The organism is Streptomyces sp. NPDC096176 (assembly GCF_044763255.1).
Taxonomy (GTDB): Bacteria; Actinomycetota; Actinomycetes; order Streptomycetales; family Streptomycetaceae; genus Streptomyces.
This window is the reverse complement of sequence record NZ_JBIWFV010000002.1, coordinates 287,528-399,844: the sequence shown is the minus strand read 5'-3', so window position 1 is coordinate 399,844 and position 112,317 is coordinate 287,528. Positions and strand designations below refer to the sequence as shown.

Genomic DNA, 112,317 nt, shown 5'->3' with positions numbered 1-112,317 from the left:
CGGTGACGCTGCGCCCGCACGACGCCGCCTTCCGCCTGGATCTCGACGAGCTGCGTGACGCGATCACCGACCGCACCCGTGTGCTGCTCGTCAACACCCCGCACAACCCCACCGGCACGGTCCTCACCCGCGAGGAGCTCGCGACGATCGCCGCGCTCGCCGTGGAGCGCGATGTCCTCGTCATCACGGACGAGGTCTACGAGCACCTCGTCTTCGAGGGCGAGCACGTGCCACTGGCGTCGTTCCCCGGAATGCGCGAGCGCACGGTCACCATCTCCAGCGCCGGCAAGACGTTCTCGTTCACCGGGTGGAAGGTCGGCTGGGTCACCGCCTCGCCGGAGCTGGTGGCGGCGGTCCGCTCGGCGAAGCAGTTCCTGACGTATGTCTCCGCCGGCCCGTTCCAGTACGCGGTCGCCGAGGCGCTCCGCCTCCCCGACTCGTACTACGACGGGCTCCGAGAGGACCTGCGTGCGAAGCGCGATCTGCTGAGCGAGGGGCTCGCCGCGGCCGGTTTCGGCGTGCACCGTCCGGCGGGCACATACTTCGTCACGACCGACATCCGGCCGCTGGGCGAGTCCGACGGGTTCGCGTTCTGCCGTGCGCTGCCGGAGCGCTGCGGGGTCGTCGCCATCCCGAACGCGGTCTTCTACGACCACCGCGCGCAGGGCGCCCCGTTCGTGCGCTTCGCGTTCTGCAAGCGCGTCGACGTCCTCGAGGAGGCGGCCGCGCGCCTGAAGTCACTGGCCCCCTGAGAGCGGGCACCCCGCAAAACGCGGAGGCCCGGCGGGGCCGCGGTCGTGAGGACCGCGGCCCCGCCGGACCTTGTCGTGTGGGGACGCCTCAGGCGTCGTCGGCGGGCTTCTCGTCCTCCTGGACGGCCAGGCCGAGCTGCTCCGCGAGCCACTTGTCGAACTCGATCGACGCGCGCACCCAGCTGACCGTCGACGACACGAAGTGCTCGAGGCTCACGCCCGTGCCGATCAGCATCTGCGCCTCGCCGATGAGACGGATCGTCGGCAGGTCGGCGCCCTCCTCCTCGTGGAGGTGGGTGTAGACCTTCGGCCAGAGGGTCCTGCGGTTCCAGTCGTCGATCGCGTCGAGGATCTTGGCCTTCTCCGTGACGGCGTGCGGCCGGTCGTAGAAGGTCCGCACCGAGAAGACCTGCTGCTCGCCCTCGCCGCGGAACATGAAGTACGTGCGGAAGTCCTCCCACGGCGCCGCGAGGTCACCCTCGTCGTCGACGACGAACTTCAGCTCCATCTGCTCGAGAAGCTGCTTGACGAGATCCTGATCGGGAACGACGGGGCCCGCCGGTCCTGCGGCCTGGGGCTGGGGCTGGCCCCCGAAATTCGGAATCGAGGACGGATCGATGGTCACCGTGTATTTCCCTTCGTACGGATGCGGCCATCCTCTCCCATCCCCGGCGGGGGGTGGCAAGCCCCGCCGCCCGCGATCCGCTGCCGGCTGACAAAGATCCGGCCGCCGGAGCACCACGGCACCGGCGGCCGGGATGTCACACGAGCGCCGTCACCGCGCCGCGCCGACGACGAGGCCGTCCTCGAAACGGTCCACCCGTACGATGTCGCCGTCCTTGACCTCGCCCGCGAGGATGTCCTTGGCGAGGCGGTCGCCGATCGCCGTCTGGATCAGCCGGCGCAGCGGGCGGGCGCCGTACGCAGGGTCGTTGCCCTCCTCGGCGAGCCAGGCCAGGGCCTCCGGCGTGACGTCAAGGGTCAGCCGACGGTCCACCAGCCGCTTGGCGAGCCGGCCGATCTGCAGCTCGGCGATGCGTGCCAGTTCGGCCTCGGACAGGGCGGAGAAGACCACCAGGTCGTCGAGCCGGTTGAGGAACTCCGGCTTGAAGGAAGCCCTCACCACGTCGAGGACCTGCTGCTTCTTCTGCTCCTCGTCGGTCATCGGGTCCATCAGGTACTGACTGCCGAGGTTGGAGGTCAGGATCAGGATGGTGTTGCGGAAGTCGACCGTCCTGCCCTGCCCGTCGGTGAGCCGCCCGTCGTCGAGGACCTGGAGCAGGATGTCGAAGACCTCGGGGTGGGCCTTCTCCACCTCGTCCAGCAGCACCACGCTGTACGGACGGCGGCGGACGGCCTCGGTGAGCTGGCCGCCCTCCTCGTAGCCGACGTAGCCGGGGGGCGCGCCGACCAGGCGGGCGACGCTGTGCTTCTCGCCGTACTCCGACATGTCGATGCGGACCATGGCCCGCTCGTCGTCGAAGAGGAAGTCGGCCAGCGCCTTCGCCAGCTCGGTCTTGCCGACACCGGTCGGGCCGAGGAAGAGGAACGAGCCGGTGGGCCGGTCGGGGTCGGCGATCCCCGCCCGCGTCCTGCGCACGGCGTCGGAGACGGCCCGCACGGCCTCGCTCTGGCCGATCAGCCGCCGGCCCAGCTCCTGCTCCATGCGCAGCAACTTCTGCGTCTCGCCCTCGAGGAGACGCCCGGCCGGGATGCCGGTCCAGGAGCCGACCACGTCCGCGATGTCGTCGGGGCCGACCTCCTCCTTGACCATGGTGTCCTTCGACGCCTCCTGCTCGGCCTCGGCCCGCGCGGCCTCCTCCAGCTCCCGCTCCAGACCGGGGATCTCCCCGTACAGCAGCTTGGAGGCGGTGTCGAAGTCTCCGTCGCGCTGGGCGCGTTCGGCCTGGCCGCGCAGGTCGTCGAGGCGCTCCTTGAGCTCACCGACACGGTTCAGGCTCTCCTTCTCCTTCTCCCAGCGGGCAGTGAGGCCGCGCAGCTCCTCCTCCTTGTCGGCGAGGTCGCGGCGCAGCTTCTCCAGGCGCTGCTTGGAGGCTGGGTCCGACTCGTTCTTGAGGGCAAGCTCCTCCATCCGCAGCCGGTCGACGGCGCGCTGCAGCTCGTCGATCTCGACGGGTGAGGAGTCGATCTCCATGCGCAGCCGGGACGCGGACTCGTCGACGAGGTCGATGGCCTTGTCCGGCAGGAAGCGGGAGGTGATGTACCGGTCGGAGAGGGTGGCGGCGGCGACGAGCGCGCTGTCGTTGATCTGCACCTTGTGGTGGGCCTCGTAACGGCCCTTGAGGCCGCGCAGGATCGCGATGGTGTCCTCGACGGTCGGCTCCGCGACCAGCACCTGCTGGAAGCGCCGCTCGAGGGCCGGGTCCTTCTCGATGCGCTCGCGGTACTCGTCGAGGGTGGTCGCGCCGACCATCCGCAGCTCGCCGCGGGCCAGCATCGGCTTCAGCATGTTCCCGGCGTCCATGGCGGAGTCGCCGCCGGCTCCGGCGCCGACGACGGTGTGCAGTTCGTCGATGAAGGTGATGATCTGGCCGTCGCTGTCCTTGATCTCGGACAGGACGGTCTTCAGCCGTTCCTCGAACTCGCCGCGGTACTTCGCGCCGGCGACCATCGCGCCGAGATCGAGCGCGACGAGCCGCTTGTTGCGCAGCGACTCGGGGACGTCGCCCTTCACGATCCGCTGGGCGAGGCCCTCCACGACGGCGGTCTTGCCGACGCCGGGCTCACCGATGAGCACCGGGTTGTTCTTCGTGCGCCGCGACAGCACCTGCACGACGCGGCGGATCTCCTGGTCCCGGCCGATGACCGGGTCGAGCTTGCCCTCGCGGGCAGCGGCGGTGAAGTCCGTACCGAACTTCTCCAGCGCCTTGTACTGACCCTCCGGGTCGGGTGTGGTCACCCGGCGCCCTCCCCTTGCCTTCTCGAACGCGTCCAGCAGTTTCTTCGCACCCGCGCCCTGCCGGTCCAGCACCTCGCCGACGGCGCCGCCCTTCGCGGCGATGCCGATGAGCAGGTGTTCCGTGGACAGATAGTCGTCCCCGAGCTCCTTGGCGCGCTGCCCGGCATCCGCGATGACGGCGAGCAGTTCACGATTGGGCTGGGGCGGGGCGACGGTGGAGCCGGTGACGCTGGGCAGCGACGCGAGGACGCGCTCGGCCCCGGACCTCACCGCCGCCTGGTCCGCGTCGACAGCGGCCAGCAGGTCGATGATGTTCTCGTTGTCCTGCCCCTCGAGCAGCGCCATGAGCAGATGCGCCGGGGTCAGATCGGGGTGTCCGTCGGACACGGCCCGGCTGGTCGCGGCGTTGATCGCGTCCCGGCTCCTGTTGGTCAGCTCTGCGTCCACGTGCGCTCTCTCCTCCTCGCCGATGGGACTGTCACGTCCATACTGACTCCGACAACGTGCACAAAGTTGAGTCTATTCCACTCAGGGTGCCGCACGACAGGGCATCGGTCCACGGAGGTAGGTTCCGCCCCATGGCCATCGACCCTCGCAACCCCGACGCCTCGTACCTCAGCTTCTGGCGCGACCACCACATGTGCACGCTGACGACCCCGCGCCCGGACGGCACTCCGCACGTCGTGGCGGTAGGAGTGACGTACGACCCGGAGGGCGGCTTCGCCCGGGTGATCACCAACAAGCACAGCCGCAAGGTCGCGAACGTGCTGGCCGCCGGCCCGGAGGGGGCACGGGTGGCGGTCTGCCAGGTCGACAAGGGCCGCTGGGCGACGCTGGAGGGCATCGCGACCATCCGCACGGAGGCGGAGGTGGTGGCGGACGCGGTGAGCCGCTACGCGGAGCGCTACGGACGCACCCCGAAGCCGAATCCGGACCGGGTGGTCATCGAGATCGCACTGACCCGCGCGATGGGCCGGGCCTAGGTGTATTGACCTGAAGCGTTGTTGACGCGGCTGACCTTGTCGCGTGGGGACGCCTCAGGCGTCGTCGGACACCCCAGCACGTTCGAGCACAGCTACCAGCGCCGGCTGATGCGCGAGGCCGGCGTACGTCACCTCGTCGACTCCCTGCACGCCATGGACGAACCGCTGCTGCGCGCCGTCGACGCCGAGGCCGCCGCCGGGGCCGGCCAGCGCGAGGGAGCGTTCAGCAGCGCAGAGCTCGCGCACTGAAGAATCACGCGCCGACGGCGCGTGCCCCACCCGTAGCGCTCGGCCTCCCGTACATCGACCGGATCGGGCTGCGCCGGCCCCAGGACCTGGCCCAGGCGCTGGCGCGCCACGACCAGGTCGCCGCCGTGCTCTGCGGCCACGCCCACACGGCTGCCGCCACGGTCTTCGCCGGCCTGCCGCTGCTGTGCGCACCCGGGATCGCGTCGACCGCACTACTGCCCTGGGAGCAGGATCCGCAGCAGTCCTGGAAGACGGACGTCGGCCCGCCCTCCCTCACCTTCCATCTGTACGAAGACGGCCGGCTCACCAGTCATGCGCGTGACCTGACGTGCTCGCCCTGGCGGGGGCGGGTACGGGCGGGCCGGAGCCGGCCGGGCCCGGTTCAGGCGCGCCGGCCGCCGGAGAAGTTTCCGGGCAGCACAACGGCGCCATCGCGTTTCAGGTCCACGATGGCGCCGCTGTGTGGGGGAAGCACCCGAGCGATTTGAAACGACGGGGGAATCGCTCAGGCACTGCGGGGGGTGGCGGTGGTGTCCGGCTCGGCCAGCTGGTGGTCACGCTGGTCGAGATTGACAAAAATCATGCCGTACCGGATGGCACAGCGGACGGGCTGAGGAGCCCCTCGGGGTCGGCGCAGGCAGCGGTAGGCACGGACATCCTCGTCCTCCTCGCGCGCCACGACGATCGGCTCACCGAACAGGGTGACCATCAACGAGTCGCCACGGTGGGGGATCGCCGTGACGAGGTCGATGAAATGCCACCCGGAGCGGTAGGCCGTGGCCATTTCGCGGCGGAAGACCCGGTCGTCCGGAGGGATGGTCATGCGCCTGAACCCGTCTGCGAGCCGCTTGAATCCGCACGAGACGGTGCGACGTCCCAACCGATGTCCCCACCCGACGTTGTTCCGGTAGCAGTACCGGTAGCCATCCCTGCCGGTGCGGTGTCCCAACCGATGTCGCCGTCGGCGGCTACCCCGCCGTAGATCACAGCCGCGGAGAAGGTCGTGGCAAGCACCGAGCGAAGCATTCTCCTGTACATACTCAGCTTCGTCCTCACTTGATGGATTCCTCTCCCCCGCCCTTTCGACGATGCCTCACCCAAGGACGCGAATGCCACAGAAGCGATGCATCATGTTCTTGCACGTTCAGGACCCTGGGGGGTGGAGATTTGAGCACAGAAACCACAAAACGGGCGCATCCCCATGGCGTAACCGATATGTGCGAGGCAGGAACGCGTCTTTACGCCAGTGCACTGCGCTCGGGCCGTGTGACCCGCGCCGAGGCAGCTACCGCTCCCTGCCTGATGGACTTCGCACTTCTGCACCCGGATCCCGACGACCCGGAGTGGCTACGCCCCGTTCCACCGTCCGCAGCTCTCGCGCAGCGCCTCCAGCCCATTGAGCGAGAGATCCAGGAACGGCGGCATCTCACCGTCGAACTCACCGACGTGTTCGAGCCGTTCCTGAATATCAGTGCGCAGGACCCTTCGACTACGCACGCCATCACTGTGCTGGAGGGCGTCAGTCGCATCAACGCGGCGCTCGACCTGGCGACCATGGAATGCCACACGGAAGTCTTGACCGTCCAACCCGGCGGAGGGCGCAGCGAACATGTGCTGAGCGAGGCGCTGGAGCGGGGGAAGGCCGTCGTCGAACGCGGCATCAGCATCCGCACCTTGTATCAACACACGGTCCGGCACAGTCTGGGCACCCTCGCCTATGCCGAGCAACTTGCTGAGGGCAAGGTCGAAATCCGCACGCTCGAAGAACTGATCGAGCGCTTGATCATCTTTGACCGCACTGTGGCGTACATCCCTGCCCGCTCGGACCGCAGGATCGCATTGGAGCTGCGCCACCCCGGATTGGTGGACTACCTGGCTCAAGTCTTCGAACACCTCTGGCGGCGCGCCACACCGCTCACCGAGCAACTTCCTTACTCGCCGCCTTCCAACGGCGTCACAGGTGTACAGCGCTCCATCGCAAGACTCCTCGTCGAGGGCCACGTCGACGACTCCATCGCCCGCCGCCTCGGGATGAACGTGCGCACCTGCCGCGCCCACATCGCCAAACTGAACGCCACGCTCGGCAGCGGCAGCCGCGCACAACTCGGTTACCTCATTGCCCAGTCGGGCATCTTGGAAGACAAGGACTGACATACGCACCGCTCCCTCTGCATCCCTTGCCCTCCCCGCTAAGCCCGGGCATGAGGGGAGAGCACCGTCACCTTGCTGCACTGCAGCAAGGTGAGCAGGGATTCCGGGACGTGCCGAGCATCCCGGACCGGGCGATGCATTTGGCGCTGCCGAGCAGCTCGGCGAGATGCGCGATGTGCTTGCGACACGTCCGCACGCTGATTCCCAGACGACGGGCCACGGCCTCGTCTGCATGCCCCTCCGCCAGCAGACGCGCGACCGCGAACTGGCGCTCGGAGACGCTGTCCACTGGCGGCACGGACGGCGCGGTCAGAGGCGTGGCCTGGTGCCACATCCGCTCGAAGACGGAGACCAGGTACTTGACGAGGGCTGGGTGGCGCAGTTCGAGGGCTGCCGAGAGGCCGTCCTCACTGGCCGGGACGAAGGCCACCTTGCGGTCCATGATGAACAGGCGCTGCGGCAGGTCACTCAGGCTCCGCACCTCCAGCGCGTCGCCGACCTGGTCGAGGAAACCCCGCAGCGCGGGGCTGTGCACGGAGGCCCGCCCGTAGAGGCTGCGCATGCTCACCCCGTTGTTCCGAAGCCGTAGGTGCTTGGGCAGCGCATCATCGAGGATCGACTCGCTGCGTGCGCCCGGCTGTACGCACAGCAGCTCCATGCGGCAGGCGTCGAGTGCCCTGTCGAGAGCGGCGTTGATACGGGGCAACCCCTCCAGCACCGTCATCCCGCCGACTGGTCCGGGCTGGGCGTCGTCCCGCGAGCCGAAGGCCTCCAGCACCTGCGCGACCCTTGCCTCCCTCTCCCGCGACGCGTGGATCTCCGCCTCGATGTCGCGCAGCGCTGTATGCAATGCCACCGACGGCGGCGTGGGCACCAACCATTCGCCGTCGTCCGGGTCCGGGTGCACCAGGCCCAAGTCGATCAGGCACGGCGCCTGTGCCACCTCACCGCGCCGCACGCGACCACGGCACAGCGCCTCCCTGTAGGCCGATGCCCCCGCCTCGCACAGCTCTGCCAGATCATGTGCGTGATGCGTCATCCCCGCCCCCCGGACGCCCAACTTGGACCGCCACCAACTCCAACCGGTGATCTTACGAGGACCGTTGGCGGGGCAGCCGTACTCGAGACGGTGACAGCCGCGGCAGTACGAGGGGGTCGTACGGCCACGGGCCGCGTGGCGGCCCGAGCCCGTCAAGGTCGGGGCCGCGTCGAAGTCGACCTTCCGCAACCGCCACCGTCATGTAGTTCACTGCACGAAGCGGATCCGTACGAGGGCCGGTTGACCCGCCCCCTGTGGGCCGCCTGTGCTGCCAGGATCAGTCGCCGCGCGGACGCCAGGCACGAGCCTGCCGCACAGCGACAGTCGCTGCCCACAGCCACATGAGGACGCTGACGATCAGGACGATCCCCGCTGCCGACCAGAGCAGTTCACGCGTGATGTAGGACTCTCCGTTCGCGTTGACCGGGGCTGCAGGGCCTGCCGCGACCACGCTCCCCACAAGACCTGCCACGGCCAGTGGGGTGAGGACGGACCACGCCGCGCTGGTACGGAAGACGCGCAGGCCGCCGGTGAGGACGGACAGGGGAGCGAGCGCACGTCCATGGCGCAGGAATTCCGCCATGGCGCTGAGTCCGGCGGTCACGGCGAGCACGGTGATGCCGGTCACGCCGAGCAGGGTGCTCCAACGCCCCTGGTCACGGTTGGGAATTCCGGCGGTCACCTGTTCCTCGCCCGGAGCGCGGACTGCCGCGCCGCGGGGGAACACCTCGTAGGACAGCCGCTTCACGGCAGCGGTGGAGAGGTCGCGTCCATCACGACGCAGGATGACAAGGGGGAAGTCCGCTTCGGGGGACGCGGCGCGCTGTGCGAGGTCGTGAGTGTCGGTGCGGTGGATGTCCAGGATCATCTCGTCGTGCGGGCTCCATCGGATCAGTTCTTGCAGCCGGGGGTCCTCGGGTGTCTCGGTGATACGGCTTGTACCTGCGGGGCAGGGAAGGCGCAGGGCGGCGAGGCCGGGGCAGTCGGCGTACAGGGTCATGGGGCTGCCGGGGCCACCGGCCGGTGGGACGAGCAGGACGGCTTCGGTGTCCGGCAGGCGGTCCAGGAAAGCGGTCATGTCCGCGATGGTCACGTCCCCTCTGACGCCGACCGTGAGGGCGCTGCGGCCGATGCGGTCGAGGGTGTGCTGTGCTGCGGCGCTCTGCGAGCCGAACAGGCCCTGCCATGCGACCGCCTGCATGAGGATGATGAGGGCCACCGTGACACCGGTGACCAGCCGGGCGGTGGCGCCGGGGTGGGTGTGGGTGCGACGTCCTGCGACGAGGGTCCCGGGCAGACCGTGTGCTTGCCCCCGGCGGGTGAGAACGCGTCCGCCGGCTGCGGTGACGGTCGCGACGGCGGCGGGCAGGGTGAGGGTCGTGCCGGCGATGCCTGCCCATCCGATGAGGATGCGCAAAGCGGATTCCTGCCCGGCGAAGTCGGGGCCGTACATCGCGATGAGGAACATGACGGGGAACAGTGCGGCGACACGGGGAAGCCAGACGGAGGGGGCCCCGCTGTGGGGACGCGTCCCGTTGGCGCTCCGGCGGGGTGCGAGGTCTGCGGTGACGACTGCCGCGAGGACGGCCAGGGGCGCTATGACCGGGGTGAGGGTGATCTGCCGGCCGTGTTCGCGCAGGTGCGCGGACGAGAGGACGTAGTCGGTGTAGGGGATGTGGGTGTCGTGCAGCAGGGTTGCGGTGACGGCCGCCGCGCCGAGGAGCGCGCCGGCGAGGAACCGGGGTGCCTGCTTCACCGAGGGCGATGAGCGCTCGGTCCCTGCGCCGGCCGCCGAGTGCGGCGACCAGGGCCGTCCTGCGGTCGCGGGCATGCGCGCCCGTGCCGGCGGCGACGAGGAGCAGAACGAGGCCCGGCAGGAGGAGCATGCCGGCCACAGCGGCCTGGAACATCCATTCCGCTTTGTCGTCCTGTCGTCCCGAGCCGGGTTCCAGGCCGGGCATGATCCGGCCGTCGGCAGGACCGAAGCCGGTGACGACCTCGTTCGGCCGCTCGGCACTGAGGCCATCGCGCGGGCGGACGTAGGCGAGCCATTCGGTGGGCTCGTCAAGGCCGGATGGCCGGATGGTTCCGGCCAGTCTGCCGTATCGGTGGTCGATGTCCTCGTCCGCGCCGGCTTTCCGGAGGGCCGGTGACAACACCGCCTCGCCGGGTGCGGGCCAGCGCTCCACTCCGGGCGGCAGCGGCGCGTTGCCCTGGTACGGGGCCAGGTACACGACCCTGAAGCGTCGTTCGCCGTCGAGCGAGTCGGCTCCCACCAGCCACACGGTGGAACCGAGGGAACCCTCGCGTTCTGCGACGACGGGGGTCCTGGCGGTGCGGTGTTGTTCCTTGCCCATGTACACGGCGTGGACCGCGACGAGACTGCCGATGGCGAGGGTGAGGACCAGGGTGGCGAGGAGGAGGGCGACGAAGCGGGCGCCGCCGGCCTCTGCTTTCCGGCCGGCGGTACGTCCGACAGCAAGGAGCTGACGTGCCAGGCCTCTCGTGGTGGTGGCCATCAGTGCGCCTCCCGCGCGGCGGCCGGTGCGAGGACTCCCGCGGTGAGGTGCAGAGCACGGTCCGCGCGGGCGGCGATGCCCAGGTCGTGAGTGACCACGAGGAGTCCGCAGGAGTACTGCCGCGGCAGGTCGAACAGCAACTGGGCGGTCTTGTCCCGGGTTTCGCTGTCCAGGGCGCCGGTCGGCTCGTCGGCCAGCAGGAGGGCAGGCTCGTTGATCAGAGCTCGTGCCACGGCCGTACGCTGTCGCTCTCCGCCGGAGAGTTCCTGGCTGGTCGCCGCTTACGGTACGCCGAGGTCGTCGAGCAGGCGTTGTGCTCGGTCGCGCACGTCATGCCGGCTGCGGCGGGAGAGCAGCGCGGCGAGGACGACGTTGTCCAGCGGGCTGAGTTCCGGGAGCAGTTCGCCGAACTGGAAGACCATACCGATCGACTTGGCGCGTAATTGGGCAAGTTGGGACGCCCGAAGGCGGGTGGTCTCGGCGCCGGTGACGGTGACCGTTCCCTTGTCCGGTCTGATCAGGCCCAGCACGCAGGACAGGAGTGTGCTCTTCCCAGATCCGGACGGTCCGGTCACGGCGATCGACTCGCCGGCCCGTAAGGACAGCTGCAGACCGTCGAACAGTGTTCGCCCGCCGATCCGATGACTGAGCCCGGTGATCTCCAGTACCGTCCGCCTGTCTGCGGCGTCCTGTTCTGTCTGCATGGAGGTGGCCGTCCTCACTGGTGTAGGTGTCCGGGAACGCAAAGACTGCGGTGGGGCGTTCCGAACCGCCCCACCGCCTCACAGTCTCTTAGTGATCGTCACCGGGCCGGTCGTCAGCGCCACAACTGTCCGGGCGGAGCTGGATGTTGACGCAAGCGGTCACCTTGCGGACGTGATTGATCTCGTTCGTGCCGCTGTAGACGGTGCAGCCGTTGCCCCTGGAGTTGTCGAGGCGCAGGCCAGTGTCGTCCCGGCGGTCGTACAGGGTGTGGACCGAGTGCCTGTCCGCCGCGGTGTCGCTGATGGCGACCTGGCCGATGCAGGTGCTCGGCGCTTCGAGCCGCACCCACCTCGGTGCACTGCTCGCGCGGTCGGGCATCGTCGGCGTGAGCGACCGTGTTGCCCCGCGTGCCGAGGACGCGTGATCGCCGCACGCAAAGGGCCGGAGGCTGCGCGCTCCCCGGCCCCTCGCCGTACTCCGTGCCAACTGCCGCCCTACTCGGCCCGCTTGGGCCGCCACACCACCAGCGCGCTCGCCTGCTGCACGTCCTGGTACGGCACGAGATCGCGCCGGTACGAGGCGTGCACCTGGGCCTCGCGCTGCTGCATCGCGACCGCGGCGCCCTCGACGGCCGCCGACAGCTCGGCGACGCGCTGCTGGAGCGCGGCGACCTGGTTCTCCAGTTCGATGATGCGCTTGATACCGGCAAGGTTGATGCCCTCGTCCTGCGACAACTGCTGGACGGTACGCAGCAGTTCGATGTCACGGGCCGAGTAGCGCCGCCCACGGCCGGGCGTGCGGTCGGGGGAGACGAGACCCAGTCGGTCGTACTGCCGCAGAGTCTGCGGGTGCAGCCCCGACAGCTGTGCGGCGACCGAGATGACGTACACCGGCGACTCGTCGGTCAGTTCGTAAGGGTTGCGACTGCGCCCCGACCGGTCCATATCAAGCTCCCTTCGCGGCCTGGAACAACTCCGCCCGCGGATCCTCGCCCGCGGTGGCTTCGCGGTAGGCCTCCAGCGCTTCCTTCGCCTTGTCGCTGAGCTCCTCGGGGACTGCGACCTCGACGGTGACCAGCAGGTCGCCCCGGGTGCCGTCCTTGCGGACCGCGCCCTTGCCGCGGGCACGCATCGTGCGGCCGCCCGGTGTACCGGCCGGCAGCTTCAGCGTGACCGCGGGACCGCCGAGCGTCGGCACCTTCACCTCGCCGCCGAGCGCCGCCTCCGTGAAGGAGACCGGCACGGTGACGGTCAGGTTGTCGCCCTTGCGTCCGAAGACGGGGTGGGCGTCGACATGCACGACGACATACAGGTCGCCCGCGGGACCGCCGCGCTCACCGGGAGCGCCCTTGCCGCGCAGCCGGATGCGCTGCCCGTCGGAGACACCCGAGGGGATGCGGACCTGCATGGTGCGCGAGGAACGGGCCCGCCCGCTGCCCTTGCAGACCTCGCACGGATCCTGGGCGATCAGGCCGCGGCCCTTGCAGTCCACGCACGGGTCGGTCAGCGAGAAGGAGCCGCTGCCGCCGCGCGAGACCTGGCCGGTGCCGACACAGGTCGGGCACACCCGGGGCGTGCCGTTCTTGTCGCCGGTGCCCGAACAGGCCTTGCACGCGGCCGAGCTGGACATCCTCAGCGGGACCGTGGCCCCGTCGACCGCCTCGGTGAAGCTGAGCGTCACCTCGGACTCGATGTCCTGGCCACGGCGCGGCTGTGTCCTCGCCCCGGCGCCGGCGCCGCGGTTGAACAGGCCGCCGAACACGTCGCCCAGCCCGCCGCCGAAGCCGCCCGCGCCACCCTGGCCCCCGCCCTGGGCGCCTCCGAAGAGGTCGCCCAGGTCGAAGTTGAAGGTGCCGCCGGGTCCACCGGCGCCCGGTGCACGGAAGCCTCCGTTGCCGAACAGCGCGCGGGCGTCGTCGTACTCCTTGCGCCGCTTGGGGTCGCCGAGGACGTCGGCGGCCTCGGAGATCTCCTTGAAGCGCTCCTCGGCCTGGACGTCACCCTTGTTGGCGTCCGGGTGGAACTCGCGGGCGAGCTTTCGGTACGCCTTCTTGATCTCGGCCTCTGTGGCGTCCTTGGGGACGCCGAGAACCTTGTAGTAGTCCTTCTCGACGAAGTCCTTCGTGCTCATCGACGTCCCTCCTTCCGGACGTTTCCTGCGTCAGCCCTCTTCGGGGCCACCGCTCTCCTCGTCAGCCGGCTTCTCTTCCTTCTGCCCGGCCGGGGCCGCGCCCGGCTGGGGCTCGGCCACCGCGACCCGCGCGGGGCGGATCGTGCGCTCGCCGATGCGGTACCCCGGCTGGAGCACCGCGACGCACGTGGTCTCCGTGACATCCGGCGCGTACGAGTGCATCAGGGCCTCGTGGACGGTCGGGTCGAAGGGCTCGCCCTCCTTGCCGAACTGCTGCAGGCCCATCTTGGCGGCGGCCGTCTCGAGAGACTCGGCCACCGACTTGAACCCGCCCACCAGTTCCCCGTGTTCCCGGGCGCGGCCGATGTCGTCGAGCACGGGCAGCAGCTCGGTCAGCAGAGTCGCCGTGGCGATCTCCTTGACCGTGGCCCTGTCGCGCTCCACGCGGCGGCGGTAGTTCTGGTACTCGGCCTGGAGCCGCTGGAGATCCGCCGTGCGCTCGTTGAGAGCCGTACGGACCTGGTCCAGCTGCGCCGTCAGACCGACGGTCTTTGCTGCGTCCCCTGCCGGGGCCGCCGGGACCTCCTGCTCGGAGGTCTCGGCGGACTCGGCGGCGTCGTCAGGTGTGGCGCCGGAGGGGACGTCGGGCTTCTCCTCGAAGCCCGGGGTCTCCTCCGTCACGCGGCACCGTCCTTCTTGGGCTTGTCCTCGTCGACGATCTCGGCGTCGACGACGTCGTCGTCGGCCTGAGCACCGGCCTGGCCCTCCGCACCGGCGTCGGCGCCGGCGGCAGCACCCTCGGGCGCGGCGTTGGCGTACATCGCCTGGCCGAGCTTCTGGCTGACCGCGGCGACCTTCTCCGTGGCGGTGCGGATCTCCGCGGTGTCCTCGCCCTTGAGCTTCTCCTTCAGCTCGGTGAGGGCGGTCTCGACCTCGGTCTTGACGTCACCGGGGACCTTGTCCTCGTTGTCCTTGAGGAACTTCTCGGTCTGGTAGACGAGCTGCTCGCCCTGGTTGCGGCTCTCGGCGGCCTCGCGGCGACGGTGGTCCTCGTCCGCGTACTGCTCGGCCTCTTGGCGCATCCGGTCGACCTCGTCCTTCGGCAGCGAGGAGCCGCCGGTGACGGTCATCTTCTGCTCCTTGCCCGTGCCCAGGTCCTTCGCGGTCACGTGCATGATGCCGTTGGCGTCGATGTCGAAGGACACCTCGATCTGCGGGACTCCGCGCGGGGCCGGCGGCAGACCGGTCAGCTCGAACATCCCGAGCTTCTTGTTGTACGCCGCGATCTCGCGCTCGCCCTGATAGACCTGGATCTGCACGGACGGCTGGTTGTCCTCGGCCGTGGTGAAGATCTCGGAGCGCTTGGTCGGGATCGTGGTGTTGCGCTCGATGAGCTTGGTCATGATGCCGCCCTTGGTCTCGATACCGAGGGACAGCGGGGTCACGTCGAGGAGCAGGACGTCCTTGACCTCACCCTTGAGGACACCGGCCTGGAGCGAGGCACCGATGGCGACGACCTCGTCCGGGTTCACACCCTTGTTGGCGTCCTTGCCTCCGGTGAGCTCCTTGACGAGCTCCGCGACGGCGGGCATACGGGTCGAGCCGCCGACCAGGACCACGTGGTCGATCTCGGACAGCGCGATGCCGGCGTCCTTGATGACGTTGTGGAACGGGGTCTTGCAGCGCTCGAGCAGGTCGGAGGTCAGCTGCTGGAACTGGGCGCGCGTGAGCTTCTCGTCCAGGTGCAGCGGGCCCTCGGCCGACGCCGTGATGTACGGGAGGTTGATCGTCGTCTCGGTGGAGGACGACAGCTCGATCTTCGCCTTCTCCGCGGCCTCGCGCAGACGCTGCAGAGCCATCTTGTCCTTGGCCAGGTCGACGCCGTGACCGGAGTGGAACTGCTTCACCAGGTAGTCGACGACGCGCTGGTCCCAGTCGTCGCCACCGAGGTGGTTGTCACCGTTGGTGGCCTTCACCTCGACGACGCCGTCGCCGATCTCGAGCAGCGACACGTCGAAGGTGCCGCCACCGAGGTCGAAGACGAGGATCGTCTGGTCGTCCTTGTCCAGGCCGTACGCCAGGGCCGCCGCGGTCGGCTCGTTGACGATGCGCAGCACGTTCAGACCGGCGATCTCACCGGCCTCCTTGGTGGCCTGGCGCTCGGAGTCGTTGAAGTACGCCGGGACGGTGATCACCGCGTCGGTGACCTTCTCGCCCAGGTAGGACTCCGCGTCGCGCTTCAGCTTCTGCAGGATGAACGCGCTCATCTGCTGAGGGTTGAAGTGCTTCCCGTCGAGCTCGATCTTCCAGTCCGTGCCCATGTGGCGCTTGACGGACCGGATGGTCCTGTCGACGTTGGTGACCGCCTGACGCTTGGCCACCTCGCCGACCAGCACCTCACCGTTCTTCGCGAAGGCGACGACGGACGGCGTGGTCCTGGCACCCTCGGCGTTGGTGATGACGGTGGGCTCGCCGCCCTCCAGAACGCTGACGACGGAGTTAGTCGTGCCCAGGTCGATGCCGACCGCACGTGCCATTTCGATTCCTCCAGCTGACTTGAGTGGAACTGGCTCAAGGATGCATCACCCGTTCCACGGAGTCAACAGACGTGAGTCGAGGGCACTCAACTTTTATCCCGCCCTTACGTGCAGACCTGCAACCACGCGCGTGGCGAGCCCTTCCTGAACGCACAGGTCTGGGAGAGTCATATTCGGAAAAAGCGGTCAAGAACTGTCATTCGTGACGAGAGGGGCATGCCCCCGTGCCGGCAAAAAGAGCCGTCGATGTGACGGGCGCCCTGATCCTTCTTCTGTTGCTGTCGCCGGTCCTGCTGGCCGCGGCGGCAGCCGTCGCGGCCACTTCCACGGGCCCGGTGCTGCAGCGGGCGGACCGGGTGGGCGTCGGCGGCCGCGTCTTCACGATGTTCACGTTCCGCACGAAGCGCGCGGGCACCGTCACAGCGGTGGGCCACGTACTGCACCGGCACTTTCTGGACCGGCTCCCCCAGCTGTTCAACGTCCTGCGCGGGGACATGTCACTGGTGGGCCCGCTACCGCTGGCCGCGCGCGAGGCGGACGCGAAAGGCCCCGGGACCGGCCGCGCCAGGCTCGCCGTACGGCCCGGAATCACCGGCCTGTGGCAGGTCAGCGCGCGCTCCGACCTCCCCTGGGAGGAAATGACGGTGCTCGACCTGCATTATGTGGAGCAGCACTGGCTGGGACTCGACCTGTCGATCCTGGCCCGTACCGTCCCCGCCGTGGTGGCAGGACGGCGTCCGACAGAGGTCATGCAGACGGCCCCGGTCAGGGTTGCCTGAGCGACACAGATCACCGCGCGCGCGGCTACAGTGCGGCCGAATAAGTGGGTACTCTCAGCACGGACTGAATAAGTTACCGCTTAGTAGTAGTGCTGGATCACCCACCCTCGCAGGCCCGAGGAGCCCCCAATGCAACTCGCCGCGATCATCGTGTCGCTGACCCTGACGGTGGTCGGCGTTGCGCTCATCTCCCGAGCGGTCGCGCAGATCTACCGGTTCGTCAAGCTCGGCCAGCCCGTGCCCGCGGGCAGCCGGACCGACAATCCCAAGGCGCGCACGATCACCCTGGTCAAGGAGTTCCTCGGCCATACCCGGATGAACCGCTGGGGGATCGTGGGCTTCGCCCACTGGTTCGTCGCGGTCGGCTTCCTGACACTGCCGCCCACGCTGGTGCAGGCGTTCGGGCAGCTCTTCGAGGCCGACTGGGTGCTCCCGGTCGTCGGCGGCTTCCTGCCCTTCGAGCTCTACATCGAGTTCATCGGCGTGATGACGATCCTCGGCATCGTGGTCCTGATGGCGATCCGGCTGCTGAACCTGCCCTCCCGGGCGGGCCGCAAGTCGCGCTTCGCGGGCTCCAAGGCCTGGCAGGCGTACTTCGTCGAGTACGTCATCCTCACCATCGGCCTGGCGATCTACACACTGCGCGGCCTCGAGGGCGCGATCCATCACGTCGAGGGCTACGAGGCCGCCTACTTCGCCTCCTACCCGCTGGTCCTGGCCTTCAAGGGCCTGAGCCTGTCCACGCTGCAGACGCTGATCTACTTCACCGCGATGGTGAAGATCAGCACCTCCTTCATCTGGGCGATCACGGTGGCGCTCAACACCAACATGGGTGTGGCCTGGCACCGGTTCCTCGGCTTCCCGAACATCTGGTTCAAGCGCAACGCCACCGGCGAGAGCGCGCTGGGCGAGCTGAAGCCCATGACGTCGGGCGGCAAGGAGATCGACTGGGAGGACCCGGGCGAGGACGACGTCTTCGGCGTCTCCCAGGTCGAGCAGTTCTCCTGGAAGGGCATCCTCGACTTCTCCACCTGCACCGAGTGCGGCCGCTGCCAGTCGCAGTGCCCCGCCTGGAACACCGGCAAGCCGCTCTCCCCGAAGCTGCTGATCATGTCGCTGCGCGATCACGCGCACGCCAAGGCCCCCTACCTGCTGGCCGGCGGCGGCAAGACCATGGAGGGCGAGGAGAAGGCCTCCGCAGAGCAACTCAAGGACGTCCCCGCCGCCGCTCTCGCCGAGGCCGAGCGCCCGCTGATCGGCACCGCCGAAGAGAACGGCGTCATCGACCCGGACGTGCTGTGGTCCTGCACCACCTGCGGCGCCTGCGTCGAGCAGTGCCCGGTCGACATCGAGCACATCGACCACATCGTCGACATGCGCCGCTACCAGGTGATGATCGAGTCCTCGTTCCCGTCCGAGGCGGGCACGATGCTCAAGAACCTGGAGAAGAAGGGCAACCCCTGGGGCCTGGCCAAGAAGCAGCGGGTGGAGTGGACCAAGGAGGTCGACTTCGACGTCCCGATCGTCGGCAAGGACATCGAGGACCTCACCGAGGTCGACTACCTCTACTGGGTCGGCTGCGCCGGCGCCCTGGAGGACCGGGCCAAGAAGACCACCAAGGCCTTCGCGGAGCTGCTGCACATGGCGGGCGTCAAGTTCGCGATCATGGGCGGCGAGGAGAAGTGCACCGGCGACTCCCCGCGCCGCCTGGGCAACGAGCCGCTGTTCCAGCAGCTCGGCCAGGAGAACGTCGCGATGCTGAACATGGCGTTCGGCGAGGACGACGAGGACGACGCGACGAAGAAGCCCAAGTCGGCCAAGAAGATCGTCGCGACCTGCCCGCACTGCTTCAACACCATCGCCAACGAGTACCCGCAGCTGGGCGGCGAGTTCGAGGTCATCCACCACACCCAGCTGCTGCAGCACCTCATCGACGAGGGCAAGCTCGTCCCCGTCACCCCGGTCGACGGCCTGATCACCTACCACGACCCCTGCTACCTGGGCCGCCACAACAAGGTCTACACGCCCCCGCGCGAGATCATGTCCGCCGTCCCCGGCCTGCGCCAGCAGGAAATGCACCGCCACAAGGAACGCGGCTTCTGCTGCGGCGCCGGCGGCGCACGGATGTGGATGGAGGAGCGGATCGGCAAGCGCATCAACACCGAACGCGTCGACGAGGCCCTGTCCCTCAACCCGGACATCGTCTCCACCGCCTGCCCGTTCTGCCTGGTCATGCTCACCGACTCCGTCAACGGCAAGAAGAACGACGGCAAGGCCCCGGAGTCCCTCCAGGTCGTCGACGTCGCCCAACTCCTGCTCGACTCGGTCAAGACCCCGCCGGCCGACCCGGCGACAGAGACCGAACCGGAAGGGGCACCGGAACCGGAGCCCGTGAAGTAACCGTCTCCCTTGCAGGAGAACAGTGAGCGGCCGGACCTGCCTCGGGGGCAGGACCGGCCGCTCACGCGTGTGACCGCCCGCCGCACACACGCGTCCCCAGCCGCCGCATAACCTTTGGCGTTCGATCAGTCGCGAACCATTGCCCGGGGCGACCTTCCGGACGAGCATCGAGGGGCGACCGGGACAGCGGATCAGGGGGAGGGCCTGTGCACACACGAACGAGAGCGGCGACGGCCCTGGGCGCGCTCTGCGCCTCCGCGGTGCTGCTGACCGCCCTGAGCGGCTGCGACAGCGCCCCCGAGCCCGTCGCGTCGAAGGCCGAGGCGAAGAACGGCGACACGGACCCGGCCGCGGACCGCACCACCGAGCCCTCACTGCCCGTGCCGCGCGGCAAAGGCAGCCGGATCCCCGACGACTTCAACGGCGACGGCCACCGCGACCTCGTGCTGAACGACCTGGTGAAGTCACCCCGCGACAGCCACGGTGACGACGGGGGCATCGGCGTCGTCTACGGCACGGACACCGCCCGCCGCCTCGACCCCGCCGTACGCCAGCTCCTCACGCCGCGAACCCACGGCGCCGAGGTCAAGGGCACGCTGCCGGCTGCGTTCGACGCCGAGGCCTCCTGCGACCTCGACAAGGACGGCTACGCCGACCTGGTGGTCGCCACGGATCCGCCGTACGACGGCATCGGCCGCCCGCCCGTGCCCCTCCAGCTGCTCTTCGGCTCCCCCACCGGAATCACCGGCAAGGCGGTCGTCCTGCGGATCCCCGAGCAGGCCCGCTACGGGAACGACTGGCCCGACCACCCCGTCTGCGGCGATTTCGACGGCGACGGCAGCGCCGACCTGGCCGTCACCGCCTCCGCCGGACGCGTCAGCTTCCTCCGGGGTCCCTTCTCCCGCGCCGGCGCCCCGCGTGCAGCCACCGCCCCCGTACCCGGCGGCGGCGCCGCCCTCGCGGCGCCCGCGCCGCGCGCCGACACGAACGGCGACGGCGCCGACGACCTCGTCGTCCTGCCCCGCACCCGCGAGGTGGGAGCGTCCGCCAAGGGCAGGATCCTGCTCGGCGGCCCGGCCGGCCTCGGCCGCCGAGGCGGCACCTACGCCTTCGCCGCGGTCGAGCCCCCGCCCGCGCCCGCGCTGAAGGCGGGGGAGACGAAGCCCGTCACGGATGTGCTCGCGTACGCAGACTTCGACGGCGACAAGCGGCCGGACGTGGTGACCCGGACCCACCGCGGCGAGCGGGCCGACGTGGTCGCGCTGTACCCGGCTGCCGCACCCAAGAAGGCGGGCACACAGCCGGCGATCACCTTCAGCACGTCCGTCTTCCTGCCCTGACCTGCTGCCGGGCGGCTGCCGACCAGGCGCTGCCGACGGGCCGTTGGGCGGTGTGGGGCAGTCCCCCGGGGTTCCCCTAGGGGATGTCACAGGTCAGCCGCAAAGGCCGCCGGTTCCGGCTCTGCCGCCACCTCGCGTTCGCGGACCAGGTACGTTCGATTGCGTGGCTGGATTCAGGATCGGACGCGGCCGGGACAACCGCACCCAACAACAGCAGGCGCCGCAGGCGCCACCGCCCTACCAGGGCGGTGGACGTCCGGCAGCGCCGCCGTACGCGCAACAGCAGCGGCAGCAGCAGTGGCCCCAGGCCGCCGGCGGGCCCCAGCAGGGCGGCGGATACGACGAGCCGGAGTACTTCGGCGACCCGCACCCGCAGTACGCCCCGCCCCAGGACCCGTACGCGGCCAACAACCCGGGCCACACGCAGATGTTCAGCGTGCACGACGATCCCTACGGCGACGGCGCCACCTACCGCTCCGGCGCCGCGCCGACAGCCCCCGCGGGTCCGCGCCTGCACTGGAAGCAGCTGCTGAGCGGCATCGTGCTGCGCCCCGGCCCGACCTTCCTGCAGATGCGCGACCACGCCGTCTGGGGCCCGGCGCTCGTCGTCACGTTCCTCTACGGCATGCTCGCGATCTTCGGCTTCGACGAGCCGCGGGACGAGGCGATCAACGCGACGCTCTCGAACGCGATCCCGTACGTGCTCATCACGGGCGTCGCCTTCGTCATCAGCGGTCTGGTTCTCGGCGCCGTGACCCACACCCTGGCCCGCCAGCTGGGGGGCGACGGCGCATGGCAGCCGACGGTCGGCCTCTCCATGCTGATCATGTCCATCACGGACGCCCCCCGCCTGGTCTTCGCCCTCTTCCTCGGCGGCGAGAACTCCCTTGTCCAGGTGCTGGGATGGGCGACCTGGCTGGCTGCAGGCGCGCTGTTCACCTCGATGGTGAGCAAGTCGCACGACCTGCCGTGGCCGAAGGCGCTGGGCGCGTCGGCGATCCAGCTGGTCGCGCTGCTGTCGATCATCAAGCTCGGCACGATCTGAGCGACGCGCAGGAAAGCGACGCACAAACAAAGGCCTCCGCCGATCCGGCGGAGGCCTTTTCATGGGTGGTCACCTGTCAGGCGTCGAGCACCTGACCACTGCGCCGTACGACGGGCTTCTCCACACTCCAAGGCAAATGAAGTCAATGAGGGTAGTAGCCTTGCCCGGAACCGAAACACCAGGTCGCAGGCAGGGGAGGCCCCGATCATGGCACGCAAGGTGGGGATCTACACCCGGATCTCACGAGACGACGAGGGAGACGCACTCGGCGTCGGCCGCCAGCGCACGGACTGCGAGCGTCTGGCGGACCTGCGTACCTGGCAGCCGGTGAAGGTCTACGAAGACAACGACGTGTCCGCGTTCAAGCGCAACGTGGTGCGCGACGAGTTCGAGCTCATGCTGAAGGATCTTCAAGCTGGGCTGATCGATGGCGTCGTGGCGTACGACCTGGACCGGCTCGCGCGTCAGCCGCGCGACCTTGAACGGCTGATCGAGATCTTCGACGAGCGTCCGCGGCTGGAGTTCGCGACCGTCACCAACGATGTGAATCTCGGCTCGGCCGATGGCCGGACCATGGCACGGATCATGGTGGCGTTCGCCAACAAGTCGTCGCACGACACGTCGCGCCGGATCAAGCGCAAGCATCTGGAGTTGGCCCAGCAGGGCAAGGCCAATGGAGGCCCCGCGCCCTACGGGTGGCAGAAGGACGACCGGAACAAGGTTGACCCCGTGGCGGCCAAGCACATCCGCGCGGCCCAGAAGGAAGTTCTCGCCGGGGTGCGCATCGGAACGATCCGCCAGCGCTGGCATGCGGAGGGCATCGGGAACCCTCGCGAAGGCACCAAGCGCATGGCCCATCACCACGTGGAGCACATCCTCACCAACCCCCGGTTGTGCGGCTACCGCACATATCACGGCGAGATCCTGCACGGTGACGACGGGCAGCCCGTCATGGGCGAGTGGGACCCGATCAACACGGTCGAGGAGTGGGAAGCCGTCTCGGCCGCCGTCGCCGAGCGCAAGCAAGGCCGGCGGGAGGGCGACACGCTGGCCCGCAAGTACCTGCTCTCAGGGATCGCCCGGTGCGGGCTGTGCAAGAGCAAGATCCGAGGGCAGATCAACCGGCGCTGGAAGCCAGGCTCCAAGGGCACGAAGTACACGTATCAGTGCTCTCAGGTGAACGGCGGGTGCGGCAAGGTCGGCCGGGTCGGCGAGCCGGTTGACAAGCTGATTGCCCGACTCGCTCTCAGCGAGCAGCGGGAGAAGGCCGCTACTGCGGTAGCCCCTTCCGACGAACGTTGGCCCAGGGAAGCGGAGTTGGAGAGCACCCTCACCGACATCGCCCAGCTCATCGAGGCGGAGAAGGCCAAGACGATCACGGTTTCCTCGCTCTTGCAGTTGCTCCCCGGCAAGGAGCGGGAGCGCGACGCGCTGAAGTTGGAGCGCGCCCGCTTCTACAAGGAGCAGAAGCAGGCGGAGGCCAAGGGGAACACGGCCGACCTGACAGAAGACGAGTTCTTCGCTCTCCCCATTGAGCGGCAACGCGAGATCGTCTTGCACAGCATCACGGCCGTACTGATCCACCCCGCAGGCCGGGGTAAGCGGAAGTTCGACCCAGACTTGATCGAGCCGATTTGGCATTGATCACGAAGGAGCCCCGGTTTCGGCCGGGGCTCCTCTGTTTCTAGATCCTGCCCTGAAGCAGCAAGGCGCGGCGTATCCACTCTTCGTCGCGCTCGGGCGCGCGGGCCAGGTGCCTACGCAACCATGCATCCTCGGCCGTCTCGTTGGGTGTGCTGTGATCCCGCGCCGCACTGGCGGTATCGCGGCTCAGCCGCTCTATGGGAGGTGCTACGGCCGTGGTCACTGCCAGACCTCCCCTTCTGTCTTGGCGCGTTCGGCGTGGTCGCGGGCTTGTGCGATGTCGTGGCGGGTCTGCGCGGCGAGCAGTTCTTCGCCGGGGCGGTAGCCGCTGCTGAGGTACTGCCATGCTGAGTCGGTGACGAGGGTGGTGTTCTCGTCGTCCTGGGTGGGGAGGCCGGCCAGGGCGCGGGCGTGGTCGGCTTGGGCGAGGCGCCAGGCGCGGCGTACGTCGCGGAGCGCGCCGAGGGTGGTGGAGTAGGCGCGGCTCTTGCTGGAGAAGTGGCCGCGGAAGCCGAGCATGTGGGCCCACTTCCAGAGCTTGAGGTGCGTGAACTCGGGCAGGTGGCCGAGCGCCCATGCGGTGCGGATCATCTGCCGTACGTGCTGCTGGACGCGGAGGTCTCGCAGGGGTTCGGCTTGTCCGGTGCCGTCGCAGTCGGCGCACTGGTCGCGGAAGCCGTCCGGGCCGGTGACGTGTCCGCGTCCCTGGCAGGGGCGGCACATCAGGGTTCGGTCGACGGTGCCCGCTCCTTCGGCGCTCTTGGTGGCGTACTTGGCGACGTATGCGGCCACCTTGGCGTCGGTGAGTTCGCCGTCTCCGAGGGCAGCGATTTCCCGGACGTCGATCATGTCGCCCCAGGCGATCTCTCGTTCGCCGGTGGCGTCGGAGTCGACGGTGAGGCGGGCGGTGCGGGCGGCGGTGCGTACGGCGTGGTCCAGGGCGTCGGCGGTGGCCCACGGCGGGGGCGGGGTGGTGTGCCCGTCAGGTCCGTCAAAGCGGATGACCGCGTGGAAGTGGACCAGGCCGCGTTTCTGATACTCGGCGACCTTGGCGAAGGAGACGCGCACTGCGGCGTTCAGTGCCTTCTGAGTCATGCCGAGGTGGGCAGCGAGGGCGCGGCGCATGTAGGTGGTGAAGCGTGCCCACAGGGCACCGGCGTGGGCGTTCCACAGCACCGCGCCGGTGTAGTCGTAGGTGGCCGGGCGCAGGGGGGTGCCGAGTTCAGGGGCGTCCTGGTCGTGGTGGGTACCGCAGGCGCAGGGGCGCGGGTTGCCGGCGGGTGTGGTGGGGCGGTTGTGGACGGGACCGAAGGAGGGGCGGTGAGGGTGGCGAAGACGCGGGGGTGGTCGCGGACGGTTTCGTCTACGTTCTTGCCGCCGGACAGTCCGGCCTTGATCAGGTGGTAGGTGTCGGCGGCGTAGAGGCGAGAGCAGGCTGGGCAGCGGGTCGAGCGGCGGTTGCCGCAGGCGGTGAGCAGGCGTCCCGTGGGTTCGTCCTCGGAGCGGTAGGAGCGCACCACTTCCTTGGTGGCCTCATTGGTGGTGATGGTCCAGCCGTGGAGGTTGCTCGAACAACCCCGACTCTGGTCCGTCGCCTCACGCCTGATGACCCTGTACGCCAAGACGTTCCCCGGTTCAGACGGAGCCAAGGCAGTGCACTGGTACCGGATGGCCGCCCAGTCCGCCGACCAATCGGGCGACGACGACGCCCGCGTCTGGGTCCGGGGACGGGCGGCGATCGCTCTCGGCTACGAAGGCGCGTCGCTCGGCGTCGCAGACGTTCTCGCGGACCAAGCCATGGCGATCAGCAAGAAGCCTTCCCTCGGCCTCTTGAACGCGATTATGGGGAAAGCGCACGCAGCAGCGATCCGGGGCGACCGCACCGCCGCCCTGTCCCTTGCCGAGGAGGGGCGTCGCGTCTTCGATCGCGCAGGCTCCCATGAGCAGACGTCGGACTACACGGTGCCGTGGTGGCGCATGAACGTGTTCCTGTCTCTCTTGCTCGCACGGCTGGGAGACGAGAAGGGCGCAATCGAGGCCCAGGAGCAGGCCACGCGAGAGCTGCCCGAGACCCTCCCCCGGTTCGCGACGCACCTTGAGATGCATCGTGGCTTGATGATCGCCCGCAGTGGTGATCCTCGCGGAGGGGCCGAGTATGCCCGAGCCGCTATGGCCGCCCTACCGCCAGAGAAGCACTCGCTCACCCTCCGACTCCTGATGGCAGAGATCGAGCAGACGTGAGAGAAGGGCTGTGGCTGTCGAGGTGGGTTCGGCTGGCTCCTGGTGCAGAGCCTGTCGATAGATGTGCAGGTCAGCGTGCATAGGAGCGGGAAGACAGTGTCTGCCGTGCTGCCCTTCTCCCGTTAGAGCGGGCGGACTCGCCGGTGAACTTAGTTTCTCCGCCAGGTGGTGGGGCTTTACGGCGAAGTTGAAGGACTCCACGTCAGTCTCTCCGGCGCCGAAGCCCAACTTGCCCAGATCGACCAGCGGTCCACCGTCGCCCTCGCTCCCGGGCATGCCGACGTGCGTGCATCATCCAAGGCCAGTGACTTCTCGGCGTACGGCTGCCTGCCACTGGGGTGATCTTCGCGTACGACACGGGCCATGTGCGGATCGCATGGCCGCTCGCTCTGCTGTGGGTGGCGTACGACTGGTTCACCGACCAGCCCATTGAGCCGCAGTAACGCATCTCCATCTGCGTAGAGGGATGTGTTCGGTCGTGTTTGTTGGGCCCTACCTGTTCCAGAAAGGTCTTCCTGTGAACCGGAAAGCTCGTCCGAGTATCAGGACAGTCACCATGGTCTCGGCGGGGACACTTGCCGCGGCCCTCAGCCTTCTCCCCAATGCGGTCGCTTTCGCCGATGCGGTCCACAGGTCCGGCCCAGGGAACAGTCAGGGGCTTCCTGGTCCGAACGGCGTCACGAGCGATGACTTCACTCTCCCAGCACGAGTGGGCGACATCGCTCGCGATCGCGCCCCGCAAGGCTCCGGGCAGCCGGACTGGGGCAAAGGCCGGCCCGGGCCGCAGGGGCCGCAGGGACCCCAAGGAGACCAGGGGGCGCAAGGCCCGCAGGGTGACACCGGCGCCCAGGGGGCGCAGGGAGCCCAGGGACCGCAAGGCGACACGGGTACAGGAACTCAAGGGCCGCAAGGCGAGCCGGGTACCACCGGATCGCAGGGACCCCAAGGAGACCAGGGGGCGCAAGGCCCGCAGGGCGAACCGGGCACGCGGGTGGAGGAAGTCTTCCAGCTGGTCTCGAGCGTGAACGAATCCGTCTTCATCGATGTGGACGAATCAGCCGGTAACAGTATGGGGGATCAACTGGTCGTCAATGGGGATCTGATCCGCGACGGTGCCACGGTCGGGGAGTTCAGCCAGGTGTGCACGGTGACCCGTACCGCGCCCGGTGATGAGTTCGACATGCAGTGCGACGTCGTACTCGATCTTCCCGAAGGGCGGATCACCGCGGAGGGCAGGCTCGAGGTCACCAGCGCCGGCCCTGGCCCGATCACGTTCGCGATCACCGGGGGTACGGCGGACTACCGCACGGCGCAAGGCTTCATCTCCGGCGTCCTTGTCAACGACACGGAAACGAACCTCACCGTCAACCTCATCCTGTGACTTCTCGGCAGCGATGAGTTCCGTTCTGAGCCTTCCATGCCGATCAGGCGAGCGCGTTCTGTTTCAACGGTCTCGGCGGCCTTCACGCTCTGGGAGTCGATCACGGGGACCACGCTCTGGGCCCCTTTGCCCATATCGCGGCGGGTCCGGCCGACGAGCTGGTCGTGGATCTGGCCGACGGATCCGGCGGCGGCCCTGTCAACGGTCATTGAGACCCCCAGGTGGCTCGTGGCCATCAGAAGCCCACGACCCACATGGGCGGCCCGTGGAACGGCAGGGGAACCGAGCCGTGGGGACGAAGGCCACCCATGAGTGCCACTTACGCGAGCCCCGCGGCGAACGCTCCGACGATGAAGTGCACCTGCTTCTCGCGTTTGGCTGCCGCGCGAGTTCTGACTTCTGAACCCTCGCAGGTCAGGGGGCAGGCTAGGCCTTCTTCCCAGCACCACCGCGCTGCCCAACAGATCTCCTCAGTACGTGGGGACGCCGCAGGATACGAGCCGCATCCTGCAGCGCTGCCCGGCGATTCAAGCGGCGTCCCGAAACGCATGCCGGAGGACGCTCAGACGTCAGAAGATCAGTCTGCAATAGGTAGTTAGACGCGGTGGCCTGCCTCGGCGAACTCCTTCGACTTGGCCAGCATTCCCGCTTGGATGCCATCATCGCTGGTCAGAGCGAGATCCGGCGCAAACTGCTCTGTGATGCTTCTGCTGATCTTCATCGACCAGAAGATCATTCCGCACGCGGCGGCAAGGAGCCTGCTCCACCGCAGGAGCCCGCAGACGAATTGCAGGTCAGGCGGACTCTACAAAGCCTCGCGTGACGGAGTGATCGGTGTGCCAGACTTACGGCATGGAGGCAATACAGACCACGGGAAGTTGATCCAGTCGTCGGTGCGCTTCCAGACGTACTCGCACTTCACGAGCGAGTGCGACTTCTCATAGATGACCGCGGACCGGACCTCCGCCACGTGGTCCAGGCAGAAGTCGTGGACGAGCTTGAGCGTCTTGCCGGTGTCGGCGACGTCGTCCGCGATCAGGACCTTCTTGTTGGAGAAGTCGATCGCGTTCGGCACGGGAGCCAGCATGACCGGCATCTCGAGGGTGGTTCCCACACCCGTGTAGAACTCGACGTTCACCAGGTGGATGTTCTTGCAGTCCAGCGCGTACGCCAGCCCGCCGGCCACGAACACACCACCGCGCGCGATGGACAGCACGACGTCGGGCTCGTACCCGTCGTCGGCGATCGTCTGCGCCAGCTCGCGGATCGCGCCGCCGAACTTCTCGTACGTCAGGTTCTCGCGTACGTCACTCATGTCGTCCGGGCCCTCACACCTGCGTCCGATGGAAATTGATGAACGACCGGGAGGCCGTCGGCCCACGCTGCCCCTGGTACCGCGAGCCGTAGCGCGCGCTCCCGTACGGCTCCTCCGCGGGCGAGCTGAGCCGGAACATGCAGAGCTGCCCGATCTTCATGCCCGGCCAGAGCTTGATCGGCAGCGTGGCGAGATTCGACAGCTCGAGCGTCACGTGCCCGGAAAACCCGGGGTCGATGAAGCCGGCCGTCGAGTGCGTCACCAGACCGAGCCGCCCGAGGCTGGACTTCCCCTCGAGCCTCGACGCAAGATCGTCCGGCAGCGAGATGACCTCGTAGGTCGACGCGAGCACAAACTCGCCGGGATGCAGGATGAACGCCTCGTCCCCCTCCGGCTCGACGAGCCGGGTCAGATCGCTCTGCTCCACCGCAGGATCGATGTGCGGGTAACGGTGATTCTCGAACACCCGGAAGTAGCGGTCCAGCCGCACATCGATGCTCGAGGGCTGCACCATGAATTCGTCGTACGGATCGATGCGCACGCGCCCGGCGTCGATCTCGGCCCGGATGTCCTTGTCTGAGAGAAGCACGTCCCGAGGATACGCAGAGCGCGCGGGCGGCCCCCAATCGGACACCTGCCCACGCGCTCCGTCCGTCTCCACGCTCCGCGCTTTACGCCTCTACGGCTTGCTCTGCTCCTGCTGCGCCACGGGCACGGCATTCCTCAGCCGGGCACACCGCGGACACCGGATGAGCCGCCCGGGCCCGATCCGGTCGGCCCCCAGCTGCTGCAACGGAAACGAAGCGGTACTGAATACGTGCCCCTCGGCACAGCGGACGAGGGTGCGCTCCATCAAGTCCATCGGGCCCCTTCCCCAGCGAATGCGGACGACCCTCACATTAGGGGATGACCCGGACACCACCACACGCGGCACTCCGCCCCGCCACGGTACGCCCCAACTCCCGCTCCCCGCACCCGCGTACGGGCCCCGGAGAACGCAAAAGCCCCGCGGCGAAATACACCGTGGGGTGAGTGATGGGGTAGAGTGTGCGACGATGCGGCACCGATCACCGGTGCGCTGTGCGGGTGTAGTTTAATGGTAGAACATGAGCTTCCCAAGCTCAGAGCGCGGGTTCGATTCCCGTCACCCGCTCCATGAAGCACTACCTCAAAGCCCCAGGCCGACAGCCCGGGGCTTTGTTGTTACTCAAGTCCGACCGAGTGCCCTGTGTGCCCGTTCTGCGCCCAGCGCGTCCATCGGCTTCTTCCGGTCGCCAGCACCCCACGAGCACATATGTCAACTATGATAGTTGTTATATGCTTCAGCGTATGGAGACGAAGACGTACACAACCATCGACCTGCGCAAGGGGATGGGCGAGATCCTGGACCGGACCCGGATCGCCGGTGAGGCCGCCGCCATCACCCGTAAGGGGAAGACGGTCGCCTACTTGGTGCCGGCCGAGTGGTTCGAGCGGATGGCCCGTCGGCACCAGTCGCACGAGGACCGGCACGAGGTGGCCTGACCCACCCTCCATACCAAGGAGCCCGAACCATGCCCGCCCATGCACTCCACTTCGATGGGCACGAGGGGGAACCCCTGCGGTTGCCACCCATGCCCGAACACACGCCTCAAGCACTCCGGTTGGCGATTCAGGAACACACTCCGCACCTCCTCCCGGACTTTGAGGCTCACTGGAAGCGCGTCATCGGCGACGCCTTCAACATCACCCCCGTGCCGGCCTTCATGCGCCTGTGGTGGACGCAGTACGCCATCGCGCGGAATCCCGTCCTCGACTCGTACCTTCGCGACCTCGAAGCCCGCGCCGCCAAGTCCGAGGACCCCGAGGAGTCCATCCGGCTTCTGGAGGAGTACAGCCGCCTCCGGCACGAAGCCGCCGAGAGGAAGCCCGGAGAGTGATCGACGAACCACTCCGGCCGCCTTGGCAAATGGACTGGACGAAACAGGCCCAGCACGACTTCCAGAACATGCCCGCCGAAGGCAGTGACCTGGTCATGAGTGCCCGTGCGGAACTGGTCACTGCCGAAGACCCGTACTTCCGTGGAATCGACGCCGATGCCTTGCTCCCGCACTGGATGACTGTCCGACCGCTGGCCTCCACGAGCCCCGGTGGCCCCCACATCGTGGACCTGGCCGGCGGACGCGGCTGGCTCATCTACACCTTCATGCGCCGCCACGCCGACCCACAGATCGTCGTCACCGAAGCCTTCTGGGCCTGACGTCTGCGCCACCGCAGCGTCTGCACCACGGACGGCTTCCGTTTTTTGTCACCCACTCCCGGCAAAAAACCTCAGATTGATGACCGGCCGTCGACGTGCCCCATCCGTGCCCTTCGGAGCAGAGAACAGCGGTCACGTACGGCTCCCAGGGGGTACAGACAACTACCCCACTCCCGACAACCATGCAGGCCAGAGCCGCCCCGTCCACTCAAGCACTCATGATTCCCCTGGGTAGAGACCGGCCTCCGGGTCGAGGTCGACGAGCTCACCGGGGTCTACAAGAACACGACGCGCGGCATCGTCGCCCTGGTGTTCCGGTGCAAGCCGTCAGGTGGCGCTGAGCGAACCTCGGCCGAGTCGACAGCAGTTGACTGGCTCACTCCGGATGAGGTCCGCGAGCGGATGGCCGAGCTCTACGCGGTGCGCCTGCTCGATGCACTGGACGGGCAGGGGCCTCATGTCCCGAGCCATGACGGCAAGCAGCTGATCCGTGTCGAGTCTCAGCTGATGCTTGACGGTCGGGTCTCACCTGATGCTTGACGGTCGACAACTCCACCAGCGCCAATCCCGGCCTCCCCACACACGCCGCAACGACGCGCACAGAAGAGCCGAACACGGCCACTGTCAACCATCAGCTGGGACCGAAGTGTCAAGCATCTACCGGGACCGGACAAAGCAGCTGATCCGAGCGCGGTAAGAGTTTCTCTACTTCATCAAGGCGGCTCGCTCCGCTCGCCGCGCGCGGCCCCGGCTCCAGCGCCGGGCCCCGACGCTCCTGTCTCCGCCCCGCTCCGGGCCCCGGCTCCGCCGGCCGCGCGGCTGAGCGACCACACCTGAAGCCGTGGACGGTAACCCGATGTGGCTGGGCCCGGCCGGTTCCACGGCTTTAGGCAGCCACCATGGGGCGAGCCTCGAAGATCGGGGCCCACATCGGGCCATTACCGGGCAGGTCCACAGACTGCCCGATTTCGCTGACCAGCGTACGGGCCCCGATCTCTCGCCCCATGGCAGCTCCCGCCCAAAGCCGCTCCACCAGCCTCAGCGCCTGGTGGTCTCACCGTGGGCACCTCCTTGGCCCGGTACGCAGTAGCGCCCGGCAACTCCATACGCTTAAGTGATCACGTCAAGTAGTAGATCTTCTCAGGGAGTTGACGGTGAAAACTGCGGTGCGGGGGACAGCGCTCGCTTTGGTACTAGTGGCGGCGCTGACCGCGTGTGGAGGCGGAAGCGGGAGTGGTGGGACCGCGGGCCGCGCGAACGGCGACTCCCTGGAGGGGCATGAGGGCAATGCCCCGGTTGCTTTGACTGCGGAACAGGTGCGTACGGCACTCCCCAGCTCCGCCAGTCTTCCCGAGGGATGGGGTTCAATGTTCAGTTCAGAGGCCGAGGTCGGCGCAGAAGCGGCAAAAACCTGCGCCCACGAGACCGGGACCGCGTGCAGCGGGCTGACAGCCGCCGGCGCAAAGACCATAGACGGACCGCAGACTATCGAGGAGATCAAGAACAGCTCGGATGCAGAGTCGGTGTACATCGACGTCTTCTCGTTCGACTCGGTCGACAACGCCGGCGTGGCAATGAAGGGTGCGGTGGCCATCGAGCAGGAGGAGGCCACCAAGTACGGCGATAAGCCAGACTCAGAGAACCTCGCCGCAAAGGTCTCTGCGGGTGCAGAGGACACCCACGTCTTCTCCGACACCAGGGGCACGGATAAATTCACCGCCACGGTGCTGATGCGTACCGGCACAGTCGTCGTGAAGCTGTGGGGTATAGACCTAAAGAAGACAGACATTATGGCGGTCGTGGCCAAGCTTCAAATCGACCGGATCAAGAAAGTCGCGGAGGGGAAGAACCCGGACGCATGACCCGGGCCTGCGGCCACTATCGCCCGCGGAGCAGCCGGTTTGACCATCACCGACCGGTCCAGACGGAACCGCAGATGAAAATGCGGCCGTGCCCTTCCCGTGCCCGTTCGGACGGGAAGCAACGGGGAACAGCAGGCGCCGACAGGCAACGCTCATGAGAACGGCCCCTGACCAAATACCTGGTCAGGGGCCGTTTCACCTGGCGGTGGGTGTGGGATTTGAACCCACGGTGACTCGCGCCACGACGGTTTTCAAGATTGCTTGAGTGTTGCCCCGATCATTGGCACCCCAACGACCTCGTCGGTCAGCCGAACCACGTGGACAGCAGCCCTGCAACGGTCGCACAGGCGAGCCCAGCGCTAGCCAGCAAAGCAGGGACAGTGACCTCGGGCGCTTGCTCCAAGCTGGCCAGCTCGATGCGTTCCCTGATGTGGAGAACATCAGTCCAGGTGCTCGCGGTCGGAGCTTCCTGTTCTAGCCGGCGCGAACGCTCATCAGTCGACAGGGTGGGGTCGTTCTTGATCTCTTCCACCCGCGCGAACAGGGCTCGGAGCCGCTTTCGTCGACCGTCTACGTCTCGCCAGAGCCGCAGCACCCCGAGCGCTGGCAGCAAACCGCCAGCCAAAGTCAGAACGGTTATGGTCAGCTTCACCACTGAACTATGCGACGCTGACCAGCCGTTCGGAAGACCCGAGCCAGATCTACGGTCCGTGCCACATGCATGCCAGAACGAGGAGAGAACCGCGGTCAACAGCGGGCAGGAAGGCAGATCCCCCGTACGGTGCCGGACGGCTTTCTCCGCAGGTCAGGACCCCACCCAGTCACGTTCGGCCGGTGATTCCCAAGCTCAGAGCGCGGGTTCGATTCCCTTCACCCGCTCCACGAGAAAGCCCCAGGCCAGCGGCCCGGGGCTTCTTTGTTGTCTAGCGGATCAGGCTTCGCGTGCCCGTTCCGTGCCCGATACCTGATCATCGGGCACGTCGGCGGCCTTCTCCCGCTCGGCGCGGACACGGGCATCGATCCCGTCGGCCACCTCCCGCTGCCGTTCCAGGTTCGAGTGCTGATAGATCAGCGCGGCCCTCTCGGAGGACTGCCGGCGCGGACCATCGTGTCCTTGAGCGTGGCACCCGACTGCGTCGAGAGCGTGTGTCCGGTGTGACGAAGGTCGTAGAAGCGGAAGTTCTCCGGCGGGCCAACTGCCGCACGTGCCTTTCTCCACTTCCGCCCGACCGTGGAGCGTCGGAACGGCTTGCCCCGCTCCCCTACGAACAGCAGTCCGTCCGGCTGCTTCTCCGCGTACCAGGCGAGATGCCGCTTGAGGTCCTTCTCCAGAAAGGCCGGTAGGACGAGGAACCACCTGCCTGCATCGGACTTGGTGTCGCCCGGTGCCCGCCGACCCGTCGTGAGTTCGGGCTCCGCGGTTCGCACCCAGATGCCGACGTTCTCCAGGTCGACATCACGACGGCGCATCGCGCACAGAAAGTGGCAGTCTCAGGCAGGCTGCCAGGACCTGCACCCCTCCAGCCAGTCCGGGCGGCTCAGCCGGAACCCGATCGAACTCCTAAAGCGGTGCTCACAGCGTGTCCGATCCGTGCCCGACAGACCGGTGAGACAAGCGTGCGGGAAACTCGCACGCTCAGACGGCAGCGTCGGACGACAGCACCGCCTCCACGAAGTCGGCCGGCGGCTGGTAACTATGGGCTTCGACGTAGTGAGCGATCAGCTCGGGGGCGGCGTAGGCGACGCCGTCGCCCATCACTCGTATCTCGGCGCTTCCCCGAGGGCCGTCGAGTCGCCTTGAGGCCAGGAGCGACGTGCACCATGGGCAGAGGTGGAAGCCTCGGGTCTGCTGTGCTCGGTGGGTACGGATCATGTCCGTCAGCGTCTCTACGAGGCCTGACGGTGGAGCACCCTTCGTGTACTTCTTGCCACGGTGGAGCCAGCCGACGTTGAGCAGTGTGACGCCCCGCCAGATGCCCGACGCCGTCGGATCCCAGTTGTCCCTGTCGTACGTGTACGGAGTCAGGTCTGCGTAGTACGTCATGGCGGGTGTCTACCAGCAGGCGCACCAGATGAGCACCAGAAGCAGCGGTGAACCACGGTCATCCCGGGGCGAAGCCCGGGAATGACCGACCAGCCAGATGCGTGCGTCCGTGCAGTTCAGGGACGGAGTCCACTCCGGCCGCCTTGGCAAATGGACTGGACGAAGCAGGCGCAGCACGACTTCCAGAACATGCCCGCCAGTGACCTGGTCGTGAGTGCCCGTGCGGAACTGGTCACTGCCGAAGACCCCTCCTCCGTCTCGCAGACCAAGAAACCGGGCTCGTCCGGGCGTTGGAATGACTGACGCGCAGAGCGCATCGGCGCCAGCCGCTCGGATGGGGACATCGACGCGACTGTTTCTTCGCGCACCAGATCGCGCAGCGACATGACTTCCCCTCAGTCCGTGTATGTGACTCACCGCTTCGCGCTGCGTGTCCTGGACGACGTGGGTGTAGACGTTCATCGCGCCGGCGAGCCGACTGTGCCCGAGGAGTGAGGTGACAGGTCTGCGGCCTGGGCTCCGGACGCCCGGGCGCATGCCCACGGTATTCGCAAGGAGGGGCGGGTCGCTGAGGACCCCGGGGATCTTGGTCCGGGGATCTTGGTCCGGAGCCCTTGTCGTCATCCTGCTCGGGCAAAGGACCGTTGATGAGAGATGACTACGGTTTCCTTTCGGTGTCCGCGACGACGGCCAATCGCTGGGCGAGTCGGTGGCACGCGTGCGCGAGTTCGGGCGGGCGGAGGTCGGTGAGTTCGGTATCGAAGGTGGCGAGGATCCCGGCGATACCGGCCCAGGACCAGGCGCCGAGGGTGAGGCGGCAGTGCTCGGTGTCAAGGTGTTCGACGACCGAGCCGCTTGGTGCCCAGCGGGCGACGATGCCGGCCGGCAAGTTGAGTCGCGCTGTGCCGGTGCACTGCCAGGCGGCGGGGGTGTCGCCGCGATCGTGACTGCTCATGACGAAATGAGCGAGGTCGTCGTAGGAAGGCCGGCGGGGACTGAAGAGGTGTGTCGTGGGGCGGACGCGGAGCCGGTCGACACGATGCACTCGCCACTGGTGGTCTCCAAGGTCGTAGGCGACCAGGTACCACCGGCCGGCCCACACGACCAGATGGTGGGGCTCGATGCGGCGGGCGGGCAGACAGTCGTCGTCACCGGTTTCGTAGCGTGAGCCGTCGGCGCGCAGCGTTTCGATGACGAGTACGTGGCGGTGGCGCACCGCGGCACCCACGGCGGTGAGCGCGGCCGAGTCGATGGGGGGCGCCGGGAACTCCCAGTAGTTCCGCAACCTGGTCAGGCGTAGGGATCTCATATGTTCCCGCAGCGCAGCGGGCATGGCCTGTTCCAGGGTCACCAGCGCCCGCGCCGCGTCGTCTCTCAGGCCGAACACCGTGCTGGGCGCGGTTTGCAGGGCCACCGCGACCGCAAGGGCCTGATCGTGGTCGAACATCAGCGGAGGGAGGGTGTGCCCTGCGCCGAGCCGATATCCGCCATCGGGTCCGTGGACGGTGGTGATCGGGTATCCGAGTTGGCGAAGGGTCTCGATGTCACGGCGGACGGTGCGCTCACTGACCCCAAGCGCGGTGGCCAGCTCGCACAGTGGCCACAGGCGGCGCGATCCGAACAGGGACAGTAGCCGCAATGCCCGTCGTGAGGTGCTCGCCATCCTCCCATCATGCCCGGTAGTGGCCACTCGGTGTCCACTACCGATGTCACGGTGGAGTGCCCGTGCAGGCAAACAGTGGTGAAAAGGACGGACAGGTATGCGTGTTGTCGTGGTCGGCGGCGGGATCGGTGGACTCGCGCTGGGGGCGGGGTTGCGTCGCAGGGGGTTCGAGGTGGCGGTGTTCGACCGTGACACCAACGTGGCGGCGACAGGCGGGTACCACATCACCCTGGACGGGCCGGCCCAGTCGGCGCTGCGGGAGCTGGTGGCCCCGGAGACCATGCAGCGGCTGTTGGCGTCGTCATCGGCGCTGCGGCTGCGCGACCGCGACGCGTTGTGGGACCGTCGCGGGCGACTGCTCGGCCGCGGGCCGGATCTCGGCAACCACCCAGGCATCGATGTCGATCGCATCACTCTGCGCATGCTGCTGGCCGAGGAGGTCGGCCCTGACCTGCATCTGGGGTGGACGGTGTCCGACGTCTGCGTGGGCGACGACGGCGCACCCCGAGTGCTGTTCACCGACGCCGCACCTGTCTCGGCGGATCTGGTGGTGGGCGCGGACGGCACCCACTCCCTGGTTGCCCAGCACCTGGCGGGAGGCCGGACCAACAGCCCGGCGGGCATCATCGGGTTCTCCGGCCGTACTCTCCGCGCTGACCTGAGCCCTGGTGAACAGCAACGGCTCGGGCCACGATCGGGCATGGCGATCGGCCCCCGGGGTGCAGCGCTCTACGTCGGCTTTCTGGACCCGGTCGGCAACTCCACGCTCGACGCCCCCGGGCTGCGGATGTCCGTCACCACCGGTCCCACCTACATCTGGGGCGCCATGTTCCCCGAATCTCCCGCGACCGACTCCCTACGCGCTTTGTGCGACGGCGCGTTGCAGGCCGCGCTGTCGAGACGGTTCCGTGAGCAGGGCTGGGCCGAGCACACGCTTGACGTCATCGCCCGCGCCGACCCGCACAGCGTGGCTGCGTACCGCTTCAACGCCGCCTCGACCCGCGCCACCGAGCTCGCGCCCTGGCCTGCGGGCCGCATCACCGCGCTTGGCGACGCCGTCCACGCGACACCACCCACCGCCGGTATGGGGGCCGGCGCGGCAATCCGCGATGCTGCCGCCCTGCTTCACCACCTGGGCGACGTCAAGGACGGCGATACGACGGCGACCGAGGCGGTGAACCGATTCGAGGCGGGCATGCGCCTGCGCGGCAGCGAGGTCCTCACCCTTGCCATGAGAACGGTCCGCTTGATCCTGGCCACCGACACCACACTCGGCTCCGCCGCTACCGCCGTGACCACTCCGATCCTGGCCGCTGCCGCCCGGCTGCGTCATCGGTGATCGATGTCGGCGTACGCCGCGCGGCTCAGTCCTCGTCGGCCCGTCCGTGCGCAGGGCGGTCAGGGTGTGGTCGAGCGGGGTGTCGATGCGGACCCGGGTGATCGGATGCAGAGATCGGTGAGGCGCGGCCATGGGGCGAGGGCGCGGACCAAGCATCTCGTGCCAGGCCCCGATCTCGCCCCATGGCAGCTCCCACCCGAAGTCATTCCGGCCCCTGGGGCCGCCTATCGGCCGCACGGGTCATTGTCCCAGGCCGTTCGGGGGGTGTGAGGCCTGGCTTCGGCGTGCCTCCACCACCGCCGGGGCACCGGTTGCTATCGGGTGTGGGCGCGCAGGCCGTCCATGCCGGAGGACGACAGCGGTGCAGGACCTCGGGCGTGTCCCGCGCGGAGACAGGAGAAGCTGGATGCTCAAGGGATCAGTTCGTGCGGCACTGTCGGCGACGGTGCTGGCAGTGACCACGGGGGCGGTCGGCCTGGTCGGGGCGGTTCCGGCCGCGGCCGGCCAACTCACCGTGGTGAACTGCGACGGCGACCCCGTAGCCCTGCAACCTGCCATCGACAGCGCCGCCCCGCGGGCGACGCTACTGGTGAGCGGGACCTGCACCGGCCCCTTCACCATCACCAAGGACCTGACCCTGACCGGCCTCGAACCCGCCGTCCTCGACGGCAACCACGCCGGCTCCACCGTCACCGTGACCGGAGCCGTCCGGGTGCGACTGGACAGTCTGACCATCACCAACGGCACTGGCGGCAACGGCGGCGGCATCCACAACAACGGCGGCACGCTGGAACTGAACGGCTCCACGGTGGAGCACAACACGGCAGGCCCGGGCGGCGGCATCTACAACAACGTCAACAGCACGGTGACGGTGACCGGCTCCACGGTACGCAGCAACACCTCGCATTCCGGCGGCGGCATCATCAACTTCGGCACCGTGAGGCTGACCAGCTCCATCGTGGAGCACAACACGTCGACAATCGACGGCGGCGGCATCTACAACAACTTCGACAGCACGGTGACGCTGAGCGGCTCCACGGTACGCAACAACGAGGCGGCAAGGTCCGGTGGCGGCATCTACAACATCTTCAACAGCACGGTGACGCTGAGCGGCTCCACGATGCGTGACAACACGGCGGGAGTCGACGGCGGCGGCATCTGGAACGACATCAACAGCACGGTGAGGTTGACCGGCTCCACGGTGCGTGACAACACGGCGGGGATCGACGGCGGCGGCATCTGGAACAACGACGACAGCACGGTGACGCTGACCGGCTCCACGGTGCGCAACAACCGCCCGGACAACTGCGGTGGGTCCGCTCCCGTCCCCGGCTGCACCGGCTGACGCCCCCGGAAGCCGGCGGCTGCTCGGGCTCCGCCCTGCCAGGGATATCACGCCCTACTCCCTGGCGGGTCGGCGCGATCCGCGAAGGTGCCCTCCAGCATGCCGGTGGCCTGGCCGACTTCGATCAGGTGGCCGTCCGGCTCCCTGAGGTAGCAGCGGAGTTCGGCCTTGCGGTCGAGGGGCTCGGTGAGAAACTGCGCACCCTTGGCTACCGCCTGCTCGTAGAAGGCCGCGATGTCGGCAACCCGCACATTGCCACTCGTCTGCTGTTGCCCTTCCGCCGCCGCCAGGGCGCGTCCCGGGCCTGTGCGGGCGACGGGCATCCTGACCGGCGGCGGCCACCACATCCATGAGCCTGCCCACCGGGGTGCCCGACACTCACCGGTCGACCCAGCGCTCCGGATCGGTCTCCAGTGATGCCCGGTCCCATCCGGCCCCGTCCGCGGCCGCCACGTAGGTGCTGTGCAGGAAGCCGGCGAGTGTGCGGTCCGGATCGTCGGCGGTGCGCACCGCCTCGTACGGCAGCAGGAACTGCCGGTTCTGCCTGCTGTAGAAGGCATCCGACGGGGTGACCGGGCTGTCGGCGAACCCGGCCGGCTCGGGGTAGGCGTACGAGTAGAAGGCCCCTTCGTCCCCACCGCCTGGCCAGAACCCGCAACTGCTCAGCTCGTGCGAGTAGCCCTCCTCCATGACCCAGTCACCGCAGTTCGGTGCGCCCCCGGGATGTCTGGGGGCACGCCGCCCTGAGAACCGGGTGCACGCCAAGTCCATGGCCCCCCAGAAGAAGTGCACCGGGCTCGCCTTGCCGACGAAGTGTCCACGAAACGCACCCATGACACGGTCGGCCTGCAGGAGTTGCCGCCAGAACAACTGCGCCGCACGCGGGTCGTAGGTGTGGTGCTGGTAGTCCACCGAGAACGGGACCGCCGGCTCGACCTCGTTCGGATGGCCCTGGATGGTTGTGGGTACGCCCAGCTCCTCCAGCGCTTGCCCGACACAGACGTAGAAGTCGGCCACCGGGATGGACTTCAGGGCGATGCCGCGGGCACCGCCGTCACTGGTGCGCAGATGCAGCATGTGGTCGACGAAGTCGAACTCGATGTCGAAGGCTCTGGCGCCGTAGGGAACGGCGGAGGTGGTCAGTCCCCGCGGAGTGACGTAAAGGACCACCTGCCACCAGTGGTTGAGCAGGGGAGCGTGTGCCAACCGGATCTTGCCCACGATCTGAGTCCACATGTGCAGCGTTTCGCGGGTCTCGACCCAGTCGTCGACGCGCAACCGCGGCCACGCCGACCCGGCCCGGGAGGTTTCCGTCGTCCCCATGATGGTGGTCCTCTGCTCGGCCTCCCACAACTCCTCGCGTCGCCGGTCGCCCCCCAATACACCGTCGGCACAGGCCCAAGTCGCCCGCCGCGGCAGTGCCCGACATGCGCCGGCGCTGCCCCACCTCGCGCCCGGTCGATGCCCCCTGGGCTGACCAGGTAAACCGTCGGACGAACGCAGAGTGTGAGTCGATCCCCGTCTCGTCCACCTTGCGCAGCGTTCTGCTCCCCCGCAACTTCGACATCACCGAAGCACGCGTGTGCCCATGAGCCCCGCTGTCCCGGGCCCCCACGCAAGATCCAAGGCCCTCCGGTCCATGCGCCCCTTCCAGGCTCCGCGTGCACCGCTTCCGCACCTCCCGAATCCCTCCCAGGCGCAGCATTCCGAGTAACGGCGTGCTCATCGCCCCGCTCCGAAGGGGAACTTCAATGAGGGCCGTCGAGCACGGCGTCCTTCGTCTCTGCCGGTCGAGCCGATTCGTCGGCGGCCCGCCCAGTCGCCCCGAAACGGGCCAGGTAGTGCCACACCTTCTTGACCGCCTGAAGGTCATGGCGGTCGTCACGTGCCGCGTCTCCGACGATGCGAGGGTCGAGTACGCCGCCGACGGCGATCCGCGTGCCCAGGTCGACGTACTCCTCACCACGGTAGTCGGGGTGACGGCGGAGTTCCTCGGCCGCGAGACGGAAGCCCTGGTGCCACTCCACGGGGCAGCCGAGGCGCAGCGCCGCGGCCTCGACAGCCGTGTCCTGGTAGCAGGGGTCCAGGACAAGCGCCTCCACATCGCGGTCCAGTCGGACCGGTCCGTGCACTTGGGCTTCGATGTAGTCGTCCAGGTCGTCCTGGCTGTCGGCCAGGGCACGTTCGATGAGCCCCATGCGGGCGGCAACAGCGAAGTCCGATGGTTCGAGGAAGCTGTCGGGGTAGCAGAACGTGGTCCGGGCCATCGTCCGGGCAGTCAGCCGGAGGTGGGCGGAGCCGAACCGCGGCGCTCCGCCGACCGGCTTGCGACGAAAGTTCAACGCCCCGTAGACGGGCCGCTCATGATCAGGCGCTTTGTCGTACGAGCCGTTGAAGATCCGGCTCTCCCAGAGCCACCGGTCTCCGCCGGGGTGGGCGGTCAGCCCACCGTTGCTGGTCCCCGTCACGAACTGCGAGCGGTAGACGCCGTCGTCAGCGAGAGCGTCCAGGATCGGCCGGCCCTGTATCAGTCGGTCGGGGTGGAAGTTGAGGGTCACACGCAGCGACGGATCCACCGGAGGGCCCGACGCCAGTGCCGCGACATGACGAAGGGCCCGTTCCTGCGGTGTCCGGGAGGCTTCGGAGCTCATCCGTGCAGTGTCCCCCGAGCCTTTCGACCGGTGCACATGGATTTCGTGGCGCCGGCTTGCGCCTGGGTAGTCGAACACGACGATCTCCGAGGGGTGCTGGGCAACGAGCGTGGCTGAGTAGCCCACCTGGATCGGGCGGGCAGCGGGAGGCAGACGCCACGGGCACGAGGAGTCCGTGTCCGCAGCGGAGGCACGTGTCCGGGCCTCCGCGTCCGCCTCGGCATCGTTGCGGAGCTCGTCGAAGCGTCGGCCTCGGCATCCTGTCCCGCGTGGACAATGACGTCGGGGCCGACGGTTTCGATGCCGCTCTCAGCAGTGGGCCGACCGGCCCATCCTTCTGGCGGCGACCGACGCCGCCGTGAGCAGTCGCCGGACCGGTCGGGAGGGGCGCTCCAAACTGAAGGTGCGGCGGCCCCGTCGGGGCCAGAGCTCCAGCGCCCGCAGAAGAGCGGAGTCGGCGAAGGTGACCCGCGACGCGTCAACGGTCAGACGCGAGTAGTCGGCCGCCGCACCGGCGAGCAGGTCTCGCAGCGGGGCGGCACTCAAGTGGTCGATGTCGCCCTGCAGATGCAGATGCAGGACGGCGCCGCGACCGGCGTAGGAGCGGACGATCGTTATGTCGCCGGGCGCGGCGCTGTCCGCGCTCGTCTCGGCCGTCGTGGTGGGGGCGGTCAAAGGTTTCGGTGCCAGTATCAGACTGGTGATTGCGGTACTCACGCGGTGATCAACCGACTCCGCCGTGGCCGGGGAACGCGCGATCACCCCTGAGGAGCGGCGCGTCCCTCCGGCGGGGGAAATCCGCCACCCACAGGAAGCAACCAGGCCCTGCCGTGCGGCTGCCACCGAACAGGTGCGCGACGGGGGTGGCGGAGGACGATGCAGCGCCAGCCACCCGCCGCCCGCCGCCCGATAGCGCTCGTCGCGCACCGCTCGTCACGTCGTCACGCGCTCCGAAAGGCGACGCCCTGTGCTTGAGCTCGCCGGCGCCGATGCCGTGCTCGCCGCTGGGCGAGTCGCTGTGCGTGGCCTGCTGAGGCGGTCCACCGCACAGGCCCGCGGCCGGGCGCGTGCCGCAAGGCGTCCGGCCGCTCACGGGACCGGACGAACGTCCGACTTCGGCCGCGAGGGCCAAGGCCCACCGGGGGTGGTCGCCAAAGGGCCAGTCCGCGCACGAACCCCCTCCGACCAGGGGCTACGGACCCTCGGTCGGAGTAAAGTCAAGTCACTGGGCGCACTTCGCGTCCCCGCCTTCCCGTAGGGTCGATCCCGGCGATCGACAACACCGGAACGTCCCCGACCCGCCCGGTCGACGGGTGCCGACGAGGTGACGTTAAGGGCGCCCTGAGCAGGGAACCCGCGGGTGGACGGGCGATGGCGCAGCCCTCGGCTGCTCATCGGGGCCGTCGGCCTGCGGCCGAGGGATGTGAGAAGCCATGGAGACAGTCATCACCGTGGCGGCGATCCTCGCCATGATCGCTGTCGGGGTCGCCCTGATCCGGCGCCTCGACGCTCAGCACGGTGCACGGATCGCGTCCTACCACTACAGCGACCTCAGGCCGGGGATCCGCCGCCGTCGGCCGCACAAGCACCGTCGGCCGACCGACCGGGCCGCCGGCACGGAGAACCGCGACGGCGACCCCGGATGACGGCCCGGTCCCTCGCCGGCGCTTGCAGCGTCACGCCGGCCACTCAGGGCAACGGCAGGGCCGACCGGGGTGTCGGCCGTCGGCATGACCCCACCTGGAGACGACGTCCATGAACGAAGCTGTCGAGTCCATACCGGCCGCCGGGCACGCCGAGGTCCGCATCGTCGCTGCCGACCCCGAGACCGCCCGGCGCGTCGCCGAGGTGCTCCGCCGCTGTTTCGCCGGCGACGAGCAGCGCAGCTACCCCGCGGGGCGCGAGGGAGGCACGAGGCTGCAGCTCACCGTGGACACCACGCGTCCCGCCGGACCAGCGAGGTCTTGGCTGTCCTCCAGCAGGCCGTCGTCCGACGACACCCCGGAAGGGCCGCCGACACCGGCCGCCCACGATCCGCTGAGGGAGCAGAACGCATGATTCGGCCCGCCGATATCCGCGAGTGGCGCGAACACGACGTCGTCGACGAGAAGGGCAACAAGATCGGTTCGCTCGAAGCCGTCTACGTGGACACGAGCACCGACGAACCGGCCATGGCCACGGTCCGCTCGGGGCTTCCCACCCGTCAGCGCCTGTTCTTCGTCCCGATCGTCGAGGCCGTCGTCGGGCCCCGCTACCTCCGGGTCCCGTACGCCAAGGGCCACGTCAAGAAGGCGCCCTCCATCGACACGGACGGTGTCCTTCCCGCCGAGGACGAGCGAGCGATCTTCACGCACTACGGCATGGCCTACCGTCCCGGGGCGAACGGTGTGCGGCAGCTCGCGCGCCGCTGAACAGAGTGCCCTCAATCGCTGTCCGTCGAAGGAGGTGCTCGTCGTATGGCGCTCTTCCTGTTCCTGATCATCATCGCCGTCGTGCTCGGGATCGTCGGCGTCGTCACCGAGGGTCTGATGTACCTGCTGATCATCGGCATCGCCGTCCTGGTGCTCGATGTGGCCTTCTTCGGCGTCCGCTGGTCCCGGCGCGCCCGCCCCGCCCGTTAGGGGATTCCGATGCGCACGGTCCATGGCCAGGGCGGGGATCGGCCATGCCCGTGACCGTGGGAACCTCGGGGTGGCAGTACAAGGACTGGCGGGGCGTTCTGTATCCGCCCGGCGTCCCGCAGCGGTTGTGGCTGGAGGAGTACGCCGGGCGGTTCGCCACCGTCGAGAACAACAACGCCTTCTACCGGCTCCCCACCAAGGAGGTCTTCGCCTCGTGGCGCGAGCGCACGCCGGACGGTTTTGTCATGGCGGTCAAGGCCAGCCGCTATCTGACGCACATCAAGCGGCTGCGCGACCCGGCTGAGCCGGTGCACCGTCTGATGGACCGCGCCGCCGGACTGGGCGACCGGCTGGGGCCCGTGCTGCTCCAACTGCCGCCGAACTTCCGGGTGGACACCGAGGCCCTCGACGCCTGCCTGGAGTGCTTCCCCCGCCCGGTCCGCGTGGCCGTCGAACTGCGTCACGCGTCGTGGTGGGCGGAGGAGCACCGGCTCCGTACGGTGCTGGAACGGCATGGCAGCGCCCTGTGCTGGGCCGACCGGGGGTCCCGCCCGGTGACCCCGCTGTGGCGGACGGCACCCTGGGGCTACGTACGCTTCCACGCCGGGCTCGCGCAGCCGTGGCCGCGTTACGGCCACCAGGCACTGCGTTCCTGGGCGGGCCGCATCGCCGACGCGTGGCCGGACGAGAACGACGTGTACGTCTACTTCAACAACGACCCGGGCGGCGCGGCCGTCCTCGACGCCACGAAGTTCGCCCACGCGGCGACCGCGGCCGGCCGCACGGTGAGCCCCACGCCTCCGAGACACCGAGTGGGCGGGTTCTGACCCGCGGGCAGGCGCGGGCGGGAGGGGCGGCGGCGGCCCCGTTCGGCCAGGTCAGGACAGACCACGCGGCCGTCGCTTTCAGGGCGTACGGGCGATGCGGTAGGACGACAGGGCCCAGATGACGAAGAGGTCGATCGCGATCACGATCACCGACCAGACCGGCGCGTACGGCAGGAACAGGAACTGCAGGATCAGGCTGAGGGAGACCAGCAGGATGCCGGTGTAGCGCGCCCAGGCCGCGCCCTTGAGCACTCCCGCGCCGGTGAGGGCGACGGCGAGGCCGAGGACGATGTGGATCCAGCCCCAACCGGTGAGGCTGATGCGGTACACGTAGTCGCCGACCTTGCCGTACACGTCGCCCTCGACGACGGCGGCGATGCCCTGAAGCAGGACGAGGACGCCGCTGCAGAGCATGAGGACGCCCGCGAAGGCGACCCCGCCCCTGACCCAGCCGCTGATCGGGTCGGTGTCATGGGCATCTGAGCGGCCGTGCGGGCCGTGGCCGGCCGTTCGTTGCTGGTGGCTCATACGGTGTCCTGTTCGTCGTCCCGGCCACGCGGCGTGAACGGGCTTCGAGCATCGGCCCGGGCAGGGGCGGCGGCCATTGGGGTACGGCTGTCCGAGTGACCCGGCCGGGCGCGGGGCGGTGTGCGCCGTTCGGCGGTGCACGGGTGGCGGACGGCCGTCGGCGGCGCCGATCGTGGGCGCAGGTGGGCGCGGACGGGGCGTCGTCCTCGGCGTCGGGCGGGAGGCGGACAAGTGGCGGACCGCATACGCGGCGCGGGACCGATGCGGCTGAGGCTGCTCGGCGGCTTCCTTGCGCTCCTCATGACGGTGGCGTACTTCCTGCTCCCCCTGGAGGAGGTCGGCCCGCACCGACCCGTCATCAGCTGGACGCTCGTCACGCTGGCCCTCACGCTGGTCGCCCTGCTGCTGCTGTTCCAGGTCAGGGACGTCAACACCGACAGGCCGGGCACCCGCCCCGGCATCGCCATCCCGCTGCTGATGTGTCTGTCGCTGCTCGTCTTCTCCGGCGCGTACCACGCCCTGGCCAGGGACCCGGGCCAGTTCGTCGGCCTGCGGACGAGGCTGGACGCGCTGTATTTCACCATTGGCACGCTGGCGACCGTCAGCTACGGCGACGTCACCCCACAGGGGCAGACGGCCCGCACGGTGACGCTCGTTCAGATCTTCTACAACTTCGTCTTCCTCACCGCCGGCGCGACCGCGCTTTCCCGGTCGCTCCGTACCCGGCTCACGTCCGGCCGAGGGCGGGACGGCGGCGCCGGCAAAGACGACGGAGACGGGGACAGTGACGGTGACGGTGACGGTAACGGCGGGAGTGACAGCCGCGGCGGTGATGTCAGTGGTCGCCGAGATGATGGACGGCATGACTGACGAGCCCTTCCCCCGAGCCGCCGACAACGAGCGTGCCCTCAACGAGCGTGCTGTCGCCGAGTACTGGGACGCCGCGGCGGACGCATTCGACGACGAACCGGACCACGGGCTGCGGGCACGGCGCACTCGGCAGGCATGGGAGCGGCGGCTGCGGAGCTGGGTGCCGGACGGGCCGTGCGACGTGCTCGACGTCGGCTGCGGGACCGCTTCGATGTCCCTGCTGCTCGCCGGAGCCGGCCACCGGGTCACCGGGGTCGACCTGGCGCCACGGATGGTCGGGCAGGCGCGTGCGAAATTCCAAGACGCCGGGCTGGAGGGGGTCTTCCTGGTCGGGGACGCGGCCGCGCCGCCCATCGGGGACCGGCTCTTCGACGTGGTGCTCTGCCGGCATCTGGTGTGGACACTGCCCGAGCCCGAGGCCGCGCTGCGCCGATGGGTCGGCCGACTGCGCCCCGGCGGGCGGCTGGTGATGGTCGAAGGCCGATGGCGGGAAGCAGGGCAGAGCGCCGTTCCTTATGTGGCGGGGGCGGACGCGCTGCCGTGGCACGGCGGCGTCACCGCACGCCGACTGACCGCCGCCGTAAGCCCGCTGGTCGCCGGTGTACGCGTCGAACGGCTCGACGGCGAGGCCGACCTGTGGGGCGGACCGGTGAGCGACGAACGCTATGCGCTCATCGCTGTTACCGGACCCGTGACGGACGAGCCGGGCGACGGCGCCGCGGGTGCCCTGGACGATCACCCGGTCGGGTCGTGAAGTAGGTTCTTCTGCCGTCGGGTTGGTGACATCCGGCGTCTTGTCGGAACACATCGGGGTTGGTGCGCAGGTGCTGGTGGCAGATCGGTACCGACTGGAAACGTCCATCGGCCGGGGCGGGATGGGCGAGGTCTGGCGCGCCTCGGACGAGGTGCTGGGCCGGCAGGTCGCGGTCAAACTGCTGCTGGGCGGCGACACCGACCCGTCGGCCGCCGCACGGTTCCAACTGGAGGCCCGGACAGCGGCCCGGCTGAGCCACCCGCACCTGGTGGCGGTGTACGACTTCGGCGCCTGGCAGGACCGCTTCTTCCTGGTCATGGAGCTCGTCGAGGGCACCAGCCTGGCGCAGGCCCTGACCTCGGAGGGCAGGCTGAGCCCCGAGCGGGTCGCCCATATCGCCACGCAGGCGGCCGCCGGTCTGGCCGCGGCCCACCGCCAAGGGGTCGTACACCGGGACATCAAGCCCGGAAACCTGATGGTGGACACCGAAGGAACGGTCAAGATCGGGGATTTCGGCATAGCCCGGTTCGTCGACGATCCCGGCGCGGCGCTCACCACTACTGGCCAGATCGTGGGCACCAGCCTCTACCTGGCACCCGAGCGGGCGCTGGGGCAGCCCGCGGGCCCGGCCTCCGACATCTACTCCCTGGGCTGCGTCCTCTACCAGCTGCTCGCAGGGCAGCCGCCGTTCCGGTCGGACACCGCCACCGGAACGCTGTACCAGCACGTCGACGCCGTCCCCGTGCCGCCTCGCCGGCTCGGCGTCGACATGCCCGGCGCCTTCGAGACGTACCTGGTAGGGCTGCTCGCCAAGCAGCCCGGAGACCGGCCCACCGCCGAACAGGTCGCGGACTGGTTCCGCTGGGACTCCTGGCGGGGACGCCCCCAGCCGTTGCCCCCGCCACTGCCGCAGTCCGCCCCCGCACAGGCACCGGCATCCGTAGCGACACCTCCCCCGGTGACCGGCCCCCGGCCGACGCCTGCGACGACATACGCGCTGCCGTCAGTGGCCGGCGCGCGGGTGTCGTCACGGCACCGGCCCCGGACGCTGCTGCAGCGGCGCCCTCTCGTCACCACCGGAATCGCCGGTGCCGTGGCCTTCGTCGCCTCGGTGCTGGTGGGGATGGTCTGGTTCTCGCCCGGCGACCCGCCGGACAACCTCCCGACCGCGCCCGCCCCGCCGGCGGAGCTGGCCCCGTCGACCGAACCGACGCCGTCAGCGGACGTGTTGCGGGAGGAGCCGTCCGCGGACGGGCTGGTGTCACCGACGGTCTCCGCCGACGGCGGCACCGGGAGCGACGAGGAGCAGGAGGCTCAGGACGGGGAGTCGCAGGACAGGAAGCGAATGCGGGACCGGCACGACCGCGACGACGACCAGGACTGATCCCGCCGGGTCGTGCCGGGTTCGTCGCGGGTCGGGTCGGGTCGGGTCGGATCGGGCCGGGTCGGATCGGGCCGGGGTCGTCGCGGGATGGGCCGGGCGGGTCCGGCGAGGTCAGGCCCTACCGGGTCAGGTCAGGTCAGGCCAGTGCGATGAACAGGCCGAGCGTGAGCAGGGCGAGCCCGCCGCCGTACAGGGCCAGCGTCAAGGAGCGGGCCTCCGTCGAGGGGTCGGCACCGCCCGCGCGGGCGAAGCCCACGGCGGATTTCAGCAACAGGGCGAGAGCAGCCACGCAGAAGGCGGCGATCAAGGAGTCCGTCACCCGGCGACGATCTCACGGGGTGTCAGGTTCCGCATGTCGGGAGGGCGCCGCATCCGGGCCGGCGAGCTCCGTCAGGGTGTCCGTCAGCCACGTCGTCCAGAACGTCTCCAGTTCGATACCGGCTCGCAGCACCACATGACGCAGCCGGTCCTCCCTGCTCGCCCGGCGCTCGGGCGGGAAGTCGCGCTCCTCGATCGCGAGGTAATCGGCCAACTGGGCCCTGTGCAGCTCCAGATGGCGTACGAGCTCCGCTTCCATGCCCGCGCCTCCCACCACGGCCGCCGCACGCAGACGCAGCAGCAGCGGATCGCGGATCTGCCGGGGGTCCTCCGAGCGGTTCACCCAGGCCGCCAGTTCATCCCGGCCCGCCGGCAGGACCTCGTAGTCCTTCTTCTGCCCGCGGGTCGGCTGCTCGGACGGCAGGGCGCGGATGTGGCCGGCCTGTTCGAGCTTGCCCAGCTCCCGGTAGATCTGCTGGTGCGTGGCCGACCAGAAGTAGCCGATCGACCGGTCGAACCGGCGGGTCAGCTCCAGCCCGGAAGAGGGCTTCTCGAGCAGGGCCGTGAGGATGGCGTGCGGCAGGGACATGGGCGCATGGTAGGACTCGCGTCACCACGGCCTGCCACGCGCCCGGCCCGGCCGGCGCCCGGGCGGAAACGACCGGTGCCTTCGACGAAAACGGCCGGCGCCCGGGACGAACCCGGCCAGTGCCTGGTGGACCCGGTCGGCGGCCCGGACGGACCCGGCCGGGCCGCCGAGGCGAACGCGGCGCCGGGTTCGCTCCGTGGACCGTCAGCCCGCCCAGACCTCGGCGTCGTCGGCCGGAACGGTGGTGGCGAGGCCGAGCTCCTTGCGGGCGGCGACCGTCTTGTTCGGGTCGATGCCGGTGAAGGCCGGGTCGTAGGCGATGTAGAACGCGTCGGCGTCGGCGGCGTTCGCGGCCTTCTTCCAGTGGCCGGCGGTCTTCTCCAGCTGCGCGCGCAGCTTGCCGGTCTCTGTGCCCTTGATGTCCTTCATGCCCTTGACGTGCGCGTCGAGGGCGGCGGCGACGGCCTTGGCCTGTCCCTTGTAGCCGTCGAGGTCCTCCTCGACGTTCTGCGCCTCGGGCTGGTTCGCCCACAGGGCGTCGTAGACGGCGTTGGCGCCCTTGAGGTAGGTGGCCTGCTCCGGCTTCGACGAGTCGGCCTTCAGGGAGCCGGTGAACGTGCCGTTCTCCTTGGTGTAGGTGCAGCTCACGGCGCGGTCGCCGGTCGTCCAGCTCTCGGTGGTCGGCGTGTAGTAGAAGATGTCGACGCCCTTGGGAAGCGCCCAGGTGTCCGGGGCGAACTTCGCCGCCTCCGCCGGGCACCGCTCGTCGGCGATCGCCGTGATCGCCTTGTCGCCGGGGAAGGACTTGGCGTCGTCGAGCGTGAACTCTCCGACGACCTGGGCCTCGTGCGCCTCGCCGCAGGGCACGACCTCGATGGCGAGCGCCTCACCCTCGGCCTTGCCGTTCGGGTTGTAGCAGTCCCCGACGGCGAGGGAGAACACCGACCGCTGGCGGGCCACCTTCTCGGCGCCGTCCTTGGCACTGTCGACGACGGAGCAGCCCACCGTACCGACCGCGAGCAGGGCGACGACGGCAGATATGCCGCGCAGGGGGCGTGACGGGGTGCGGAGAGCCATGACGCGTACATCCTCTTATGAAAGTCTTATGAATGACGTGCGCATGGTATGCCACCTGTGTGCCGGGTCGTGGACGGGTGAAACGGCCCCCCGGGGGCGACGCGAACACGTCGTCCCCGGGGCCGTACACACAGGTCGGACCTGCGCCTCCACCTGTCCCGGGCGCCGGCCAGGACGCGTGATCAGAGGGTGGCCGCCAGCCTCGTCCCCTGGTCGATGGCGCGCTTGGCGTCCAGTTCGGCCGCCACGTCCGCGCCGCCGATGAGGTGGACGGCCCGGCCGGCGGCGGAGAGCTCGTCGTACAGGGCGCGCTGCGGCTCCTGGCCCGTGCAGAGCACCACTGTGTCGACGGGCAGCACCGACGCCGTGCCGTCGACGGTCAGGTGCAGGCCCTCGTCGTCGATCCGCCGGTACGTGGCGCCCGCCGTCATCGTCACGCCGCGGTGCTTGAGTTCCGTGCGGTGGATCCAGCCCGTCGTCTTGCCGAGGCCGGCGCCGACCTTGCTGGCCTTGCGCTGGAGGAGGTGCACGGACCGCGGCGGGGCCGGGCGCACGGGTGTGGTCAGTCCGCCCCGGGCCGCGTAGTCGGTGTCGACTCCCCACTGGCGGAAGTACGTCTGCGCGTCCAGGCTCGCGCCCTCGCCGCCGTCGGTGAGGAACTCGGCGACATCGAAGCCGATACCGCCGGCGCCGATGACGGCGACCCGCTCGCCGACGGGCGCGCCGTCGCGCAGCACGTCGAGGTAACTGACCACGCTCGGATGGTCGATGCCGTCGATCTCGGGCGTCCGCGGCGTCACGCCGGTGGCGACGACGACCTCGTCGAACTCGCCGGCCGGAAGGTCGTCGGCGGTGACGCGCTCGCCGAGGCGCACCTCGACGCCGTGCTCGCGCAGCTGCGTGCGGAAGTAGCGCAGCGTCTCGTCGAACTCCTCTTTGCCCGGTATGCGCTTGGCGATGTTGAGCTGACCGCCGATCTCGTCCGATGCGTCGAAGAGCGTGACGGTGTGGCCGCGTTCGGCCGCGGAGACGGCGCAGGCGAGACCGGCGGGGCCCGCGCCGACGACGGCGATGCGCTTCTTCAGACGGGTGGGAGCGAGGACGAGTTCGGTCTCGTGGCAGGCGCGCGGATTGACCAGGCAGGACGTGATCTTGAGGCTGAAAGTGTGGTCCAGGCAGGCCTGGTTGCAGCCGATGCACGTGTTGATGGTGTCCGAACGACCGGCCCGCGCCTTCGCCACGAAGGCGGGGTCGGCGAGGAACGGCCGGGCGAGCGAGACCATGTCGGCGCGCCCGTCGGCGAGCAGTTCCTCCGCGACCTCGGGCGTGTTGATGCGGTTGCTCATCACCAGCGGGACCGAGACGGCGCCCATCAGCTTCTTGGTCACCCAGGTGTACGCGCCGCGCGGCACGGACGTCGCGATCGTGGGGATACGGGCCTCGTGCCAGCCGATCCCGGTGTTGATGATCGTCGCACCGGCCGCCTCGATCCCCTTGGCGAGCGTGACCACCTCTTCGAGCGAGGAGCCGCCGGGCACCAGGTCCAGCATGGAGAGCCGGTAGATCAGGATGAAGTCGGTGCCGACCGCCTCGCGCGTGCGGCGGACGATCTCCAGGGGCAGCCGGACGCGGTTCTCGTACGAACCGCCCCAGCGGTCGGTGCGGTGGTTGGTGGCGCTCGCGATGAACTCGTTGATGAAGTAGCCCTCGGAGCCCATGATTTCGACGCCGTCGTAGCCCGCCGACTTCGCCAGCCGGGCGGCCCGTACGAAGTCCTCGATCGTCTCCTCGATCTCGGCGTCGGTCAGCGCGCGCGGGACGAAGGGGCTGATGGGTGCCTGGAGGGCGCTGGGCGCGACCAGGTCCTGGTGGTACGCGTATCGGCCGAAGTGCAGGATCTGCATGGCGATCCGGCCGCCCTCGGCGTGCACGGCGTCCGTGACGACGCGGTGCTGCGCGGCCTCGTCCTCGGTGGTGAGCTTGGCGCCGCCCTCATAGGGACGGCCGCGGTCGTTGGGGGCGATTCCGCCGGTGACGATGAGCCCGACTCCGCCGCGGGCGCGCTCGGCGTAGAAGGCAGCCATGCGCTCGAAGCCGCGTTCCGCCTCCTCGAGCCCGACGTGCATGGAGCCCATCAGGACACGGTTCGGCAGTGTGGTGAACCCGAGGTCGAGCGGGCTGAGCAGGTGCGGGTACGCGGCCTGTCCGGCCGCGGCGGTGCTCGTGCTGCTGTTGGTGCTCGTACTCATCGGGTGCCTCCTCGCACGGGTGTCCTTTGTTTTCTAGCCGCACCCTCCCCCTTATGCAACAAAGTGCATAAATGATTCGCACCACAGGGCCGTCCCTGCGGTCGGACAAATTCGCTCATCAGCCATACGGGTGATCCTGGTCATACGACTACGTTCCGGACCTCTACCGTGTCCTCGTGGCGGGATGGCAGCACGTGAGCGCACTGGGGATCGTGGCGATTCTCGGAACACAGGGGGCCGTGATCGGCACTCACGCATCTGACGCGGCCAACGGGCCGGGGCACCCGGAGGTGACGGCCGGTGCACCCGACCGCGAGCCGGAGCCGGCCCCCCGGCCCCCTCCCGGACCTGAGGCCGCATCGGCCCCCACACCTGAGCCCGCACCGAGCCAGGCACCGCCGACCCTGGCGGTGGCGGTGTCGCTGCCCGGCCTGGGCGGGGCAGCGCTCTCCGTGACCGTCGGGCTCGGGGAGTGCCCGCCTCCGACGCCCTCACCCCCCACGCCCACCCCTCCCCCCGAGCCCCCCGCTCCAAAGCCACCGGCACCCACGCCCACCGCGCCGTCTCCTCCGACACCGCCGACACCCCCTGCGCCCACGCCCTCGGCCTCCGACGAGCCGACACCCACCGTCCCGTCACCCCCGCCCCCGCCCGTCGAGCCGCCACCGGAGGAGCCCCCGCCCGCCCCGGCGCCGCCAAAGAAGCCGGCGCCGCCCGCCGCGGGCCCCCCGCCGGAGCGGGTCGAAGCCGTCGCCATCCGCACGTACCGGCCCACGACCGGAGCGCCGGAGCCCACGGGGACGCCCCTCACGATCCTGATGCTGGTGACCACGACACCGGCCGTGCTCGCAGCGGCCCTGTTGCGTCCCCGCTCGCAGTCCGCCGCCAACCGGCGCGGGCGTGCCTGAACCACACCCCGCACCCCCGCCCTCCCCACACCACCGGAGACCCTCATGTCCGAATGGCTGGTCCTGGCCATCGTGATGGCCGCCGCCTGCGCCGTCGTCCTCGTCGCCACGCTCCTCAGTCAGCGCAGGCCACGCAGCGCGGACGTGGCGGACGAACTGGAGGCGCGGGACTCGCCCGAGACGCCCGACGTGCTCGAGTACATGGTGATGATGGTGGGCGTCGTGTACGCGATCGTGCTGGGCCTGGCGATCGCGGGCGTCTGGGAGGCGAGAGGCGCGGCTCAGGACGCCGTGCGTACGGAGGCGCAGGCACTGCACGAGGTGACCCAGCGCGCGCAGGTCTATCCGGCCGACTTCCGCGACCAGCTCCGCAAGGACATCGACGCCTACGTCTTCGAGGTCGTCGACGACGAGTGGCCGCGGATGGTCAACCACGAGGAGCTGTCGCCGCGCGGGACGGAGCTGCTGGCGGTCGTGCGCACCGGCGTCGCGGAGCGCGAGCCGAAGAACGAGCTGGAGGCGCAGGCGTACCAGCCGATGCTGGACCAGGTGGCCGCCGCGGAGGACGCGCGCAACGCCCGCGCGGCGGGCGCCGGCGAGACACTTCCCGGCATCGTCTGGTTCGGCCTGATCAGCGGAGCTGTCATCACCATCGGACTGATCTTCACCATGCAGATCGGCCGGACGTTCCGTGAGCTGCTGCTCGCGGGTCTCTTCAGCGCGCTGATCGCCTTCCTGCTCTTCCTGGTGTGGGACTTCGACGCGCCCTTCGGCCGGTCGGGCACCGAGTCGGCGGACGCCTTCCGCCAGCTGTTCCCGGGCGCCTTCGGGTCCGGCTGAGGGCAGGGCACCGGGGCTTGGAGGGCCTGGGAATAGGGGTCGGGGTGTGACGGTTGAGCGATACGATTAGTTCAATGTTCAACTAGACCCGAGAGGTGAGCCTCCATGCAGTTCGGCATCTTCACGGTCGGCGACGTCACCCCCGACCCGACCACCGGCCGTACGCGGAGCGAGCACGAGCGGATCAAGGCGACCGTCGCCATCGCCCGCAAGGCGGAGGAGGTCGGCCTGGACGTCTTCGCGACCGGCGAGCACCACAACCCGCCGTTCGTCCCCTCGTCCCCGACCACCCTCCTCGGCCACATCGCCGCGCTGACCGAGCGGATCACCCTCTCCACCTCGACCACACTGATCACCACCAACGACCCGGTGAAGATCGCCGAGGACTACGCCTACCTCCAGCACATCGCCGACGGCCGGGTCGACCTGATGATGGGACGCGGCAACACCGGCCCGGTCTATCCGTGGTTCGGCAAGGACATCCGCCAGGGGATGCCGCTGGCCGTCGAGAACTACGCGCTCCTCCACAGGCTGTGGAGGGAGGACGTCGTCGACTGGGAGGGGAAGTTCCGCACACCGCTTCAGGGCTTCACCGCCACCCCGCGTCCGCTGGACGGCGTCCCGCCGTTCGTCTGGCACGGCTCGATCCGCTCCCCGGAGATCGCGGAACAGGCCGCGTACTACGGAGACGGCTTCTTCCACAACAACATCTTCTGGCCCATGTCCCACACCCGGAAGATGGTCGAGCTGTACCGGCAGCGGTACGCGCACTACGGCCACGGCACCCCTGAGCAGGCCATCGTCGGCCTCGGCGGCCAGGTGTTCATGCGCAGGAACTCGCAGGACGCGGTGCGGGAGTTCCGCCCGTACTTCGACAACGCGCCGGTCTACGGCCACGGGCCGTCCCTGGAGGACTTCACCGAGCAGACACCACTGACCGTCGGCTCCCCGCAGGAAGTGATCGAGCGGACGCTCGGCTTCCGCGACGCCGTCGGCGACTACCAGCGCCAGCTGTTCCTGATGGACCACGCGGGACTGCCACTGAAGACGGTCCTCGAACAGCTCGACATCCTCGGCGAGGAGGTCGTGCCGGTGCTGCGCGAGGAGTTCGCGAAGCTGCGGCCCGCCGGAGTCCCGGAGACCGCGCCGACGCACCCCGCCGTCCTTCGTCGAAGCACGGGCGGCGACACGCAGAGCAGGAAGAACACGCAGAGCACGGAGGAGACGTCATGACGCAGCAGGCCGCAGCCCTGAACCTCGTGGTCGTCTCCGCCGGGCTGGGAGTGCCGTCCTCCAGCCGGCTGCTGGCCGACCGGATCACCGAGTCCGTACGCCGCGAACTCGCCGGCAGTGACCGTCAGGTGCGGGTGAGTGTCGTCGAGTTGCGCGACCTCGCCGTGGCGATCGCCAACAACCTGGTGACCGGCTTTCCGTCGGACCGGCTCGCCGACGCCATCGAGGAAGTGACCGGCGCGGACGGGCTGATAGCCGTCACACCGGTTTTCACCGCCTCGTACAGCGGGCTGTTCAAGTCGTTCTTCGACCTGATCGAGCCGGACGCGCTCACCGGGAAGCCGGTGCTGATCGCGGCGACCGGCGGAACGGCACGGCACTCTCTGGTGCTGGAGCACGCTCTGCGGCCGCTCTTCGCCTACCTGCGGGCGCTCGTCGTGCCGACCGCCGTGTTCGCGGCGTCCGAGGACTGGGGCGGCACGGGCGACGCGCTCACCGACACCCTGCCGGACCGGATCGCCCGCGCCGGCCGCGACCTGGCCGCCCTGATGGCCCCTCGGGCCGAGGCCGAGCCGGACCGCGCCACGCCCACCGCCGACCTCTTTGCCTAGTTTTACAACTGTCTGAGCGGTTTTACGTAGGCTTGAACCGGGCTACAGCTACGGAGGTGGCGGGTATGGCGGACGAGACCGGCACGGCGGGCGAAGGCAGGATCGTTGTGGGCGTCGACGGCTCCGAGCCGTCGATCAGGGCCCTGAGATGGGCCGTACGGCAGGCCGGGCTGACCGGGGATCCCCTGGAGGCCGTCATCAGCTGGGAGTACCCGTCCGCCGGCTGGGCCGCGATGGTCCCCGCCATGCCGGCCGACTTCGACCCCGAGCGGCTGGCGGCCAAGGTGCTCGCCGACACCCTCGAGCAGACGCTCGGCGCGGAGGCCGCCGCGGCCGTGACCCGGACGATCATGATCGGCAGCGCGGCGCAGGCCCTGATGGACAGGGTGGACGGCGCCTCGCTGCTGGTCGTCGGCGACCGCGGCTACAGCGGCTTCAAGGCGACCCTGCTCGGCTCCGTCGGCCTGCATCTCACTCAGCACGCGCCCTGCCCGGTCGTGGTGGTACGCGGTTCTGCCGACTGACGTGCCCGAAGCGGTCCGGGCGGCCTCACGCCGACGAAAGGGTCACGTCGACGACGACGCAGGCGATGTCGTCCGGAGCACCGGCTTCTCGGGCCGGCGCGACAACGGAGAAGGCCGAGCAGCGGGACCCCGACCTGTCGGGGCACCGCTGTCGGTGGTCACTTGCGGTTGTAGAGCCGCATCGTCACCGATCCGAAGACCACCACGAGCACCACCGACCAGCCGAGCGACCAGGCGATGTCCGCCGCCGGCCAGTTGCCCGCCATCAACTCCCGGACCCCGGTGGCGACATGGGTGACCGGGCTGTTGTTGACGAAGGCCTGGAGCCAGCCCGGCATCGTCTTCGGGTCGACGAAGACGTTGCTCAGGAACGTCAGCGGGAAGATCACCATCATGCTGACGCCCATGACCGACTTCTCGGTCCGCAGCAGCAGGCCGAACATCGTCCAGATCCAGGAGAAGGAGAACGAGAAGACCATCAGCAGCGCGACGCCGAGGGCAACGCCCACGACACCGCCGTCGGCCCGGTAGCCGATGAGCATGCCGACCGCCAGCATCACGGCGGAGGCGATCAGATAGCGCACCACGTCGCCGAGGAGATAGCCGACCATCGGGGCCGGCCGCCAGATCGGCAGCGTACGGAAGCGGTCGAAGACGCCCTTGGAGATGTCGGTGTTCACCGCGACGCCCGTGTACATCGTGATCATCACGACGCTCATAGTGAGGATGCCGGGCAGCAGGAACTGGATGTAGTCCGAGACGGAGCCCGCGATGGCACCTCCGAAGAGATACGTGTACATCAGCACCATCATGATCGGGAAAGCCGTCACGTCGAACAGCTGCTCCGGCACATGCTTGATCTTGAGCATGGCCCGCCAGCCGAACGTCACCGACGCCGAGAGCGCGCTGGGCCGCGGCGGGCGCTCCGTGGCGACCAGCAGCGCGGCGAGGTCCTCCGCCTTCGGGGCCTGCAGGTCGAGGTCGATGGCTTCCTTCGTGGTGGCAGCGGTGCTCATGCCGCCTCCCCCTTCTTGTCGGTCAGGGCGAGGAAGACCTCGTCCAGGCTGGGCTGTCCCAGCGCGAAGTTGTCGACGGTGATTCCGTTGCGAGCCAGCTCGGCCAGGGCGTGCGCCGCCTGCTCGGCAGCGCCGCGATCGGTGCCGTGACCGTTGACACGGGCGGTGAGGGCGACCGGGTCGGCGTCGAGCAGCACCTCCGCACCGAGCGCGGCGGCCAGCACCCGCTCGGCCTCGGGCCGCTGGTCGGCCTCGCGCAACCGCAGATGCACCGCGCCGGAGCCGACGGATGCCTTCAGTTCGCCCTTCGTGCCCTCCGCGATCACCTTGCCGTGGTCGATCACGGCGATACGCGACGCCAGATGATCGGCCTCGTCCAGATACTGCGTCGTCAGCAGCACGGTGGTGCCCTGGGCGACGACGGCGCGCACGATGTCCCAGACCTGGTTGCGGCTGCGCGGGTCGAGGCCGGTGGTCGGCTCGTCCAGGAACAGCAGGTCGGGGGTGTTGAGGATGGACGCGGCGATGTCGATCCGGCGCCGCATCCCGCCCGAGTAGTTCTTCACCTGCTTGTCGGAGGCCTCGCGCAGACCGAACGCCTCCAGCAGCTGGGCGGCACGCTCGCGGGCTGCGGGCTTCGTGTGGCCGAGCAGCCGGGCGAGAAGGACCAGGTTCTCCGAGCCGGTGAGGTCCTCGTCGACCGAGGCGTACTGCCCGGTGAGGCTGACCCGGCTGCGGACGGCGTCCGCGTCCTTCTGCACGTCCTTGCCGAAGACCAGAGCCTCACCGCCGTCCGGGCGGAGCAGGGTGGCCAGCATCCGGACCGTGGTCGTCTTGCCCGCGCCGTTGGGACCGAGGACTCCGTAGACCGTGCCGGCCGGCACTCGGAGATCGACGCCGTCCACGGCGCGGTTGTCACCGAAGACCTTCACCAGTCCGGTGGTCTCGATTGCCAGATCTGTACTCATCGTCAGTCCTTCGGTTCCTTCTCGTCCGTGCGATGCAATGCAGACGCGATTGTGTGGAGAAAGTCATCGGTCGGGCGGCAGGCGGTGTGAGCAGGCTTGGGGGGCGCACTGCGCGGGCGTCGCGCAGTGCGCCCGCCATCCGCTCAGTGAGTCGAGCATGAGGGCCGCGGCGGTCATAGTCGAGGAGCGGGAACACGGTGCGCGGCCGCCGGATCGGATCCGGCGGCCGCGCGAGACGTGGAAAAGCAGACAGTGCGCGGCGTCGCCACCTCTCGGCGAGGCCTTTTGCGCAGGTCAGGCGACGCGGGCCGGCGCGCCGGCGCAGGAGGGCCTCGCGGGAGCGGAGTGCCTGTACAGCACGCAGCCCGGGGGCGGTGCCCCCGGGCTGCGTGTCACGCCTGCGTGCAGAACCGGCGTCACTCGTGCGTGTAGAAGGCGTAGAACGCCATCGCCCCCACCCCCGCCCCCACCGCGACGCCGATGCCCGCGGATCTCATGACACTTCCGTCGGCCAGGCTGGACAGGAAGCCGACGATCGCCGCGGCCAGCACGCCGTACGCGAGAGCGCGCAGTTCGCGCGGCAGCGAGTGCTGGATGCGGCCCAGTCCGAACGCCAGTGCCCCGATGACCACCGCGGTGATCACTCCGAGGACCCATTGGCCCCAGGTGGCGACGCCGCCGTCCTCGACGCGCTGGATGAAGGCGGCCCAGATGCCGAAGGTCAGAGCCAGGGTGACGGGCACGGCCCAGGAGAGGGGGCCATGGTGCCGGTCTCCGTGTTTCCGGCGCCGCCGGCGGGTCGGCAACGCTGCTTGTGTGGCCATGGCGGAGAGCTCCTTCCCTGTCCCCCCACACCCCTTCTACAGGGCACACCCGCAGACGCCGGCAGGCAAGTCCTGGGAAAGGGAAGGCGACCGCAACGGTCTCGGGGCCGACGGCGTCTTGTGAAGAGCGCGTCTTCACGACGAGCAGGAGGGAGGCCGGTGTGGACAGGGCGTACCAGGAGCAGGCCGACGAAGCACTGTACGACGCCGAGCCGGGCCCTGCCGGCGGCCGGAGGGCGGGCCGGCGCGCCACGGGATGGTTCGCCGGGCTGCTGCTGCTCGGCCCCACGGTCGTCGCCGCCTGCCGCACCGCGAACACGGACGGTGTCACCCCGGTCCCGCAGTTGCTCGCCTTCCTTCCGTGGCTGCTGTTGCCCGCGGGCGCAGCTCTGCTCCTGGCCCTTCTCGCACGCCGGCGCTTCCTCGTCGGCTGGGCGGTCGCGGTGCTCGCCGTCATCGGGTGGTTCGTCAGGCCGTACGACAGCGGGCTGACCGACGAGCCGCCGGGACCGGTCGTCGCGGGTGTCGAGGTGCTCACGTCGAACGTCGAGTTCGGGCAGGCCGCCGAGGCCCTCGTGACCACGGTCCGCCGCGAACAGCCGGATCTGGTGTTCGTCCAGGAGTGCGACCGCGCCTGCTCGGCCGTCCTGGAGGCGGACGTTCCGCGCGGCGACTACCCGTATCGCAACGTCGTGGAAGGCGCTGCGGCGTCCGGTTCGGCGATCCTCAGCAAGCATCCGCTGCGCGCCGCACCCGGCGTCGACGGCACCCTCGCCATGCCGGGTGCCGTCGCCGAAATCTCCGGCCGGGCCGTCGAACTCCAGCTCGCGCATCCGCTGCCGCCGGTGCCCGGCGCCGTCGAGGACTGGCGCCGCGAGCTGGGTCTGCTGCGGGCGTACGCGGCCGGGACGAACGGGCGTCCGACGGTCGTCGCGGGAGACTTCAACGCAGGTCAGGACCATGCCGCCTTCCGCCGCGTCCTGGAGGCGGGCCGGCTGCGCGACAGTGCCACCCTCGCCGGTGCGGCCCGTACTCCGTCCTGGCCCGCCGATGTGCGCCGTCCGCTGGGCACGCAGATCGACCATGTGCTGGTCAGCGAGGATTTCTCGGTGCGCGAGGCCCGCTTCCTCGACCTGCCGGAGACCGACCACCGCTCCCTCCTCGTCGAGCTGGAACTGCACGATGTGCGCTGACCGCCCGGCCGGGTGAGAGTGGGGACGTGGTGCGAGCCACCGGGGGCCGTTCGGTCAGGAGGCATGGCCCATGCGTGCTGTCGCGGTCAGGGAGTTCGGTGCGGAGCCCGAGCTGATCCAGGTCCCGAAGCCCGAGCCCGAGCAGGGCGAGGTCGTCGTCAAGATCGAGTACGCGTCGCTCAACCCCCTCGACTGGCAGATCGCCGACGGCGCGCTTCTGTCCGGTGGTCCTGGCCGGGTGCCGCCGCCGGACTCCCCTCAGACCTTCCCTCTGGTGCTCGGCGCCGACTTCGCGGGCAAGGTGGACGTCGTGGGTCCGGGCGACAACCGTTTCCGGGTGGGCGATGCCGTGTTCGGCCGCACCTCGGGCCCGCCGGCGGGCAGCTACGCCGAGTACGTGTCGGTGCCGCATGACGGCCCGGTCGCGTTCGTACCCGACGGCCTCGCTCTGCGTGACGCGGCACTGCTGCCCACCGCCGGGACAGCCGCGGCACAGTTGCTCGACCTGACCGGTGTGGGGGCCGGAGACAGCCTTCTTGTCCTTGGCGCCGCCGGCGGCGTCGGCTGCCTGCTCACCCAGCTCGCGGCAGCCCGCGGCGTACGCGTCGTGGCCGTGGTGCGCGGTGACGAGCGGCGGCGGATGAGCGGACTCGGGGCGGCCCTCACCGTCGACGCCACCGTGGAGGACCCGGCCGGTGCGGTACGGCGAGTGTGCCCCGACGGCGTCGACGCCGTCGCCGATCTGGTCACCGGGACGCCCGAGTCGTTCGCCGTGCACGCGGGGCTCGGCAGACCGGGCGCGGTGGCCGTAGCGACCCGCTTCGACGCCGGCGCCACGCCGCTCGCGGGCGGTGTGGCGGGCGTCGGCTTCCGACTGCGCCCTTCGACGACGCTGCTCGACACGCTCGCCGCCGCAGCCGCCGACGGGTCGCTGCACGCTCCGGTCGACGCCGAACTGCCGCTGGAGAAGGCACCCGACGCGCTGGTGCAGAACCGGGCGGGAGGTGCGCGGGGCAAAACGGTCTTCGCCCTGTGACACCCGCCCGAGGGGGATCCGGGGCACCCCCGCCCTAACGAAGCACGGAGCACACGCCGAAGCACGGAGCAGACGCCATGGACAACGAACACGTCGACGAGCAGATCATCGACAACATCGGCAATCTCGTCGCGGAGGAACGCGCCCTGCGCGACCGCTCCACCGAGCAGCAGGGCCTCGGCCAGGAGGACCAGGCCCGCCTGCGGGAGCTGGAGATCCGGCTCGACCAGTGCTGGGACGTGCTGCGTCGGCGCCGCGCCAAGGCCGAGTTCGGCGAGGACCCCGGAACGGTGAAGGAACGGCCGGCGGACGAGGTGGAGAACTACCGCAGCTGAACGGTGCCGACGGGTGATCGGGACCGACGACTGAACGGGACCGACGGGTGAACGGGACCGACGGGTGAACGGGACCGCCACGGCGGGCCGCTGCGGGGCGGGCCGCTGCGGAGCTTGCGTCCGACGGCCTGTTCGGGGTCTCTTGATGACCATGGGAGAACCCGAGGACGGCAAGGGCGGACGCACGGGGCGGCTCACGCCGCCGGACTGGCTGGTGCAGGGCCTGCTGCCCCACTCCGCGCCCGTCGCCAAGGCCGCCGTCGGCCGGGCGGCCGTCGCTCTGGCCGCCCCGCTGGCCGTCGGGCTCGCCGTCGGCCGCCCCGAGTACGGGGCGCTGGTGTCGATGGGCGCGCTGTCCGGCGTCATCGGTGACACCGCCGACGCCTACCGGATGCGGCTGCTCAACATCGCCGTCCCCCAGTTCTTCGGTGCGATCGGGGTCACGCTGGGCTCCCTGGTGTACGGCGAGGGCTGGCTGGCGGTCGGTGCGCTGACCCTCATCGCGCTCGTCTCGGGAATGATCTCCTCCATCGGCGCGGTGACCTCCGTGTCAGGGCTCCTGCTCCTGCTCAACGCGGTGGTCGGGGCCGGGCTGCCGATGCCGGGACCGTGGTGGAACGCGCCGCTGCTGCTGACGCTCGGCGGGATGTTCGTCCTCGTACTGGCGCTGCTGGGCTGGCCCCTGCGCGGACGTGTCCCCGAGCAGTCGGCGGTCGCCGCGACCTACCGCAGCGTCGCCGACCTGTTCGCGGCCGCGGGCACGACCGACTACGACGCCCGGCGTCAGGGCGTCACCCAGGCGCTCAACACCGCGTACGACCTGGTTCTCGCCCGGCGGGCACGCGACCACGGGCGGCGCAGCCCCCTGGTGCAGCTGCTCGCCCAACTGAACGTGGTGATCCCGCTCGTCGAGGCGGCGGCCGCGGCACACCGGTACGGGCGGGCCTCTCGCCGCCCCGAAATCCCCGCCGCGGTGCGCGACTTGGCCGACTCGGTGGCACAGGGCCGCAAGGTCGCCCCCGAGCTCGTCCTGCCCGAACCGGAGGGTCCCGCCGACCGTGCTGTCAACAGCGCGCTGCGCCACGCCTCAACCGTCGTCCACAAGACGGACCACGACCTGACAGGCGTCGACGACCGGCTCGGCCGGCCCGCCGCGCTGGGCGTCAGGGCACGGCGGGCAGTGCGCAACATGCTGCTCTCCGAGCCGTCCTGGCGGTACGGGCTCCGGCTCGCGCTCTGCATCGGGCTGGCGCAGTCGCTGGTGTCGGTGGTGCCGGTGCCACGTTCGTACTGGGTGGCGCTCACCGTCACGTTCGTCCTCAAGCCCGACTTCGGCTCGGTGTTCTCCCGTGCGGTGCTGCGTGCGCTCGGCACGGCCGCCGGGCTGCTCGTGGCGGCGGCCGTGCTGGCGGTCTTGGAGCGCGGCTGGTGGGACGTTCCGGTGATGATGCTGCTCGCGGCGCTGATCCCGGCGTTCTCCGCGAAGGGGTACGCCTTCCAGACCGCGGCCATCACCCCGGTGGTCCTGATGCTCTCGGACATCCTCAACCGCCAGGGCTTTCATCTGGTGCTGCCCCGGCTCGTGGACAGCCTCATGGGCTGCGCGATCGTGCTGGTGGCGGGCTATCTGCTGTGGCCGGAGAGCTGGCACACCCGCATCGGGGACCGGCTGGCGCAGTGCGTCGAGGACACGGCCCAGTACGTCGGCTGCGCGTTCGACGGCCTGGACCACGCCGAGCGGGTGCGTGCCCGGCGGCGGATCTACCGGGACCTGTCCTCCGTGCGCTCCGAGTTCCAGCGCGCCCTGACCGAGCCGCCCCCGACCGGGGCGCGCGCCGCGGCCTGGTGGCCGCTGGTCGTCGCCGCCGAGCGGATCGTGGACGCGACGACGGCGGCGCGGGTGCGTGTGGACCACGGGGCGCAGCCGCCCGGCGACAACGAGGTCGCCGGGATCGAGCGGCAGTTGCGGGAGCTGGCGGACGGCCTGCGCTCGAGCGAGGTGCTGGTGGAGGTACGGGCCGAGCTGCCCGGCGACGAGGAGGGTGTACTGGCGCCGCTCCGGCAGGAGGTCAGAGCGGCGCGGGCGATCGCGTCGCCCGCAGCGCCGGCGTGAGCCGGGCGCGAGCGAGGTGGACGCCGGGGCGGGGGCCCTCGGCGACCGGGCCGGCCTTACGGCCAGGGGGCGAGCCAGGCCCTTCAGGCCTTCGGCCGCCCACCGTGAAGCCGCTCCAGCTCGCGCCTGTCACGCTTCGTCGGGCGGCCGGCGCCCCGGTCCCGTACCGCCGCAGGGGCCGTGAACTCCTTGGGTGGGGGCGGCGGGCTGTTGTCCACGTAGGCCTGCACCGCGACCGGCGGGCCGACCCGCTTGCGCACGATCTTCGAGACGACCACAAGGCGCTCCCGTCCCGCGTGGAACACCCGCACCTGGTCACCGACGCGCAGCGCCTGGGCGGGCTTGACGCGCTCGCCGTTGACCCGCACATGGCCCGCACGGCATGCCGCGGAGGCCTGCGAACGGGTCTTGGTGAGCCGTACGGACCAGATCCAGACGTCGACCCGGACGGTGCCCTCGCCTGACGTGGACGAACCCTCTGCAGCCATGTACCGACTCTACGACCCCGGGCCCCGCTCACGGGCGGACATCACGGGCGCCCGGAACCCCGCATCACCGTGCACCCGCGACCGGGCGAACGTCCCTCACCACCGTGTGCGGGCCTCGTGCGGGTTGGCCGGGGCCCCACCCCCTCACCACAGCGCACACATCCGACTACGATGCGCACGATCTCCCCTGACGGAGGCGTTCACTCCGTACGCGGGCGTTCGGTTTCTGAGGTGTCGCCATACCCCGTACGACACAAGGGCATTCGGAGATTTCCATGCGCAGCAGCTCCGGCAGAGGGCTACGGCCCAATGTCCTCGGGACGTTCGACACCGTCGTCATGGCCGTGGCAGGCAGCGCCCCCGCCTACTCGATCGCGGCCACCACGGCCGTGCTCGTCGCCACCGTCGGGCTCGCGGGTCCTGCCGCGCTGCTGTACTGCGCGATACCCATGCTCGGCATCGTCCTCGCCTTCGGCAGGCTCGGCCGTATCGACGTCAACGCCGGTGCGGGCTACTCCTGGGTCGGCCGGACCCTCCATCCGTTCCTCGGGTTCCTGTCCGGATGGGCGCTGGTCGTCTCGACGACGATCTTCATGGTGGCGGGCTCCCTGCCCGCGGGCGCGATGACGCTGGGGCTCTTCGATCCGGAGCTCGCCGACAACCCGGCCCTCGCGACGACCGTCGGCGCCGGCTGGTTCCTCGCGATGCTGCTTGTCGTGCTGGGCGGCGCGCGCATGACCGTGCGGGCCCAACTGCTGCTCACCGGTGTCGAGTCGGTGATCCTGCTCTTCTTCATCGGCGCCGCGCTGCTGCACGAGGGGGCCGCTGCCGCCTTCGACTGGTCGTGGTTCGGCTTCTCGCACTTCGACGGTCCGGCGGGCTTCGCCTCCGGGGCGCTGATCGCCACCTTCTACTACTGGGGCTGGGACGTCACCAGCAACCTCAGCGAGGAGATCCGCGACAGCCGCCGTGTCTCGGGGCTCGGCGCGCTCGTCGGCGTCGGCGTGGTGTTCCTGCTCTTCGAGGCGTTCACCGTCGCCGTCAACGTCATCCTGACGGCCGGGGAGATCCAGGCCGCCGGATCGAACGTACTGGCCGTTCTGGGAGCCGCGATCTGGCCGGGCGTGGGCGGAAAGCTGCTGGTCATCGCCGTGCTGCTGTCGACCGTCGCCACTTTGGAGACGACGCTGATCCAGGTCACCCGCTCGCTGTTCGCGATGGGCCGCGACCGTACGATGCCCGCCGCGCTGGGTCTGGTGCACCGCCGCTGGAACACGCCCTGGGCGGCCATCTGCGTGGTCGGCGTCGTCGCACTCGCCATGTTCGTGGCGTCCACCGCGCTCGGCTCCGTCAGGGACGTCGTCACCGCCGCGGTCGCCGCGATAGGCCTCCAGATCGCCCTCTACTACGGACTCGCCGGCATCGCCGCCGTCGTCGCCTACCGCAGGATGCTGCTGACGTCCGTACGCGATTTCCTGCTCAGCGGTGCCTGGCCGCTGCTCGGCGCTCTGTTCATGCTGTGGATCTTCTTCGAGTCGCTCGGCGAGCTGAGCGGCGCGTCGGTCGCGATCGGCATCGGGGGCCTCGCCGCCGGACTCGTGCCGATGATCCACTACTGGCGGCGGGGCAGTACCTACTACCGGCCCGCCCGCCTGGACGCGACCTGCGCGGTCGAGCCCGACGGCGGGGGCGGCGATCCCCACCGCGCGCACTACGCCGACAAGGCACTGGCCACGGACTTCTGAACGCATTACGCACGCAACGCACGCATGCACCGCCGAGGGAAGTGCCGCAGATGGTCGCACGCCGCCGCTTCGTACCCGACTTCGATCCCGCCTTCGGGGACCGGCCTCTCGCCGAAGCCCTGCACGACATCGTTATCGGCCGCTGGCAGGGCGTCCGCGACCTGCTCGGTGCCACCGGCGACAACTGGCCCCTGCGCACGCACCGGATCCGGCTGCTCGCCCACGCCGCGGCCGGCTCCTCCGCCGCCGAGATATGGCGCGCGGCGGAACCGGCCAGCCCCGACGCGGCGGTCCTGCGCGCGGCCACGGAGGTCGTACGGTCCTTCCAGCTGGTGATCGCCGCCGGCCGCGGAGCCGGCACGGACCGGGCACGGCTCGACGCCGCGGTCCGGTCCTGCTTCGCCGCCGCCGACGCCCACCCCGGAGACCCGATGCCGTGGGTGTCGCTGCTGACGGTCGCCAGGCTGTACGAGGACGGGGTGCCGCGTCGTGAACTGCGGTGCTGGTGGGACGAGATGCGCCGGCGCGACCCGTACAACGTCGAAGGTCATGTGCAGTTGCTGCGCTACCACTCGGCCCGCTGGCACGGCACGCACGGCAGGATGTACGACTTCGCACGCGACGCGGCAGGCGCGTCGCCGCCCGGGTCGCCGCTGCCGGTGCTGGTGCAGATCGCGCGGGCGGAGGAGTACCGGTACGTCGCCGACGCGGCACAGGGCCGGGTGGTGCGCGGCTTCGACCAGCACTGGAAGCACGAGCTCGCGATCACGGAGATCCGTCGCACCTGGGAGCGGTGGATCCTGTGGCGCACCGACGGCCCCGTCGCGCCACAGGAGATCGGCGAGCTCAACTACCTCGTCCACGCCGCCTGTCACGCCGGTCTGCGGCAGGAGGCGCGCGGACTGTTCCAGCTGCTGGGAACGCGTGCCGCGCATCTCCCGTGGGCGTACACGGGAGATGCGGCGGAGCAGTTCACGAGGTGGCGCACCCACCTGGGCGCCACCTCGTGACCGCTGCCGGTCATGCTCCGATGTCGCGCCCGTCCTTGCGGTAGACGGCGACGACCGACGGGCGGACCATCCTGCCCGGCCCGTCGGGCCAGGCGCTCGCCGGCTTCTCGACGGACGCGCCGTCGACCTCGCCCGGGTGCTGCACCGCCACCAGGACACGGCGGTCCTGGACGATCGGGCCGCAGGTCTCCGCACCGGTCGGCACGGTCAGGAACTGCTTGAGCTCACCGCGGCGCTCGCCGCGGGTCGCGACGCCGAACAGGCCGTCGTGCGAACCGAGCTGAGAACCGTCCGTGGAGATCCACAGGTTGCCGTGCGGGTCGAAGGCCAGGTTGTCCGGGCAGGAGATCTGGCTGACCTTGTCCTTCGGGTAGCCCGCGAAGTACGTGGCCGGGTCGTTCGGGTCGCCGGCGACCAGGAACAGGCGCCAGGCGAAGCCGTCGGAGGCCGGATCGTCCCAGTGCTCGGCGAGCTCCAGGACCTGCCCGTGCTTGTTGAGGTTGCGCGGGTTGGCCTCGTCGGCGCCCGCCTTGCCGGGCTTGCCGCGGTCGGTGTTGTTCGTGAGGGCGACATAGACCCGGCCGGTGCGAGGGCTCGGCTCGACGTCCTCGGGGCGGTCCATCTTCGTCGCGCCGACCTTGTCACCGGCGAGACGGGTGAAGACGTACACCTCCTCCGCGGTCATTCCGGGCACGTGCGAGACGTCGCCCGTCGCGAGCGGGATCCACACGCCGGAGCCGTCGAACTCGCCGTCGTTCGGGAGCTTGCCGGTGCCGTCGACCTCGCCCGGCGAGTCACCGGTGAGCTTGGCGACGTACAGGGTGCCCTCGTCGAGCAGCGTGCGGTTGTGCGCGCGGGCGGCACGGCTGCCGCCCTTCTGCATCCGCTTCGACGAGACGAACTTGTAGAAGTAGTCGAAGCGCTCGTCGTCGCCCATGTAGACGACCGGCCGGCCGTCGTCGGTGAGGCGCGGCTGCGCGGCCTCGTGCTTGAACCGGCCCAGCGCGGTGCGCTTGGCGGGCGTGGAGTCGGGGTCGTACGGGTCGAGCTCGACGATCCAGCCGTGCCGGTGGATCTCGTTGGGCTCCTGCTTGACGTCAAAACGCTTGTCGAAACGCTCCCACTTGCGCTCGGTGGCGCCGGAGCCGACGCCGTAGCGCTTGTCCGTCGCGCTCGAGCCGCCCGCGAAGTACTGGTTGAAGTTCTCCTCACCCGACAGGATCGTGCCCCACGGGGTGGTGCCGCCGGCGCAGTTGTTGAGCGTGCCGAGCACCTTGGTGCCCGACGGGTCGGCGCTCGTACGCAGCAGCGTGCCGCCCGCGGCGGGGCCCGTGAGCTCGAACTCGCTCGTCGCCGTCAGGCGGCGGTTGAGCGGGTGGCGCGTCACCGGGGTGAGCCTGCCGGAGCGGTGCTCCTCCTGGACCACGACGACCGACAGACCGTGCGCGGCCCAGGCGATCTCGACCTGCTCGCGGGTCGGGCTCTCGGGGTCGTACCCCTTGAACATCAGCATCTCGTCCGTGTACTCGTGGTTCGCGACGAGGACCTGACGACCGCGCTCGCCCTTCAGCGGCAGCAGGCTGAGGAAGTCGTTGTTGTAGCCGAACTGGCCGGCCTGTGCCTTCGCCGACTGCCTGTCCGGGTCGAAGGCGGGGGCACCGCGGAGGATGGGCTCGCCCCAGCGGATCACGATGCTCTGCTCGTAGCCCTCGGGGACGGTGACCTTGTCGTCCTTGTTGGGCGCGACGGGCGCGAAGCGGAGGCCGCGGGCACCGTCGGACTTACCGGGCTTTCCCGGCTTGTACCCGGCCGGGGTTGCCGCCTGCGCGGGCTGGGCGCCCTGCACCACGGCCGCGCCGCCGGCCGCCGCGGCGACGGTCACGACAGCGGCGGCACGCATCATCGAGCGGCGCGACAGGGCGCTCGCTATGACATCGCCGACGTACTCGTTGTCGCTGGTGTTCGGGACCTCATGGAAGCAGGCGTCGCCGCAGCGGTAGCGGCAGGTGAGGGCAGAGCGTCCGCCCGCGTGCGGAGTCGTGTTCAACAGCGGCAGCAGTTTGCGCACTTCGTCCTCCTTCGGCGCACCTGCGCCGACATGGTGTCGGAATGTTTCCGGCCATGACGCTAGGCGCGCACGTCTGCACGAGGGCGGACGCAGGGTGAACGAGGGATGAATGCGGCACGGACGAAGCGCGGTTGGGGTGTGATGGGCGACGCTTGTGGGTGCCCTCCCCAAGGGCGAGCGGGGCGGCCGCTAACCTTACGTGTCCGCCCTGGCCTGCATTGCAAGGGCAGGAGCGGACAGTCACCGCACCCAACTCATGCGAAAGGCCTCGCCCATGGGTATTCGGAGCTTGCTGCGCAAGGTGTTCGGACGCGACCGTGCTGAGTGTAACGAGTCGGCGGCAGCCTCCGTTCCGGCCCAGGCCGAGCGCACGGAACCGGCCACGGAGGCGTCGGCGACGGTGCCTTCGCAGACGGCGGCCGACCGGGCCTCGGATCTGGTCTCTGCGGCCTTCGACAACGCGCCCCCCCGCCACCGCACCCCCTCGGTTCCGTCGCAGTCCACGGGCACCCCGTCGACGAAGCCGACGACGTCCGACGTGGAGCCCCTCCGGGAGGCCGCCGAGCCGCAGCCGGAGGCGGAGACCGACGTCGCCAAGCCCGCGTCCGACCCGGCCGAGCCGCAGGCCGACGCCACAGCTGCGGAAGCGCTCGTGCCCGACGCCGACCCGGCCGACGCCAAGCCCGCACCGGAGGCGGAGGCCGACGTGGCCGCCGAGCCGCAGCCGGAGGCGGACGTCGCCGCGGACGACGCCAAGCCCGCGCCCGACCCGGCCGAGCCGCAGGCCGACGCCGCCACGCCGGACGCCGCACCCGAGGCGGAGCCCGCCACCGCCGCGCCCGACGCCGCCGAGCCGCAGGCCGACGCCGACGCGGCGAGCGCCACAGCTGCGGAAGCAGTCGCGCCCGACGCCGAACCCGCGCAGGACGCGACCGAGCCGCAGGCCGACGCCGCCACGCCGGACGCCACAGCTGCGGAAGCAGTCGCGCCCGACGCCGAAGAGAACACCAGCACCCCCACCGCGGCCAAGACCGCCACGACGGAGCCCGCCACCCCCGCCGAACCGCAGGCCGAGGCGGCATCCGCACCTGACGCGAAGGTCGCCGCAGGGGACGCGGCCGAGCCGCAGGTCGACACCGCGGCTGCGGAAGCAGTCACGCCCGACGCCGCCGCGAGCGCGGCCGACCCGGCCGACACGAAGCCCGCACCCGAGGCGGAGGACGACGCGGCCGCCGAACCGCAGCCTGAGGCGGACCTCGCCGCAGACGACGCCAAGCCCGCGCCCGACCCGACCCAGCCGCAGGCCGACGCCGCCACGCCGGACGCCGCACCTGCGGAAGCAGTCGCGCCCGACGCCGAGGAGAACACCAGCACCCCCACCGCGGCCAAGACCGCCACGACGGAGCCCGCCACCGCCGCCCCCGACCCCGCCGAACCGCAGGCCGACGCCGCCGCAGCCGCCGCACCTGCGGAAGCAGTCGCGGCCGACGTCGAAGGCGACACCGGCACGGTCGCGACCGAGCCCCAGGCCGAAGCGGAGTCCGCACCCGACGCGGAGCCCGCCACCGCCGCGCCCGACGCCGCCGAGCCGCAGGCCGACGCCGACGCTGACGCGGCCGAGACCCCCGCCGCAGGCGTGAGCGGCGGTCGCGCCGCCGTCGGGCCCACGCGGGTCAAGGCGCGGGCGCCGCACCTCGTGGAGGCCTACAAGGCCGCCGGCGCCGCGCTCAAGAACGCGCAGCTCACCGGGGCCCGCGCACGGGTGTACCTCGTGCTCGACCGGTCCGGGTCCATGCGCCCGTACTTCAAGGACGGCAGCGCCCAGCACCTCGGCGATCAGGCGCTCGCACTCGCCGCCCACCTCGACACCGACGCGACGGTCGACGTCGTGTTCTTCTCAACCGAGATCGACGGCACCGGCGAGCTGACCCTCGACTCGCCCCAGGGCCGTGTCGACGAGCTGCACGCCGGCCTCGGCCGGATGGGGCGTACCAACTACCACCTCGCCGTCGAGGAGGTCCTCGCTCTGCACGCCAAGAAGAACACCGGCGGCCCGGCGTTCGTGATCTTCCAGACGGACGGCGCCCCGGAGTCGAAGACCGCCGCCACCGCCGCCCTCGCGGCCGCCGCCGACAAGCCGGTGTTCTGGCAGTTCGTGGCGTTCGGCGAGCACGAGGCCAAGGCCTTCGACTACCTCCGCAAGCTCCAGGCCGACAACGCCGCGTTCTTCCACGCCGGCCCCGCGCCCCGCGAGCTCCGGCACGCCGAGCTGTTCAAGGGCCTCCTCGGGGCTTGGCGCCCGTCGGCGCGCCCGTAGGCGCGACGTCTCCTCGGTGACGTCCTGGCGGGAAGCCCCGCCCGGACGTCACCGGGGGCACGCGGCACGCGTGTGAGTCGATCTTCCGGGGCCCGATAGGATTTCGACCATGGCGGCCACTGGATCCGAGAAGCAGGGGGCGACGGCGTACTACGTCTCGACCCCCATCTACTACGTCAACGACGCTCCTCACCTGGGCCACGCCTATACGACCGTCGCAGGCGACGTGCTCACACGCTGGCACCGTCAGCGTGGCGAGAAGGTGTGGTACCTCACCGGCACGGACGAGCACGGTCAGAAGATCATGCGCACCGCGGAGGCGAACGGCGTCACGCCCCAGGAGTGGTGCGACAAGCTCGTGGAGGAGGCCTGGAAGCCTCTCTGGGAGCATCTGAACATCGCGAACGACGACTTCATCCGTACGACGGAGAAGCGGCACACGGACCGTGTGCAGGAGTTCGTGCAGGACCTCTTCGACAAGGGCGAGATCTACAAGGGCGGGTACGAGGGCCCTTACTGCGTGGGCTGTGAGGAGTACAAGCTCCCGGGTGATCTCATCGAAGCCGAGGACGGCACCAAGCTGTGCCCGATCCACAAGAAGCCGGTGGAGATCCTCAAGGAGGAGAACTACTTCTTCAAGCTCAGCGAGTACGGCCCGAAACTGCTGGACTTCTACGCGTCGAACCCGGGCTTCATCCAGCCCGAGTCGGCCCGCAACGAGGTCGTGAATTTCGTCAAGCAGGGTTTGCAGGACCTCTCCATCTCCCGTTCGACCTTCGACTGGGGAGTCCCGGTCCCGTGGGACGAGAAGCACGTCATCTACGTGTGGATCGACGCGCTCCTCAACTACGCCACGGCCGTCGGCTACGGCTCGAACCAGGCGAAGTTCGACGAGACCTTCCCGGCCAACGTGCACCTGGTGGGGAAGGACATCCTGCGCTTCCACGCGATCATCTGGCCGGCGATGCTGATGGCCCAGGGCCTGCCGGTGCCCGGCAAGGTCGCGGCCAACGGCTGGCTGATGGTCGGCGGCGAGAAGATGTCGAAGTCGAACCTGACCGGCATCAAGCCGCAGGACCTGACCTCGCACTTCGGTGTGGACGCGTACCGCTGGTACTTCCTGCGCGCGATCGCGTTCGGCCAGGACGGTTCGTTCTCGTGGGAGGACTTCACCGCCCGGTACACCTCCGAGCTCGCCAACGACTACGGCAACCTGGCCTCTCGTGTCGCGGCGATGGTCGGCAAGTACTTCGGCGGCGCGCTGCCCGAGGCCACCGCCTTCGGTGACGCGGAGAAGGCGGTCCAGGACGGGCTCGCGAAGGCCGTCGCGGAGGCCGACCGGAAGATCGGCGAGGAGCTGGACTTCCAGGGCGGCATCCTGGCCGTGTTCGACTTCGTGAAGCAGGTCAACGGCTACATCACGGAGCAGGAGCCGTGGAAGGTGGCCAAGGACGAGTCGCCGGAGGGCCAGGCCCGTCTCGCGACGATCCTCTACACGGCGGCCGAGTCGCTGCGGGCCGTAGCCGTGCTGCTGAACCCGATCATGCCGGAGACGTCCCAGAAGCTGTGGGACTCACTGGGCGCGGAAGCCCCGCTGGGCGCCCTCACGGACCAGAAGGTCCAGGAGGCGGGCGACTGGGGCAGGCTGCCGGCCGGCACGACGGTGACCAAGGGCGCGGTGCTGTTCCCGCGCCTGGAGGAGCCGAAGAAGAACTAGCGCGTCCGTACGCGACGCGCGGGGGCCGGGACCACATTGGGTCCCGGCCCGCACCACGCGGTGGCGGTCCGGCCGGATTCGCCCGCGACACGCAAGGCCCGCGAAACGCAAGAGGGGCCCCGGAACCTCACGGTTCCTGGGGCCCCTCTTCGTTGAAAGCTCTGCCGGGTGTTACTCGCCCGGCTTGGCGACCGGCTTGCGCAGCTGGATGTTCAGCTCGCGCAGGCGGGCCTCGTCCAGCTCGGTCGGCGCGCCCATCAGCAGGTCCTGTGCGTTGCCGTTGAGCGGGAACGCGATCGTCTCGCGGATGTTCGGCTCGTCGGCCAGCAGCATCACGATGCGGTCGACGCCGGGGGCGATGCCGCCGTGCGGCGGGGCGCCGTACTCGAAGGCGCGGAGCATGCCGGCGAACTCGTGCTCGACGGTCTCACGGGAGTAGCCCGCGATCTCGAACGCCTTGAACATGATCTCGGGCTCGTGGTTCCGGATCGCACCGGAGGAGAGCTCGACGCCGTTGCAGACGATGTCGTACTGCCAGCCCAGGATGTCCAGCGGGTCCTGGGTCTCCAGGGCCTCGAGACCGCCCTGCGGCATGGAGAACGGGTTGTGCGAGAAGTCGATCTTGCCGGTCTCCTCGTCCTTCTCGTACATCGGGAAGTCGACGATCCAGCAGAACCGGAAGACGCCCTCCTCGAAGTGGCCGGCGCGCTTGGCCGCCTCGACGCGGACCGCGCCCATGATCTTGGAGACCTCGTCGAAGTCGCCGGCGCCGAAGAAGACGGCGTCGCCGGGGGCCAGACCCAGACGCTCGGTGAGGACCTTGACGTTCTCCTCGGTGAGGAACTTGGCGATGGGGCCGGTCAGGGCTCCCTCGTTGCCCACGCGGACCCAGGCGAGGCCCTTGGCGCCCTGCTCGACGGCGTAGTCGCCGAGGCCGTCGAAGAACTTACGGGGCTGGTCGGCGGTGTCCGGCACGGCCAGGGCGCGGACGTGCTTGCCGGCGAAGGCCTTGAACTCCGAGCCTGCGAAGACGTCGGAGATGTCGACGAGCTCCAGCTTGGCGCGCAGGTCCGGCTTGTCGGAGCCGTACTTCAGCATCGCCTCGCGGAACGGGATGCGCGGGAAGGGGGAGGTGACGTGGCGGCCGCCGCCGAACTCCTCGAAGAGCTCGGTCATCAGCTTCTCGATCGGCTGGAAGACGTCCTCCTGCTCGACGAAGCTCATCTCGACGTCGAGCTGGTAGAACTCGCCCGGCGAGCGGTCGGCGCGGGCGTCCTCGTCGCGGAAGCAGGGCGCGATCTGGAAGTAGCGGTCGAAGCCGGAGATCATCAGCAGCTGCTTGAACTGCTGCGGGGCCTGGGGCAGCGCGTAGAACTTGCCGGGGTTCAGCCGGGACGGGACGACGAAGTCACGTGCGCCCTCCGGGGAGGTCGCGGCGAGGATCGGGGTCGCCATCTCGTTGAAGCCGAGCGCGGTCATCTTGTGCCGGATGGCGGAGATGACGGCGGTGCGCAGCATGATGTTGCGGTGCATGCGCTCTCGGCGCAGGTCGAGGAAGCGGTACTCGAGGCGGCGCTCCTCGTTCACGCCGTCGTCGGCGTTGATGGTGAACGGGATCTGCTTGGCGGCGCCCAGGACCTCGACCTCGGTGGCCTCGACCTCGATCTCACCGGTGGGCAGCTCGGGGTTGACGTTCTCGGCGCCGCGGGAGACGACCTTGCCGTCGACACGGACGACGGTCTCCTTCGTCAGCTTGTCGAGAACCTCGGCGGCCTTGGTGCCGGGCCGGGCGACGAGCTGCGTGATGCCGTAGTGGTCGCGCAGATCGATGAAGAGGATGCCGCCCAGGTCGCGCCGATTGTGCAGCCAGCCGCTCAGCCGGACGTCGGTTCCGACGTCAGAGGCGCGGAGCTCGCCGCAGGTGTGGGACCTGTACCGATGCATCGTCGTTCATCCAGTCTTAGCGATTCGGGGGACACAACCTGTGCAAGGTTACCGCTCGGCACCCGTGCAACCCATTGACATAGACGTGACACCGCCCCCTGCCGCCCGGAGCGGCTGATGCCGGCGGAGGCATGGGGCACGGAGTCGAGGGATGAGGGCGAGTCGATCCGGCGGGAGCTCTACGAGCCGGGTCCGGGGGCCGGGGCGGGGGCGTAGCGGGCGCGCAGCTCGCGGATGACCCCGAACGCGGCCGCGGTGGCCGGCACGGCGAGCAGCATGCCGAGGACGCCCGCGAGGCTCGCGCCGGCCGTGAGGGCCAGCAGCACCACCACAGGATGCATGTGGACCGTACGGCTCTGGATCATCGGCTGGAGGACATGTCCCTCCAGCACCTGCACGGCGAGCACCACTCCGAGCGCCCACAGCGCGATGACGAACCCGCGGTCGGCAAGGGCGACCAGCACAGCGACCGCGCCGGAGATGAACGCACCCAGGTAGGGGATGTAGGCGCCGACGAAGACGAGGGCGCCGAGGCCGATCGCGCCCGGCACCCGCAGGATCAGCAACCCGATCGTGATGCAGGCCGCGTCGATCAACGCGATGAAGGTCGTGCCGCGCATGAAGCCCTGGACACCGCCGAAGGCGCGGCGGGCGATCGCCTCGAGGAGTTCTCCGCTGTCACCGGGCGCGAGGGAGCGCAGGGCCGCGACGGCCCGGTCGGAGTCCCGCAGGAAGAAGAAGATCAGCAGCAGTGCCAGCACGGCGATCGCGATCATCTCGCTCACCACGCCGAGCCCGGAGATCACCCCGGACGCGGCGGTTCCGCCGAACTTGCCGAGCAGCTCCCTGGAATTGGCCGCCAGGTCGTCGAGCGACGTTCCGGCGGCACCGAAGTGCCGGGACAGATCGGCGGCGGCCTGCCGCAGTGAGGCGATGATCTGGTCGCCGCTCTCGACCAGCGCGCTGACGACGACGTAGACGGCGCCGCCCACGACGGCGAGCACGGCGACGCAGGTCAGGCCGGCGGCCAGCGAACGCTGCACCTTCATCCCGATCAGCCGCCGGTACAGCGGCCCGAGCAGCGCGGTCCCGAGGATGGCGAGGAGCACGGGCGTCACGGCGGTCTGGAATCTGATGACGAGCCAGATGGCGACGGCGGCGACCCCCGTGACCAGCAGCGCGACGACGCACCATGCGGCGAGGCGCCTCACGGGCTCGGGCAGCAGCGGCTTCGACGGGGGCACAGCCCCCAGCCGACCACGGCTGCCCGGACCCGTCCCGCCCACCCGGTCCGCACGGGTGACGCACCGTCAAGCGGACGGCGCGGCGGTGCTTACATTCCGTGGACCGCGGGGACCGTGCCGAGACGACCCTTCTGGAAGTCTTCAAAGGCCTGTCGCAGCTCCTCCTGCGTGTTCATCACGAACGGCCCGTAGTGCGCCATCGGCTCCCTGATCGGCTGCCCGCCCAGGAGGACTATCTCCAGGTCCGGCGCGTTCGAGTCCTGCGACTCGTCCGCCCTGACCGTCAGCGAGCCGCCGTCGCCGAACACCGCCGTCTGGCCCGCCCGCACCGGCCGCAGCTCCTGGCCGACCGCCCCGCGGCCCGCCAGGACGTAGGCGAGGCCGTTGAAGTCCTCGCGCCACGGCAGCGTCATCCCGGCGCCCGGCGCCAGCGTCGCGTGGATCATCGTGATCGGGGTGTGGGTGATGCCGGGCCCCTCGTGTCCGCCCAGCTCACCGGCGATGACGCGGAGCAGCGCCCCGCCGTCGGGCGTGGTGAGCAGCCGTACGTGGCCGCCGCGGATGTCCTGGTAGCGCGGGTCCATCATCTTGTCGCTCGCCGGCAGGTTCACCCAGAGCTGGAGCCCGTGGAAGAGTCCGCCGGACACGACGAGCTCCTCCGGCGGCGCCTCGATGTGCAGGAGCCCGCTTCCGGCGGTCATCCATTGCGTGTCGCCGTTCTGGATGGTTCCGCCGCCGCCGTTGCTGTCCTGGTGCACGAAGGTGCCGTCGATCAGGTACGTCACGGTCTCGAAGCCGCGGTGCGGGTGCCAGGGCGTTCCCTTGGGCTCGCCGGCGGCGTACTCCACCTCGCCCATCTGGTCCATCATGATGAACGGGTCGAGGTACCGATAGTTGATGCCGGCGAACGCGCGCCGCACCGGGAAGCCCTCCCCTTCGAAGCCGCTCGGCGCCGTGGTCACGGCGAGCACGGGGCGTGCGACGGCATCGGCGGGCGCGGCGACGCGCGGCAGGGTGAGCGGGTTCTCGACAGTCACTGCGGGCATGGCGGGACCTCCTTGTGCGACGACTTTAGTTGAAGAATGAACTTCTTGCCACCAGCAACGGAGAACGCCCGGGAGGAATTCCTCCCGGGCGTGAGAAACGGCGGTCGCGCCGCAGCGGCGTCAGGACTCAGCCGTACATCCTGCGCATGGCGAAGTCGACCATCTGCTCGACCGCCTTCGCGTCGAAGACCATCCGGTGCTCGCCCTCCATGTCGAGGACGAAGCCGTACCCCGTCGGCAGGAGGTCGATCACCTCGGCGCCCGTGATCACGAAGTACTTCGACTCCTTACCCGCATACCTGCGCAGCTCCTTGAGCGAGGTGAACATCGGGATGACCGGCTGCTGAGTGTTGTGCAGGGCCAGGAAGCCGGGATTGTCACCGCGCGGACAGTAGACCTTGGAGGTCGCGAAGATCTGCTGGAAGTCCTCCGCGGACATCGATCCCGTCGTGAAGGCCCGCACCGCGTCGGCCAGGGACGGCGGCGACGGCTCGGGATACAGCGGCTGCTCCCCGTAGGAGGGCTGCTGGGGCACGTACTGCTGCTGCTGAGCGCCCGGAGTCTGGTCGTAGCCGTACATGCCCGCAAGAGTAACGAGTCACAGTTCACCCCATAGGGGTTGCGTCTTATTACCGACGGGTAGCATCATCGTAGCTACTTGCTGGTACGTGGATCGAAATCCAACTTCCGAACCTTACGGAGCCGTCGCCATGGGGCACTACAAGTCGAATCTCCGCGACATCGAGTTCAACCTCTTCGAGGTCCTCGGGCGCGACAAGCTGTACGGCACCGGCCCGTTCGCGGAGATGGACGTCGACACCGCCAAGTCGATCCTCGACGAGATCGCCCGGCTCGCGGAGAACGAGCTGGCCGAGTCGTTCGCAGACGCCGACCGCAACCCTCCGGTCTTCGACCCGGCGACGAACACCGCTCCGGTCCCCGAGAGCTTCAAGAAGAGCTACAAGGCCTTCATGGACTCCGAGTACTGGCGCCTGGGCCTGCCCGAGGAGATCGGCGGCACCACCTCGCCCCGCTCCCTGATCTGGTCCTACGCGGAGCTGCTGCTCGGCTCGAACCCGGCCATCTGGATGTACTCCTCCGGCCCCGCCTTCGCCGGCATCCTCTTCGAGGAGGGCAACGAGGCACAGAAGAAGGTCGCCCAGATAGCCGTCGAGAAGCGCTGGGGCTCCACCATGGTCCTCACCGAGCCGGACGCCGGCTCGGACGTGGGCGCCGGCCGCACCAAGGCCGTGCAGCAGGAGGACGGCTCCTGGCACATCGAGGGCGTAAAGCGCTTCATCACCTCCGGTGAGCACGACATGGAGGAGAACATCCTCCATTACGTGCTGGCCCGCCCCGAGGGCCACGGCGCCGGCACCAAGGGCCTGTCGCTCTTCCTCGTCCCGAAGTTCCACTTCGACTGGGAGACCGGCGAGCTGGGCGAGCGCAACGGCGTGTACGCGACGAACGTCGAGCACAAGATGGGCCTCAAGGCGTCCAACACGTGCGAGATCACTTTCGGCGACCAGCACCCCGCCAAGGGCTGGCTCATCGGTGACAAGCACGACGGTATCCGCCAGATGTTCATGATCATCGAGTTCGCCCGGATGATGGTCGGCACGAAGGCCATCGCCACCCTCTCGACGGGCTACCTCAACGCGCTGGAGTACGCCAAGGAGCGCGTCCAGGGCCCGGACCTGAAGAACTTCGCGGACAAGACCGCGCCCAAGGTCACCATCACGCACCACCCCGACGTGCGCCGCTCCCTGATGACGCAGAAGGCGTACGCGGAGGGCATGCGCGCCCTCGTGCTGTACACCGCCTCCATCCAGGACGAGATCGCCGTCAAGGAGGCCGCGGGCGAGGACGCCAAGGCTCTTGTCGCGCTGAACGACCTGCTGCTGCCCATCGTGAAGGGCTACGGCTCCGAGAAGTCGTACGAGCAGCTCGCGCAGTCCCTGCAGACCTTCGGCGGCTCCGGCTACCTGCAGGAGTACCCGATCGAGCAGTACATCCGCGACGCCAAGATCGACACTCTCTACGAGGGCACCACCGCCATCCAGGGCCAGGACTACTTCTTCCGGAAGATCGTCCGCGACCAGGGACAGGCGCTCAACGCCCTCTCCGAGGAGATCAAGAAGTTCCTGGCCGTCGGCACCGGCGGCGAGGAGCTGGCCGCCGCCCGCGACGCGCTCGCCAAGGCCGCCGTCGACCTCGAGGCCATCGTCGGCACGATGACCAACGACCTCATCGCCACCGGCGACGACGTCAGGAACATCTACAAGGTCGGCCTCAACACCACCCGCCTGCTGATGGCCTCCGGTGACGTCGTCGTCGCCTACCTCCTGCTGCGCGGCGCGGCCGTGGCCTCCGAGAAGCTCGAGACCGCCTCCGCCAAGGACGTGCCGTTCTACCAGGGCAAGATCGCGGCTGCGAAGTTCTTCGCCGCCAACGTCCTGCCGGGCGTCTCCGTCGAGCGCGCGCTCGCCGAGACCGTCGACAATTCGCTGATGGACCTGGACGAGGCCGCGTTCTAGCCTGCCCGCTCCGTCAGGCCCAGGGCCGCCGTCCGACTCGTTCGGGCGGCGGCCCTGTCGCGTCACGTCGGTACCCTGGCCTCTGCCCGGCCGGACGACAGGGCCGATTCCGGCCACGGCCCGCACGCCGTGGACGGGGTGTCACGGATCGACAACCGGGCCACCAATACCCCTCGTTAAGGTGAACTCCATGAGCAGCGAACCTGCCCGATTCGATCGCGGCCACACCGACGACCTCATGACCTTCCTCACGGCCGCACCCTCGCCGTACCACGCCGTCGCGGCAGCGGCCGAGCGGCTCGAGAAGGCCGGCTTCCGGCAGGTTCTGGAAACGGATGCCTGGGACGCGACCACCGGCGGCAAGTACGTACAGCGCGGCGGTGCGCTCATCGCCTGGTACGTGCCGGAAGGCGCCGCGGCACACACCCCGTTCCGTATCGTCGGCGCCCACACCGACTCGCCCAACCTGCGGGTCAAGCCCCTGCCCGACACCGGCGCACACGGCTGGCGGCAGATCGCCGTCGAGGTCTATGGCGGCACCCTCCTCAACACCTGGCTCGACCGCGACCTGGGACTGGCCGGCCGGCTCACCCTGCGCGACGGCTCCCACCGGCTGGTGAACATCGACCGGGCACTGCTGCGCGTACCGCAGCTCGCCGTCCACCTCGACCGCTCCGTCAACACCGACGGCCTCAAGCTCGACCGGCAACGCCACATGCAGCCGATCTGGGGACTCGGCGACGTCCAGGAAGGCGACCTGATCGGGTTCCTGGAGCAGGAGACAGGCATCGAAGAGGGCCAGGTCAGCGGCTGGGACCTGATGCCCCACTCGATCGAGCCGCCCTCCTACCTCGGGCGCGACCGCGAGCTGCTGGCCGGTCCGCGGATGGACAACCTGCTGTCCGTGCACGCGGGAACCGCCGCACTCGCCGCGGTCTCCGCCTCCGCCGGGCTGCCCTTCATCCCGGTGCTCGCCGCTTTCGACCACGAGGAGAACGGCTCCCAGTCGGACACCGGCGCCGACGGCCCGCTGCTCGGCTCCGTCCTGGAGCGCTCCGTGTTCGCGCGCGGCGGCAGCTTCGAGGACCGTGCACGCGCCTTCGCCGGCAGCGTCTGCCTGTCCTCCGACACCGGCCACGCCGTGCACCCCAACTACAGCGAGCGCCACGACCCCACGCACCACCCGCGCGCCAACGGTGGCCCCATCCTCAAGGTCAACGTCAACCAGCGCTACGCCACCGACGGCCAGGGCAGGGCCGTGTTCGCCGCGGCCTGCGAGAAGGCCGGCGTGCCGTGGCAGACGTTCGTGTCGAACAACGCCATGCCCTGCGGCACGACCATCGGCCCCATCACCGCCGCACGGCACGGCATCCACACGGTCGACGTCGGCGTGGCGATCCTGTCGATGCACAGCGCACGCGAACTCTGCGGAGCCGACGACCCCTACCTGCTCGCGAACGCGCTGACCGCGTTCCTGCGGGGCTGAGACGTTCGGACGGCCGGTGATCCGTCACCGGCCGCCCCGCACCTTGGGCTACTGCGCCCTGTCCATACCCGCGAGGATCAGCGGCAGCCGGGCCGCACCGCCCTCGGTGACCTTGACCGGAACGCCCCAGTCCTGCTGGTGCACATGGCAGGCCGGGTACTCGGTCTCGGGGTCGTCGTCGCAGGACGCCGCCATCGCGGAGACGTGCAGCACGCCCTCGGTGACCGACGGGTCGATCTCCAGCTCCCGGCTCAGGTCCGTGCCCGCGCCGTCGCCCGCCCGCAGGAGCTCCGGCGGGGTGGCGGAAACCAGCAGCCGGGTCGAGGGGCCGTAGCGGGTGTCGAGCTTCTGCCCTGCCGGGGCCTCGAAGACCACGTCCAGCCGGATGGCCCCCGGCGCCACGTCGGTGGCTGTGCGCCGGGTGCGGTGGGCGACGGCCTCGACGCGCACCGCCTCCTCCGGCAGCCGCAGCCGGGTCAGCCGGTGCCTTGCCGACTCCACGACCACGATGTCCTCGCCGACCAGCACGGCCCCGCTGGGCTCGCGCAGGTCCGTGGCGAGCGTCGTCACCTCACCGCTCGACGGATCGAAGCGGCGCAGGGCGTGGTTGTACGTGTCGCTGACGGCGACGGACCCGTCGGGCAGGGCCGTGACACCCAGAGGGTGCTGGAGCAGCGCCTGTCCGGCCTCGCCGTCGCGGTGCCCGAAGTCGAAGAGACCGGTGCCGATCGCCGTGTGGACCACCGACTCCCGGTCGATCCAGCGCAGTGCGGACGTCTCGGAGTCGGCGATCCACAGCCGGTCCTCCGTGGCCGCGAGGCCGGACGGCTGCGCGAACCAGGCCTCGGCACCCGGCCCGTCGACCAGCCCCTCGTTGGTCGTACCCGCGGCGACCCGCACGGTCCCGTCCTGCGGGTCGTACGTCCACAGCTGGTGCACCCCGGCCATGGCGATCCACAGCTTGCCCTGCCACCAGGCCACGTCCCACGGCGAGGAGAGCGACACCTCGAGCGCGGGCCCGGAAGTGGGCGAACCCTGCCACCACTGCCTGCCGGTCCCGGCGAGCAGCTCGACGGCACCGGTTTCCGGGTCGTAGGCGCGGATGGCGTGGTTGACGGTGTCGGCGACGGCGACACGGCCGTCGGGCAGCAGGGCGAGGCCCTGCGGCTCGTTGAACTCCCCGTCGCCCCCGATCCGGCGCACCACGCTCTCACCGTCCTCCTCCAGCTCGACCAGCTGATGCCGGGTGGAGTCGGAGACGAGGAGGTTCCCGGAGGGCAGGACCACGGCCTTCCCGGGGAAACGCAGATCGGTGGCGACCGGCTCCGGCGGCACGTACGGGCCGTCCCCGCGGCGCAATGTGCCCTTGGCCGCGTGTTCGGCCTCCAGCTCCTCGACGAGCGTCTCGATGGCGTGGGCGTGCCCCTCGCCCGCGTGCTGGGCGACGACGTATCCCTCGGGGTCGATGACGACGAGCGTCGGCCACGCCCGCACGGCGTACTGCTTCCAGGTGGCGAGCTCGGGGTCGTCGAGCACGGGATGGTGCACCTGGTAGCGCTCGACGGCGTCGACGACCGCCTGGTGCTCGGCCTCGTGCACGAACTTCGGCGAGTGGACCCCGATGATCACCACGGTGTCGCGGTGCTTCTCCTCGAGCTCACGCAGCTCGTCGAGGACATGCAGGCAGTTGATGCAGCAGAAGGTCCAAAAATCGATGATCACGCACTTGCCGCGCAGGCCGGCGAGGGTGAGTTCCTTGCCTCCGGTGTTCAGCCATCCACCCTTGCCGATCAGCTCGGGGGCACGGACACGGGCACGGCGGCGGGGCGCGGGGGTGGACGCCGGGGCGGAATCGTTCATGGTTCAAGCTTGCCATCCGTGTGCGAACACCGGATCCCACGCGCCCCGGCCGACGCCGGGCGAGGGGGTACTGCGTGCCGGCCGGTGTTCGGCCGCAGTCCGCAGGGGTACGCATTCCGCCATGAAATACCTGGTGCGGGACAAGATCTTCGCGATCGGCGACGACTACTGGATCGAGGACGAGAACGGTCGCCACGCCTTTCTGGTCGACGGGAAGGCGCTGCGGCTGCGGGACACGCTCGAGATCAAGGACCGGGACGGGCGGGTGCTGATCACCCTGCGCCAGAAGATGTTCGCCCTGCGGGACGCCATGACGATCGAACGGGACGGGAAGACGCTCGCCACGGTCCGCAGAAAGCGTCTGTCGCTGCTGCGCAACCACTACCGCGTCGGCCTCCTCGACGGGACCGAGCTCGATGTCGGCGGACGGATCCTGGACCGGGAGTTCGCCGTGGAGTACGACGGGGAGCTGCTGGCGCACATCTCGCGGCGGTGGCTGACCCTGCGGGATTCGTACGGGGTCGATGTGGTGCGGGAGGACGCGGACGCGGCGCTGCTCATCGCGGTGGCGGTGTGCGTGATCCGGATGGCGGAGAAGGAGCGCGAATCCGGCTGACGGGGCGGCCGAAGGCCCGCCCCTGTGGTGGGACGGGCCGGTAGCCCGGGGCTTCAGTGCGGCGCGGGGAGGCCCAGTCGGCGGTCCTTGAGAGCCGGGAAGACTTCGCGGGTGGAGGCGACCCTCGCCGGGTCCAGGTCCACGGTGATGACCTCCTCGCCGACGCCCGCCTCCGCGAGCACCTCGCCCCAGGGGTCGACGACGATGCTGTGGCCGGCTTGTTCCACGTCGGCGTGCGTGCCCGCCGTGCCGCAGGCCAGCACGTACGCCTGGTTCTCCACGGCGCGGGCGCGGGCGAGCAGGGTCCAGTGCTCGCGGCGGCGGGCCGGCCATCCGGCCGGGACGACGAGCGCCTGGGCGCCGGCGTCCACCAGGCCGCGGAAGAGCTCGGGGAAGCGGAGGTCGTAGCAGGTGGCGAGGCCGATGGTGAGGTCCGGCAGGTGGACGGTCACGAGGTCCTCGCCGGCACCCATCATCACGGCTTCGCCCTTGTCGAAGCCGAAGCGGTGGATCTTGCGGTAGGTGGCGACGAGTTCGCCTGCGGGGGAGATGACCAGGGCGGTGTTGTAGAGGGTGCCGTCGGCGGCCTTCTCGACGACGGAGCCGGCGTGCAGCCAGACACCGGCGTCGCTCGCGGCCTTGGCCATGGCCTCGTACGTGGGCCCGGTCGGGGACTCCGCCTCCCGCTCGAACTGCTGGTAGGCGAAGGCTCCCACGGGCCACAGTTCGGGCAGGATCACCAGTTCGGCGTCCTGCTGTTCCCGCACCAGCGAGGCCACACGCCGCCTACGAGAATCGACCGATTCGTCCGGTTCTACTGCGATCTGGATGAGGGAGGCGCGCACACTACCACCGTCCTGGCATTCGAGCCGTCAATACGGGCCTACGATCGTCACACGAAAGCACTGCCGGGGTGCCTTCGGGCAGCGTACTGTGCTCATCCGGGGGCCACCCCCGGACCCCCACAGCGCTGCCAGTCCAGTTTGTCCGCGTACGACCGCCGAGGGGTCCCGTGACCGTCCATCCCAGCCTCCAGACCTACGCCGATGCCTGGACCCACGCCGTCGAATCGACGGCGGAGCTGGTGCAGCCGCTCGTCGAGGGCGAATGGAACCGTGCCACGCCGTGTCCGGGCTGGTCGGTGCGTGACATCGTCTCGCATGTCATCGGCCTGGAATGCGAGATGCTCGGCGACCCGCGGCCCATCCACTCGCTGCCGCGCGATCTCTACCATGTGCGGAGCGAGTTCGCCCGCTACATGGAGATGCAGGTCGATGTGCGCCGGCACCACACGGCGCCGGAGATGACCTCCGAGCTCGAGTACACGATGATTCGCCGGGCCCGCCAGCTGCGCAACGAGAACCGCAGCCCGGACACGCTGATCCGCGCCCCGCTCGGCGCCGAGCAGACGGTCGAAGTCGCCTACCGGATGAGGGCCTTCGACACCTGGGTGCACGAACAGGACCTGCGGACCGCCTTGAACAAGCCCGGCAACCTCGACTCCCCCGGCGCGTACGTCACTCGGGACGTGCTGCTCGACAGTCTGCCCAAGGTGGTCGCCAAGGACGCGGGGGCGCCCGCGAATTCGGCCGTCGTCTTCGACGTGCACGGCCCGGTCGAGTTCCTGCGGACCGTGCGGGTCGACGCCGACGGCCGTGGCTCCATCGACGGCTCGCCCTCACTGGGTCCGCTGGTGACCCTGACCCTGGACTGGGAGACCTACTACCGGCTGGCCTGCGGACGTGTCAGGCCCGCCGCCGTGGCGGACCGGATCAAGGTGGACGGGGACGCCGAACTCGCGGCGGCGATCCTGCGCGAGTTCGCGGTGACTCCGTAGCCGAACGGCGAGCGGACACAGACGGCGGCCCTGGGCCCGTAGCCGAGGGCCGCGGGCGCGGGTGCCGGGCGACCCGCCGCAGGCCGGGGCGCCCTCACGCCGGTACGTGCACGGCCTCGACCCGGCTCGCCACGAGCCGTTCCCGCTCGCGCCTGGCCGCCCGGGCGCGCAGCCGCAGGATCTGGGTGATCCCGAGCGCCTCCAGCACGAAGACCGACGCGAAGGCGATGCGGTAGTTGTCGCCCGTGGCGTCCAGCAGGACCCCCACCGCGAGCAACGTCGTCATCGACGCGATGAATCCACCCATGTTGACGATTCCGGATGCCGTTCCCTGCCGCTCCGGCGGATTGGCCGGACGGGCGAAGTCGAAGCCGATCATCGACGCCGGCCCGCATGCCCCGAGGACCGTGCACAGCGTGATCAGCAACCACATGGGGGCCTGTTCGCCCGGATACGCAATGGTGGCCGCCCATAGGGTCGCGGTCGCTCCGACCGTACCCAGGGCCAGTGGCACCCTTGCCGCATGGTGGCGGGCAATCACCTGCCCGTACACCAGGCCCACCAGCATGTTGGAGAGCACCACCAGCGTCAGGAGGCCGCCGGCGGCCTCCCGGGTGAGCCCCTGGGCCTCCACGAGGAACGGCATGCCCCACAGGAGGAGGAACACCATGGCGGGGAACTGGGTCGTGAAATGGACCCACATGCCGAGCCGTGTGCCGGGTTCGTGCCACGACTCGGCGATCTGCTTGCGCACGAAGGCCGATCCCGCGTGCTGCACGGGCGGCGGTTCGTGGCCCTCCGGGTGGTCGGAGAGGAAGAGCGAGAGAAGGACCAGAACGACCACGCCGGCCACCGCACTGCCCGCGAAGGTGGCGGTCCAGCCCATTCCGTGCAGCATCCGGGCGATGACGAGGGTGGAGACGAGATTGCCCGCCATCCCGAAGAGCGCGGCGACCTGCCCGATGAGCGGACCGCGGCGCGCGGGGAACCAGCGTGCCCCCAGCCGCAGCACGCTGATGAAGGTCATGGCGTCGCCACAGCCGAGCAGTGCGCGCGACGCGAGCGCCATCCCGTACGAGGGGGAGAGGGCGAACCCCAACTGGCCCACGGTGAACAGCACCACGCCGATGGTGAGCACCTTCTTGGTGCCCAACCGGTCGACCATCAGGCCGACCGGTATCTGCATGCCGGCGTAGACCAGCAGTTGGAGGATGGAGAAGGTGGACAGAGCAGAGGCGTTGACGCCGAAGCGGTCGGCGGCGTCGAGGCCGGCGACGCCCAGGCTGGTACGGAAGATGACGGCCACGAAATAGACGGCGACGCCGATGCCCCACACCGCGGCGGCGCGGCGGCCGCCGGGGGGATCACCGGGCAAGGAGACCGCAGCCGCTGAGCCGCTCACCGGGCCTCACCCCGAACGAGCACCTCGACCCTGCCGAGATGGCCGCGCACACAGGCGGCCGCGCCGTCCGCGTCGCCGGCCCTGATCCGGTCGAGGATCTCGGAGTGCTCGTCGTGGTTGCGGGTGATGCGGTCGGGGAGCGCCTGCATCATGGCGACGCCCATGCGGAGTTGACGGTCGCGCAGCTGGTCGTAGAGCCTGGAGAGGATCTCGTTGCCGGCGTGCTTGACGATCTCCGCGTGGAAGCAGCGGTCGCTGACGGCGAAGGCGGCCAAGTCGCCCGCGGCGGCATGCCGCTTCTGCTCCGTGAGCAGTTCCTCGAGGCGTGCTACGAGCACGGCGGGGGCGGGGACGGCCTTGCGCACCGCGAACTCCTCGACGAGCAGCCGGGTTTCGACGACGTCCCGGATCTCCTGCGCGGACACGGCGAGAACGAGGGCGCCCTTCTTGGGGTAGAGCTTGATGAGCCCTTCGACCTCGAGCTTGAGCAGCGCCTCCCGGACAGGCGTCCTGGACACGCCCACGGCATCGGCGAGTTCGCCCTCCGTGAGGAGGGTGCCTCCCTTGTAGCGGCGGTCGAGGACGGCCTGCTTGATGTGGGTGTAGACGCGTTCGGCAGCAGGCAGCTGTTTCACGGGCACGGCAGGCATGCGCACAGCATAGATACAACAGGGGTGCATCAGACAGCCGGGTCCACATCGCGAAACAGAGCCGCAAACCTGTGCCCGGACGCCGGACGCGAGGCGGAGCCGGAGGTCCCGGCCGGATGCCGGGACCGAGACCGAACGCCCGGCCGGGAAGAGCCCGGCCGGGCGTTTCACGTGGAACGAGGCATCAGGCCCAGGTCATCAGCTTCTTCGGGTTCTCCAGGATCGCCGCGACGTCCGCGAGGAACCTGGAGCCGAGCTCGCCGTCGACCAGGCGGTGGTCGAAGGAGAGCGCCAGCGTGGTGACCTGACGGGGCTTGACCTTGCCCTTGTGAACCCAGGGCTGGAGCTTGATCGCGCCGACCGCGAGGATCGCCGACTCGCCGGGGTTGAGGATCGGCGTGCCGGTGTCGACGCCGAAGACGCCCACGTTGGTGATGGTCACCGTGCCGCCCTGCATCGCCGCCGGGGTGGTCTTGCCTTCCCGGGCCGTCGCGACCAGCTCGCCGAGGGACTCGGCCAGCTGCGGCAGGGTCTTGTCGTGCGCGTCCTTGATGTTCGGGACGATCAGACCACGTGGCGTGGCCGCCGCGATGCCGAGGTTGACGTAGTGCTTCTGCACGATCTCCTGGTTGGCCTCGTCCCAGGAGGCGTTGATCTCCGGGTTCCGCTTGATCGCGACCAGCAGGGCCTTGGCGATCAGGAGCAGCGGGTTGACCCGCAGCCCCGCCATGTCCTTGTCGGCCTTGAGCTCCTCCACGAGCTTCATCGTCCGCGTCACGTCGATCGTCACGAACTCCGTGACGTGCGGCGCGCTGAAGGCGCTGCCCACCATGGCGGCGGCGGTGGCCTTCCGTACGCCCTTGACGGGGACACGGGTCTCGCGGGCGCCGGACGCGAGCGGTGCGGTGACCGGCTCCGGCGCGGCGACCGGCTCGGGCACCACGGGGGCGGCGGCCGGCGCCGGGGCGGCTGCCGCGTGGACGTCCTCGCGGGTGATGATGCCGTCGGGGCCGGTCGGGGTGACCGTCGCCAGGTCGATGCCGAGGTCCTTGGCGAGCTTGCGCACCGGCGGCTTGGCGAGCGGACGCGGCGCCGTCGGCGCGCCGTGGCCGTTCATCTCCGCCTGGATGGCGGCGGTCACCGGGGTCTGCTCGGGGGCACCGGTCTGCTTGCGCGGCCGGCGCTTGGTGGACGACTCGGCGACGCCGTAGCCGACGAGCACGGGCTGACGGCCCTTCGGCTTGGCTTCCTCGGTCTCGGTGGCGGCCTCGGTGGCGGTCTCGGTGGCGGCCTCCGCGACGGGGGACGCCTCGGTCTGCGCGGCGGGGACCGCGGCGGCCGCTGCCGGGGCTGCCTCACCGCTGCCGGGCGCCACGTCGACCGTGATGATCGACGTGCCGACGTCGACGGTTGCGCCTTCGGCGAAGCGCAGCTCGTGCACCACGCCGTCGTACGGGATCGGCAGCTCGACGGCCGCCTTGGCCGTCTCGACCTCGCACACGACCTGGCCGTCGGTGACGGTGTCACCGGGCTGGACATACCACTTGAGGATCTCGGCCTCGGTGAGCCCCTCGCCCACATCGGGCATCTTGAACTCGCGGAAGCGGAGCGAAGTGTCTTGCGTCATGGTCACGGCACTCCTCAGTACGCGAGCGAGCGGTCGACGGCGTCCAGCACCCGGTCGAGACCCGGGAGGTACTCCTCCTCGAGCCGCGCCGGCGGGTAGGGGGCGTGGAAGCCGCCGACGCGCAGGATGGGCGCCTCCAGCTGGTAGAAGCACCGTTCGGTGATGCGAGCGGCGATCTCCGCGCCGGAGCCGTAGAAGACAGGGGCCTCATGGACGACGACCAGGCGGCCGGTCTTCTCCACGGAGGTCTGGATGGTGTCGAAGTCAATGGGGGACATCGAGCGCAGGTCGAGGACCTCCACCGACTTGCCCTCCTCGGCGGCGGCGGCCGCCGCCTCGAGACAGACCTTCACCATCGGGCCGTAGGCGGCCAGCGTGATGTCGGAGCCGGTCCGGGCGACGCGTGCGGCGTGCAGCGGCCCGGGGATCTCCTCGGTGTCGACCTCGCTCTTGTCCCAGTAGCGGCGCTTGGGCTCGAAGAAGATCACCGGGTCGTCGCTCTGGATCGCCTGCTGCAGCATCCAGTAGGCGTCCGCGGAGTTCGACGGGGAGACCACCTTGAGGCCCGCGACATGCGCGAAGAGCGCCTCGGGGGACTCGGAGTGGTGCTCCACCGCGCCGATGCCGCCGCCGTAGGGGATGCGCACGACGACCGGCAGCTTGATCTTGCCGAGCGCGCGGGCGTGCATCTTCGCGAGCTGGGTGACGATCTGGTCGTAGGCGGGGAAGACGAAGCCGTCGAACTGGATCTCGACGACCGGGCGGTAGCCGCGCAGCGCGAGACCGATCGCGGTACCGACGATGCCCGACTCCGCGAGCGGGGTGTCGATGACCCTGTCCTCGCCGAAGTCCTTCTGGAGTCCGTCGGTGATCCGGAAGACACCGCCGAGCTTGCCGACGTCCTCACCCATGATCAGGACCTTGGGGTCGGTCTCGAGGGCCTTGCGCAGCGACTCGTTGAGCGCCTTCGCGAGGGGGAGCTTGGTGACGGCCATGACTAGTTGCCCTCCTCGGCGAACGACGCCTGGTAGGCGGCGAACTGGGCGCGTTCCTCGTCGACGAGCGTGTGCCCGTCCGCGTAGATGTTGTCGAACATCGCCATGTCGTCGGGGTCGGGCATCGCCCGGACCGCCTCGCGCACCCGCTTGGCGAGCACGTCGCTCTCCTCGTCGAGAGAGGTGAAGAACGCCTCGTCGGCGAGTCCCTCGCGCTCGAGGTACGTACGCATCCGCAGGATCGGGTCCTTGGCCTCCCAGGCCGCCCGCTCGTCGTCGTGCCGGTACTTGGTGGGGTCGTCCGAGGTGGTGTGCGCACCCATCCGGTACGTAAAGGCCTCGACGAGCGTCGGGCCCTCGCCTCGGCGGGCCCGCTCCAGCGCGGAACGGGTCACGGCGAGGCAGGCGAGGACGTCGTTGCCGTCGACGCGGACACCGGGGAAGCCGAAGCCCTGCGCGCGCTGGTACAGCGGGACGCGGGTCTGTCGCTCGGTGGGCTCGGAGATGGCCCACTGGTTGTTCTGGCAGAAGAACACGACCGGGGCGTTGTAGACCGCGGAGAACGTGAACGACTCGGCGACGTCGCCCTGGCTGGACGCGCCGTCACCGAAGTACGCGATCACGGCCGAGTCGGCGCCGTCCTTGGCCACGCCCATCGCGTAGCCGGTGGCGTGCAGCGTCTGCGAGCCGATGACGATCGTGTACAGGTGGAAGTTGTTCGTGGTCGGGTCCCAGCCGCCGTGGTTCACACCGCGGAACATGCCCAGCAGATTTGTCGGGTCGACCCCGCGGCACCAGGCGACGCCGTGCTCGCGGTAGGTCGGGAAGACGTAGTCGTCGTCGCGCAGGGCGCGTCCCGAGCCGATCTGTGCGGCCTCCTGGCCCAGCAGCGACGCCCACAGACCCAGTTCGCCCTGGCGCTGCAGGGCGGTGGCCTCGGCGTCGAAACGGCGGGTCAGGACCATGTCCCGGTACAGGCCCCGCAGCTCGTCGGCGCTCAGGTCGATGTCGTACTCGGGGTGCTGAACGCGCTCACCCTCGGGCGTCAGCAGCTGTACGAGCTGGGGCTCGGAATTCTGCGGCTTCTTGGCGGCGCTGGCGCGCTTGCTGACGCGTCGCGGTTTACGCGCGGCAGCAGTGCTCTCCACGGTCACGTGCGTGCTCCTCCGTCGGTCCGGCCCCCGGGGTCCGCCGGAAAGCCAGTGCGGCTCGCCCGCGTCCGTGCCCGCGCACGGGGTGTGTGCGACGCGGCCGGAAGTCAGGCGTGACAGGTGCCCCGGCGAACGACCTGTCACAGGCACGTTACCCAGTGGGAAGCATTACTGCGAAACCCCGTTTGACCTGCGATTTTGCTTGGATTTCCAAGTAAATCGGGAAACGGGGGAACAACCACTGGTCACAGCCCTGCAGGCCGCCGGAACACGGGCACGTTATCCCGGGCACCCCGGGCACGGGAAGAGTCAATATGTGAGACTGCCCCCGTGCCCGAAAAGGGAAAAATCACTGTATTCCTGCTTGACGACCACGAAGTCGTGCGGCGCGGCGTTCATGAACTACTGGCTGCCGAGGACGACATCGAGGTGGTCGGAGAGGCGGCCACGGCCGAAGACGCGCTGGTCAGGATCGCTGCGACCGAGCCCGATGTCGCCGTCCTCGACGTCAGGCTGCCGGACGGGAGCGGCGTCGAGGTGTGCCGTGAGGTCCGTTCGCGGAACGAGAACATCACGTGCCTGATGCTGACTTCCTTCGCGGACGACGAGGCGCTCTTCGACGCGATCATGGCGGGCGCCTCCGGATACGTGCTGAAGGCGATCCGCGGCAACGAGCTCTTGTCGGCGGTGCGGGACGTCGCGGCCGGCAAGGCGCTGCTCGACCCGGTGGCGACCGCCCGCGTCCTGGAGCGGCTGCGGGGCGGCGGAAAGGCACCGGCCGGTGACGACAGGCCGGCGAGACTCACCGACCAGGAGCGCAGAATCCTGGACCTCATCGGGGAGGGCCTCACCAACCGGGTCATCGGCGAACGTCTGCATCTCGCCGAGAAGACGATCAAGAACTACGTCGCCGGCCTGCTTTCCAAGCTGGGAATGGAGCGGTGCTCACAAGCGGCGGCCTACGTGGCGAGAATCCAGGCGGAGCGCCAGCAAAGCTGAATCCGCACACGTCAGGGCGTCGAGCCTTCACTATTTCGGGCTATTAGGCACACGGACGGGTTCCGGGATTTTGGACCCCACCCGTTCGGGGCATGCGACTCTGCTCGGCCGAGTCGACGGTGACGGAGGGTGGGCGTCATGTCCACAGACGAACCGCGCGCCGTCGAACTGCTGGGCCGCATCCCGTACGGCCGTCTGGCCATGAGCCTGCGGGCCATGCCCTACGTGGTGCCGGCGCGGCACATCGTGGTGGACGGCCGCGTCGTGCTCCGGCTGCACGCCGCCTTCGACTACCACCGGGCGTGCTGCGGCAGCGTGGTGGCGTACGGTGCGGACAACCTCAACTCCGGCTCTGCGCGCCCTGGTCGGTGCAGTTCACGGGGACCGCCGAAACGGTCCGGCCGTCGGCGGCGGAGCTGGAACGCTTCGGGCGACAGCCGCACCGCATCGACGGCGAGGAATTCAGGCCGGTGTACCTGTGCATCGAGCCGCACTTCGTCACCGTGCACACCGTGGGCCACCTCGAAGAGCATCGGCCGCGCCACATTGCGTGTCGGGGCGCCACGCCCGGCATCTATCATCTGTCGGGTGTTGCGCTCATCTGTTACCGCTCCACCTCTCGACGCGCTGCTGCGCCGTTACGAGAACCCGGGCGAGCCGCTCTCCTGCAAGCCCGTCACCCAGGGGCTCCTCAACCGCGGCTACCGCCTCGCGACCACGCGCGGAGCCTACTTCCTCAAGCACCACCTCGACGGGGACCACGACGCCATCGCCCGCCAGCACCGCGCCACCCAGCGGCTCCAGGTACTGGGCGTTCCGGTCGCCCCGCCCCTCGAGGACTCCGGCGGCGACACCGTCGCCGTGATCGGCGGCCGCTGCTACGCCCTGCACCCGTGGATCGACGGCCGGCACCGCAACGGCGCCCAGCTCAGCACCGCCCAGTCACGGCGGCTGGGCTCCCTCCTGGGCCTTGTCCACACCTGCCTGGCGCAGGTCATGGAACCGCATGCGGCCCACTCCGCCGAGCACGGGAGCGCCGACCCCGAGGAGACTTTCGCGCTCATCGACGAGCTGCTGGAGAAGGCCCGCTCGAGTCACCCCCGTGACTCGTTCGACACCCTTGCGGAGCACCGGCTGCTGCAGCGGCGCGTCCTCCTGGAGCGGCACGCCGGCCGGAGGCCGCCACCGGGGCGGGCGGGCGGCTGGGTGCACGGCGACTTCCACCCGCTGAACCTGCTCTACCGCGGTGCCGAACCCGCCGCGATCGTCGACTGGGACCGGCTCGGCGTACAGCCACGGGCAGAGGAAGCCGTCCGGGCCGCGGCGATCTTCTTCGTCCTGCCCGCCGGGCAGCTGGAGCTGACGAAGGTGCGGGCGTACGCACGGGCCTACCGGCGCGCCGCCGGCGCCGACGCGACCGAACTCCGGGCGGCCGTGCACCGGGTGTGGTGGGAGCGGCTCAACGACTTCTGGATACTGCGCTGGCGCTACCAGCTGCACGACCGAAGGGCCGACCCGCAGTTCCCTGCGGCGTCGGCCCTGGCGGTCTGGTGGACCGAGGAGTACGAAGCGGTGTGCGAGGCGTTCGCGGGGTGAGGGCGGCGGCTGCCGGGACAGCCGCCGCGTCACAGGCCGCCGCCTGCGCCCCCGGGGTTGCCCCCTTCGGTGGTACCGCCGGACGCGGTCGGCGGGTCCGAGGGCTCGCTCGGCGTGTCGGAGGGCTCGCTCGGCGTGTCCGAGGGCTCGTCCGTCGGACCTGTCGGGGTCGGGTCGTCGGTCGGCGTCTGCGGAGTGCTCGGCGTGAACGTCGGAAGATCCGACGGCGTCCAGGACGGCTGCTGGTTGCCGCCGGTCGACGTGTCCGGCTCGTCCGTCGGCTCCGTCTCCTCTTCGGTCGGCGTCGGGGTCTCCTCCGGCGTCGTGCTCGGCGACTCGGAGACCGTCTTGCCGTCGTTCGGGGTAGTGCCGTCCGGGGCGTTGGCCCTGTCGAGCGCGAAGGCGATGCCAGCGGCGACCGCGACCACGGCGAGCGCGGCGAGCAGCCACGCCTTGCCCCGGCCGCTCTTGCGGCCGCCGTGGTGACCGTTGCCGTAACCGCCGTCGTAGCCGCCGTCGTTCGGGTTCATCGGCGGGAGGATCGGGCCCTGCGAGGTCTCGCCGTGCACGGGGTGCATCGTCGACGTCGGTGCCGTGCCGCCCATCGCGGGGGCGCCGGCGCCCTCGTAGAGCTGGACGGGGCCCGTGTTCCAGGTGCCGCTGTGGCTGCCCTGCTGCTGGAGCATCTGCAGCGCGTACTGCACCAGCCCGCGCATCTCCTCCGCGCTCTGGAACCGGTCGTCCGGGTCCTTCGCGAGGGAGCGCATGACCAGACCGTCGAGTTCCGGCGGAACCACGTCCGAGACCTCGGACGGCGGCACGGGGATGTCCTGGACGTGCTGGTAGACGACGGAGAGCGGGGTCTCGCCGGTGAACGGCGGGCGCAGCGCGAGCAGTTCGTAGAGCAGACAGCCCGTCGCGTAGAGGTCGGAGCGGTGGTCGACGGCCTTGCCCAGGGCCTGCTCCGGGGAGAGGTACTGGGGCGTACCCATGACCATGCCGGTCTGGGTCATCGTCGACTGCGCGCCGTGCAGTGCCCGCGCGATGCCGAAGTCCATCACCTTGACGGCACCGGAGTGGGTGATGATCACGTTGGCGGGCTTGATGTCGCGGTGCACGATGCCGTGCTGGTGCGAGTAGGCGAGGGCCTCGAGGACGCCCGAGACGATGATCAAGGCCTGCTCGGGCGGCGGTGCCTCCGCGTTGACGAGCAGATCGCGGATCGTGCGCCCCTCGACCAGCTCCATCACGATGTAGGGGACGGTCTGGCTGCCGACGACGTCCTCACCGGAGTCGTAGACCGCGACCACCGCATGGTGGTTGAGGCCGGCCACCGACTGGGCCTCTCGCGTGAAGCGGGCCTTGGAGACCGGGTCCTCGGCGAGATCGGCGCGCAGCAGCTTGACGGCGACGGTACGGCCGAGCCGTACATCCTCCGCCGCGAACACTTCCGCCATGCCGCCGCGTCCGAGACGGTGCGTCAGGCGGTAGCGGCCGTCGCCGACCAGCCCGCCGGCACCGAAGGCGTCCGCCGAATCCGGCACTCCGCTGCCGTCTGCTTCGGGTTCGGGTGCCATCAGTCCTCGCCGTCATATCTGTCCGCGTGCGTACTGTGCGTGCGGGTCGCCATTTCTCAGGGTCCTGTGCCACGTCACGCTACAGCCTTGGCGCAGCAGGCCGGTTTCGAGAGAGACCGGCAATCAAACCCGCTGGGCGGGGAGCCGTGCAAATTCCATGCCGTTCCTGTAACGCTTCCGAGACGCTTGCTGTGCGTACGGTCACGGAACGGGCACCTGGCTTGACGTGTCGGACCCCTGGGGCAGACTTGCCCCGTAATACGGGATCACGGTCCAGGTTTCTCGGTCCTCGAGACACGGATCTCCAAGAACGCGAACCATCGCGGGCCGGGCCGTCGGGGCCACCGCGCCAAGGGGGATGCACAGTCATGAGCCAGGACGGCGCTCAGGGCCGCTATGCGGGTGGTTCCGTGGCGGGCGGCCGGTATCAGCTTCGCGATCTGCTCGGCGAAGGCGGCATGGCGTCCGTCTACCTGGCCTACGACTCGGCTCTCGATCGCCAGGTCGCCATCAAGACGCTCCACACGGAGCTGGGGCGCGAGCAGTCCTTCCGCGAGCGGTTCCGGCGCGAGGCCCAGGCCGTCGCCAAGCTGTCGCACACCAACATCGTGTCGGTCTTCGACACCGGTGAGGACGAGCTCGACGGCGCGCTGATGCCGTACATCGTCATGGAGTACGTCGAGGGACAGCCCCTGGGCTCGGTCCTGGCCACGGACATCCAGCAGTACGGCGCGATGCCCGCCGACAAGGCGCTCAAGGTCACGGCCGACGTGCTCGCCGCGCTGGAGACCAGCCACGAGATGGGCCTGGTCCACCGGGACATCAAGCCCGGCAACGTGATGATGACCAAGCGCGGCATCGTCAAGGTGATGGACTTCGGCATCGCCCGCGCCATGCAGTCGGGCGTCACGTCGATGACGCAGACCGGCATGGTCGTCGGCACCCCTCAGTACCTCTCGCCCGAGCAGGCGCTGGGCCGCGGCGTGGACGCCCGCTCGGACCTGTACTCGGTCGGCATCATGCTCTTCCAACTGCTCACCGGGCGACTGCCGTTCGACGCCGACTCGCCGCTGGCGATCGCGTACGCGCACGTGCAGGAGGAACCGGTCGCCCCCTCCACGATCAACCGGTCCGTCACCCCTGCGATGGACGCGCTCGTGGCGCGGGCGCTGAAGAAGAACCCGAACGAGCGCTTCCCGAGCGCGGCGGCGATGCGCGACGAGTGCGCCCGGGTCGCCGGCGCCGGACAGACCGGCGCGCCGGTCATCATCAGCGGTACGCCCGCGAACAGCGGCGCGGGCGTCGGTTCCGCCGTGTTCCCGCCGCTGGACCAGTCGGCCCCGGCGCCGCAGAGCGGCGTTCAGACGCCGTACCAGCCCAGCCCGTACGGCCCGCCCACCCCCTCGCCGACCCCGGCCCCGACGCCCCACTACGGCTACCCGGCACCGGCGTACCAGACCACGGCTCCGCACGCCTCGACCCCGCCCCCGTACACGATCTCGCCGCAGCAGACCCCCCAGTCCGGCGGCAGCGGCGGCAAGCGGAACATGCCCGTGATCGTGGGCGCCGTCGCGGTCGCGGTGCTGGCCATCGGCGGCCTGATCACGGCGATCGCGATGAACGGGGGCGACGACCCGGGCAAGAAGGCCGGCGGCGACCCGACGACGAGCGAGTCGCAGAAGGCGGGCTACAAGGGCCCGGAGCGCGAGCGGACGATCGACAAGACGAAGTGCTCTGACGCCCCGGACAGCTACAACGACCCGTCGAAGGTCGACGCGCCGGACTTCGTCAACAAGGACATCCTCTCGGTCAAGGAGTGCGCGCAGGCTGCCGGCTGGAAGATCGACGAGAAGGCGAAGCCGAACTCCATGTGGGGTGAGGGCGTCGTGATCTCGCAGTTCCCGCTTGCCGGCACGGAGGTGGACCCGGACAGCGCCACCTTCACCCTCGAGGTCTCCAACGGCTATCCGGAGTAGTCCGTCCGGAGCGCCTGTGACAGCGCCCTGAGACACAAACGGCCCGGTACACGCCCTGTGTGCCGGGCCGTCGTGGTGCCCGGGGCCGGACGGCGATATGCCCGAGATGCCGGAGACATCCCGTCATGTGACCCTGAGTCCGGTATCTCGGTGACGACGACTCGGCACGGGAGGGGTCGTACGGTGACTCCAAGGCTGCGCACTCGCTGCGCGTTCACCGTTGCTTCGCTGCTGCTGCTGCCCGCACCACTCGCCCACGCCGAGGTGCAGGCGGCGCCGAAGCCGTCCCCGAAGCCCTCGGCGTCGGCCTCGTTCGCCGGGAGGCTGGCCGGTGAAGGGCGGCAGCGGCCAGGGCGTCAGGTCGTACCGGCCCCCGACGAGAGCGTGAGCTCCTCGGCGACTCCCGCCCGTACGCCCGCCGCCGCGGTCTCCGGCAACGCTTCGAAGTCTGCCGCACCGTTCCCGCCGACTCGGGGCGAGCGCCCTCGTTCGGGAGAGCCGGAGGAGGACGCCCCTCCTGGGGAGGAGGAGGCACCCGAGACGGAGATGTCCGCGGACCCGTGGGACCCGGCAGCGCCGACGCCGGGCCGAAGCGACCCCGCCGCCGCCCGCCACCAGGCACCTCGCTCCACCCCCGCGCCGGTTGCCCAACAGATTTCTCCCCTGTCGCTGGGCGTCGGCATGGCTCTGATGGGGCTCGGAATCGGCTTCCTCGGAGTGCGACTGCGGCGGCGCTGAGCCCGCCGTCCCTCTTGAGATGTACGCAAGGGTCCCTCCAGGGAAGGTTGCCCCGGCGGACATACTCGGTATACATACTGAGTATGTCCATTAGGCACGGGCTCCTCGCCCTCCTTGAACACGGCCCTCGCTACGGCTCCCAGCTCCGCTCGGAGTTCGAGTCGCGCACGGGCGCCACCTGGCCGCTGAACGTGGGCCAGGTCTATACGACGCTGAGCCGCCTGGAACGCGACGGCATGGTCTCCCAGGACGGCCAGGACGAGGCGGGTCACGCGCTCTACGTGATCACGGAAGCCGGCCACTCCGAACTCAGCAGCTGGTTCACGACACCCGTGGACCGCAGAAGCCCGCCCCGTGACGAACTGGCCATCAAGTTGGCGATGGCGGTCGGCGCACCCGGCGTGGACATCCGCGCCGTCATCCAGTCCCAGCGTCATCACACGGTGAACGCCATGCAGGACTACACCCGCCTCAAGGCGCAGGCTCTCGCCGCCATCGAGAGCGGAGGCTCCCAGGAGCGGGACGACGTCGCCTGGCTGCTCGTGCTGGAGCAGCTGATCTTCCAGACCGAGGCCGAGGCGCGCTGGCTCGACCACTGCGAGGCACGGCTCATCAGGCTCTCCGCTACGGCCGGGCGGGGAGCCGGCGCCGGCACGGCCGCGTCACCTTCCCCGCCGACCGCTCGCGCCGTCGCCCAGGGGCCGCGGGCGCCCGCGGCCGGCGCCCGCCCCGCACGTCCGGACCAGGGCGCGACCGCGACCTGACCAGGGCGCGACACCGCCCCGCCTCGCACCACCCGGCTGCCACCGAACAGACGGCGGCCACAGCCGTACCGGCCCCGGCCGACCGGCGACCCACAGACCCGCATCGGCCGCCCATCAGCCGACCGCTCACTCTCCGTACACCCGCTCGTGTGTACGCGTCCGCCCAAGGGGGAGACCTACCCATGTCCGACCAGCTGTCGCCGCAGCCCCAGTCGTCACAGCAACCTGTTCTGCAACTCCAGCAACTGACCCGTATCCACGGCAGCGGCGCCACCGAGGTGCACGCCCTGCGCGGCGTCAACCTCGATGTGTTTCCCGGTGAACTCGTCGCCGTCATGGGGCCGTCCGGCTCCGGGAAGTCGACGCTGCTCACCATCGCGGGCGGGCTCGACACCCCGACCTCCGGGCGGGTGATCGTCGAGAACACCGACATCACGACCGCCGACCGCAAGACGCTCGCAGCGCTGCGCCGCCGGAGCATCGGTTACGTCTTCCAGGACTACAACCTCATCCCGGCCCTCACCGCCGCGGAGAACATCGCCCTGCCACGCGAACTCGACGGCACCTCCGCCCGCAAGGCCCGCACCGAAGCGGTCGCCGCCCTCGAGGAGATGGAGCTCGGTCACCTCGCCGACCGCTTCCCCGACGAGATGTCCGGCGGCCAGCAGCAGCGTGTGGCCATCGCCCGCGCCCTCGTCGGCGACCGCCGCCTCGTCCTCGCCGACGAACCGACCGGCGCCCTGGACTCCGAGACCGGCGAATCCGTGCTCGCCCTTCTGCGCTCGCGCTGTGACGCCGGCGCGGCCGGCATCCTCGTCACCCACGAGCCGCGCTTCGCGGCATGGGCCGACCGCGTGGTCTTCCTGCGCGACGGCGCCGTCGTCGACCAGACCGTCCGCAGCCAGGCGGACTCCCTGCTCTCCGGCCAGGCGGCCGAGCTGTGATGACCTGGTACCACTCCTGGCGCGCCGCGATACGGATCGCGCGCCGTGACGCCTGGCGCTCCAAGGGACGCAGCTTCCTCGTCCTGGCCATGATCGCCCTGCCCATCCTCGGCGTGAGCGCCGCGGACCTGACCCTGCGCAGTGCGGAACTCTCCGCCGAGCAGAGCGCCCAGCGTTCCCTCGGCGCGGCCGACGGCAGGCTTTCCGACCCGTCCTTGGGCGGCGTGCCCCTCATGCAGTCCCCGGACGGCGTGAACTACAACCCGGTCGGCGACTTCGAGGACAAGCCGTGGCCCGAGGGGAAGACGGACATCACGAAGGCGCTGCCCGCAGGCGCCAAGTCGCTGACTGACACGGTCGGTTCGGGGAAGCTCCGCACGGCACACGGGCTGCTGCACGCGGAGATCCGCGAGTTGAAGGCCACGGACCCGATGGCCAAGGGCCTCTTGACCGTGACCGGCGGCCGTCTCCCGCAGAAGGCCGACGAGGTCGCCGCTACGGACCACTTCCTCGAGAGCAGCGGCCTGGAGGTGGGCTCCAAGCTCACCGCGCGCGGTTTCGACCGCGAGTACCGCATCGTCGGCTCCTACGAGCTCCCCGGTTCGCTGGACACCGACCAGGTCAACGCGCTGCCCGGCGCGCTGCTCGCGCCGCTCGACAAGGCGCTCGAGGCAGCGGACATGTCCGGCACCTCGCCCTCGACGACGCTGCTGGCGACCGTTCCGGGTGGTTTCACGTGGAACATGGTCAAGGACATCAACACCCAGGGTGTGATCGTCACTTCGCGTGCCGTGGCTCTCGACCCGCCGGCCGACTCCGAGGTGCCGCTCTTCCAGGAGGAGGGCTGGGGCCACTTCGAGGAGAGCACGGCCGCCAAGGCCGCCGCGCTCGCCGCCGTCGGCACCGTCGTCGGACTCGCGATGCTGGAGATCTGCCTGCTGGCCGGCCCCGCGTTCGCGGTCGGCGCCCGGCGCTCCCGCCGCCAGCTCGGCCTGGTCGGCGCCAATGGCGGCGATCGCCGGCACATCCGCGCCATCGTCCTCGGCGGTGGTCTGGTGATCGGTTTCGCCGCCGCCGCCGTCGGCACGATCCTCGGTCTGGCCCTGACCTACCTGCTGCAACCGGTCCTCGAGGACTACATGGGCAAGCGCTTCGGCAGCTTCGACGTGCGGCCGCTGGAGCTCCTCGGCATCGCGCTGATCGCCGTGCTCACCGGCCTGCTCGCCGCGATCGTCCCCGCCGTCACCTCCTCGCGGCAGACCGTGCTGGCCTCTCTCACCGGCCGCCGCGGCGTGCGCAGGAGCAGCAGGGTCCTGCCCGTCATCGGACTGGTCGCGGTGACGATCGGTGCGGCGATCGCCCTGTACGGGTCGACGATGACCGACCAGTTCGTCGTCGTCGCGGGCGGCAGCGCCCTCGCGGAGCTGGGCGTGGTCGCGCTGACACCCGCGCTGGTGGGCCTGTTCGGGCGGATCGGCCGCATTCTGCCGCTGTCTCCGCGGCTCGCCCTGCGCGACGCGGTGCGCAACCGCGGACGCACGGCTCCCGCGGTGGCCGCGGTGCTGGCCGCAGTCGCGGGAACGGTGGCGGTGGCCACCTACGCGGCGAGCAGCGACGCCCAGGAGGCCGCCGCCTACCAGGCGCAGCTGCCGCACGGAGCGGTCTCCATGGCCATCGAGGAGGGCGGCGGGCGGGATGTGCCGCAGGTACGCGACACAGTGCAGAAGCTTCTGCCGGTGGACGTGCGTGCGGATGTCGACCGGATAGTCGTCGGAAGCGCCTCCTGCTCGCCGTACAGCGACAGCGAAGGCTGCGGCAGGCTTGAGGTCGTGGTGCCGCTGAAGAACCAGTGCCCGCTGTGGGCCGTGGACCCGGCGAAGCCGGAGGAGGACCCCTCGGCCAAGTTCAGCAAGGCCGAACGCCGCAAGCTGAACGATGACTGGCGATGCCAACCGGGCGGGGGCGGCGGTATCTACACCGAGGGCGGCGTGATGGTCGCCGACGCCGAGCTGCTCCAGGTGCTCGGGATCGACGACCCGGCCGCCGAGAAGGCCCTGGCCGCCGGACAGATCGTGTCCTTCGACAAGCGCAACATCAACGACAAGGGCAAGATCGACATCCGGGTGGTCACCGACACGGAGGCCGCCGACAGGGCCTTCGAGAAGGGCCAGAAGATCCCGGGCGAGATCAAGAGCTTCACCGCCCACCAGGTCGCCGACACGGAGAAGGCCTACGGTCTGCAGATGCTGCTCGCGCCTGCCGCGGCCAAGTCTGCAGGCTTCACCACCGTGCCGCTCGGCGCGTACTACTCGACCGACAAGATGCCGACCACCCAGCAGCGGCAGCGGCTCGACGACGAGCTCGACAAGACCGGAACCGACGTCGCCCTCCACATCGAGAAGGGCTACACCAGCGAGGCAAGCATCATCCTGCTGTCGCTGACGGTGTTCGCCGGGCTGATCACCATCGGCGCGGCGGGAATCGCCACAGGGCTCGCCCAGGCGGACGCGGAGGCGGACCTGAAGACGCTCGCCGCCGTCGGTGCCCCGCCGCGGGTACGCAGGACGCTCAGCGGCTTCCAGTGCGGGGTGGTGGCCGCGATGGGGGTGGTCCTCGGGTCGGCGGCGGGCGTGCTGCCGGCGGTCGGGCTGCGGCTCACGGAGGAGCGGCAGCAGATGGCCTGGTACCAGCAGGCTCTGGATGAAGGCTGGGGCCCGGGCTCGGTGCCGCACGTGCCGATCGTCATTCCCTGGGAGACGCTGGCGGCGCTGCTCGTCGCCGTTCCGGTGGGCGCCGCTCTGCTGGCCGCGCTGGTGACCCGCTCCCGTGGGGCACTCGCCCGGCGCGAGGCGACCTGACCGGGGCCCCGCCCGGGCCTGAGGCGATCTGACCGGCCTCGGCAGTCGCCCCGGAGGCCGCCGACAACCTGACCACAACCGGTAAGCATCGACCGGTGGGTCAATGTCCAGCGGTTTCGTGCCCCCGCAGGAGGGTGGATCACTCTCCTGCGGGGGCACACCGTGTTGTGACGCCCATGTACGAGAGAATGGCGGCATGGAGATGCCGAGGAATGAACGGTCGCAGGAGAGCCCCCACGTCTTCGTCGTGGGACAGGACGGGATGGCTCTCAATCGCGGCGACGGTGACGACGAGTCGCGCGAGGTCCCGGTGACGGAAATGGTCGAACAGCCTGCGAAGGTCATGCGCATCGGCAGCATGATCAAGCAGCTGCTGGAAGAAGTGAGGGCGGCACCTCTGGACGAGGCGAGCCGCGTCCGCCTCAAGGAGATCCACGCCGGCTCGGTCAAGGAGCTCGAAGACGGTCTCGCGCCCGAGCTCGTCGAGGAACTGGAACGCCTGTCCCTCCCCTTCACCGACGACGCGATCCCCTCCGAAGCGGAACTGCGCATTGCGCAGGCGCAGTTGGTGGGCTGGCTCGAGGGTCTTTTCCACGGGATCCAGACGGCGCTGTTCGCCCAGCAGATGGCCGCCCGTGCGCAGTTGGAGCAGATGCGGCGCGCACTGCCGCCCGGTGCACCGCACGACGAGGACGAAGGCGGTCAGCACGGCGCGATCCGCTCCGGCCCGTACCTCTAGACGCCCGTACCTCGAGACGCCCGTACCTCGAGACGCCCGTACCTCGAGACGCCCGTATCTCTGGACGCCCAGGCCCCTGCGGGACACCTGCGCCTGCTGGACGCCTGGTGCTTTCTGGACACCTGGCGCCTACGCCGAGGGCCCGGCCCACCGGAGGGTGGACCGGGCCCTCGGCGTGTTCTGCGCCGTACGAGTCAGTCAGCCCTTGCCCGGGGCGGTCAGCAGCACCTTGCCCACATGGGCGCCGGACTCCAGCGCGCGGTGCCCCTCCGCCGCTTGCTCCAGCGGCACCGTGCGGTCCACGACAGCGCGCACCCGGCCTCCGCCGATCAACGGCCACACGTGTTCCCGCACGGCTGCCACAATCGCCGCCTTCTCGCCCAGCGGCCTGCCGCGCAGCGAGGTGGCCGTGACCGCGGCACGCTTGGCGAGCAGGGCGCCCAGGTTCAACTCGCCCTTCACTCCGCCCTGGAGGCCGATGACGGCAAGCCGTCCGTTGACGGCGAGTGCCTTGACGTTCCGGTCCAGGTATTTGGCACCGACGATGTCGAGGATCACGTCCGCCCCGGCGCCGTCCGTAGCCTTCCGGATCTCCTCGACGAAGTCCTGCTCGCGATAGTCGATCAGGATGTCCGCACCCAGTTCGGCGCAGCGCGCGAGCTTCTCCGGCCCGCCCGCGGTCACGGCCACGCGGGCGCCCACGGCCTTCGCCAGCTGGATGGCCATGGTGCCGATGCCGCTCGCGCCGCCGTGCACCAGCAGTGTCTCGCCCGGATGGAGGTGGGCGATCATGAACACGTTCGACCACACCGTCGAGGTGACCTCGGGCAGCGCGGCGGCCGTCGTCAGATCCATGCCCTCCGGCACCGGCAGCAACTGTCCGGCGGGTACGGCCACCTTCTCCGCATAGCCGCCGCCCGCCAGCAGGGCGCACACCTCGTCGCCGACGGCCCAGCCGGAGACCCCGGGCCCGAGCGCCGCGATCCGCCCCGAGCATTCGAGGCCGGGGTAGGGGGACGAGCCGGGCGGGGGGTCGTAGAAGCCCTGCCGTTGCAGCAGATCCGCGCGGTTCACCGCACTCGCCACGACGTCGACGAGGACTTCGCCTTCGCCGGGAACGGGATCGGGCACTTCGGCCCAGACCAGGGCCTCGGGACCACCAGGCTCGGGAATCGTGATCGCATGCATGGCGGCGAGGCTACTCCGCGGTGTTCCCGGAAGGGGTGTTCTCCGCGCGCACAATGGTGATGAGCCGGTCCGTGAGCTGCAGAGGACTGGCCGCCGGGTCGTCGTAGCCCAGCAGCCGATGGCCGCGCAGCACGCTCACCACCAAATCGTCCGTCTCCCGGACGCTGCGACCCACTTCGGCTTTTATCACCGGGCGTTCGATGAGGTCGAGGCCGCTGCCCTGCTGGATCAGGTCCTCCATCACCGTGCCTGCGCTCGGGCTGAGTACGGAGAGGCCCAGCAGCCGGCCGGCCGCGCCGGAACTGGTGATGACCGCGTCCGCTCCGGACTGGCGCAGCAGCGGTGCGTTCTCCTCCTCACGGACCGCGGCGACGATCTTCGCGCCGCGGTTGAGCTGGCGGGCAGTGAGCGTGACCAGCACCGCCGTGTCGTCCCGCTGGGGGGCGATGACGACCTGACGGGCCTTTTGCAGCTCGGCACGGATGAGAACATCGCTTCTGGTCGCGTCACCGACCACTCCCACGAAGCCCTCTGCGTTGGCGGCATCGATCACCTTGGCGCTCGGGTCGACGACGACGATCTGGTCCTTACTCAGCCCTGTGGCACAGAGAGTCTGCATCGCCGACCGTCCCTTCGTGCCGAAGCCGACGATGACGGTGTGCTCGCGCAAGTGGGACCTCCAGCGGTTCAGCCGCCACTCCTCCCGGGTGCGCTCCGTGAGGACCTCGAGAGTGGTGCCGACCAGGATGATGAGAAAGAGCACGCGCAGCGGGGTGATCAGCAGCACGTTGGTGAGCCGGGCCCCGTCGCTGTACGGAACGATGTCGCCGTAGCCGGTGGTGGAGAGCGTGACGGTCGCGTAGTAGACGGCATCGAGGAAGTCGACACTCTTGTCCGAGTTGTCGTGGTAGCCCGCACGGTCGGTCCAGACGATCAGCACGGTGATGGCGAGAACCGTCAACGCCATCATCAGCCGCTTACTCACCTGACGCAGCGGACGCTCGACAATGCGGCGGGGGAGCTTCACCCGGCCCGTGACGAGGCGTTCGTCGGCGTGGCGCGCCATGGCGTCCTGGCCGGGAAGTTTCACGTGAAACACCCTCCTTCGTCGTTCGAGGGTGCCCAGGGCGTCCAGGTGGCCCAGGGAAGGTCAAGGACCTCCAGCTCGTCTCCGTGCCGCGCGCCGCCCGGTGGGACGACAGCAAGCCCGTCGGCAGCCGCCATACCACGCAGCATCGCCGGGCCGTTGTAGTGGAGCGGCACCAGCTGGTCGTCCCGGTGCACGAACGGAACGAGCCGGGTGTCGTACGGGTGGCCGTGCACCTCGTCGCGAATCGGCACGCTGTACGGCTCGGCCGCAGGCCGGCTTGCGAGGCCGCGCAGCAGCGGTTCGGCAAGTGTCACGAGCCCCGACACGGCGGCGAGAGGGTTGCCAGGAAGTCCCACCAGGTGCCGTCCGGAAGCGAGTTCGGCCAGCAGCATCGGATGGCCGGGCCGTACGGCGACCTGATCGACCAGCAGGTGCGCACCCGCCCTCCGCAGGACCGGATGGACATGATCGACAGGACCGGATGCCGTACCGCCGGTGGTGATCACGACGTCGGCCTCGGAGGTGGTGACAGCCCGGTACAGCGCCTCGGCGTCGTCCCCGAGACGGCGAGTGCCCAGAACCTCGGCTCCGAGCGCGCGCAGCCACGGGCCGATCATCGGGCCGAGAGCGTCACGGATCAGGCCGTCGTGGGGGAGGGACGAGGTGAGCAGTTCGTCGCCGAGTACGAGGATTTCGACACGTGGACGGGCAACGGTGACCAGCTCGTCGTATCCGGCGGCTGCAGCGAGCCCGAGCACCGGCGGGTTCACCAGAGCTGCTGCGGACAGCAGATGATCCCCGGACCGGCACTCCTGGCCGCGCGGCCGAATGTCCTGACCGGGAGTCACCTCACGCTCGGCATGGAGCTGGTGGGTGGCTGTATCCATGCGGGCGTGCTCGTTGCGGATCACGGCGGTGGTCTCCGGCGGAACACGGGCGCCCGTGGCGATCCGCACCGCCGTACCGTCGCGCAGCGGGGGGACGTCGCCGTGCCCGGCGAGGATCGAACCGTCGCTCTCCACCATCCAGGGGCCTGGCCCCGCGACGGCCCAGCCGTCCATGGCGGAGGTGTCGAAGGAAGGCAGGTCACACAGGGCGGTGAGCGGCTCGGCGAGGACCTGCCCGAGGGCTTCAGCCAGAGGAACGCGGTGAGTGCGAGGCGCGGTGGTGCGGCCGATGCGCGCGGCGAGGGCTCGGGCGTCGAGCCACGGCGAGGCATGGTGCCGACGGACGGCCGGGCCGCCGGAGTGAGCAGGAGCGGCACCCGGGGAGTGGTCCTTCATCGGACGGATCAGGGCGAGCGCGTCGTCGACACCGTCCGATTCGAGGGCGCCCGCTGACTCGGGGCCGCCACCGGCCGAGCTGGGGCCGGTGGCCGGCCGGCCACCGGCCCGTTGCGGGTCACGGTCCGCGCCGGAGACGCTGTTCGACCCGGAGACGCTGCTCGACCCGGGGGCACCGTCCACCCTGGAGACGCTGTTCGACCCGGGGGCACCGTCCGGTCTGGGGGCACCGTCCGGCTCGAAGAGGCTGTCCGAGTCGAAGACGGTGTCCGGCCGGAGGGAGCTGTCAGACCCCAAGCCGTGATCGGGCCCGAAGAGACTGTCAGAGCCCAAGCCGTGGTCCGGCTCGAAGGCGCCGCCTGGTTCCGGCTGTGCGAAGGGGCTCGGTGTAGCAGGAGCGGCCTGTGCCCGTTCGGCGCCCGCCGAGGCCGCCGCCCTCCGATCGTGACCGGTCATCCTGTTTCGGCCCCGCCGTTCGTGCCGGCCGCCGGATTCGCCGGCCCACCGGCGCCCGCCGACTGCTCGGCCTCTTCGGCCCAGCGCGCGGCCAGGGCGGCCGCCTTGCGGGCGGCCTCCGCGACAGCTTCGGGGCCGCCGTCGGCCTTGGCCGCCGCGTAGCCCACCAGGAAGGTGGTGAGCGGTGCGGCGGGGCGTTCGACGCCGTGCGCGGCGTCGCGGGCGAGGTCGAGCAGGGCTCGGGTGTCGACGTCCAACTCGATGCCGAGTTCGTCCTTGACTGCGGTGATCCATTCCTCCAGCACGTTCCCATGCTCCCTGATTCGGGCCCGGGCTGTGGAGATGTCCTCCCAGGTGTCGCAGTCGAAGGAGGCGAGGGGGTCGGTCTCGATCCGGGCCAGGTCCAGTTCCCGCGTCAGTAGACGCAATGGCAGCCCGGAAAGGCTCCCGTACTCGGCCTGAAGGAGAGCAAGTTCACGTCTGAGGGGCTCGGCGCGGTACGCGGCGACGAGGGGCTGCTCGCGACCGTCGGGGTCGGTCAGCACAACTGCCTCGCTGTCCTTGGCGGCGAGAGCCTCGATCAGTTGCCGCACCGTCCCCTCCCCGAGGAACGGAAGATCGGCCGACAGCACAAGGACGGCCTCAGCGCCTGTCTGCCGCACCCCCGCGCCGAGGGCGGCCAGCGGCCCGCCTCCGGGCGGGTCCTCGCGCGCCCACACCACGGGTCGAGCCGTGGGCCGCCGACCGCCGACCACCACGGTGCGGCCGGCGTCCCGGCATGCGGCCAGCACACGGTCGAGCAGGGCTCGCCCGCCCACGCTCAGTCCGGGCTTGTCGGCCCCGCCCAGCCGCCTCGCGGCGCCTCCGGCGAGCACGATGGCGTCGTACGCGGTTGTCGCGGTCATTCCTGAAGTATGGTCCGCGACCCGGCGGGCGGGGAGCCCCGGTTCGATCTTCTCTTCGGCAGCGCCCTGCTTTCTTTTCGACCGCGCCGGGCTTCTCGTCGGCTGGCCTTCTGTTCGGCGGCTGCCCTACAGACTGCGCAGCAGCACTGAAGGGTGCTCGACGCAGTCGGCGACATACCGCAGGAAGCCGCCCGCCGTACCGCCGTCGCAGACGCGGTGGTCGAAGGTGAGCGAGAGCTGCACCACCTGGCGAACCGCCAGCTCGCCCTGGTGGACCCACGGCTTGGGCACGATCCGGCCCACTCCGAGCATCGCGGCTTCCGGGTGGTTGATGATCGGCGTGGAGCCGTCGACGCCGAACACGCCGTAGTTGTTCAGCGTGAACGTGCCGCCCGTCAGGTCCGCCGGGGTCAGTGCCCCCTGTCGGGCGGACTCGGTGAGCCGCGCGAACTCGGCCGTCAGCGACTCCGCCGACCGGTTGTGCGCATTCTTCACGACGGGGACGACAAGTCCCCGCTCGGTCTGGGCCGCGAACCCGAGGTGCACCTCGGGCAGTCGCACGATCTCCCGGGCATCCATGTCCACAGTGGAGTTGAGCTCCGGGTGGCGGGCGAGGGCTGCCGTGCAGATACGGGCCATGAGCGCGATCAGCGAGATCTTGGGTCCACCGGCGGCGTTCATGGCGGCCCTGGCGGCCATCAGTTCGGTCGCGTCGGCATCGACCCAGCAGGTCGCATCCGGGATCTCACGTCGACTGCGGGACAGCTTGTCGGCGACGGCTCCGCGTACGCCGCGCAGCGGGACACGCTCGGCGAGCGGTGTCGCGGCAGTGGCCGCAGCCGGTGCGGCAGGGGCCGGGGCAGCCGTCGACGGTACCTCGGGAGCGCGCAGGGCTCGCTCGACGTCCGCCCGCAGAATCAGACCGTCGGGCCCTGAGCCGGTCAGAGCGCGCAGATCGACGCCGTGCTCACGGGCGAGCTTGCGGACGAGCGGCGAGATGACGGCCACAGGCCCGGTTGCGGCCTTGTCGGCGGCGGGGGCGACTGCCGCCGCGCCGTTGGATGCGGCAGCGGGGACGGTGGCGGCAGAGGTCGAAGCCGACGGGCTCAGCGGCACCTGCTCAGCCGCGGCAGGCGCCGCAGCGGGAGCCGGACCGGGTGCTGCCGTCGGCGACGCCGGGCGGACACGGCGCCGCCGTGCCGCGGGCGCGCCGGTTCCGTAGCCCACCAGGACGTTGCCGGAGGACTCGGCGGACGAGTCCGCCCCGGAGCTTACGGCGGTGGCCGCATCCACTCCGGCCGCATCCGCCGCATCCGCCGCGCCCACCGCGACAGTGAGCAGCGGTGCCCCGACAGGCAGCTCCGTGCCCTCCTCGCCGAAGCGGGCGGTCACCACGCCGCCGTACGGACAGGGCACCTCGACCATGGCCTTGGCCGTCTCGACTTCGACGACGGGCTGGTCGATCGCCACGACATCGCCCACGGACACCAGCCAGCGGACGATCTCTGCCTCGGTCAGCCCTTCCCCCAGGTCGGGAAGCTTGAATTCCAGCACCTGAGCCATCAGCTCCCCGCCTCCCACTGAAGCCGCGCCACCGCGTCCAGCACCCGGTCCACGCCCGGCAGGTGATGCCGCTCCAGCATCGGCGGCGGATACGGGATGTCGAACCCGGCGACCCGCAGCACCGGCGCCTCCAGATGGTGGAAGCAGCGCTCGGTCACCCTTGCGGCGATCTCCCCTCCCGGACCGCCGAAACCGGTCGACTCATGGACGACGACCGCGCGCCCCGTGCGCCGCACGGACGCGCAGACCGTCTCGTCGTCGAACGGCACCAGCGAGCGCAGGTCGACGACTTCCAGGTCCCAGCCCTCTGCCGCCGCGGCCTCGGCCGCCTCCATGCACACCGGCACGGACGGGCCGTAGGTGATGAGAGTGGCGCTGCGCCCCGAGCGACGGACGACGGCCCGGCCGATCGGCTCCACCGCGGCCGGCGCCTCCGGCGACCAGTCCGCCTTGGACCAGTACAGCCGCTTCGGTTCGAGAAAGACCACGGGGTCGTCGGAGGCGATGGAGGCGCGAAGCAGTCCGTAAGCGTCCTCGACCGTCGCGGGGGTCACGACATGCAGGCCCGGGGTCGCCATGTAGTACGCCTCGGAGGAGTCGCTGTGGTGCTCGACGCCACCGATCCCGCCGCCGTACGGCACCCGGACGGTGATCGGCAGCGGCATGCTGCCCCTGGTTCGGTTGCGCATGCGGGCGACGTGGCTGATCAGCTGCTCGAACGCCGGGTAGGCGAAGGCGTCGAACTGCATCTCCACGACCGGGCGCAGACCGTACATGGCCATGCCCACGGCGGTGCCGAGAATGCCCGCCTCGGCCAGCGGCGTGTCCGTGCAACGGTCCTCGCCGAATTCTTTGGCGAGACCGTCGGTGACCCGGAAGACGCCGCCGAGAGTGCCGACGTCCTCCCCCATGACGTGGACGGACGGGTCGTCGGCCATCGCGTCGCGCATCGCGCGCTGCAGGGCCTGTGCCATGGTTGCGGGCTTCACCGCGGCCGTGGTCATCGTGCCTCTTCCTCAGCGTCCAGCTCGGCCCGGAGCAGCGCCGCCTGCTCGCGGAGCTGGGTGGTCTGCCGGGCGTAGACGTGTTCGAACAGATCCATCGGGTCGAGCACCGGGTCGGCGTTCATCCGCCGGCGCAGGTCCGCGGCCATCTCCTCCGCCGCTTGCGCGGCGGACTGCCTGCGGTCGTCGTCGAGCAGTCCTCGCTCCGTCAACTCCCGCTCCAGCAACTGAATCGGGTCGTGCGCACGCCAGACGTCGACCTCGCTGTCCTCCCGGTACCGGGTGGCGTCGTCGGCGTTCGTGTGGGCGTCCATGCGGTAGGTGACGGCCTCGATCAGCGTGGGGCCGCCGCCGCGCCTGGCGCGGGCCACGGCCTCGCCGAGCACCTCGTGCACCGCGACCGCGTCGTTGCCGTCGACGAGCCGGCCGGGCATGCCGTACCCCACGGCCTTGTGGGCCAGGGAGGGCGCAGCGGTCTGCTTGGCCAGCGGGACGGAGATGGCGAAGCCATTGTTCTGCACGAGGAAGACCACCGGCGCGTTCCACACGGCTGCGAAGTTCAGCGCCTCGTGGAAGTCGCCCTCGCTGGTGCCGCCGTCGCCGATGATGGCGAGGGCGACCACGTCGTCGCCCTTGAGCCGGGCGGCGTGCGCCAGGCCCACGGCATGGGGCAGCTGGGTGGCCAGGGGGGTGCACAGCGGCGCGATGCGGTGCTCGTACGGGTCGTACCCGGTGTGCCAGTCGCCGCGCAGCAGCGTCAGGGCCTGGACGGGGTCCAGGCCGCGCGCCACGGCCGCGAGGGTGTC

At 69.9% G+C, this 112,317-nt stretch carries 99 protein-coding genes, 1 tRNA gene and 8 pseudogenes (2 of these 108 only partly in view); 54 read left to right on the top strand and 54 right to left on the bottom strand.

The window, feature by feature from the left end:
• On the top strand, positions 1-752 hold the 3' portion of the coding sequence (locus tag ACIQ7Q_RS07010; RefSeq protein ID WP_403857240.1) for a pyridoxal phosphate-dependent aminotransferase. Its footprint begins 448 nt before the window's first position; the window shows 752 of its 1,200 coding nt (coding positions 449-1,200); the start codon falls outside the window, past its left edge; its stop codon occupies positions 750-752.
• An 88-nt stretch (positions 753-840) separates the two neighbouring features.
• On the opposite strand, the gene ACIQ7Q_RS07005 is transcribed toward ACIQ7Q_RS07010, so the two are convergent.
• Both ACIQ7Q_RS07005 and clpB read right to left on the bottom strand, forming a co-directional pair.
• On the bottom strand, positions 841-1,377 hold the full coding sequence (locus ACIQ7Q_RS07005; RefSeq protein ID WP_403857237.1) for a YbjN domain-containing protein: 537 nt from the start codon (positions 1,375-1,377) through the stop codon (positions 841-843).
• Positions 1,378-1,527: 150 nt separating this feature from the next.
• Positions 1,528-4,119 carry an ATP-dependent chaperone ClpB gene (clpB, locus tag ACIQ7Q_RS07000; protein ID WP_403857235.1) on the bottom strand — a complete coding sequence of 864 codons (2,592 nt, stop codon included), beginning with the start codon at positions 4,117-4,119 and terminating at the stop codon, positions 1,528-1,530.
• 131 nt (positions 4,120-4,250) lie between these two features.
• Between clpB and ACIQ7Q_RS06995 the strand changes: the two genes are divergently transcribed.
• Together ACIQ7Q_RS06995 and ACIQ7Q_RS06990 are read left to right on the top strand one after the other, a co-directional pair.
• The gene (locus ACIQ7Q_RS06995; protein ID WP_403857232.1) at positions 4,251-4,655 is read left to right on the top strand and encodes a pyridoxamine 5'-phosphate oxidase family protein; all 405 of its coding nucleotides are present in this window, start codon (positions 4,251-4,253) and stop codon (positions 4,653-4,655) included.
• Between the two features lie 36 nt (positions 4,656-4,691).
• Complete coding sequence (locus tag ACIQ7Q_RS06990; protein WP_403857229.1) at positions 4,692-4,904, top strand: hypothetical protein; 213 nt, start codon at positions 4,692-4,694, stop codon at positions 4,902-4,904.
• Positions 4,905-5,409: 505 nt separating this feature from the next.
• On the opposite strand, the gene ACIQ7Q_RS06985 is transcribed toward ACIQ7Q_RS06990, so the two are convergent.
• Positions 5,410-5,727 carry a (2Fe-2S)-binding protein gene (locus ACIQ7Q_RS06985; protein WP_100108277.1) on the bottom strand — a complete coding sequence of 106 codons (318 nt, stop codon included), beginning with the start codon at positions 5,725-5,727 and terminating at the stop codon, positions 5,410-5,412.
• Positions 5,728-6,119: 392 nt separating this feature from the next.
• On the opposite strand from ACIQ7Q_RS06985, the gene ACIQ7Q_RS06980 reads away from it, so the two are divergent.
• A complete protein-coding gene (locus ACIQ7Q_RS06980) occupies positions 6,120-7,055 on the top strand; it encodes a helix-turn-helix transcriptional regulator (protein ID WP_403857993.1) in 936 nt (311 codons plus the stop codon).
• Between the two features lie 67 nt (positions 7,056-7,122).
• Here ACIQ7Q_RS06980 and ACIQ7Q_RS06975 read toward each other — a convergent pair whose 3' ends face one another.
• Both ACIQ7Q_RS06975 and ACIQ7Q_RS06970 read right to left on the bottom strand, forming a co-directional pair.
• Complete coding sequence (locus ACIQ7Q_RS06975; protein WP_403857226.1) at positions 7,123-8,094, bottom strand: LuxR C-terminal-related transcriptional regulator; 972 nt, start codon at positions 8,092-8,094, stop codon at positions 7,123-7,125.
• A gap of 277 nt (positions 8,095-8,371) precedes the next feature.
• Positions 8,372-9,850 (bottom strand): hypothetical protein, encoded by a 1,479-nt coding sequence (locus tag ACIQ7Q_RS06970; RefSeq protein ID WP_403857223.1) that lies wholly within the window; start codon positions 9,848-9,850, stop codon positions 8,372-8,374.
• 73 nt (positions 9,851-9,923) lie between these two features.
• Here ACIQ7Q_RS06970 and ACIQ7Q_RS06965 point away from each other — a divergent pair, with 73 nt between their 5' ends.
• Positions 9,924-10,247: a hypothetical protein gene (locus ACIQ7Q_RS06965; protein WP_403857220.1), complete on the top strand. Its 324-nt coding sequence runs from the start codon at positions 9,924-9,926 to the stop codon at positions 10,245-10,247.
• A gap of 365 nt (positions 10,248-10,612) precedes the next feature.
• Here the strand turns inward: ACIQ7Q_RS06965 and ACIQ7Q_RS06960 are convergent.
• The 6 genes and pseudogenes from ACIQ7Q_RS06960 to dnaK all read right to left on the bottom strand — a co-directional run bounded on the left by ACIQ7Q_RS06960 (position 10,613) and on the right by dnaK (position 15,985).
• A pseudogene (locus tag ACIQ7Q_RS06960) lies at positions 10,613-11,317 on the bottom strand (ABC transporter ATP-binding protein).
• Between the two features lie 88 nt (positions 11,318-11,405).
• Positions 11,406-11,663: a hypothetical protein gene (locus tag ACIQ7Q_RS06955; protein ID WP_403857217.1), complete on the bottom strand. Its 258-nt coding sequence runs from the start codon at positions 11,661-11,663 to the stop codon at positions 11,406-11,408.
• A 149-nt stretch (positions 11,664-11,812) separates the two neighbouring features.
• On the bottom strand, positions 11,813-12,262 hold the full coding sequence (locus tag ACIQ7Q_RS06950) for a heat shock protein transcriptional repressor HspR (RefSeq protein WP_403857214.1): 450 nt from the start codon (positions 12,260-12,262) through the stop codon (positions 11,813-11,815).
• A gap of 1 nt (position 12,263) precedes the next feature.
• Positions 12,264-13,448, bottom strand: a complete 1,185-nt coding sequence (gene dnaJ, locus ACIQ7Q_RS06945) for a molecular chaperone DnaJ (RefSeq protein ID WP_403857211.1) — start codon at positions 13,446-13,448, stop codon at positions 12,264-12,266.
• Between the two features lie 30 nt (positions 13,449-13,478).
• Positions 13,479-14,129, bottom strand: coding sequence for a nucleotide exchange factor GrpE (grpE, locus tag ACIQ7Q_RS06940; protein WP_403857208.1), 651 nt, complete (start codon positions 14,127-14,129; stop codon positions 13,479-13,481).
• Positions 14,126-15,985 (bottom strand): molecular chaperone DnaK, encoded by a 1,860-nt coding sequence (dnaK, locus tag ACIQ7Q_RS06935; RefSeq protein ID WP_403857205.1) that lies wholly within the window; start codon positions 15,983-15,985, stop codon positions 14,126-14,128. The genes grpE and dnaK overlap by 4 nt, the downstream gene beginning before the upstream one ends.
• A gap of 224 nt (positions 15,986-16,209) precedes the next feature.
• Between dnaK and ACIQ7Q_RS06930 the strand changes: the two genes are divergently transcribed.
• From ACIQ7Q_RS06930 to ACIQ7Q_RS06910, 5 genes are all read left to right on the top strand, one after another.
• Positions 16,210-16,764 (top strand): sugar transferase, encoded by a 555-nt coding sequence (locus ACIQ7Q_RS06930; protein ID WP_403857202.1) that lies wholly within the window; start codon positions 16,210-16,212, stop codon positions 16,762-16,764.
• Positions 16,765-16,893: 129 nt separating this feature from the next.
• The gene (locus ACIQ7Q_RS06925) at positions 16,894-19,164 is read left to right on the top strand and encodes a heterodisulfide reductase-related iron-sulfur binding cluster (RefSeq protein WP_403857199.1); all 2,271 of its coding nucleotides are present in this window, start codon (positions 16,894-16,896) and stop codon (positions 19,162-19,164) included.
• Between the two features lie 206 nt (positions 19,165-19,370).
• The gene (locus tag ACIQ7Q_RS06920; RefSeq protein WP_403857196.1) at positions 19,371-20,504 is read left to right on the top strand and encodes an FG-GAP repeat domain-containing protein; all 1,134 of its coding nucleotides are present in this window, start codon (positions 19,371-19,373) and stop codon (positions 20,502-20,504) included.
• Between the two features lie 163 nt (positions 20,505-20,667).
• Positions 20,668-21,549: a Yip1 family protein gene (locus ACIQ7Q_RS06915; RefSeq protein WP_403857193.1), complete on the top strand. Its 882-nt coding sequence runs from the start codon at positions 20,668-20,670 to the stop codon at positions 21,547-21,549.
• A gap of 207 nt (positions 21,550-21,756) precedes the next feature.
• Positions 21,757-23,193, top strand: coding sequence for a recombinase family protein (locus ACIQ7Q_RS06910; protein ID WP_403857190.1), 1,437 nt, complete (start codon positions 21,757-21,759; stop codon positions 23,191-23,193).
• Between the two features lie 219 nt (positions 23,194-23,412).
• Here the strand turns inward: ACIQ7Q_RS06910 and ACIQ7Q_RS06905 are convergent.
• A pseudogene (locus ACIQ7Q_RS06905) lies at positions 23,413-24,815 on the bottom strand (replication initiator).
• Between ACIQ7Q_RS06905 and ACIQ7Q_RS06900 the strand changes: the two are divergent.
• A pseudogene (locus ACIQ7Q_RS06900) lies at positions 24,721-25,434 on the top strand (XRE family transcriptional regulator); the annotation flags it as partial. The pseudogenes ACIQ7Q_RS06905 and ACIQ7Q_RS06900 sit on opposite strands and share 95 nt — an antisense overlap.
• 709 nt (positions 25,435-26,143) lie before the next feature.
• Positions 26,144-26,815: a hypothetical protein gene (locus ACIQ7Q_RS06895; RefSeq protein WP_403857187.1), complete on the top strand. Its 672-nt coding sequence runs from the start codon at positions 26,144-26,146 to the stop codon at positions 26,813-26,815.
• A gap of 65 nt (positions 26,816-26,880) precedes the next feature.
• Here the strand turns inward: ACIQ7Q_RS06895 and ACIQ7Q_RS06890 are convergent.
• The 5 genes and pseudogenes from ACIQ7Q_RS06890 to ACIQ7Q_RS06870 form a co-directional block, all read right to left on the bottom strand.
• Positions 26,881-27,009: pseudogene (locus ACIQ7Q_RS06890) on the bottom strand (IS5/IS1182 family transposase); the annotation flags it as partial.
• 401 nt (positions 27,010-27,410) lie between these two features.
• Positions 27,411-27,536, bottom strand: a complete 126-nt coding sequence (locus ACIQ7Q_RS06885; RefSeq protein WP_403857184.1) for a hypothetical protein — start codon at positions 27,534-27,536, stop codon at positions 27,411-27,413.
• An 84-nt stretch (positions 27,537-27,620) separates the two neighbouring features.
• Positions 27,621-28,130, bottom strand: coding sequence for a phosphoribosyltransferase (locus ACIQ7Q_RS06880; RefSeq protein ID WP_403857180.1), 510 nt, complete (start codon positions 28,128-28,130; stop codon positions 27,621-27,623).
• A 13-nt stretch (positions 28,131-28,143) separates the two neighbouring features.
• Complete coding sequence (dcd, locus tag ACIQ7Q_RS06875) at positions 28,144-28,719, bottom strand: dCTP deaminase (protein ID WP_403857991.1); 576 nt, start codon at positions 28,717-28,719, stop codon at positions 28,144-28,146.
• Positions 28,720-28,809: 90 nt separating this feature from the next.
• Positions 28,810-28,992: a hypothetical protein gene (locus ACIQ7Q_RS06870; RefSeq protein WP_403857177.1), complete on the bottom strand. Its 183-nt coding sequence runs from the start codon at positions 28,990-28,992 to the stop codon at positions 28,810-28,812.
• A 220-nt stretch (positions 28,993-29,212) separates the two neighbouring features.
• Here ACIQ7Q_RS06870 and ACIQ7Q_RS06865 point away from each other — a divergent pair.
• From ACIQ7Q_RS06865 to ACIQ7Q_RS06840, 6 genes and pseudogenes are all read left to right on the top strand, one after another.
• Positions 29,213-29,286 (top strand) — tRNA-Gly (locus ACIQ7Q_RS06865).
• 173 nt (positions 29,287-29,459) lie between these two features.
• Complete coding sequence (locus ACIQ7Q_RS06860; RefSeq protein ID WP_403857175.1) at positions 29,460-29,654, top strand: type II toxin-antitoxin system Phd/YefM family antitoxin; 195 nt, start codon at positions 29,460-29,462, stop codon at positions 29,652-29,654.
• A gap of 29 nt (positions 29,655-29,683) precedes the next feature.
• Positions 29,684-30,049, top strand: a complete 366-nt coding sequence (locus tag ACIQ7Q_RS06855; protein WP_403857172.1) for a hypothetical protein — start codon at positions 29,684-29,686, stop codon at positions 30,047-30,049.
• Between the two features lie 29 nt (positions 30,050-30,078).
• Positions 30,079-30,369 (top strand): hypothetical protein, encoded by a 291-nt coding sequence (locus tag ACIQ7Q_RS06850; protein ID WP_403857169.1) that lies wholly within the window; start codon positions 30,079-30,081, stop codon positions 30,367-30,369.
• A gap of 228 nt (positions 30,370-30,597) precedes the next feature.
• Positions 30,598-30,909: pseudogene (locus ACIQ7Q_RS06845) on the top strand (hypothetical protein); the annotation flags it as partial.
• A gap of 827 nt (positions 30,910-31,736) precedes the next feature.
• A complete protein-coding gene (locus ACIQ7Q_RS06840) occupies positions 31,737-32,231 on the top strand; it encodes a hypothetical protein (protein WP_403857166.1) in 495 nt (164 codons plus the stop codon).
• Positions 32,232-32,535: 304 nt separating this feature from the next.
• Here the strand turns inward: ACIQ7Q_RS06840 and ACIQ7Q_RS06835 are convergent, their stop codons facing one another.
• From ACIQ7Q_RS06835 to ACIQ7Q_RS06825, 3 genes and pseudogenes are all read right to left on the bottom strand, one after another.
• Positions 32,536-32,883, bottom strand: coding sequence for a hypothetical protein (locus ACIQ7Q_RS06835; RefSeq protein ID WP_403857163.1), 348 nt, complete (start codon positions 32,881-32,883; stop codon positions 32,536-32,538).
• A gap of 279 nt (positions 32,884-33,162) precedes the next feature.
• Positions 33,163-33,704: pseudogene (locus ACIQ7Q_RS06830) on the bottom strand (tyrosine-type recombinase/integrase); the annotation flags it as partial.
• A gap of 163 nt (positions 33,705-33,867) precedes the next feature.
• The gene (locus ACIQ7Q_RS06825; protein WP_403857160.1) at positions 33,868-34,275 is read right to left on the bottom strand and encodes a hypothetical protein; all 408 of its coding nucleotides are present in this window, start codon (positions 34,273-34,275) and stop codon (positions 33,868-33,870) included.
• A 150-nt stretch (positions 34,276-34,425) separates the two neighbouring features.
• Here ACIQ7Q_RS06825 and ACIQ7Q_RS06820 point away from each other — a divergent pair, with 150 nt between their 5' ends.
• A complete protein-coding gene (locus ACIQ7Q_RS06820) occupies positions 34,426-34,578 on the top strand; it encodes a hypothetical protein (protein WP_403857157.1) in 153 nt (50 codons plus the stop codon).
• Between the two features lie 355 nt (positions 34,579-34,933).
• On the opposite strand, the gene ACIQ7Q_RS06815 is transcribed toward ACIQ7Q_RS06820, so the two are convergent.
• Positions 34,934-35,938, bottom strand: a complete 1,005-nt coding sequence (locus tag ACIQ7Q_RS06815; RefSeq protein WP_403857155.1) for a helix-turn-helix transcriptional regulator — start codon at positions 35,936-35,938, stop codon at positions 34,934-34,936.
• 97 nt (positions 35,939-36,035) lie between these two features.
• Here ACIQ7Q_RS06815 and ACIQ7Q_RS06810 point away from each other — a divergent pair, with 97 nt between their 5' ends.
• On the top strand, positions 36,036-37,277 hold the full coding sequence (locus tag ACIQ7Q_RS06810; protein WP_403857152.1) for an FAD-dependent oxidoreductase: 1,242 nt from the start codon (positions 36,036-36,038) through the stop codon (positions 37,275-37,277).
• Positions 37,278-37,683: 406 nt separating this feature from the next.
• A complete protein-coding gene (locus ACIQ7Q_RS06805; RefSeq protein ID WP_403857149.1) occupies positions 37,684-38,622 on the top strand; it encodes a hypothetical protein in 939 nt (312 codons plus the stop codon).
• Positions 38,623-38,669: 47 nt separating this feature from the next.
• Here ACIQ7Q_RS06805 and ACIQ7Q_RS06800 read toward each other — a convergent pair.
• The 4 genes and pseudogenes from ACIQ7Q_RS06800 to ACIQ7Q_RS06785 form a co-directional block, all read right to left on the bottom strand.
• Positions 38,670-38,876 (bottom strand): annotated as a pseudogene (locus ACIQ7Q_RS06800) (VOC family protein); the annotation flags it as partial.
• A 124-nt stretch (positions 38,877-39,000) separates the two neighbouring features.
• The gene (locus ACIQ7Q_RS06795) at positions 39,001-39,945 is read right to left on the bottom strand and encodes a DUF5996 family protein (protein WP_403857146.1); all 945 of its coding nucleotides are present in this window, start codon (positions 39,943-39,945) and stop codon (positions 39,001-39,003) included.
• Between the two features lie 425 nt (positions 39,946-40,370).
• Positions 40,371-41,273, bottom strand: a complete 903-nt coding sequence (locus tag ACIQ7Q_RS06790) for a DUF3626 domain-containing protein (RefSeq protein ID WP_403857143.1) — start codon at positions 41,271-41,273, stop codon at positions 40,371-40,373.
• Positions 41,274-41,582: 309 nt separating this feature from the next.
• A complete protein-coding gene (locus ACIQ7Q_RS06785; protein ID WP_403857140.1) occupies positions 41,583-41,990 on the bottom strand; it encodes an STAS domain-containing protein in 408 nt (135 codons plus the stop codon).
• A 716-nt stretch (positions 41,991-42,706) separates the two neighbouring features.
• Here ACIQ7Q_RS06785 and ACIQ7Q_RS06780 point away from each other — a divergent pair.
• From ACIQ7Q_RS06780 to ACIQ7Q_RS06760, 5 genes are all read left to right on the top strand, one after another.
• Positions 42,707-42,919: a hypothetical protein gene (locus tag ACIQ7Q_RS06780; protein WP_403857137.1), complete on the top strand. Its 213-nt coding sequence runs from the start codon at positions 42,707-42,709 to the stop codon at positions 42,917-42,919.
• A 109-nt stretch (positions 42,920-43,028) separates the two neighbouring features.
• Positions 43,029-43,331: a hypothetical protein gene (locus ACIQ7Q_RS06775; RefSeq protein ID WP_403857134.1), complete on the top strand. Its 303-nt coding sequence runs from the start codon at positions 43,029-43,031 to the stop codon at positions 43,329-43,331.
• A complete protein-coding gene (locus ACIQ7Q_RS06770; RefSeq protein ID WP_403857131.1) occupies positions 43,328-43,684 on the top strand; it encodes a PRC-barrel domain-containing protein in 357 nt (118 codons plus the stop codon). The genes ACIQ7Q_RS06775 and ACIQ7Q_RS06770 overlap by 4 nt, the downstream gene beginning before the upstream one ends.
• Before the next feature lie 45 nt (positions 43,685-43,729).
• Entirely contained in the window at positions 43,730-43,894 is a 165-nt protein-coding gene (locus ACIQ7Q_RS06765; protein WP_403857128.1) for a hypothetical protein, read from the top strand.
• Between the two features lie 44 nt (positions 43,895-43,938).
• Complete coding sequence (locus tag ACIQ7Q_RS06760; RefSeq protein WP_403857125.1) at positions 43,939-44,721, top strand: DUF72 domain-containing protein; 783 nt, start codon at positions 43,939-43,941, stop codon at positions 44,719-44,721.
• 78 nt (positions 44,722-44,799) lie between these two features.
• Here ACIQ7Q_RS06760 and ACIQ7Q_RS06755 read toward each other — a convergent pair whose 3' ends face one another.
• Positions 44,800-45,249: a hypothetical protein gene (locus ACIQ7Q_RS06755; protein ID WP_403857122.1), complete on the bottom strand. Its 450-nt coding sequence runs from the start codon at positions 45,247-45,249 to the stop codon at positions 44,800-44,802.
• A gap of 231 nt (positions 45,250-45,480) precedes the next feature.
• On the opposite strand from ACIQ7Q_RS06755, the gene ACIQ7Q_RS06750 reads away from it, so the two are divergent.
• The 3 genes from ACIQ7Q_RS06750 (at position 45,481) to ACIQ7Q_RS06740 (ending at position 48,257) form a co-directional block, all read left to right on the top strand.
• Positions 45,481-46,119, top strand: coding sequence for a potassium channel family protein (locus ACIQ7Q_RS06750; protein ID WP_403857119.1), 639 nt, complete (start codon positions 45,481-45,483; stop codon positions 46,117-46,119).
• Entirely contained in the window at positions 46,112-46,873 is a 762-nt protein-coding gene (locus tag ACIQ7Q_RS06745) for a class I SAM-dependent methyltransferase (protein WP_403857116.1), read from the top strand. Before ACIQ7Q_RS06750 ends, ACIQ7Q_RS06745 begins: the two co-directional genes overlap by 8 nt.
• Before the next feature lie 70 nt (positions 46,874-46,943).
• Positions 46,944-48,257 (top strand): serine/threonine-protein kinase, encoded by a 1,314-nt coding sequence (locus tag ACIQ7Q_RS06740; protein WP_403857113.1) that lies wholly within the window; start codon positions 46,944-46,946, stop codon positions 48,255-48,257.
• Positions 48,258-48,393: 136 nt separating this feature from the next.
• Here the strand turns inward: ACIQ7Q_RS06740 and ACIQ7Q_RS06735 are convergent, their stop codons facing one another.
• The 4 genes from ACIQ7Q_RS06735 to ACIQ7Q_RS06720 form a co-directional block, all read right to left on the bottom strand.
• Positions 48,394-48,576, bottom strand: a complete 183-nt coding sequence (locus ACIQ7Q_RS06735) for a hypothetical protein (protein ID WP_403857110.1) — start codon at positions 48,574-48,576, stop codon at positions 48,394-48,396.
• Positions 48,577-48,588: 12 nt separating this feature from the next.
• Entirely contained in the window at positions 48,589-49,164 is a 576-nt protein-coding gene (locus ACIQ7Q_RS06730) for a PadR family transcriptional regulator (protein ID WP_403857107.1), read from the bottom strand.
• 204 nt (positions 49,165-49,368) lie between these two features.
• Positions 49,369-50,241, bottom strand: a complete 873-nt coding sequence (locus ACIQ7Q_RS06725) for a septum formation family protein (RefSeq protein WP_403857104.1) — start codon at positions 50,239-50,241, stop codon at positions 49,369-49,371.
• 182 nt (positions 50,242-50,423) lie between these two features.
• Positions 50,424-52,490 carry an FAD-dependent oxidoreductase gene (locus tag ACIQ7Q_RS06720; protein WP_403857101.1) on the bottom strand — a complete coding sequence of 689 codons (2,067 nt, stop codon included), beginning with the start codon at positions 52,488-52,490 and terminating at the stop codon, positions 50,424-50,426.
• A gap of 953 nt (positions 52,491-53,443) precedes the next feature.
• Between ACIQ7Q_RS06720 and ACIQ7Q_RS06715 the strand changes: the two genes are divergently transcribed.
• The 4 genes from ACIQ7Q_RS06715 (at position 53,444) to ACIQ7Q_RS06700 (ending at position 56,606) form a co-directional block, all read left to right on the top strand.
• Positions 53,444-54,238 (top strand): hypothetical protein, encoded by a 795-nt coding sequence (locus ACIQ7Q_RS06715; protein WP_403857098.1) that lies wholly within the window; start codon positions 53,444-53,446, stop codon positions 54,236-54,238.
• A gap of 105 nt (positions 54,239-54,343) precedes the next feature.
• Positions 54,344-55,471 (top strand): LLM class flavin-dependent oxidoreductase, encoded by a 1,128-nt coding sequence (locus tag ACIQ7Q_RS06710; RefSeq protein ID WP_403857094.1) that lies wholly within the window; start codon positions 54,344-54,346, stop codon positions 55,469-55,471.
• The gene (locus ACIQ7Q_RS06705) at positions 55,468-56,082 is read left to right on the top strand and encodes an FMN reductase (protein WP_403857091.1); all 615 of its coding nucleotides are present in this window, start codon (positions 55,468-55,470) and stop codon (positions 56,080-56,082) included. The genes ACIQ7Q_RS06710 and ACIQ7Q_RS06705 overlap by 4 nt, the downstream gene beginning before the upstream one ends.
• A 65-nt stretch (positions 56,083-56,147) precedes the next feature.
• Positions 56,148-56,606, top strand: a complete 459-nt coding sequence (locus ACIQ7Q_RS06700) for a universal stress protein (RefSeq protein ID WP_403857088.1) — start codon at positions 56,148-56,150, stop codon at positions 56,604-56,606.
• A 158-nt stretch (positions 56,607-56,764) separates the two neighbouring features.
• Here ACIQ7Q_RS06700 and ACIQ7Q_RS06695 read toward each other — a convergent pair whose 3' ends face one another.
• The 3 genes from ACIQ7Q_RS06695 to ACIQ7Q_RS06685 form a co-directional block, all read right to left on the bottom strand.
• The gene (locus ACIQ7Q_RS06695) at positions 56,765-57,622 is read right to left on the bottom strand and encodes an ABC transporter permease (RefSeq protein WP_403857085.1); all 858 of its coding nucleotides are present in this window, start codon (positions 57,620-57,622) and stop codon (positions 56,765-56,767) included.
• Positions 57,619-58,590 (bottom strand): ATP-binding cassette domain-containing protein, encoded by a 972-nt coding sequence (locus ACIQ7Q_RS06690; RefSeq protein ID WP_403857082.1) that lies wholly within the window; start codon positions 58,588-58,590, stop codon positions 57,619-57,621. The genes ACIQ7Q_RS06695 and ACIQ7Q_RS06690 overlap by 4 nt, the downstream gene beginning before the upstream one ends.
• Positions 58,591-59,006: 416 nt before the next feature.
• Complete coding sequence (locus ACIQ7Q_RS06685; RefSeq protein WP_403857079.1) at positions 59,007-59,414, bottom strand: hypothetical protein; 408 nt, start codon at positions 59,412-59,414, stop codon at positions 59,007-59,009.
• Positions 59,415-59,575: 161 nt separating this feature from the next.
• Here ACIQ7Q_RS06685 and ACIQ7Q_RS06680 point away from each other — a divergent pair, with 161 nt between their 5' ends.
• The 4 genes from ACIQ7Q_RS06680 (at position 59,576) to ACIQ7Q_RS06665 (ending at position 64,091) form a co-directional block, all read left to right on the top strand.
• Positions 59,576-60,607, top strand: coding sequence for an endonuclease/exonuclease/phosphatase family protein (locus ACIQ7Q_RS06680; protein WP_403857076.1), 1,032 nt, complete (start codon positions 59,576-59,578; stop codon positions 60,605-60,607).
• 70 nt (positions 60,608-60,677) lie between these two features.
• Positions 60,678-61,643 (top strand): NADP-dependent oxidoreductase, encoded by a 966-nt coding sequence (locus ACIQ7Q_RS06675; RefSeq protein ID WP_403857073.1) that lies wholly within the window; start codon positions 60,678-60,680, stop codon positions 61,641-61,643.
• Between the two features lie 77 nt (positions 61,644-61,720).
• Positions 61,721-61,978 carry a DUF2630 family protein gene (locus ACIQ7Q_RS06670; RefSeq protein ID WP_403857070.1) on the top strand — a complete coding sequence of 86 codons (258 nt, stop codon included), beginning with the start codon at positions 61,721-61,723 and terminating at the stop codon, positions 61,976-61,978.
• A 145-nt stretch (positions 61,979-62,123) separates the two neighbouring features.
• A complete protein-coding gene (locus tag ACIQ7Q_RS06665) occupies positions 62,124-64,091 on the top strand; it encodes an FUSC family protein (protein WP_403857067.1) in 1,968 nt (655 codons plus the stop codon).
• A gap of 83 nt (positions 64,092-64,174) precedes the next feature.
• Here the strand turns inward: ACIQ7Q_RS06665 and ACIQ7Q_RS06660 are convergent, their stop codons facing one another.
• Positions 64,175-64,579: an RNA-binding S4 domain-containing protein gene (locus ACIQ7Q_RS06660; RefSeq protein ID WP_356638597.1), complete on the bottom strand. Its 405-nt coding sequence runs from the start codon at positions 64,577-64,579 to the stop codon at positions 64,175-64,177.
• A gap of 275 nt (positions 64,580-64,854) precedes the next feature.
• Between ACIQ7Q_RS06660 and ACIQ7Q_RS06655 the strand changes: the two genes are divergently transcribed.
• Positions 64,855-66,324 (top strand): APC family permease, encoded by a 1,470-nt coding sequence (locus ACIQ7Q_RS06655; protein ID WP_403857064.1) that lies wholly within the window; start codon positions 64,855-64,857, stop codon positions 66,322-66,324.
• A 50-nt stretch (positions 66,325-66,374) separates the two neighbouring features.
• The gene (locus ACIQ7Q_RS06650; RefSeq protein ID WP_403857061.1) at positions 66,375-67,334 is read left to right on the top strand and encodes a hypothetical protein; all 960 of its coding nucleotides are present in this window, start codon (positions 66,375-66,377) and stop codon (positions 67,332-67,334) included.
• Positions 67,335-67,344: 10 nt separating this feature from the next.
• Here the strand turns inward: ACIQ7Q_RS06650 and ACIQ7Q_RS06645 are convergent, their stop codons facing one another.
• Positions 67,345-69,402 carry a PhoX family protein gene (locus tag ACIQ7Q_RS06645; protein WP_403857058.1) on the bottom strand — a complete coding sequence of 686 codons (2,058 nt, stop codon included), beginning with the start codon at positions 69,400-69,402 and terminating at the stop codon, positions 67,345-67,347.
• Between the two features lie 274 nt (positions 69,403-69,676).
• Between ACIQ7Q_RS06645 and ACIQ7Q_RS06640 the strand changes: the two genes are divergently transcribed.
• A complete protein-coding gene (locus ACIQ7Q_RS06640; protein WP_403857055.1) occupies positions 69,677-71,719 on the top strand; it encodes a VWA domain-containing protein in 2,043 nt (680 codons plus the stop codon).
• 109 nt (positions 71,720-71,828) lie between these two features.
• The gene (gene metG / locus ACIQ7Q_RS06635) at positions 71,829-73,436 is read left to right on the top strand and encodes a methionine--tRNA ligase (RefSeq protein ID WP_403857052.1); all 1,608 of its coding nucleotides are present in this window, start codon (positions 71,829-71,831) and stop codon (positions 73,434-73,436) included.
• A 171-nt stretch (positions 73,437-73,607) separates the two neighbouring features.
• Here metG and aspS read toward each other — a convergent pair whose 3' ends face one another.
• From aspS to ACIQ7Q_RS06615, 4 genes are all read right to left on the bottom strand, one after another.
• Positions 73,608-75,380: an aspartate--tRNA ligase gene (gene aspS / locus ACIQ7Q_RS06630; protein ID WP_403857049.1), complete on the bottom strand. Its 1,773-nt coding sequence runs from the start codon at positions 75,378-75,380 to the stop codon at positions 73,608-73,610.
• A 179-nt stretch (positions 75,381-75,559) separates the two neighbouring features.
• Positions 75,560-76,624 (bottom strand): AI-2E family transporter, encoded by a 1,065-nt coding sequence (locus ACIQ7Q_RS06625; RefSeq protein WP_403857046.1) that lies wholly within the window; start codon positions 76,622-76,624, stop codon positions 75,560-75,562.
• A gap of 89 nt (positions 76,625-76,713) precedes the next feature.
• Positions 76,714-77,670, bottom strand: coding sequence for a pirin family protein (locus ACIQ7Q_RS06620; protein ID WP_403857043.1), 957 nt, complete (start codon positions 77,668-77,670; stop codon positions 76,714-76,716).
• 127 nt (positions 77,671-77,797) lie between these two features.
• On the bottom strand, positions 77,798-78,250 hold the full coding sequence (locus ACIQ7Q_RS06615; RefSeq protein ID WP_403857040.1) for an SseB family protein: 453 nt from the start codon (positions 78,248-78,250) through the stop codon (positions 77,798-77,800).
• A 130-nt stretch (positions 78,251-78,380) separates the two neighbouring features.
• Here ACIQ7Q_RS06615 and ACIQ7Q_RS06610 point away from each other — a divergent pair, with 130 nt between their 5' ends.
• The gene (locus ACIQ7Q_RS06610; RefSeq protein ID WP_403857037.1) at positions 78,381-80,207 is read left to right on the top strand and encodes an acyl-CoA dehydrogenase; all 1,827 of its coding nucleotides are present in this window, start codon (positions 78,381-78,383) and stop codon (positions 80,205-80,207) included.
• Between the two features lie 190 nt (positions 80,208-80,397).
• On the top strand, positions 80,398-81,693 hold the full coding sequence (locus tag ACIQ7Q_RS06605; RefSeq protein ID WP_403857033.1) for a M18 family aminopeptidase: 1,296 nt from the start codon (positions 80,398-80,400) through the stop codon (positions 81,691-81,693).
• A 48-nt stretch (positions 81,694-81,741) separates the two neighbouring features.
• Here ACIQ7Q_RS06605 and ACIQ7Q_RS06600 read toward each other — a convergent pair whose 3' ends face one another.
• On the bottom strand, positions 81,742-83,553 hold the full coding sequence (locus ACIQ7Q_RS06600) for an NHL domain-containing thioredoxin family protein (RefSeq protein WP_403857030.1): 1,812 nt from the start codon (positions 83,551-83,553) through the stop codon (positions 81,742-81,744).
• Between the two features lie 121 nt (positions 83,554-83,674).
• Here ACIQ7Q_RS06600 and ACIQ7Q_RS06595 point away from each other — a divergent pair, with 121 nt between their 5' ends.
• Positions 83,675-84,169, top strand: coding sequence for an LURP-one-related/scramblase family protein (locus ACIQ7Q_RS06595; protein ID WP_403857027.1), 495 nt, complete (start codon positions 83,675-83,677; stop codon positions 84,167-84,169).
• 53 nt (positions 84,170-84,222) lie between these two features.
• Here the strand turns inward: ACIQ7Q_RS06595 and ACIQ7Q_RS06590 are convergent, their stop codons facing one another.
• Positions 84,223-85,014 (bottom strand): carbon-nitrogen family hydrolase, encoded by a 792-nt coding sequence (locus ACIQ7Q_RS06590; RefSeq protein WP_403857024.1) that lies wholly within the window; start codon positions 85,012-85,014, stop codon positions 84,223-84,225.
• Positions 85,015-85,181: 167 nt separating this feature from the next.
• On the opposite strand from ACIQ7Q_RS06590, the gene ACIQ7Q_RS06585 reads away from it, so the two are divergent.
• On the top strand, positions 85,182-86,006 hold the full coding sequence (locus ACIQ7Q_RS06585) for a maleylpyruvate isomerase family mycothiol-dependent enzyme (protein WP_403857021.1): 825 nt from the start codon (positions 85,182-85,184) through the stop codon (positions 86,004-86,006).
• Between the two features lie 94 nt (positions 86,007-86,100).
• On the opposite strand, the gene ACIQ7Q_RS06580 is transcribed toward ACIQ7Q_RS06585, so the two are convergent.
• From ACIQ7Q_RS06580 to pdhA (ACIQ7Q_RS06560), 5 genes are all read right to left on the bottom strand, one after another.
• Positions 86,101-87,408: a nitrate/nitrite transporter gene (locus ACIQ7Q_RS06580; protein WP_403857018.1), complete on the bottom strand. Its 1,308-nt coding sequence runs from the start codon at positions 87,406-87,408 to the stop codon at positions 86,101-86,103.
• Positions 87,405-88,058, bottom strand: a complete 654-nt coding sequence (locus ACIQ7Q_RS06575; RefSeq protein WP_403857015.1) for a GntR family transcriptional regulator — start codon at positions 88,056-88,058, stop codon at positions 87,405-87,407. Before ACIQ7Q_RS06575 ends, ACIQ7Q_RS06580 begins: the two co-directional genes overlap by 4 nt.
• Before the next feature lie 184 nt (positions 88,059-88,242).
• Positions 88,243-89,685 carry a dihydrolipoamide acetyltransferase family protein gene (locus ACIQ7Q_RS06570; protein WP_403857012.1) on the bottom strand — a complete coding sequence of 481 codons (1,443 nt, stop codon included), beginning with the start codon at positions 89,683-89,685 and terminating at the stop codon, positions 88,243-88,245.
• 14 nt (positions 89,686-89,699) lie between these two features.
• Positions 89,700-90,680, bottom strand: a complete 981-nt coding sequence (locus tag ACIQ7Q_RS06565) for an alpha-ketoacid dehydrogenase subunit beta (RefSeq protein ID WP_403857009.1) — start codon at positions 90,678-90,680, stop codon at positions 89,700-89,702.
• A gap of 2 nt (positions 90,681-90,682) precedes the next feature.
• The gene (pdhA, locus tag ACIQ7Q_RS06560; RefSeq protein ID WP_403857006.1) at positions 90,683-91,834 is read right to left on the bottom strand and encodes a pyruvate dehydrogenase (acetyl-transferring) E1 component subunit alpha; all 1,152 of its coding nucleotides are present in this window, start codon (positions 91,832-91,834) and stop codon (positions 90,683-90,685) included.
• A 327-nt stretch (positions 91,835-92,161) separates the two neighbouring features.
• Between pdhA (ACIQ7Q_RS06560) and ACIQ7Q_RS06555 the strand changes: the two genes are divergently transcribed.
• The 3 genes and pseudogenes from ACIQ7Q_RS06555 to ACIQ7Q_RS06545 all read left to right on the top strand — a co-directional run bounded on the left by ACIQ7Q_RS06555 (position 92,162) and on the right by ACIQ7Q_RS06545 (position 94,426).
• Entirely contained in the window at positions 92,162-92,830 is a 669-nt protein-coding gene (locus ACIQ7Q_RS06555; protein WP_403857003.1) for a response regulator, read from the top strand.
• A gap of 138 nt (positions 92,831-92,968) precedes the next feature.
• Positions 92,969-93,345 (top strand): annotated as a pseudogene (locus ACIQ7Q_RS06550) (pyridoxamine 5'-phosphate oxidase family protein); the annotation flags it as partial.
• A gap of 73 nt (positions 93,346-93,418) precedes the next feature.
• Positions 93,419-94,426, top strand: coding sequence for a phosphotransferase (locus ACIQ7Q_RS06545; RefSeq protein WP_403857000.1), 1,008 nt, complete (start codon positions 93,419-93,421; stop codon positions 94,424-94,426).
• Positions 94,427-94,455: 29 nt separating this feature from the next.
• On the opposite strand, the gene ACIQ7Q_RS06540 is transcribed toward ACIQ7Q_RS06545, so the two are convergent.
• Entirely contained in the window at positions 94,456-96,003 is a 1,548-nt protein-coding gene (locus ACIQ7Q_RS06540) for a protein kinase (RefSeq protein ID WP_403856997.1), read from the bottom strand.
• Positions 96,004-96,371: 368 nt separating this feature from the next.
• Here ACIQ7Q_RS06540 and ACIQ7Q_RS06535 point away from each other — a divergent pair, with 368 nt between their 5' ends.
• The 6 genes from ACIQ7Q_RS06535 (at position 96,372) to ACIQ7Q_RS06510 (ending at position 104,022) form a co-directional block, all read left to right on the top strand.
• Complete coding sequence (locus tag ACIQ7Q_RS06535) at positions 96,372-97,979, top strand: protein kinase (protein WP_403856994.1); 1,608 nt, start codon at positions 96,372-96,374, stop codon at positions 97,977-97,979.
• Positions 97,980-98,162: 183 nt separating this feature from the next.
• Entirely contained in the window at positions 98,163-98,717 is a 555-nt protein-coding gene (locus tag ACIQ7Q_RS06530; protein ID WP_403856991.1) for a hypothetical protein, read from the top strand.
• 83 nt (positions 98,718-98,800) lie between these two features.
• Positions 98,801-99,481: a PadR family transcriptional regulator gene (locus ACIQ7Q_RS06525; protein ID WP_403856988.1), complete on the top strand. Its 681-nt coding sequence runs from the start codon at positions 98,801-98,803 to the stop codon at positions 99,479-99,481.
• 182 nt (positions 99,482-99,663) lie between these two features.
• A complete protein-coding gene (locus tag ACIQ7Q_RS06520; protein ID WP_403856985.1) occupies positions 99,664-100,425 on the top strand; it encodes an ABC transporter ATP-binding protein in 762 nt (253 codons plus the stop codon).
• Positions 100,422-103,283 (top strand): FtsX-like permease family protein, encoded by a 2,862-nt coding sequence (locus tag ACIQ7Q_RS06515; RefSeq protein WP_403856982.1) that lies wholly within the window; start codon positions 100,422-100,424, stop codon positions 103,281-103,283. The genes ACIQ7Q_RS06520 and ACIQ7Q_RS06515 overlap by 4 nt, the downstream gene beginning before the upstream one ends.
• 196 nt (positions 103,284-103,479) lie before the next feature.
• Complete coding sequence (locus ACIQ7Q_RS06510) at positions 103,480-104,022, top strand: bacterial proteasome activator family protein (protein WP_403856979.1); 543 nt, start codon at positions 103,480-103,482, stop codon at positions 104,020-104,022.
• A 198-nt stretch (positions 104,023-104,220) separates the two neighbouring features.
• On the opposite strand, the gene ACIQ7Q_RS06505 is transcribed toward ACIQ7Q_RS06510, so the two are convergent.
• The 7 genes from ACIQ7Q_RS06505 to pdhA (ACIQ7Q_RS06475) form a co-directional block, all read right to left on the bottom strand.
• Positions 104,221-105,210, bottom strand: a complete 990-nt coding sequence (locus tag ACIQ7Q_RS06505; RefSeq protein ID WP_403856976.1) for an NAD(P)H-quinone oxidoreductase — start codon at positions 105,208-105,210, stop codon at positions 104,221-104,223.
• Between the two features lie 10 nt (positions 105,211-105,220).
• Entirely contained in the window at positions 105,221-106,300 is a 1,080-nt protein-coding gene (locus tag ACIQ7Q_RS06500) for a potassium channel family protein (RefSeq protein ID WP_403856973.1), read from the bottom strand.
• Complete coding sequence (locus ACIQ7Q_RS06495; protein WP_403857989.1) at positions 106,297-107,766, bottom strand: molybdopterin molybdotransferase MoeA; 1,470 nt, start codon at positions 107,764-107,766, stop codon at positions 106,297-106,299. The genes ACIQ7Q_RS06500 and ACIQ7Q_RS06495 overlap by 4 nt, the downstream gene beginning before the upstream one ends.
• A 269-nt stretch (positions 107,767-108,035) precedes the next feature.
• A complete protein-coding gene (locus ACIQ7Q_RS06490) occupies positions 108,036-108,944 on the bottom strand; it encodes an NTP transferase domain-containing protein (RefSeq protein ID WP_403856970.1) in 909 nt (302 codons plus the stop codon).
• 126 nt (positions 108,945-109,070) lie between these two features.
• Positions 109,071-110,507, bottom strand: coding sequence for a dihydrolipoamide acetyltransferase family protein (locus ACIQ7Q_RS06485; protein WP_403856967.1), 1,437 nt, complete (start codon positions 110,505-110,507; stop codon positions 109,071-109,073).
• Positions 110,507-111,511: an alpha-ketoacid dehydrogenase subunit beta gene (locus ACIQ7Q_RS06480; RefSeq protein ID WP_403856964.1), complete on the bottom strand. Its 1,005-nt coding sequence runs from the start codon at positions 111,509-111,511 to the stop codon at positions 110,507-110,509. Before ACIQ7Q_RS06480 ends, ACIQ7Q_RS06485 begins: the two co-directional genes overlap by 1 nt.
• On the bottom strand, positions 111,508-112,317 hold the 3' portion of the coding sequence (gene pdhA / locus ACIQ7Q_RS06475) for a pyruvate dehydrogenase (acetyl-transferring) E1 component subunit alpha (RefSeq protein ID WP_403856961.1). 348 nt of this gene lie beyond the right edge of the window; the window shows 810 of its 1,158 coding nt (coding positions 349-1,158); the start codon falls outside the window, past its right edge — the gene reads right to left on this strand; its stop codon occupies positions 111,508-111,510. Before pdhA (ACIQ7Q_RS06475) ends, ACIQ7Q_RS06480 begins: the two co-directional genes overlap by 4 nt.

What these genes read in the sequence shown, in the direction of transcription:
- ACIQ7Q_RS06855 (WP_403857172.1), top strand. Translation starts at nt 29,684, where the DNA reads ATGCCCGCCCATGCACTCCACTTCGATGGGCACGAGGGGGAACCCCTG.
- ACIQ7Q_RS06880 (WP_403857180.1), bottom strand. Translation starts at nt 28,130, where the DNA reads ATGAGTGACGTACGCGAGAACCTGACGTACGAGAAGTTCGGCGGCGCG.
- ACIQ7Q_RS06710 (WP_403857094.1), top strand. Translation starts at nt 54,344, where the DNA reads ATGCAGTTCGGCATCTTCACGGTCGGCGACGTCACCCCCGACCCGACC.
- ACIQ7Q_RS06820 (WP_403857157.1), top strand. Translation starts at nt 34,426, where the DNA reads ATGGACTGGACGAAGCAGGCGCAGCACGACTTCCAGAACATGCCCGCC.
- ACIQ7Q_RS06510 (WP_403856979.1), top strand. Translation starts at nt 103,480, where the DNA reads ATGGAGATGCCGAGGAATGAACGGTCGCAGGAGAGCCCCCACGTCTTC.
- ACIQ7Q_RS06600 (WP_403857030.1), bottom strand. Translation starts at nt 83,553, where the DNA reads ATGAACGATTCCGCCCCGGCGTCCACCCCCGCGCCCCGCCGCCGTGCC.
- ACIQ7Q_RS06950 (WP_403857214.1), bottom strand. Translation starts at nt 12,262, where the DNA reads ATGGACCGGTCGGGGCGCAGTCGCAACCCTTACGAACTGACCGACGAG.
- ACIQ7Q_RS06490 (WP_403856970.1), bottom strand. Translation starts at nt 108,944, where the DNA reads ATGACCGCGACAACCGCGTACGACGCCATCGTGCTCGCCGGAGGCGCC.
- ACIQ7Q_RS06755 (WP_403857122.1), bottom strand. Translation starts at nt 45,249, where the DNA reads ATGAGCCACCAGCAACGAACGGCCGGCCACGGCCCGCACGGCCGCTCA.
- ACIQ7Q_RS06975 (WP_403857226.1), bottom strand. Translation starts at nt 8,094, where the DNA reads ATGACGCATCACGCACATGATCTGGCAGAGCTGTGCGAGGCGGGGGCA.
- ACIQ7Q_RS06805 (WP_403857149.1), top strand. Translation starts at nt 37,684, where the DNA reads ATGCTCAAGGGATCAGTTCGTGCGGCACTGTCGGCGACGGTGCTGGCA.
- ACIQ7Q_RS06565 (WP_403857009.1), bottom strand. Translation starts at nt 90,680, where the DNA reads ATGGCCGTCACCAAGCTCCCCCTCGCGAAGGCGCTCAACGAGTCGCTG.
- ACIQ7Q_RS06665 (WP_403857067.1), top strand. Translation starts at nt 62,124, where the DNA reads ATGACCATGGGAGAACCCGAGGACGGCAAGGGCGGACGCACGGGGCGG.
- ACIQ7Q_RS06705 (WP_403857091.1), top strand. Translation starts at nt 55,468, where the DNA reads ATGACGCAGCAGGCCGCAGCCCTGAACCTCGTGGTCGTCTCCGCCGGG.
- metG (WP_403857052.1), top strand. Translation starts at nt 71,829, where the DNA reads ATGGCGGCCACTGGATCCGAGAAGCAGGGGGCGACGGCGTACTACGTC.
- ACIQ7Q_RS06540 (WP_403856997.1), bottom strand. Translation starts at nt 96,003, where the DNA reads ATGGCACCCGAACCCGAAGCAGACGGCAGCGGAGTGCCGGATTCGGCG.
- ACIQ7Q_RS06650 (WP_403857061.1), top strand. Translation starts at nt 66,375, where the DNA reads ATGGTCGCACGCCGCCGCTTCGTACCCGACTTCGATCCCGCCTTCGGG.
- ACIQ7Q_RS06610 (WP_403857037.1), top strand. Translation starts at nt 78,381, where the DNA reads ATGGGGCACTACAAGTCGAATCTCCGCGACATCGAGTTCAACCTCTTC.
- ACIQ7Q_RS06730 (WP_403857107.1), bottom strand. Translation starts at nt 49,164, where the DNA reads ATGTCCCTGCCGCACGCCATCCTCACGGCCCTGCTCGAGAAGCCCTCT.
- ACIQ7Q_RS06810 (WP_403857152.1), top strand. Translation starts at nt 36,036, where the DNA reads ATGCGTGTTGTCGTGGTCGGCGGCGGGATCGGTGGACTCGCGCTGGGG.
- ACIQ7Q_RS06870 (WP_403857177.1), bottom strand. Translation starts at nt 28,992, where the DNA reads ATGGACTTGATGGAGCGCACCCTCGTCCGCTGTGCCGAGGGGCACGTA.
- ACIQ7Q_RS06480 (WP_403856964.1), bottom strand. Translation starts at nt 111,511, where the DNA reads ATGACCACGGCCGCGGTGAAGCCCGCAACCATGGCACAGGCCCTGCAG.
- ACIQ7Q_RS06720 (WP_403857101.1), bottom strand. Translation starts at nt 52,490, where the DNA reads ATGAGTACGAGCACCAACAGCAGCACGAGCACCGCCGCGGCCGGACAG.
- ACIQ7Q_RS06520 (WP_403856985.1), top strand. Translation starts at nt 99,664, where the DNA reads ATGTCCGACCAGCTGTCGCCGCAGCCCCAGTCGTCACAGCAACCTGTT.
- ACIQ7Q_RS06795 (WP_403857146.1), bottom strand. Translation starts at nt 39,945, where the DNA reads ATGGGGACGACGGAAACCTCCCGGGCCGGGTCGGCGTGGCCGCGGTTG.
- ACIQ7Q_RS06765 (WP_403857128.1), top strand. Translation starts at nt 43,730, where the DNA reads ATGGCGCTCTTCCTGTTCCTGATCATCATCGCCGTCGTGCTCGGGATC.
- ACIQ7Q_RS06595 (WP_403857027.1), top strand. Translation starts at nt 83,675, where the DNA reads ATGAAATACCTGGTGCGGGACAAGATCTTCGCGATCGGCGACGACTAC.
- ACIQ7Q_RS06825 (WP_403857160.1), bottom strand. Translation starts at nt 34,275, where the DNA reads ATGACGTACTACGCAGACCTGACTCCGTACACGTACGACAGGGACAAC.
- ACIQ7Q_RS06660 (WP_356638597.1), bottom strand. Translation starts at nt 64,579, where the DNA reads ATGGCTGCAGAGGGTTCGTCCACGTCAGGCGAGGGCACCGTCCGGGTC.
- dnaK (WP_403857205.1), bottom strand. Translation starts at nt 15,985, where the DNA reads ATGGCACGTGCGGTCGGCATCGACCTGGGCACGACTAACTCCGTCGTC.
- ACIQ7Q_RS06675 (WP_403857073.1), top strand. Translation starts at nt 60,678, where the DNA reads ATGCGTGCTGTCGCGGTCAGGGAGTTCGGTGCGGAGCCCGAGCTGATC.
- ACIQ7Q_RS06965 (WP_403857220.1), top strand. Translation starts at nt 9,924, where the DNA reads ATGCGCGCCCGTGCCGGCGGCGACGAGGAGCAGAACGAGGCCCGGCAG.
- ACIQ7Q_RS06790 (WP_403857143.1), bottom strand. Translation starts at nt 41,273, where the DNA reads ATGAGCTCCGAAGCCTCCCGGACACCGCAGGAACGGGCCCTTCGTCAT.
- ACIQ7Q_RS06770 (WP_403857131.1), top strand. Translation starts at nt 43,328, where the DNA reads ATGATTCGGCCCGCCGATATCCGCGAGTGGCGCGAACACGACGTCGTC.
- ACIQ7Q_RS06525 (WP_403856988.1), top strand. Translation starts at nt 98,801, where the DNA reads ATGTCCATTAGGCACGGGCTCCTCGCCCTCCTTGAACACGGCCCTCGC.
- ACIQ7Q_RS06605 (WP_403857033.1), top strand. Translation starts at nt 80,398, where the DNA reads ATGAGCAGCGAACCTGCCCGATTCGATCGCGGCCACACCGACGACCTC.
- ACIQ7Q_RS06760 (WP_403857125.1), top strand. Translation starts at nt 43,939, where the DNA reads ATGCCCGTGACCGTGGGAACCTCGGGGTGGCAGTACAAGGACTGGCGG.
- ACIQ7Q_RS06985 (WP_100108277.1), bottom strand. Translation starts at nt 5,727, where the DNA reads ATGACCATCCCTCCGGACGACCGGGTCTTCCGCCGCGAAATGGCCACG.
- ACIQ7Q_RS06670 (WP_403857070.1), top strand. Translation starts at nt 61,721, where the DNA reads ATGGACAACGAACACGTCGACGAGCAGATCATCGACAACATCGGCAAT.
- ACIQ7Q_RS06780 (WP_403857137.1), top strand. Translation starts at nt 42,707, where the DNA reads ATGGAGACAGTCATCACCGTGGCGGCGATCCTCGCCATGATCGCTGTC.
- ACIQ7Q_RS06925 (WP_403857199.1), top strand. Translation starts at nt 16,894, where the DNA reads ATGCAACTCGCCGCGATCATCGTGTCGCTGACCCTGACGGTGGTCGGC.
- ACIQ7Q_RS06620 (WP_403857043.1), bottom strand. Translation starts at nt 77,670, where the DNA reads ATGCCCGCAGTGACTGTCGAGAACCCGCTCACCCTGCCGCGCGTCGCC.
- ACIQ7Q_RS06885 (WP_403857184.1), bottom strand. Translation starts at nt 27,536, where the DNA reads ATGAAGATCAGCAGAAGCATCACAGAGCAGTTTGCGCCGGATCTCGCT.
- ACIQ7Q_RS06575 (WP_403857015.1), bottom strand. Translation starts at nt 88,058, where the DNA reads ATGCCTGCCGTGCCCGTGAAACAGCTGCCTGCTGCCGAACGCGTCTAC.
- ACIQ7Q_RS06850 (WP_403857169.1), top strand. Translation starts at nt 30,079, where the DNA reads ATGGACTGGACGAAACAGGCCCAGCACGACTTCCAGAACATGCCCGCC.
- ACIQ7Q_RS06725 (WP_403857104.1), bottom strand. Translation starts at nt 50,241, where the DNA reads ATGGCTCTCCGCACCCCGTCACGCCCCCTGCGCGGCATATCTGCCGTC.
- ACIQ7Q_RS06655 (WP_403857064.1), top strand. Translation starts at nt 64,855, where the DNA reads ATGCGCAGCAGCTCCGGCAGAGGGCTACGGCCCAATGTCCTCGGGACG.
- ACIQ7Q_RS06485 (WP_403856967.1), bottom strand. Translation starts at nt 110,507, where the DNA reads ATGGCTCAGGTGCTGGAATTCAAGCTTCCCGACCTGGGGGAAGGGCTG.
- ACIQ7Q_RS06695 (WP_403857085.1), bottom strand. Translation starts at nt 57,622, where the DNA reads ATGAGCACCGCTGCCACCACGAAGGAAGCCATCGACCTCGACCTGCAG.
- ACIQ7Q_RS06715 (WP_403857098.1), top strand. Translation starts at nt 53,444, where the DNA reads ATGTCCGAATGGCTGGTCCTGGCCATCGTGATGGCCGCCGCCTGCGCC.
- ACIQ7Q_RS06640 (WP_403857055.1), top strand. Translation starts at nt 69,677, where the DNA reads ATGGGTATTCGGAGCTTGCTGCGCAAGGTGTTCGGACGCGACCGTGCT.
- ACIQ7Q_RS06995 (WP_403857232.1), top strand. Translation starts at nt 4,251, where the DNA reads ATGGCCATCGACCCTCGCAACCCCGACGCCTCGTACCTCAGCTTCTGG.
- ACIQ7Q_RS06775 (WP_403857134.1), top strand. Translation starts at nt 43,029, where the DNA reads ATGAACGAAGCTGTCGAGTCCATACCGGCCGCCGGGCACGCCGAGGTC.
- ACIQ7Q_RS06690 (WP_403857082.1), bottom strand. Translation starts at nt 58,590, where the DNA reads ATGAGTACAGATCTGGCAATCGAGACCACCGGACTGGTGAAGGTCTTC.
- aspS (WP_403857049.1), bottom strand. Translation starts at nt 75,380, where the DNA reads ATGCATCGGTACAGGTCCCACACCTGCGGCGAGCTCCGCGCCTCTGAC.
- ACIQ7Q_RS06570 (WP_403857012.1), bottom strand. Translation starts at nt 89,685, where the DNA reads ATGACGCAAGACACTTCGCTCCGCTTCCGCGAGTTCAAGATGCCCGAT.
- ACIQ7Q_RS06980 (WP_403857993.1), top strand. Translation starts at nt 6,120, where the DNA reads ATGTGCGAGGCAGGAACGCGTCTTTACGCCAGTGCACTGCGCTCGGGC.
- ACIQ7Q_RS06910 (WP_403857190.1), top strand. Translation starts at nt 21,757, where the DNA reads ATGGCACGCAAGGTGGGGATCTACACCCGGATCTCACGAGACGACGAG.
- ACIQ7Q_RS06860 (WP_403857175.1), top strand. Translation starts at nt 29,460, where the DNA reads ATGGAGACGAAGACGTACACAACCATCGACCTGCGCAAGGGGATGGGC.
- dnaJ (WP_403857211.1), bottom strand. Translation starts at nt 13,448, where the DNA reads ATGAGCACGAAGGACTTCGTCGAGAAGGACTACTACAAGGTTCTCGGC.
- ACIQ7Q_RS06615 (WP_403857040.1), bottom strand. Translation starts at nt 78,250, where the DNA reads ATGTACGGCTACGACCAGACTCCGGGCGCTCAGCAGCAGCAGTACGTG.
- ACIQ7Q_RS06840 (WP_403857166.1), top strand. Translation starts at nt 31,737, where the DNA reads ATGTTCAGTTCAGAGGCCGAGGTCGGCGCAGAAGCGGCAAAAACCTGC.
- ACIQ7Q_RS06745 (WP_403857116.1), top strand. Translation starts at nt 46,112, where the DNA reads ATGACTGACGAGCCCTTCCCCCGAGCCGCCGACAACGAGCGTGCCCTC.
- ACIQ7Q_RS06505 (WP_403856976.1), bottom strand. Translation starts at nt 105,210, where the DNA reads ATGCATGCGATCACGATTCCCGAGCCTGGTGGTCCCGAGGCCCTGGTC.
- ACIQ7Q_RS06535 (WP_403856994.1), top strand. Translation starts at nt 96,372, where the DNA reads ATGAGCCAGGACGGCGCTCAGGGCCGCTATGCGGGTGGTTCCGTGGCG.
- ACIQ7Q_RS06685 (WP_403857079.1), bottom strand. Translation starts at nt 59,414, where the DNA reads ATGGCCACACAAGCAGCGTTGCCGACCCGCCGGCGGCGCCGGAAACAC.
- ACIQ7Q_RS06815 (WP_403857155.1), bottom strand. Translation starts at nt 35,938, where the DNA reads ATGGCGAGCACCTCACGACGGGCATTGCGGCTACTGTCCCTGTTCGGA.
- ACIQ7Q_RS06700 (WP_403857088.1), top strand. Translation starts at nt 56,148, where the DNA reads ATGGCGGACGAGACCGGCACGGCGGGCGAAGGCAGGATCGTTGTGGGC.